113 protein-coding genes, 1 tRNA gene and 1 pseudogene (1 of these 115 running past the window's edge) are annotated in these 115,343 nt (G+C 55.2%); 87 read left to right on the top strand and 28 right to left on the bottom strand.

Annotated elements, in window-relative coordinates:
- From ACZYUB_RS08640 to hemL, 3 genes are all read right to left on the bottom strand, one after another.
- Positions 1-880: the 5' portion of a hypothetical protein gene (locus ACZYUB_RS08640; RefSeq protein WP_463947132.1), read on the bottom strand. 350 nt of this gene lie to the left of the window's left edge; only the first 880 of its 1,230 coding nucleotides appear in the window; it begins with the start codon at positions 878-880; the stop codon falls past the left edge of the window.
- A gap of 140 nt (positions 881-1,020) precedes the next feature.
- The gene (gene msrA, locus ACZYUB_RS08635; RefSeq protein ID WP_463947130.1) at positions 1,021-1,662 is read right to left on the bottom strand and encodes a peptide-methionine (S)-S-oxide reductase MsrA; all 642 of its coding nucleotides are present in this window, start codon (positions 1,660-1,662) and stop codon (positions 1,021-1,023) included.
- A gap of 45 nt (positions 1,663-1,707) precedes the next feature.
- Positions 1,708-3,021: a glutamate-1-semialdehyde 2,1-aminomutase gene (gene hemL / locus ACZYUB_RS08630; protein WP_463947129.1), complete on the bottom strand. Its 1,314-nt coding sequence runs from the start codon at positions 3,019-3,021 to the stop codon at positions 1,708-1,710.
- 221 nt (positions 3,022-3,242) lie between these two features.
- On the opposite strand from hemL, the gene erpA reads away from it, so the two are divergent.
- The 5 genes from erpA to ACZYUB_RS08605 all read left to right on the top strand — a co-directional run bounded on the left by erpA (position 3,243) and on the right by ACZYUB_RS08605 (position 6,678).
- Positions 3,243-3,593 (top strand): iron-sulfur cluster insertion protein ErpA, encoded by a 351-nt coding sequence (gene erpA / locus ACZYUB_RS08625; RefSeq protein ID WP_460882161.1) that lies wholly within the window; start codon positions 3,243-3,245, stop codon positions 3,591-3,593.
- 202 nt (positions 3,594-3,795) lie between these two features.
- A complete protein-coding gene (locus ACZYUB_RS08620) occupies positions 3,796-4,602 on the top strand; it encodes a siderophore-interacting protein (RefSeq protein WP_463947127.1) in 807 nt (268 codons plus the stop codon).
- Between the two features lie 368 nt (positions 4,603-4,970).
- On the top strand, positions 4,971-5,252 hold the full coding sequence (locus tag ACZYUB_RS08615) for a glutaredoxin family protein (protein WP_463947125.1): 282 nt from the start codon (positions 4,971-4,973) through the stop codon (positions 5,250-5,252).
- Positions 5,253-5,414: 162 nt separating this feature from the next.
- On the top strand, positions 5,415-6,104 hold the full coding sequence (locus tag ACZYUB_RS08610; protein WP_463947124.1) for a DUF2057 family protein: 690 nt from the start codon (positions 5,415-5,417) through the stop codon (positions 6,102-6,104).
- 130 nt (positions 6,105-6,234) lie between these two features.
- A complete protein-coding gene (locus tag ACZYUB_RS08605) occupies positions 6,235-6,678 on the top strand; it encodes an HIT domain-containing protein (protein WP_460882156.1) in 444 nt (147 codons plus the stop codon).
- An 86-nt stretch (positions 6,679-6,764) separates the two neighbouring features.
- Here ACZYUB_RS08605 and ACZYUB_RS08600 read toward each other — a convergent pair whose 3' ends face one another.
- Entirely contained in the window at positions 6,765-7,874 is a 1,110-nt protein-coding gene (locus ACZYUB_RS08600; RefSeq protein ID WP_460882155.1) for an anhydro-N-acetylmuramic acid kinase, read from the bottom strand.
- 312 nt (positions 7,875-8,186) lie between these two features.
- Here ACZYUB_RS08600 and tyrS point away from each other — a divergent pair, with 312 nt between their 5' ends.
- Entirely contained in the window at positions 8,187-9,386 is a 1,200-nt protein-coding gene (gene tyrS / locus ACZYUB_RS08595) for a tyrosine--tRNA ligase (RefSeq protein WP_463947122.1), read from the top strand.
- A gap of 246 nt (positions 9,387-9,632) precedes the next feature.
- Positions 9,633-10,295: a DedA family protein gene (locus tag ACZYUB_RS08590; RefSeq protein WP_463947120.1), complete on the top strand. Its 663-nt coding sequence runs from the start codon at positions 9,633-9,635 to the stop codon at positions 10,293-10,295.
- Between the two features lie 150 nt (positions 10,296-10,445).
- On the opposite strand, the gene ACZYUB_RS08585 is transcribed toward ACZYUB_RS08590, so the two are convergent.
- Positions 10,446-10,521 (bottom strand) — tRNA-Arg (locus tag ACZYUB_RS08585).
- A 99-nt stretch (positions 10,522-10,620) separates the two neighbouring features.
- Positions 10,621-11,775: a flagellar assembly protein T N-terminal domain-containing protein gene (locus ACZYUB_RS08580; RefSeq protein ID WP_463947118.1), complete on the bottom strand. Its 1,155-nt coding sequence runs from the start codon at positions 11,773-11,775 to the stop codon at positions 10,621-10,623.
- Between the two features lie 139 nt (positions 11,776-11,914).
- On the opposite strand from ACZYUB_RS08580, the gene ACZYUB_RS08575 reads away from it, so the two are divergent.
- Positions 11,915-12,529, top strand: a complete 615-nt coding sequence (locus ACZYUB_RS08575) for a FlgO family outer membrane protein (RefSeq protein ID WP_463947117.1) — start codon at positions 11,915-11,917, stop codon at positions 12,527-12,529.
- A gap of 7 nt (positions 12,530-12,536) precedes the next feature.
- Entirely contained in the window at positions 12,537-12,962 is a 426-nt protein-coding gene (locus ACZYUB_RS08570; protein WP_463947116.1) for an LPP20 family lipoprotein, read from the top strand.
- A gap of 92 nt (positions 12,963-13,054) precedes the next feature.
- Here the strand turns inward: ACZYUB_RS08570 and flgN are convergent, their stop codons facing one another.
- The 3 genes from flgN to flgA all read right to left on the bottom strand — a co-directional run bounded on the left by flgN (position 13,055) and on the right by flgA (position 14,613).
- Positions 13,055-13,474 (bottom strand): flagellar export chaperone FlgN, encoded by a 420-nt coding sequence (gene flgN / locus ACZYUB_RS08565; RefSeq protein WP_463947115.1) that lies wholly within the window; start codon positions 13,472-13,474, stop codon positions 13,055-13,057.
- Positions 13,471-13,803 carry a flagellar biosynthesis anti-sigma factor FlgM gene (flgM, locus tag ACZYUB_RS08560; protein WP_460882148.1) on the bottom strand — a complete coding sequence of 111 codons (333 nt, stop codon included), beginning with the start codon at positions 13,801-13,803 and terminating at the stop codon, positions 13,471-13,473. The genes flgN and flgM overlap by 4 nt, the downstream gene beginning before the upstream one ends.
- Before the next feature lie 87 nt (positions 13,804-13,890).
- Complete coding sequence (flgA, locus tag ACZYUB_RS08555) at positions 13,891-14,613, bottom strand: flagellar basal body P-ring formation chaperone FlgA (protein ID WP_463947113.1); 723 nt, start codon at positions 14,611-14,613, stop codon at positions 13,891-13,893.
- 141 nt (positions 14,614-14,754) lie between these two features.
- Between flgA and ACZYUB_RS08550 the strand changes: the two genes are divergently transcribed.
- The 31 genes from ACZYUB_RS08550 to ACZYUB_RS08400 all read left to right on the top strand — a co-directional run bounded on the left by ACZYUB_RS08550 (position 14,755) and on the right by ACZYUB_RS08400 (position 49,681).
- Entirely contained in the window at positions 14,755-15,666 is a 912-nt protein-coding gene (locus tag ACZYUB_RS08550) for a chemotaxis protein CheV (protein ID WP_463947111.1), read from the top strand.
- 20 nt (positions 15,667-15,686) lie between these two features.
- Entirely contained in the window at positions 15,687-16,511 is an 825-nt protein-coding gene (locus ACZYUB_RS08545; RefSeq protein WP_463947110.1) for a CheR family methyltransferase, read from the top strand.
- A gap of 53 nt (positions 16,512-16,564) precedes the next feature.
- Positions 16,565-16,978, top strand: a complete 414-nt coding sequence (gene flgB / locus ACZYUB_RS08540) for a flagellar basal body rod protein FlgB (protein ID WP_463947109.1) — start codon at positions 16,565-16,567, stop codon at positions 16,976-16,978.
- Positions 16,975-17,397: a flagellar basal body rod protein FlgC gene (gene flgC, locus ACZYUB_RS08535; RefSeq protein WP_463947107.1), complete on the top strand. Its 423-nt coding sequence runs from the start codon at positions 16,975-16,977 to the stop codon at positions 17,395-17,397. The genes flgB and flgC overlap by 4 nt, the downstream gene beginning before the upstream one ends.
- A 12-nt stretch (positions 17,398-17,409) precedes the next feature.
- On the top strand, positions 17,410-18,120 hold the full coding sequence (locus ACZYUB_RS08530; RefSeq protein ID WP_463947106.1) for a flagellar hook assembly protein FlgD: 711 nt from the start codon (positions 17,410-17,412) through the stop codon (positions 18,118-18,120).
- 24 nt (positions 18,121-18,144) lie between these two features.
- A complete protein-coding gene (gene flgE, locus ACZYUB_RS08525) occupies positions 18,145-19,614 on the top strand; it encodes a flagellar hook protein FlgE (protein WP_463947105.1) in 1,470 nt (489 codons plus the stop codon).
- A 129-nt stretch (positions 19,615-19,743) separates the two neighbouring features.
- On the top strand, positions 19,744-20,490 hold the full coding sequence (flgF, locus tag ACZYUB_RS08520) for a flagellar basal-body rod protein FlgF (RefSeq protein WP_460882140.1): 747 nt from the start codon (positions 19,744-19,746) through the stop codon (positions 20,488-20,490).
- 18 nt (positions 20,491-20,508) lie between these two features.
- Positions 20,509-21,297 (top strand): flagellar basal-body rod protein FlgG, encoded by a 789-nt coding sequence (gene flgG / locus ACZYUB_RS08515; RefSeq protein WP_460882139.1) that lies wholly within the window; start codon positions 20,509-20,511, stop codon positions 21,295-21,297.
- A 12-nt stretch (positions 21,298-21,309) separates the two neighbouring features.
- Positions 21,310-21,987 (top strand): flagellar basal body L-ring protein FlgH, encoded by a 678-nt coding sequence (gene flgH, locus ACZYUB_RS08510; RefSeq protein ID WP_463947103.1) that lies wholly within the window; start codon positions 21,310-21,312, stop codon positions 21,985-21,987.
- A 9-nt stretch (positions 21,988-21,996) separates the two neighbouring features.
- Entirely contained in the window at positions 21,997-23,097 is a 1,101-nt protein-coding gene (locus ACZYUB_RS08505) for a flagellar basal body P-ring protein FlgI (RefSeq protein WP_463947101.1), read from the top strand.
- Positions 23,098-23,118: 21 nt separating this feature from the next.
- Positions 23,119-24,201 carry a flagellar assembly peptidoglycan hydrolase FlgJ gene (gene flgJ, locus ACZYUB_RS08500; RefSeq protein WP_463947099.1) on the top strand — a complete coding sequence of 361 codons (1,083 nt, stop codon included), beginning with the start codon at positions 23,119-23,121 and terminating at the stop codon, positions 24,199-24,201.
- A gap of 143 nt (positions 24,202-24,344) precedes the next feature.
- Positions 24,345-26,450 carry a flagellar hook-associated protein FlgK gene (gene flgK, locus ACZYUB_RS08495; RefSeq protein WP_463947098.1) on the top strand — a complete coding sequence of 702 codons (2,106 nt, stop codon included), beginning with the start codon at positions 24,345-24,347 and terminating at the stop codon, positions 26,448-26,450.
- Between the two features lie 169 nt (positions 26,451-26,619).
- Positions 26,620-28,140 (top strand): flagellar hook-associated protein FlgL, encoded by a 1,521-nt coding sequence (gene flgL / locus ACZYUB_RS08490; RefSeq protein ID WP_463947096.1) that lies wholly within the window; start codon positions 26,620-26,622, stop codon positions 28,138-28,140.
- Positions 28,141-28,250: 110 nt separating this feature from the next.
- Positions 28,251-30,170, top strand: coding sequence for a flagellin N-terminal helical domain-containing protein (locus ACZYUB_RS08485; RefSeq protein ID WP_463947094.1), 1,920 nt, complete (start codon positions 28,251-28,253; stop codon positions 30,168-30,170).
- Between the two features lie 374 nt (positions 30,171-30,544).
- On the top strand, positions 30,545-32,473 hold the full coding sequence (locus ACZYUB_RS08480; RefSeq protein ID WP_463947092.1) for a flagellin N-terminal helical domain-containing protein: 1,929 nt from the start codon (positions 30,545-30,547) through the stop codon (positions 32,471-32,473).
- 75 nt (positions 32,474-32,548) lie between these two features.
- Positions 32,549-32,953 carry a flagellar protein FlaG gene (locus tag ACZYUB_RS08475; RefSeq protein WP_463947090.1) on the top strand — a complete coding sequence of 135 codons (405 nt, stop codon included), beginning with the start codon at positions 32,549-32,551 and terminating at the stop codon, positions 32,951-32,953.
- Positions 32,954-33,026: 73 nt separating this feature from the next.
- Complete coding sequence (fliD, locus tag ACZYUB_RS08470) at positions 33,027-35,087, top strand: flagellar filament capping protein FliD (RefSeq protein WP_463947089.1); 2,061 nt, start codon at positions 33,027-33,029, stop codon at positions 35,085-35,087.
- Between the two features lie 73 nt (positions 35,088-35,160).
- Entirely contained in the window at positions 35,161-37,176 is a 2,016-nt protein-coding gene (locus ACZYUB_RS08465; RefSeq protein ID WP_463947087.1) for a motility associated factor glycosyltransferase family protein, read from the top strand.
- Positions 37,173-38,159, top strand: a complete 987-nt coding sequence (locus ACZYUB_RS08460; protein ID WP_463947086.1) for an NAD-dependent 4,6-dehydratase LegB — start codon at positions 37,173-37,175, stop codon at positions 38,157-38,159. Before ACZYUB_RS08465 ends, ACZYUB_RS08460 begins: the two co-directional genes overlap by 4 nt.
- On the top strand, positions 38,152-39,342 hold the full coding sequence (locus ACZYUB_RS08455) for a LegC family aminotransferase (protein WP_463947084.1): 1,191 nt from the start codon (positions 38,152-38,154) through the stop codon (positions 39,340-39,342). Before ACZYUB_RS08460 ends, ACZYUB_RS08455 begins: the two co-directional genes overlap by 8 nt.
- Complete coding sequence (gene neuC / locus ACZYUB_RS08450) at positions 39,305-40,486, top strand: UDP-N-acetylglucosamine 2-epimerase (protein ID WP_463947083.1); 1,182 nt, start codon at positions 39,305-39,307, stop codon at positions 40,484-40,486. Before ACZYUB_RS08455 ends, neuC begins: the two co-directional genes overlap by 38 nt.
- Before the next feature lie 3 nt (positions 40,487-40,489).
- Positions 40,490-41,575 carry an N-acetylneuraminate synthase gene (neuB, locus tag ACZYUB_RS08445; RefSeq protein ID WP_463947081.1) on the top strand — a complete coding sequence of 362 codons (1,086 nt, stop codon included), beginning with the start codon at positions 40,490-40,492 and terminating at the stop codon, positions 41,573-41,575.
- Positions 41,572-42,186, top strand: coding sequence for an acetyltransferase (locus ACZYUB_RS08440; protein ID WP_463947079.1), 615 nt, complete (start codon positions 41,572-41,574; stop codon positions 42,184-42,186). The genes neuB and ACZYUB_RS08440 overlap by 4 nt, the downstream gene beginning before the upstream one ends.
- 56 nt (positions 42,187-42,242) lie before the next feature.
- Entirely contained in the window at positions 42,243-43,295 is a 1,053-nt protein-coding gene (locus ACZYUB_RS08435; protein ID WP_463947078.1) for a nucleotidyltransferase family protein, read from the top strand.
- Positions 43,295-44,251, top strand: a complete 957-nt coding sequence (locus ACZYUB_RS08430; RefSeq protein ID WP_463947076.1) for a Gfo/Idh/MocA family protein — start codon at positions 43,295-43,297, stop codon at positions 44,249-44,251. Before ACZYUB_RS08435 ends, ACZYUB_RS08430 begins: the two co-directional genes overlap by 1 nt.
- Entirely contained in the window at positions 44,244-44,978 is a 735-nt protein-coding gene (locus ACZYUB_RS08425; RefSeq protein ID WP_463947074.1) for an acylneuraminate cytidylyltransferase family protein, read from the top strand. The genes ACZYUB_RS08430 and ACZYUB_RS08425 overlap by 8 nt, the downstream gene beginning before the upstream one ends.
- Complete coding sequence (locus ACZYUB_RS08420; RefSeq protein WP_463947072.1) at positions 44,975-45,754, top strand: SDR family oxidoreductase; 780 nt, start codon at positions 44,975-44,977, stop codon at positions 45,752-45,754. The genes ACZYUB_RS08425 and ACZYUB_RS08420 overlap by 4 nt, the downstream gene beginning before the upstream one ends.
- 43 nt (positions 45,755-45,797) lie before the next feature.
- Positions 45,798-46,442 carry an imidazole glycerol phosphate synthase subunit HisH gene (gene hisH / locus ACZYUB_RS08415; protein WP_463947070.1) on the top strand — a complete coding sequence of 215 codons (645 nt, stop codon included), beginning with the start codon at positions 45,798-45,800 and terminating at the stop codon, positions 46,440-46,442.
- Positions 46,435-47,244: a HisA/HisF-related TIM barrel protein gene (locus ACZYUB_RS08410; RefSeq protein ID WP_463947069.1), complete on the top strand. Its 810-nt coding sequence runs from the start codon at positions 46,435-46,437 to the stop codon at positions 47,242-47,244. The genes hisH and ACZYUB_RS08410 overlap by 8 nt, the downstream gene beginning before the upstream one ends.
- 22 nt (positions 47,245-47,266) lie before the next feature.
- Complete coding sequence (locus ACZYUB_RS08405) at positions 47,267-48,544, top strand: N-acetyl sugar amidotransferase (RefSeq protein ID WP_463947067.1); 1,278 nt, start codon at positions 47,267-47,269, stop codon at positions 48,542-48,544.
- A gap of 3 nt (positions 48,545-48,547) precedes the next feature.
- On the top strand, positions 48,548-49,681 hold the full coding sequence (locus ACZYUB_RS08400; RefSeq protein ID WP_463947065.1) for an N-acetyl sugar amidotransferase: 1,134 nt from the start codon (positions 48,548-48,550) through the stop codon (positions 49,679-49,681).
- Positions 49,682-49,749: 68 nt separating this feature from the next.
- Here ACZYUB_RS08400 and ACZYUB_RS08395 read toward each other — a convergent pair whose 3' ends face one another.
- Both ACZYUB_RS08395 and fliS read right to left on the bottom strand, forming a co-directional pair.
- A complete protein-coding gene (locus ACZYUB_RS08395; protein ID WP_463947063.1) occupies positions 49,750-50,046 on the bottom strand; it encodes a hypothetical protein in 297 nt (98 codons plus the stop codon).
- The gene (gene fliS, locus ACZYUB_RS08390; protein ID WP_463947061.1) at positions 50,043-50,462 is read right to left on the bottom strand and encodes a flagellar export chaperone FliS; all 420 of its coding nucleotides are present in this window, start codon (positions 50,460-50,462) and stop codon (positions 50,043-50,045) included. Before fliS ends, ACZYUB_RS08395 begins: the two co-directional genes overlap by 4 nt.
- 237 nt (positions 50,463-50,699) lie before the next feature.
- On the opposite strand from fliS, the gene ACZYUB_RS08385 reads away from it, so the two are divergent.
- The 32 genes from ACZYUB_RS08385 (at position 50,700) to ACZYUB_RS08230 (ending at position 82,245) form a co-directional block, all read left to right on the top strand.
- Positions 50,700-52,145 (top strand): sigma-54 dependent transcriptional regulator, encoded by a 1,446-nt coding sequence (locus ACZYUB_RS08385; RefSeq protein WP_463947059.1) that lies wholly within the window; start codon positions 50,700-50,702, stop codon positions 52,143-52,145.
- Positions 52,146-52,277: 132 nt separating this feature from the next.
- Positions 52,278-53,324, top strand: a complete 1,047-nt coding sequence (locus ACZYUB_RS08380; protein WP_463947057.1) for a sensor histidine kinase — start codon at positions 52,278-52,280, stop codon at positions 53,322-53,324.
- On the top strand, positions 53,321-54,709 hold the full coding sequence (locus tag ACZYUB_RS08375; RefSeq protein WP_463947055.1) for a sigma-54-dependent transcriptional regulator: 1,389 nt from the start codon (positions 53,321-53,323) through the stop codon (positions 54,707-54,709). The genes ACZYUB_RS08380 and ACZYUB_RS08375 overlap by 4 nt, the downstream gene beginning before the upstream one ends.
- 153 nt (positions 54,710-54,862) lie before the next feature.
- Positions 54,863-55,186, top strand: coding sequence for a flagellar hook-basal body complex protein FliE (gene fliE, locus ACZYUB_RS08370; protein ID WP_463947053.1), 324 nt, complete (start codon positions 54,863-54,865; stop codon positions 55,184-55,186).
- A 42-nt stretch (positions 55,187-55,228) separates the two neighbouring features.
- Positions 55,229-56,932: a flagellar basal-body MS-ring/collar protein FliF gene (gene fliF / locus ACZYUB_RS08365; RefSeq protein WP_463947195.1), complete on the top strand. Its 1,704-nt coding sequence runs from the start codon at positions 55,229-55,231 to the stop codon at positions 56,930-56,932.
- Positions 56,929-57,969, top strand: a complete 1,041-nt coding sequence (gene fliG, locus ACZYUB_RS08360) for a flagellar motor switch protein FliG (protein WP_463947052.1) — start codon at positions 56,929-56,931, stop codon at positions 57,967-57,969. The genes fliF and fliG overlap by 4 nt, the downstream gene beginning before the upstream one ends.
- Before the next feature lie 109 nt (positions 57,970-58,078).
- Positions 58,079-58,888 (top strand): flagellar assembly protein FliH, encoded by an 810-nt coding sequence (gene fliH / locus ACZYUB_RS08355; RefSeq protein WP_463947050.1) that lies wholly within the window; start codon positions 58,079-58,081, stop codon positions 58,886-58,888.
- Positions 58,885-60,219, top strand: a complete 1,335-nt coding sequence (gene fliI / locus ACZYUB_RS08350) for a flagellar protein export ATPase FliI (protein WP_463947048.1) — start codon at positions 58,885-58,887, stop codon at positions 60,217-60,219. The genes fliH and fliI overlap by 4 nt, the downstream gene beginning before the upstream one ends.
- Positions 60,220-60,298: 79 nt before the next feature.
- Positions 60,299-60,742: a flagellar export protein FliJ gene (fliJ, locus tag ACZYUB_RS08345; protein WP_463947047.1), complete on the top strand. Its 444-nt coding sequence runs from the start codon at positions 60,299-60,301 to the stop codon at positions 60,740-60,742.
- 107 nt (positions 60,743-60,849) lie between these two features.
- Positions 60,850-62,859: a flagellar hook-length control protein FliK gene (locus ACZYUB_RS08340; protein WP_463947045.1), complete on the top strand. Its 2,010-nt coding sequence runs from the start codon at positions 60,850-60,852 to the stop codon at positions 62,857-62,859.
- A 64-nt stretch (positions 62,860-62,923) separates the two neighbouring features.
- A complete protein-coding gene (fliL, locus tag ACZYUB_RS08335) occupies positions 62,924-63,457 on the top strand; it encodes a flagellar basal body-associated protein FliL (protein WP_463947044.1) in 534 nt (177 codons plus the stop codon).
- Positions 63,458-63,464: 7 nt separating this feature from the next.
- Positions 63,465-64,529, top strand: coding sequence for a flagellar motor switch protein FliM (gene fliM, locus ACZYUB_RS08330; RefSeq protein WP_463947043.1), 1,065 nt, complete (start codon positions 63,465-63,467; stop codon positions 64,527-64,529).
- A gap of 20 nt (positions 64,530-64,549) precedes the next feature.
- On the top strand, positions 64,550-64,915 hold the full coding sequence (fliN, locus tag ACZYUB_RS08325) for a flagellar motor switch protein FliN (protein WP_463947193.1): 366 nt from the start codon (positions 64,550-64,552) through the stop codon (positions 64,913-64,915).
- The gene (fliO, locus tag ACZYUB_RS08320; protein ID WP_463947042.1) at positions 64,912-65,361 is read left to right on the top strand and encodes a flagellar biosynthetic protein FliO; all 450 of its coding nucleotides are present in this window, start codon (positions 64,912-64,914) and stop codon (positions 65,359-65,361) included. The genes fliN and fliO overlap by 4 nt, the downstream gene beginning before the upstream one ends.
- Positions 65,351-66,100: a flagellar type III secretion system pore protein FliP gene (gene fliP / locus ACZYUB_RS08315; RefSeq protein ID WP_460882114.1), complete on the top strand. Its 750-nt coding sequence runs from the start codon at positions 65,351-65,353 to the stop codon at positions 66,098-66,100. Before fliO ends, fliP begins: the two co-directional genes overlap by 11 nt.
- A complete protein-coding gene (gene fliQ / locus ACZYUB_RS08310) occupies positions 66,097-66,366 on the top strand; it encodes a flagellar biosynthesis protein FliQ (protein WP_463947040.1) in 270 nt (89 codons plus the stop codon). Before fliP ends, fliQ begins: the two co-directional genes overlap by 4 nt.
- Positions 66,363-67,151, top strand: a complete 789-nt coding sequence (gene fliR / locus ACZYUB_RS08305; RefSeq protein ID WP_463947039.1) for a flagellar biosynthetic protein FliR — start codon at positions 66,363-66,365, stop codon at positions 67,149-67,151. Before fliQ ends, fliR begins: the two co-directional genes overlap by 4 nt.
- A gap of 3 nt (positions 67,152-67,154) precedes the next feature.
- A complete protein-coding gene (gene flhB / locus ACZYUB_RS08300) occupies positions 67,155-68,288 on the top strand; it encodes a flagellar biosynthesis protein FlhB (protein ID WP_463947038.1) in 1,134 nt (377 codons plus the stop codon).
- 114 nt (positions 68,289-68,402) lie between these two features.
- Positions 68,403-70,505: a flagellar biosynthesis protein FlhA gene (flhA, locus tag ACZYUB_RS08295; RefSeq protein WP_463947036.1), complete on the top strand. Its 2,103-nt coding sequence runs from the start codon at positions 68,403-68,405 to the stop codon at positions 70,503-70,505.
- Between the two features lie 19 nt (positions 70,506-70,524).
- Complete coding sequence (gene flhF / locus ACZYUB_RS08290; RefSeq protein ID WP_463947034.1) at positions 70,525-71,922, top strand: flagellar biosynthesis protein FlhF; 1,398 nt, start codon at positions 70,525-70,527, stop codon at positions 71,920-71,922.
- A 1-nt stretch (position 71,923) separates the two neighbouring features.
- The gene (locus tag ACZYUB_RS08285; protein WP_460882166.1) at positions 71,924-72,808 is read left to right on the top strand and encodes a MinD/ParA family ATP-binding protein; all 885 of its coding nucleotides are present in this window, start codon (positions 71,924-71,926) and stop codon (positions 72,806-72,808) included.
- Positions 72,801-73,520, top strand: coding sequence for an RNA polymerase sigma factor FliA (locus ACZYUB_RS08280; protein ID WP_463947032.1), 720 nt, complete (start codon positions 72,801-72,803; stop codon positions 73,518-73,520). The genes ACZYUB_RS08285 and ACZYUB_RS08280 overlap by 8 nt, the downstream gene beginning before the upstream one ends.
- A 124-nt stretch (positions 73,521-73,644) precedes the next feature.
- Positions 73,645-74,016: a chemotaxis response regulator CheY gene (gene cheY, locus ACZYUB_RS08275; RefSeq protein ID WP_460882165.1), complete on the top strand. Its 372-nt coding sequence runs from the start codon at positions 73,645-73,647 to the stop codon at positions 74,014-74,016.
- Positions 74,017-74,028: 12 nt separating this feature from the next.
- A complete protein-coding gene (locus ACZYUB_RS08270; RefSeq protein ID WP_463947031.1) occupies positions 74,029-74,769 on the top strand; it encodes a protein phosphatase CheZ in 741 nt (246 codons plus the stop codon).
- An 11-nt stretch (positions 74,770-74,780) separates the two neighbouring features.
- Positions 74,781-76,832 carry a chemotaxis protein CheA gene (locus tag ACZYUB_RS08265; protein WP_463947029.1) on the top strand — a complete coding sequence of 684 codons (2,052 nt, stop codon included), beginning with the start codon at positions 74,781-74,783 and terminating at the stop codon, positions 76,830-76,832.
- A gap of 20 nt (positions 76,833-76,852) precedes the next feature.
- Positions 76,853-78,013, top strand: coding sequence for a protein-glutamate methylesterase/protein-glutamine glutaminase (locus ACZYUB_RS08260; RefSeq protein ID WP_463947027.1), 1,161 nt, complete (start codon positions 76,853-76,855; stop codon positions 78,011-78,013).
- Positions 78,014-78,015: 2 nt separating this feature from the next.
- Positions 78,016-78,753 (top strand): flagellar motor protein, encoded by a 738-nt coding sequence (locus ACZYUB_RS08255; protein ID WP_463947026.1) that lies wholly within the window; start codon positions 78,016-78,018, stop codon positions 78,751-78,753.
- Between the two features lie 3 nt (positions 78,754-78,756).
- Complete coding sequence (locus ACZYUB_RS08250; protein ID WP_463947025.1) at positions 78,757-79,779, top strand: flagellar motor protein MotB; 1,023 nt, start codon at positions 78,757-78,759, stop codon at positions 79,777-79,779.
- A gap of 4 nt (positions 79,780-79,783) precedes the next feature.
- Positions 79,784-80,563 carry a ParA family protein gene (locus tag ACZYUB_RS08245; protein ID WP_463947024.1) on the top strand — a complete coding sequence of 260 codons (780 nt, stop codon included), beginning with the start codon at positions 79,784-79,786 and terminating at the stop codon, positions 80,561-80,563.
- Entirely contained in the window at positions 80,560-81,279 is a 720-nt protein-coding gene (locus ACZYUB_RS08240; protein WP_463947023.1) for a chemotaxis protein CheW, read from the top strand. The genes ACZYUB_RS08245 and ACZYUB_RS08240 overlap by 4 nt, the downstream gene beginning before the upstream one ends.
- A 64-nt stretch (positions 81,280-81,343) precedes the next feature.
- Positions 81,344-81,829 carry a chemotaxis protein CheW gene (locus ACZYUB_RS08235; RefSeq protein WP_463947022.1) on the top strand — a complete coding sequence of 162 codons (486 nt, stop codon included), beginning with the start codon at positions 81,344-81,346 and terminating at the stop codon, positions 81,827-81,829.
- A complete protein-coding gene (locus ACZYUB_RS08230) occupies positions 81,829-82,245 on the top strand; it encodes a DUF2802 domain-containing protein (protein ID WP_463947021.1) in 417 nt (138 codons plus the stop codon). The genes ACZYUB_RS08235 and ACZYUB_RS08230 overlap by 1 nt, the downstream gene beginning before the upstream one ends.
- A 176-nt stretch (positions 82,246-82,421) precedes the next feature.
- Here ACZYUB_RS08230 and ACZYUB_RS08225 read toward each other — a convergent pair whose 3' ends face one another.
- A complete protein-coding gene (locus tag ACZYUB_RS08225) occupies positions 82,422-82,739 on the bottom strand; it encodes an EscU/YscU/HrcU family type III secretion system export apparatus switch protein (RefSeq protein ID WP_460882098.1) in 318 nt (105 codons plus the stop codon).
- A 2-nt stretch (positions 82,740-82,741) separates the two neighbouring features.
- The gene (gene fliK, locus ACZYUB_RS08220) at positions 82,742-85,006 is read right to left on the bottom strand and encodes a flagellar hook-length control protein FliK (protein ID WP_463947020.1); all 2,265 of its coding nucleotides are present in this window, start codon (positions 85,004-85,006) and stop codon (positions 82,742-82,744) included.
- Between the two features lie 344 nt (positions 85,007-85,350).
- Between fliK and ACZYUB_RS08215 the strand changes: the two genes are divergently transcribed.
- The 3 genes from ACZYUB_RS08215 (at position 85,351) to tyrA (ending at position 88,581) form a co-directional block, all read left to right on the top strand.
- Positions 85,351-86,124, top strand: a complete 774-nt coding sequence (locus ACZYUB_RS08215) for an MlaA family lipoprotein (RefSeq protein ID WP_463947019.1) — start codon at positions 85,351-85,353, stop codon at positions 86,122-86,124.
- A 192-nt stretch (positions 86,125-86,316) separates the two neighbouring features.
- Positions 86,317-87,390, top strand: coding sequence for a 3-deoxy-7-phosphoheptulonate synthase (locus ACZYUB_RS08210; protein ID WP_463947018.1), 1,074 nt, complete (start codon positions 86,317-86,319; stop codon positions 87,388-87,390).
- A gap of 57 nt (positions 87,391-87,447) precedes the next feature.
- A complete protein-coding gene (gene tyrA / locus ACZYUB_RS08205) occupies positions 87,448-88,581 on the top strand; it encodes a bifunctional chorismate mutase/prephenate dehydrogenase (RefSeq protein ID WP_463947017.1) in 1,134 nt (377 codons plus the stop codon).
- 95 nt (positions 88,582-88,676) lie between these two features.
- Here the strand turns inward: tyrA and pheA are convergent, their stop codons facing one another.
- Complete coding sequence (pheA, locus tag ACZYUB_RS08200) at positions 88,677-89,858, bottom strand: prephenate dehydratase (RefSeq protein ID WP_463947015.1); 1,182 nt, start codon at positions 89,856-89,858, stop codon at positions 88,677-88,679.
- Between the two features lie 399 nt (positions 89,859-90,257).
- Positions 90,258-90,602, bottom strand: coding sequence for a ribosome hibernation-promoting factor, HPF/YfiA family (gene hpf / locus ACZYUB_RS08195; protein WP_463947014.1), 345 nt, complete (start codon positions 90,600-90,602; stop codon positions 90,258-90,260).
- Between the two features lie 293 nt (positions 90,603-90,895).
- On the opposite strand from hpf, the gene ACZYUB_RS08190 reads away from it, so the two are divergent.
- The 6 genes and pseudogenes from ACZYUB_RS08190 to ACZYUB_RS08165 all read left to right on the top strand — a co-directional run bounded on the left by ACZYUB_RS08190 (position 90,896) and on the right by ACZYUB_RS08165 (position 98,695).
- Positions 90,896-93,646, top strand: a complete 2,751-nt coding sequence (locus ACZYUB_RS08190; RefSeq protein WP_463947012.1) for a putative bifunctional diguanylate cyclase/phosphodiesterase — start codon at positions 90,896-90,898, stop codon at positions 93,644-93,646.
- A 103-nt stretch (positions 93,647-93,749) separates the two neighbouring features.
- Positions 93,750-95,678: a transglycosylase SLT domain-containing protein gene (locus ACZYUB_RS08185; RefSeq protein ID WP_463947010.1), complete on the top strand. Its 1,929-nt coding sequence runs from the start codon at positions 93,750-93,752 to the stop codon at positions 95,676-95,678.
- Between the two features lie 128 nt (positions 95,679-95,806).
- Positions 95,807-96,811, top strand: coding sequence for a LacI family DNA-binding transcriptional regulator (locus ACZYUB_RS08180; RefSeq protein ID WP_463947009.1), 1,005 nt, complete (start codon positions 95,807-95,809; stop codon positions 96,809-96,811).
- A 241-nt stretch (positions 96,812-97,052) separates the two neighbouring features.
- Positions 97,053-97,184 (top strand): annotated as a pseudogene (locus ACZYUB_RS08175) (NAD(P)-binding domain-containing protein); the annotation flags it as partial.
- A gap of 39 nt (positions 97,185-97,223) precedes the next feature.
- Positions 97,224-97,853: an NAD-dependent epimerase/dehydratase family protein gene (locus ACZYUB_RS08170; protein WP_463947191.1), complete on the top strand. Its 630-nt coding sequence runs from the start codon at positions 97,224-97,226 to the stop codon at positions 97,851-97,853.
- A gap of 11 nt (positions 97,854-97,864) precedes the next feature.
- Complete coding sequence (locus tag ACZYUB_RS08165) at positions 97,865-98,695, top strand: endonuclease/exonuclease/phosphatase family protein (RefSeq protein WP_463947007.1); 831 nt, start codon at positions 97,865-97,867, stop codon at positions 98,693-98,695.
- Between the two features lie 78 nt (positions 98,696-98,773).
- Here the strand turns inward: ACZYUB_RS08165 and grcA are convergent, their stop codons facing one another.
- Positions 98,774-99,151: an autonomous glycyl radical cofactor GrcA gene (gene grcA / locus ACZYUB_RS08160; protein WP_463947006.1), complete on the bottom strand. Its 378-nt coding sequence runs from the start codon at positions 99,149-99,151 to the stop codon at positions 98,774-98,776.
- Between the two features lie 376 nt (positions 99,152-99,527).
- Here grcA and ung point away from each other — a divergent pair, with 376 nt between their 5' ends.
- Positions 99,528-100,190: a uracil-DNA glycosylase gene (gene ung / locus ACZYUB_RS08155; RefSeq protein WP_463947005.1), complete on the top strand. Its 663-nt coding sequence runs from the start codon at positions 99,528-99,530 to the stop codon at positions 100,188-100,190.
- A gap of 105 nt (positions 100,191-100,295) precedes the next feature.
- Entirely contained in the window at positions 100,296-100,832 is a 537-nt protein-coding gene (locus ACZYUB_RS08150; protein WP_463947004.1) for a hemerythrin domain-containing protein, read from the top strand.
- A 71-nt stretch (positions 100,833-100,903) separates the two neighbouring features.
- Here the strand turns inward: ACZYUB_RS08150 and ACZYUB_RS08145 are convergent, their stop codons facing one another.
- From ACZYUB_RS08145 to ACZYUB_RS08110, 8 genes are all read right to left on the bottom strand, one after another.
- The gene (locus ACZYUB_RS08145) at positions 100,904-101,089 is read right to left on the bottom strand and encodes a DUF3545 family protein (RefSeq protein ID WP_460883907.1); all 186 of its coding nucleotides are present in this window, start codon (positions 101,087-101,089) and stop codon (positions 100,904-100,906) included.
- 169 nt (positions 101,090-101,258) lie between these two features.
- A complete protein-coding gene (gene tal, locus ACZYUB_RS08140; RefSeq protein ID WP_463947002.1) occupies positions 101,259-102,215 on the bottom strand; it encodes a transaldolase in 957 nt (318 codons plus the stop codon).
- A 301-nt stretch (positions 102,216-102,516) separates the two neighbouring features.
- On the bottom strand, positions 102,517-103,050 hold the full coding sequence (locus ACZYUB_RS08135; protein ID WP_463947000.1) for a DUF1523 family protein: 534 nt from the start codon (positions 103,048-103,050) through the stop codon (positions 102,517-102,519).
- Positions 103,051-103,163: 113 nt separating this feature from the next.
- The gene (gene ruvX, locus ACZYUB_RS08130) at positions 103,164-103,598 is read right to left on the bottom strand and encodes a Holliday junction resolvase RuvX (protein WP_463946998.1); all 435 of its coding nucleotides are present in this window, start codon (positions 103,596-103,598) and stop codon (positions 103,164-103,166) included.
- A 20-nt stretch (positions 103,599-103,618) separates the two neighbouring features.
- Positions 103,619-104,173 carry a YqgE/AlgH family protein gene (locus tag ACZYUB_RS08125; RefSeq protein ID WP_463946996.1) on the bottom strand — a complete coding sequence of 185 codons (555 nt, stop codon included), beginning with the start codon at positions 104,171-104,173 and terminating at the stop codon, positions 103,619-103,621.
- Positions 104,174-104,268: 95 nt separating this feature from the next.
- Positions 104,269-105,228 (bottom strand): glutathione synthase, encoded by a 960-nt coding sequence (gene gshB, locus ACZYUB_RS08120; protein WP_463946995.1) that lies wholly within the window; start codon positions 105,226-105,228, stop codon positions 104,269-104,271.
- A gap of 13 nt (positions 105,229-105,241) precedes the next feature.
- Positions 105,242-105,973, bottom strand: coding sequence for a 16S rRNA (uracil(1498)-N(3))-methyltransferase (gene rsmE / locus ACZYUB_RS08115; protein WP_463946993.1), 732 nt, complete (start codon positions 105,971-105,973; stop codon positions 105,242-105,244).
- The gene (locus ACZYUB_RS08110; protein WP_463947189.1) at positions 105,973-106,677 is read right to left on the bottom strand and encodes an endonuclease; all 705 of its coding nucleotides are present in this window, start codon (positions 106,675-106,677) and stop codon (positions 105,973-105,975) included. The genes rsmE and ACZYUB_RS08110 overlap by 1 nt, the downstream gene beginning before the upstream one ends.
- 194 nt (positions 106,678-106,871) lie before the next feature.
- On the opposite strand from ACZYUB_RS08110, the gene ACZYUB_RS08105 reads away from it, so the two are divergent.
- Positions 106,872-107,696: a DUF5718 family protein gene (locus ACZYUB_RS08105; protein ID WP_463946992.1), complete on the top strand. Its 825-nt coding sequence runs from the start codon at positions 106,872-106,874 to the stop codon at positions 107,694-107,696.
- A 234-nt stretch (positions 107,697-107,930) separates the two neighbouring features.
- On the opposite strand, the gene ACZYUB_RS08100 is transcribed toward ACZYUB_RS08105, so the two are convergent.
- Positions 107,931-109,970, bottom strand: coding sequence for a BCCT family transporter (locus ACZYUB_RS08100; protein WP_463946990.1), 2,040 nt, complete (start codon positions 109,968-109,970; stop codon positions 107,931-107,933).
- 190 nt (positions 109,971-110,160) lie between these two features.
- Positions 110,161-110,655 (bottom strand): SprT family zinc-dependent metalloprotease, encoded by a 495-nt coding sequence (locus ACZYUB_RS08095; RefSeq protein ID WP_463947187.1) that lies wholly within the window; start codon positions 110,653-110,655, stop codon positions 110,161-110,163.
- 635 nt (positions 110,656-111,290) lie between these two features.
- Here ACZYUB_RS08095 and ACZYUB_RS08090 point away from each other — a divergent pair.
- Positions 111,291-111,806: a DUF1543 domain-containing protein gene (locus ACZYUB_RS08090; protein ID WP_463946988.1), complete on the top strand. Its 516-nt coding sequence runs from the start codon at positions 111,291-111,293 to the stop codon at positions 111,804-111,806.
- Positions 111,807-111,980: 174 nt separating this feature from the next.
- Here ACZYUB_RS08090 and ACZYUB_RS08085 read toward each other — a convergent pair whose 3' ends face one another.
- Positions 111,981-112,454, bottom strand: coding sequence for a hypothetical protein (locus tag ACZYUB_RS08085; RefSeq protein ID WP_463946987.1), 474 nt, complete (start codon positions 112,452-112,454; stop codon positions 111,981-111,983).
- A 389-nt stretch (positions 112,455-112,843) separates the two neighbouring features.
- Complete coding sequence (locus tag ACZYUB_RS08080; RefSeq protein WP_463946986.1) at positions 112,844-113,275, bottom strand: PACE efflux transporter; 432 nt, start codon at positions 113,273-113,275, stop codon at positions 112,844-112,846.
- Between the two features lie 97 nt (positions 113,276-113,372).
- Between ACZYUB_RS08080 and ACZYUB_RS08075 the strand changes: the two genes are divergently transcribed.
- A complete protein-coding gene (locus tag ACZYUB_RS08075) occupies positions 113,373-114,254 on the top strand; it encodes a LysR family transcriptional regulator (protein WP_463946985.1) in 882 nt (293 codons plus the stop codon).
- Between the two features lie 218 nt (positions 114,255-114,472).
- Positions 114,473-115,270 (top strand): YwqG family protein, encoded by a 798-nt coding sequence (locus ACZYUB_RS08070; RefSeq protein WP_463947185.1) that lies wholly within the window; start codon positions 114,473-114,475, stop codon positions 115,268-115,270.
- Positions 115,271-115,343: the final 73 nt, after the last annotated feature.

Below are 115,343 nucleotides of genomic sequence, written 5' to 3'. Positions count from 1 at the left end.
CCAGCGCCAGAAAGGTTGAACCGCTGGCCAACATCGGCAGGCGTTCCTGCACGCCATCGCCGCTCAGATCGAAGTCGAAACGGGCTTGTGTGAAGCCGGCGACCTGACCTTCCAGATTCAGTACCAGGGGATCTTTGAGAGCCGAGGCTTTGGTCAACCGTTCGCTCACTTCCGTCAATTGGTAATCCAGCGCAAAACCAAGATCAATCTGGATCTCGCGGCCATCGTCTGTGGTGACCGAGCCCTTGGCGACAAAGCGCAGTTGCTCCTGCTCCATCTTGAGTTCGGTGACTTGCACCGTCTGATCGACGGCTGGCGGCGCTTCGGCAGGAGTGGTGGTTGGGGCAGCCGCTGTGCTCGGGATCGTTGCTCCGCCTGAGGTGGCAACACTCTGAGCATCTGCCGGGCGTGAGCCACCGAGGTGGATCTTGATACCGGTCATGGCCTCCAGCAGGGCCTTGAGAATGCGCATATGGCTATCCAGCGATAGATCTCCTTCGTCCAATCCGCTCAGGCTCGCTGTGCTGCCGCTGGCGGTGGATTGAAAGTTGTGCAACTGGGGCTGCTCCTGCGCGCGCTCGGCACGAAATTTCTCCAGTTGTCGCGCCCCTTCGCTAGCTTGCTGCTCCTTGGCCAGACGGGCCAGCTCCCGACGGTTGAGGGTCGTGGCCTGCTGGACTTCGGCGGGCTGGTAGTTGCTGCTCAAGGGGGTGATCTGGGTGCTACTGACGGCCATCTCGCGGTACTGTTCACTGCGCTGGCTGACGCGGATCTCCTGGGCGGGAAGTGGTTGGCCGCTGACGGTGACCTGCTGACGTATCTGTTGCTGCTGGTGTTGATGCTCAGCCGCCTGCACCAGCTTCTGATTGGTAATACGCATGGCAGACATCCTGCTCGAACGGAGGTTATACCCTGAGTATCGGCCGCCATCAGCCAGGGATTAACATCATTTAGCTATAAAAAAACGGGCTGACAGAGGATTCCTCTCTCAGCCCGTCCCCGGTGAGTACTCACTCGCTTTTAGCCTTGGAGGGACGGCGGTAGACAGACTCCGATGCCGCCCAGGCCGCAATACCCTTGCGGATTTTTTGCCAGATATTGCTGGTGATACTCTTCGGCGAAATAGAACACCGGAGCCGGCGTGATCTGGGTCGTGACCGGGCGAGGATCCTGAGCCGCGACCATGGCCTGTTGGAAGGCTTGGCGACTGGCTTCGGCCGCTGCGGCCTGAGTGTCATTCAGCGTGAACAGCACCGAGCGGTACTGGGTACCGATATCGCCGCCCTGGCGCATACCCTGTGCCGGGTCGTGCTGCTCCCAGAATAATTTCAGCAGATCGGCGTAGCGGATCTGCTGGGGATCAAATACCACCAGCACGCTTTCGGCATGGCCTGTCAGACCACTACAGACTTCCTGATAGGTGGGGTTGGGCGTAAAGCCGCCCTGATAACCGACCGCGGTGGTATAGACGCCGGCCTGCTGCCAGAACAGGCGCTCGACACCCCAGAAACAGCCCATGGCAAAATAGGCCAACTCCAGACCCGCCGGATAGGGCGCCAACATGGAGTGACCGGAAACAAAGTGCTGGGGATTGAGGCGCATGGCCTCGTCGCGACCGGGTAGTGCCTCGGCCGCGCTGATCAGTTCAGTCTTGCTGTGCATTGGGGATCCTTATTGCTGCCGCAGTGACTCGCGGCGCGCCATGAGTTAAATACCAAAGCCTTCATTACGCAGCTGGGCAAATGCCAGATCAGCGGCCTGTAAGGTGGCGTCAATTTCGGCATCGCCATGGGCCAGTGAAATAAAGCCTGCCTCATAGGCGCTGGGTGCCAGATAAATACCTTCCTCCAGCATCAGATGATAAAACCGACGGAAGGCCGCCATGTCACAGCGGGTCACTTGCTCGAAGCTGCGGATCTCGGTTTCAGCGCTGAAGAAGAAGCCGAACATGCCGCCGACCTGGGTGGTACTCAAGGCGATGGAGTTGCGTTCGGCGGCCAGTTTCAAGCCTTCGACCAGCCGTTGGCTCTTGCGGTTGAGTGCTTCGTACAATCCTGGCTGCTGAATGGCCTGCAGCATCGCCAGACCGGCGGCCATGGCGACCGGATTGCCGGAGAGTGTTCCGGCCTGATAGACGGGGCCCACGGGAGCCAGATATTCCATGATCTCGCGACGACCGCCGAAGGCGCCGACTGGCATGCCGCCTCCGATGATTTTCCCCAGCGTAGTCAGATCCGGAGTGATGCCGTAGAAGCCTTGGGCGCCTTGCAGGCTGACCCGGAATCCGGTCATCACCTCATCAAAAATCAGTAGGGCACCGAATTCGTCGCACAGTGCTCGCAAGCCCTCCAGAAAACCTGGAACTGGCGGAATGCAGTTCATGTTACCGGCCACCGGCTCGACTATGATGCAGGCGATCTCCTGCGGGTATTGCTCGAACGCCGCTCGCACGGAAGCCAGATTGTTGTAATCACAGACGAGAGTGTGTTTGACAAAATCGGCTGGCACACCGGGGGAGTTGGGTTGCCCCAAGGTCAAGGCGCCGGAGCCAGCTTTGACCAGCAGCGCGTCGGCATGGCCGTGGTAGCAACCTTCAAACTTGATGAACTTATCGCGTCCGGTGAAGCCCCGCGCCAGACGAATGGCGCTCATGGTCGCCTCGGTGCCGGAGTTGACCATGCGGGTCATCTCCATGGAGGGCAGCAGGCTGCGGATGGTTTCGGCCATCTGCACTTCAATTTCGGTGGGAGCGCCGTAGCTTAAGCCCCGCTCTACCGCTTCCAGCACTGCAGCTTTGATCGCCGGATGATTATGGCCTAACAGCATGGGCCCCCAGGAGCCGATGTAGTCGATGTAGTGCTGACCATCCACATCATACAGATAGGCACCATCGGCTTTGGCGATAAAGCGAGGCGTACCGCCAACCCCGTTGAAGGCGCGGACGGGGGAGTTGACCCCTCCGGGGATGGAGTGGCGGGCTTGTTCGAATAACTGGGCAGAGCGTAGGGATTGGGCAGACATAAAGGTTCCTTACTGACATCAGGCGCAGGTCGTGATGAGGCGGACACGCGATAGGGCGACTATATCAAAATCTGCCGGGGGCCGGTATCGCCGGGCATCCTCAGGGAAGGCGCTGATAGATCTGACATGCGCTCGCGCTGATTCGATGGCGGGCGGTGAATACTTGAACTGACCACTCGGGTATTGGATAATCCCATGGTCAATGATTATGAGGTAACACCATGAGCGATAGCGTTGAGATACAGTTTCCCATCCAGATGACGGATGCTGCGGCCAATAAGGTCAAGAACCTGATTACCGAGGAGGAAAACCCGGATCTCAAGCTGCGGGTCTACATTACCGGCGGTGGTTGCTCCGGCTTCCAGTACGGTTTTACCTTCGACGAAAGCATTAATGATGGTGATACCGTGATTGAGAAAAACGGCGTCACCATGGTGGTGGACGGCATGAGTCTGCAGTACCTGGTCGGTGGCAGCGTGGATTACATCGAAGGGTTGGAAGGCTCCCGGTTTCTGGTGACCAACCCGAATGCGACCGCAACCTGTGGCTGCGGATCTTCCTTCTCGATTTAACTCTGCAACGAGTTCATATCACCAACCCTTCTGTAGCGGGCCCCTCTGGGGCCCGTTTGTTTTGTCCCGGCGCCACCGGATGGCGATTGCGCCTGGGCGCGCATCGTGCGCAGGAGTGCGAGGAAGATAATATCAAAAACCAAGTGATAATTATTATCATCTTTGTATAATCAGTCGTAGATGAAACAAAAAGGAGAATCCGATGACCGCTCAGGAAAAACCCCTATCCCCCCGAGCACAGCTGTTGTGGTTGGCCGAGCGGCGCCAGATTTCGACTCATGTCATGCGCATCTGGTTACGCGGTGAGGGGCTGGCTTTTTTTCCGGTCGATTGCGTCGGGGCTCACCTGAAATTGTTATTCCCGCAACCGGGGCAAGCTGAGCCTTTGCTGCCGCAATGGGGTGCTGGCGGTCCGGTCTGGGCGGATGCAACTCAAAAACCGACGATCCGCACCTACACGGTCCAGAATTTTGATGGCCAGTGTCTGGCGATTGATTTTGTTCTGCATGGTGTTCCGGGTCCGGCCGTCAATTGGGCGCGGCACGCCGAGATAGGCGCTTGCCTCGGGGTATCCCTTCCCGGCAAACCCTGGGCCTGGTTGCACACCGACAGTCACCAATTACTGGCCGGGGATCTGACGGCCCTGCCGATGCTGGCGGCCTTATTGGCCCAGTTACCCGCCGAGGCCAAAGGTGCGGCGTTTATCAGCGTGCCACACGCCTCGGATATCCAGACGCTGATCGCACCGGATGGTGTCGAGGTGCATTGGTTGGTGGATGCCGATCCCCATCAAGGGGAGTGGAGCCTGGCTGCACAAGCCTGGCCATGGCCGCAGACGACGGTTTGCGTCACCGCAGCGGGTGAAGCCAAGCCGCTGCAGCAGCTGCGACGTTATTTGAAACAGCAACGTCAGCAGCACAGAGAACTGTTATATGCGGTGCCATTTTGGAAGCTGGCACAGAGTGAAGAGGGATTTCATGATGAGCGGCATCAATTGATGGATGAGTAATCCTGAATGATGGTGGAGGTAGTGGTATGAAAACTCGTAAAATTGTGGCCGTTGGAGCCATGCTGGCGATTCTGGTCGCTTCCTATTTCAGTGAGAAAGCCCCTGCGGCGGTGAGAACAGAGCCCTCTTGGGGACCGACACTGCACTCACGGGCTCCCGTGCATGCTCCCTTGGCCACCGGGAGTGGGCATAGTTCGGTGACTCAGCCGTCATCACCGATGAAGCATTCTGGCGACCGTGTCAGTCTGATTTCCTCGTCGATAAGCTGATTTCCGAAGCTCTGCGTCGCGCTTTGAAAGCATTTCTGCGGGATGAATCGCCAACAGCCTGATAAACTGGCCTGGCGATTCATCTTCTGGGAGCTTGATATGACCATTCCCGCAGTTACCGATTTATCCCGTCTGGCGCTATATATGCGTCCTTCATGTCCATTTTGTGTGCGCGTGACGGACTATTGCCGCGAGGCTGGACTATTGCTTGAGACTCGCAACATCGCCCAAGGGGAACATCTGGAGGCGCTGATGGTTGGCGGTGGCAAGCGGCAGGTTCCATGTTTGCGCATCCAGGATGATGCCGGTCGTAGTCACTGGTTGTATGAGTCGCTGGATATCATTGCCTATCTGCAACAACAGTTTCCTCCGGCAACCTGAAGCACCGGGACATTCGAAACAGGCCTCGTGATGAGGCCTGTTTTGTTTCGGCAGCCCCCCAATCCGCCGCCGCTGTCATCAAAGCGCCATCGGGTTGTCATGTGACAAAAGTGTCACAATTGCCTGCTAGGCTAGCGCCATCCCAATTGAAAGGAGTGCGTGATGCGTGGTGGATTGATCCTGTTAAGCCTGTTTCTGAGCCTGCCGTTGTCGGCGGCCGAGTTGATCATCAAGGCGCCGTTGCGAGTGCTGGCGGTGTCGCCCCAGCAGTCGATCAGCGGTAGCAACTTGACCCTGAGCCCTGGTGAGCATCAGTTGTTGGTGCGTTACGAAGGCGTGTTGCCGGCCCGGAGCAACTCCGAGAGTGATATCGAGGTGACCTCGGATCCTCAGGTGCTGCATGTGTTGGTTAAGGGTGACGAGACCTTGACGCTCAGCGCGCCGCAACTGAACAGTGAGTCGGCCATGGAGCAATACGTGAAAAGCCCCGCCATAACGCTGAGCGGCAGCGCGTATCCAGAGCAAAGCCTGCGTCAGCAGCCGATAGCCCTCAAAGGGTTTGTTCTGGGCATCGATTATCAAGATCTGCTCGCCGATCATCTGCGGGACGAAGCGGCTGCCACGGCCAGTCAGACGGCCGCAGCGAGCCAGGTAGCAACGGCAAGCGCCGTGGCCGCTACGGCTGGAGTCACTGCTGCGGCGACAGTGGCTCCCGCTCCATCCACCGCTGCAGCGGCTGACATGACCACTGCAGCGTCGCAATCCCGGGAGCAGGCCCTGCAGCAACTATTTTTGCAGTCCACACCAGAAGAGCGAAAGCGCTTTATCGGTTGGGCCGTGCAGCAATTTTAATCACTCCTGAGTGACTGTCGCTGTGTTGCGAATGGCTTGCGCTGATGGATGGATGAATTGCCTTGCACCCGTCGTTGCGGCGGGTAAGCTAGTCTGAAATCCTTCCTCTGCTTTGTTGATGAGATTGCCGATGGCTAAACAGAATGCTGCATTCCAACTCGACCCGACTCTGGCTGCCGATACGGTCTGGTTGGGTGATTTACCGTTAAGTCGGGTGCTGTTGGCCAAAGAGAGCCGCTATCCCTGGCTGATTCTGGTGCCGCGCCGGGCGGGAGTCCGTGAAATCTATGAGCTCGAAGACGAAGCAGGAGTCTTGCTGTCGGAATCTTGCAGTATTGCCCGTCTGATGCAGGTGTCGCTGATGCCGGACAAACTCAATATCGCGGCCATTGGTAATGTGGTGGAGCAGTTGCATCTGCACCATGTGGCGCGGTTTCAAGAAGATGCGGCTTGGCCGAAACCGATCTGGGGTTTGCTGCCTCCCAAGCAGCATACGCCTGAGGCGCTGCAGGTGGCGGTAACCCGCTGGCAACAGTGGCTGGCGGTGTTGCCTGAGTTTGTGCGCGCCGGTTGAGCGGGCGTCAGTGGTTGTCAGGATCCAATACGCCAAGGGCGCCTCTCGAGGCGCCCTTGGTCATGATGGCTGATGAAACCGGAACGTCAGCGCGCCGGACACAGACAACCGAGGATTGCCTGACGGCTGGCGCCGGTCACGGCGGAGAGATTACCGGCCCGGCCATCGAGAAAACTCTTGGCCAGCCAAGCAAAGGCGATTGCTTCGACCCAGTCGGGGTGCAGACCCAGGGCATCGGTCGAATCGAGTCGCCAACCGGGTAACAGGTCCATCAGACGATAGATGAGTGCGTCGTTATGTACACCGCCGCCGCAAACAAAGAGCTCCGGTTCGGGAATGCCAATCGCCAACGGACCTATGGCATCGGTGATGCTGCGGGCGGTGAATTCCAGCAGGGTACGCTGCACATCTTCGGCGCGCATCGGCGGTCGTTCGGCCAAAAACAGCTCCATCCACGGCAGGGTGAAGGTTTCTCGCCCGGTGCTCTTGGGGTGTGGCATATGAAAATAGGGGTGGCCCAGTAAGCGCCCTAGTAATTCGGTGTTGACCCAACCACTGGCGGCCCAAGCACCCTTGGGATCGTAACTGCCGCCCTTGTGCTTGCGATACCACTGATCCATCAGGGTATTTCCTGGTCCGGTATCGAAGCCAAAGACCTGATCATCCGGGCCTGGCAATACCGAGACATTGGCGATGCCGCCGATGTTGAGGATCATCCGCGGCCCTTTCTTCGAACCGAATACCGCCTGATGGAAGGCGGGGACCAGTGGAGCCCCTTGGCCACCCAGAGCCATATCCTTGGCGCGAAAATCGCAGATCACGTCGATACCGGTTTCGACTGCCAGTCGGGCGCCATTGCCGATCTGCAGGGTAAACCCTAATTCAGGACGGTGACGGATGGTCTGGCCGTGGGAGCCGATGGCCTTGATCTGGTTCGGATGATGGCCGGTTTTGGCCAGCAGAGCGCGCACGGCGCCGGCAAAATGCACGGCCACGATCTGATCCATCTCGCCCATGCGATCAATTTCATTCGGACCTGGGTTGCACAGGGCATGCAGACGATTAGTGACCTTGACGGGCCAGGGCTGCGCATGGCTGGCCAGCAACTCTGGACGCTCGCCATGAAAACGAACCAGTACGGCATCGATACCATCCATGCTGGTTCCGGACATCAAGCCGACATACAACTCACTCATGGGGCTGGCTCCTGACCGGGTTGTGATGTGGGTAAGCACTCACCAGAGGAGTAGCCGGAGCAGCTGGATAGCGAAGCGCCAGCGACCCGTGGCGACAAGAGCCGATGAAAACGATGTGAATGCAATCCGAAAATGCCATCTATTTAGTTACTACTTATTCAGTGCCGGATCAGGGCGAATGCCCGTCGAAGTTGTGCCACGCGCCTTGCGGCGTGAGGGGTCTTAGAACCGCGCCAGTTTACAGACTTTCCATTGCCGCCGCCATTCCGTAAGATGGACGCGTTTTTTCATTTAGTTACGGAGTGCAGAAGAATGTCCCAGTTGGAAGCCGCATTGGCCGAAATCAAGCGCGGAGCCGAAGAGATACTGGTTGAATCAGAGTTGGTTGCCAAACTCAAAGAAGGTCGTCCGTTACGGATTAAATTGGGGATGGATCCAACTGCTCCGGATATCCACCTGGGCCACACTGTTATCCTGAACAAGCTGCGGACCTTCCAGGAGCTTGGCCATGAGGTCATCCTGCTGATTGGTGACTTTACCGCGCAAGTCGGTGACCCTTCTGGCAAGAACACCACCCGGCCTCCACTGTCGGAAGAAGCGATTCAATTCAATGCCAAGACCTATGCCGAGCAGGCATTCAAGATCCTGGATCCGGCCAAGACCCGTATCGAATACAACTCCACCTGGCTCAAGGAGCTAGGCGCAACTGGCATGATCAAGCTGGCGGCTAAACAGACCGTGGCGCGCATGCTGGAACGGGATGACTTCAAGAAGCGCTATGCGGGTGGCCAGTCCATCGCGATCCACGAGTTTCTCTATCCACTGCTACAAGGCTACGATTCCGTGGCTCTGAAGGCTGACGTTGAGCTGGGCGGTACCGATCAACGGTTCAATCTGTTGATGGGGCGCGAGTTGCAAAAAGATGCTGGCATGCCGACCCAGTGTGTGCTGACCATGCCACTGCTGGTGGGGCTTGATGGCGTCAAGAAGATGTCCAAATCGGCCAACAACTACATCGGTGTCCATGATGCGCCCAATGATATGTTCGGCAAGATCATGTCGATCAGCGACGAGCTGATGTGGAACTACTATGAACTGCTGTCCGCTCGTTCGTTGGCCGAGTTGGCGGAGTTCAAGGCAGGGATCGCTGCCGGTACCCTGAACCCGCGGGATGTGAAGATCTGGCTGGCCAAGGAGATCATTGCCCGTTTCCACGATGAGGCGGCGGCCGAGGCAGCACACAATGACTTCACCCAGCGTTTCTCCAAGAACGCCATTCCCGACGAGATGCCGGAAGTGACGGTGGCCGCCGACGCCGAAGGCATAGCGGTGGCCAATTTGCTCAAAGACGCTGGCCTGGTTGAAACGACCTCGGAAGCCCTGCGCATGATCAAGCAGAACGCGGTCAAGCGGGATGGTGAGGTGGTGAGCGATGGCAAATTGCTGGTCACCTCTGGCACCGCTGTCTGGCAGGTGGGCAAGCGTAAGTTTGCCCGCATCAGCGTGCAATAAATGCCGCTCCGATAAGAAAAGCGCCTCCGGGCGCTTTTTTGTCACCTATTGCCGGGGTCTCGATATACCTGGTGGTCTGGATATTCCGGGTCTCCGGCTTGCTCTCGTTGTTTTTTCATCAAGCCGTTGAACTGAGGTTGATGTGGATCCGGGTAAAATGCGCTCTTGGCGCGACCACATCCAAGCGTCCTGTCGATATCTCGAGTTTGGTGATGTGCCGAAACCCTATGATGAGAGTTGAATTGCATGTATGACATGTTGCTGGCCATTTGGAATCAGGATTTTGATCAGTTAGTGGCACTCCATTCCGTGGGCTTGTTGATCAGTTGCCTGGTTGTCATCCTGTTTTTGGAGTCCAGCTTTGTGTTTCTGCCCTTGCCCGGTGACAGTTTGATGCTGTTAGCTGGCGGCTTGGTCGGAGTCGGAGTGTTAGGGCCTGAGGTGACGCTGCTTTATCTGCCATGCGCGGCCGGGATGGGAAGCTTGCTGGCCTATCTGCAGGGGCGAGTCCTGCAAGGAACCGTGCTGATGGACCATTTGCAGCGGATCGTTCCGCAGCAACGCCTGTTCCAAGCGACGCAACTGCTGTCGCGGTATGGCTTTTTAGCCATGTTTTCATCGCGTTTTGTGCCGGTGATTCGGGTGTTGACACCCATGTTGATGGGCATGGGAAAACTGCCGCCGCTGCGCATGGTTGTGGCCAGTTTTGCCAGTGCCTTCTTGTGGACTCAGCTGCTGAGTCTGTTGGGGAGGGGTATGATGTCGATCCCGTTGTTTATCCGGCATCAGGAGTTGATCACCCGGCTGCTGCTCATCAGCGCGTTGTTACTGTTTGTCTGCGCCGTCGCCGCACTCGGTATGCGCTTTGCCCACAGTAGCCCGCAACGACATCCCCCGCGAAACAGTTGAGTTAATGCCTGTCGCTCGGTAGCTGGGATGGGGCATTTGGGCGGCAACTGTTGCCGTATTAGCCGGAACATTGGCCTCGGGGGTTTGACACTATGTTCCAAGCGCTATGTTCCAAAAGCAAAAAACGCAGCCTTGGGCTGCGTTTTGCTATGGTGTCCCCGCCGGGAATCGAACCCAGATCGGTCGCTTAGGAGGCAACAGTTTTATCCAGTTAAACTACGGGGACCCAAGCCTTCAAGGCGTGAGCCGAAGGCGGCGGGCATTATAACAAAGCAAACGTTGAAAGCCAGACCGGATGCACAATACGTCCAGTCTGATCAGTGGGTTATTCCAGAATCGCCAGATCATTGATCTGGATGTTGCCGGCCGCATAGCGGTTCAGCGGCATCATGATGGCATTATTGTCATACACTCGTTTGACTTCCATCTGTCCCATCGCCGGGTTGCGAACGGTTCGTTCCCGACCATAGCCATCGGTGAAGTTGGCTTTGTGTTCTATGTAGAAGCGTTCGCCGGTCTTGATACCGTGACGCTTACCCAAATTGATATGGTAGTTGTCGCCATCGATGCGCAGAATGCGCGCCACCGGATTGGTACACTGCAATTTCATCTGCATATCCTGCACTGCCCGATTCAGCTGAGCGGTAATTTCCTGGCCATACGCCGAACTCCAGAAACGTTGTGAAGTTACATCCACGCCCTCCTGCTTGGCAAAGTCCCAGATAGCTTCGGTTTCATAGTGCGGTTGATCGACGAGTTCCCCGGTCAGACCATCAAACAGATACAACTGCAGGGTGAAGTGACGGATGGGATCGCGCAGCCATTGCTCCAGCATATTGCCATCGGCATCGCGCAACGAAATATCCTCCAGCACACCAAACAACAGATACTGGCTATCGGTTTCGGCGGCCAGACTTTGCATCTGACCGATGTAACCCGTTTCGCCTTGCTCCAGTCGGCGCGGGTCCAGCCCGAGGTTGGCGTCCAGCCAGCGACGAGTGACAAAATTCTGGCTTAATTTTCCCAAGCGGTTAAATATTTGACGGGTCAGCTCGCGATGCAAGTCGAACAATTGGCCGTAGCTGGCCTGTTCCGGATTGGCAAAGCGAAAGCGAACCAGCGTGATGCCCTTGGCATAGCTGGCACCGGCGCAGCGGGTGCGATCTGCAACTATATAGGCGCGTAGGCTGACACTGAGCCGCCCGTTGCGGACTTCTTCCTGCAACAGATTGTATTGACGGATCTCGCTGTTGGCGCGGATCTGGAACTGATCCCGAATCAGGGCGCCATTGCTCAGGCTCTGGATGCTGGATACGGATGCGCCAGCCTGCAGCATGGCTTGCCGCAGAGCATCCTGGGTGGCTTGAGCCCGGGCTTCATCCTGATCGCCATTGATGATGGGCGCACTGCCACTGGCGGTGATCCATTGTGCGTATGCTGGCCATGCCAGCAGGAATATCAGCCAAATCCATCGTTTCATGGTATTCATCTTGCTAGGGATTTGAGCAGGTAAATGCATTTTGTATGCCGAACCTTAAAAGGTGCAATTCCGGCTTAAGGAATGCATGGTCTGGCCGATACAGGTGAAACGCCGAATAACAAACAGGTTGGAACACGTTATGAAAAAAACGGCCTTATGGATGTGCTTGTTGTTGCTGAGTGGCTGTTCCTCAGAATCTGCCAGCCAGGGCGACCCTTATTCCGTCGAGGGCGGTGAGCTCAATCGCCTGGTGTCCTCTATGGCGGATCGGTTGTTTACCAATAAACTGGCTGGCAATACAACCTTGTCGCCGATTGCAGTGACCTCGTTCGTAAACCTGAATACTCTGGAAAATACCAACTGGTTAGGTCAACAGATCGCGGAAGACATGGTCCATGAGTTGCATCGTCGAGGTGAGGTGGTATTGGATTATAAGCTGACCGGCAGTATCAAGGTGACGCCGGAAGGGGATTTTGTGTTCAGCCGCGACTGGACCGAACTTTCCAAGCGAGTGCCTGCTTCGCGCATACTCACCGGAACCATGTCCCGGAATGAAAAAGGAATTGTCATCAACGCCCGCATTGTCAGCCTGAAGACCCGGATGGTCGAAGCGACGGCACAAGGTTTTGTGCCGACCAGTCTGCTCAAGGGGGGACTCGACTCAGGACGTGCGGTGACCGTGACCAAGGGCATGATTGTGCGTGGCGAGTTCCCGTATGGACAATACAGTAACTCGGTGCCATTAACCCATTGAGGCGAATATGATGTGGAAACAGTGCCTGATCGTTGTGAGCCTGTTGTGGCTGGGTGGTTGCTCACAAAATGGCGTGACTCGATATCAGGTCGAGGAGCCGGAGCGTTTTCCAATCCTGCGAGCGATTGGTTATGCGGTTGTCGATGTGCAGCCTGGCCCCAGCCAAGGTGAGAAGATGTTACAGGCCATCCGGGCATCCAAGTTGGATGCCTATCGCGAACTAACCGAACAGGTGTACGGTCAATCGCTGCAGGGCTCCACCACCCTGCGTGATGCGGTGCAAACCAGTAATCAGCTACAGGCCTCGGTGGATGGCATGGTGCGCGGAGCTCGAGTTCTCAAGAGCTACCCGATAGACAATATGTACGCCACCGAATTGGAGCTGGATACCCGGGTGTTGTTCGATCTGTACAAGCTGCAAGGCGCGTTCTAGTTGACGCCAAGGCGCTCGCGCTAAAAATGAAAACGCCAGGTATTAACCTGGCGTTTTCATTTCTCAATCGAACCGGGCTGGAGCTGTAAGGCTCAGGCTTTCAAGTTGAGATTCATATGACCGACGGCATGGGCTGTGCCCTTGCTGTCATAGGTCATGCTGTTGCGGTCACGGATCTGGCTCAGCACTCCAGACAGGCGGCGATTAGATGCCAGACTCAGCTCCAGCAGCTTGCCATTGACTTCATTACGCTCTTGGCACTGCCGCAGTTTTTCAACCAGATGCTCTTTTTGTGCGGAAAGCGGACCATTGAGTTGCGGCTGGTCAGGATGATGGCTGATGGAAGCATCATTGCGCTGGAGCTGTTCAAGCAGGAATTGTTTCTTGCTGGCAATATCGGGAAGGGAAAGCGCCTGACGCTGCTTGAGAAGGACAAACTCTTCCTCCAGCAGCAGCATCATGTCATCCAGCAATTTATCTTGCTGCAGCAGCAGCTCATTGAGTCCGGTCATCGGGTCAGAGAATCCAGATTGGATTCCAGATCCAACATCTTCTGGGCAACCCGCTGACTATCAACGCGATAGTCGCCTTTTTCAACGGCGGCCTTGAGTGCTTCCACCTTGCTTTGATTGGTTGATGGCGCATCTTTGATTCGTTGCTGCAATTTATTCAGCCCCTGAGCCTGATCGGTAAGCAATACCGCATCTTGGCGTGGCTGGCTTTTTGCCTGCGCGTCAACCTCTGCCGGATTGCTGACGTTCGAACTGCTTTGGCTTGCGGTTCCCGTCGTGATCTTACCGGAATGGTTGTTCATCAGGTTGTTGACGTTATGAATGGCCATGATGAGCTACCTATTGTTTGCGTAATTCGCTTCTAGCCTGCTTATCGGCTACCAAGGGACTAACTTTAGGAAAAAAGTAAATCTGTTTCACATTTTTACCTTCACCTGGCCCACGGCTTCGACCGTCGCTGTGATGACCCGTTTTGAGCGAAGATTCTCAACCCGGATTGATTGGCCAAAGGTTCCATCTTGCAAGGCTTTGCCACTGGTTTTAATGGAAAGCGCCGATGTTGTCGCTTCAATCTGCACAGTATCATCTCTACATACTACACAGATTTGATTATGTCGCACAGGCTGGCCTGGTCGCAGATCGCGTTTGCTGCGGCTGCCAACTAAAGGTTCAATTTCAGTAAAGCTGTCACCCCGTATCATCACTTCGTCCATGAAGTCTAGCTTTAGATTGGAGGCTGTCAGGACGCTACCCTTGGTGATGGCATCGGCGACCGTCACAAAAGGGCGAAGAATGGTAACCCGGACAGGAACATACACCTCCCAGCGTGGCTCTGCTTCACAAACCAGCCTGACCGTAGTATTTCGTTTGATATCGCCATTTCCGGCTACACTAGCTGTAAGGTTCTTGTCGCATGGGTGCATGGCGTGACGGGTATCGATCGTTGCTGCCGTGACCTCGACCTGACTGGTTGGGTCTATGACCATCTGGTTGTAGATGAATTGTTCCGCCAGTGTTCGCATCTGCTCGGTGATTGTCTCGTCGGCATGAAGGCTATTGGCGAGCAGGAGTGTTGGCAAGATCAGACTATGACGACTAATCATGTTCAAGTGCTTGCTGATAAAGCAAAATAACGACATATAAGAATCTACTATCCTTGCAATAAGACGATGACCCCGTGGATGATACAGGCATCGTGAAGAACAACAGCCTGCAACAACCGCTTTGCCTGTACTGGGTAATGCAGGATTGGTGCCACCGGCCTCAAAATGGAGAGAATTATGGCGAGTATCCTGGACTCAGTAAATCAGCTGACCCAACTGGTGGGACAGAACCGCCTTGAGTTGTTGCTCTTTCGTTTGAATGGACGTCAACGATTTGGCATCAACGTGTTCAAGGTGCGCGAAGTGTTGCAATGCCCGCAATTGACGGTCATGCCGAAATTACATCCTTACGTCCGGGGTGTTGCCCACATCCGGGGTCAGACTATTTCCGTGATTGATTTGAGCTTGGCAACCGGTGGGCGTCCTATCGCCGATATTTCCAAGTGCTTTATCATCATTGCGGAATACAATCGCTCGGTGCAGGGATTCTTGGTCGGCTCGGTTGAGCGAATCATCAACATGAATTGGGAGTCGATTTTGCCGCCGCCCAAGGGCGCGGGTCGTTTCAACTATATGACGGCAGTGACCGAGGTAGATGGCGAATTGGTTGAAATCCTGGATGTGGAGAAAATTCTGGATGAAATTTCGCCCATTAACACCGAAGTCAGCAAGGAGCTGGTTGCCGAAAGTCCGAAGCATGATCCTCACGGCCGTCCGGTTCTGGTCGCCGATGACTCCTCGGTTGCGCGTAAGCAAGTTGAACGAGCCTTGAATACCATTGGCGTGAAATGCCTGCTGGCCAAAGATGGCAAAGACGCGCTGAACATGTTGAATGATATGGCAAAAAAGGGACCCATCGAGGATCAAATCTCCTTGGTTATTTCCGATATCGAAATGCCGGAAATGGATGGTTATACCCTGACTGCTGAAATTAGAAACACTCCCGCGCTCAGAGGGTTGCATATCATACTGCACACTTCGCTCAGCGGAGTGTTCAACCAGGCAATGGTGCAGAAAGTGGGGGCTAACAATTTCATTGCCAAGTTTAACCCGGATGAATTGGCCAAGGCCGTTCAGGATGCGATGTAATCAACCAATGCAGAATTTTAATGAAGACACTGTCCGAAGACCTATATAAACAGTTCAGTGCCTTTTTGGAGGCCCAAAGCGGTATTGTGCTGGGCGCCAATAAGCAGTATCTGGTCAAGAGCCGACTTGCCCCCTTATTGGGGCAGTTCGGTGCGGCCACACTCTCTGATCTGATCAAGCGTTCGATGGATCCCAAGGAACGGGATCTAAAGATGACTGTGGTCGATGCCATGACGACCAATGAAACGTTATGGTTTCGAGATGTTTATCCTTTTCAGTTGCTTACCGATAAAATTTTTCTTGAGCTGGGAAAGGCGGGGCGCCCGTTGAAGATTTGGTCGGCAGCCAGCTCCTCAGGGCAAGAGCCTTATTCCATCGCCATGACTGCGCTGGAACACCAGTTCAAACGACCAGGAACCCTGCCTGGCGGGGTGCAGATCGTCGGTACCGATATATCGGCTTCCATGTTGAATCAATGCAAAGAGGGGATTTACGATAGCCTGGCGTTGGCGCGAGGCTTGTCGCCGGAGCGAAAGCGTCAATTTTTCGAGCCTTATGGTGACAACAAGATGCGGGTCAGCGAACGCGTCAAAAAATTGGTGAGTTTCCGGCCCTTCAACCTGCTCGATAATTACAGTCTGCTGGGTAAGTTCGATATTATTTTTTGTCGCAACGTGCTGATCTACTTCGCTCCGGAAGTGAAGTCCAAGATCCTGAACCAGTTTGCTTCAAGTCTAAATCCTGGCGGTTACCTGATGCTGGGGGCTTCGGAATCATTGACCGGTCTGACCGATCGTTTTGAGATGATCCGCTGCAACCCCGGTATTGTCTACAAAGTCAAATAACCATCCTCTTGTTATGGCACACCTCTTGCTAAGTTATTGGCAGGAGGTGCGCCATGGCCATTTCATTTGATAAAGCGTTTGGGATTCATCAGTACACCATCGGAGCCCGGTCCGCTCGGGCTGAGGTGCTGGCGGCAAATATTGCCAATGCTGATACCCCCGGATACAAAGCTCGAGACCTCGACTTCTCCTCCGCACTGGAGCAGGCGCAATCTCGCACCCAAAGCGGTTTTGCTCTGGCGACATCGGATGCGCGCCATATCCAGGGGGGCAGCAGCTCATCCCTCGCAGGAAACGTTAAATATCGTGTTCCAAATCAACCAGATACGGGCGATGGGAACACGGTGGATGTGCAGCAGGAGCGTACCTCGTTTATGGAAAATGGGCTCGAATACCAGGCGTCTCTGGAATTTCTTAATAGCCGCATATCTGGTTTGCTCAAGGCGATTAAAGGAGATCAGGCATGAGTCTGTTCCGTATCTTTGATATAGCGGGTTCCGCAATGAGTGCGCAATCGGTGCGTCTGAATGCCACTGCCAGTAATTTGGCAAATGCCGAAAGCGTCAGCTCCAGTGCGGAAACAACTTACCGCGCCAGGCGGCCAGTTTTTGCCTCTGCATTAGCCGATGTGATGCAGGGAGAAAAAGAAGGTGCTGTTGGGGTTGAGGTCAAGGGGGTATTGGAAAGCCAAGCTCCTCTGCTGCGTGAGTTTAATCCGACGCATCCCATGGCTGACAAGGATGGATTTATTTACCGCCCGAATGTCAATCCGGTAGAAGAGATGGCCGACATGATGAGTGCCACTCGTTCCTACCAGACCAATGTTCAGGTTGCTGATTCTGCCAAGCAGATGTTGCTGCAGACATTACGCATGGGCAAGGGTTGAGGAGGGTAGAGCGTGAGTACAGTTAATAACACCACCAATAGCTCGCTGGATGCGCTGCGCTGGCAGACCGAAACGGCAACAGATACGGCGGCGACAACCAACAAGAAGACGCTGGAGCAATCCGACTTCTTCAAGTTGTTGAGCAATCAGCTGGCTTATCAGGATCCCTCCAAGCCGGTCGACAACAACCAGATGGTGAGTCAAATGACCTCGTTCAGTACCCTGCAGGGGATCACCGATATGACCAGTCAGCTGAAGAGTCTGAATTCGGTCATGACGTCGAATCAGGCGTTGCAGGCATCGACTCTGGTCGGTAAGAAAGTGCTGATACCCAGCAATGAGGGTTATGTCAACGGCAGTGACGGGATCGATGGCAAGTTAAGTCTGACCAACGGCGCAACTGACATCTCGATCCGTGTCGAAAATAGCAGTGGTGAGCTGGTGAAGACCTTCACCTTGACTGAGTCACAAGGCAAGACTCTGACTGGTAACGTCGATTTTTCCTGGGACGGTACCAACGAAAGCGGTGAAAAAGTGCCGGCCGGCAACTATAAGGTCAAGGCCAGCGGACTGGTGAACGGCAAAACCGAAGAGTTAACTTTGGCCAACTATGCACATATTCAAAGTGTCAGCCTGGGCTCCAGTAGCTCCAGTGATGTGGTGTTGAATCTGCGTGGCATGGGTGGATTGAAATTGAGCGATGCGATTGAGGTCGCTTCGTAACGTCGTAGTAGAAGGAGCAGAATTATGTCATTCAATATTGCCCTCAGTGGTATTAACGCGGCGCAGAAGGATCTCGACGTTACGGCGAATAACATTGCCAACGTCAATACCATCGGCTTCAAGGAGTCCCGAGCCGAATTCGCCGATGTGTATGCGTCATCGTTGTTCACCGCCACTCGGACAAAGACCGGGGACGGTGTGACGACCGGCGCTGTCGCACAGCAATTCCACCAGGGTGCTCTGCAGTTCACCAATAACCCGTTTGATTTGGCCATCTCTGGTCCGGGTTATTTTGTGACTTCGGCAGAGAGCAGCTCGCTGGATTTCTCTTACACCCGCGCCGGGGCGTTCAAGCTGAACAAGAGCAACTTCCTGGTGGACTCTTCCGGAAATTATCTGCGTGGTTTTCCAGTGAATAGCGACGGTACCTCGACCTCTGTCAGTCTGGGGACCTCGACGCCGATCCAGATCCCGGAAACTGCAGGAACACCGGTAGCCACCAAGAATATTGATATCGCCCTCAACTTGAGCAGCAAGGATACAGCCAAAACTCTGACATCCTTCGATCCGACCGATCCCAAGACCTATAGCTCGTCTACCTCGGTGACTACCTATGACTCCCTGGGTGAGCCACATACCGTGGCGATGTATTTCGTCAAACCCCAGGATGCGGCCTACACCGGCAATAACCATTGGACCATGTTCACCACCGTCGATAACAAGCCGGTCAACATGTGGAATCCAGATCCGGATGCCAACCCGGTCACTACAGATGGTACCGCCACCGCGGGTCAATATTTTGTCGATGTGAACAAGGATGGCCAGCCGGATGATAATGATGCCGATGGCAACCCGGATCCGGTGACGGCCCAGATCACCTATAACGGCAATCCCTGGACCGGCGCTGTGATTACCTTTGATGACCTCGGGGTGATGAAGAGTACGACCCCGGCCGATCTGTATACCCAGGCGCTGGGGGTGGATGATCCCTCGAGCGCGCTGGCAGGAGATGGTGCCAATGTCCTGGGCTTGGGGGCCGATGGCACCCAGCGGCTCAAGCTGAACTTTGATACCGCCAAGACCACACAGTTTGGTTCTAAATTTGAAGTAACCAGTCTGGAGCAGGATGGTCTGACGGTCGGCCGTCTGACAGGGGTTGATGTCGGTACTGATGGCTTGGTCAAGGCGACCTACTCCAATGGTACCTCACAGCCTCTGGCACGAGTAGCCATGGCACGGTTCTCCAACGAGCAGGGGTTACGTCAATCTGGGAATACCTCCTGGAAGGAGAGTCAGGATTCCGGCGTGGCGCTGGCGGGTGAGGCTAATACTGGAACCTTTGGCGCCATCAAGTCGGCGGCGCTGGAGCAATCCAACGTCAACCTGACGGCGGAGCTGGTGGATCTCATCACGGCCCAGCGTAATTTCCAGGCAAACTCGCGGGCTCTGGAGGTCAACAATACTTTGCAACAGAGCATCTTGCAGATCCGCTAACGTTAACCGGTTGTTTTTTGAGGCGGCAATTCTTGCCGCCTCATTCATTTCTGCGTTTTTACCTCATTTCTTTAGTCCTTGGCATTCTACTTGCTAGTTAAGGTTAACCACCAAAACCGGGAGTGCCTTATGGACCGTCTGCTTTACATCGCCATGTCAGGTGCCAAAGAAAACATGAACAGCTTGGCTGTGCGCGGCAATAACTTGGCCAATGCGGCAACTGTTGGTTTCAAGGCCGATCTGGAGCAGGCTCGCGCCATGCAGGCATATGGCGAGGGGCTTCCTTCCCGCGTCTTCTCGATGACGGAAAGCCCGGGACAGCGCATGGATCAGGGGGGCCTGATGACAACAGGACGTGATCTTGACGTCGCCATTCAGGGCGACGGTTGGTTGACGGTTCAGGATGGCGATGGCAAGGAGGCGTATACCCGGATGGGTAATCTGCGTGTTTCACCATTAGGTACCTTGCAGACCAGCAGCGGATTGAATGTTCTGGATGATGCTGGGCAGCCGATCATTCTGCCGTTGCCGATGGAAAAAATTGAAATCAACCAGGACGGCACCGTCATCGGACGGCCTGAAGGCGCGACAGCAGATACGGTAGAGGAATATCAGCGCATCAAGCTGGTCAACCCGGATATCAAGTCCATCAGCAAGGGACAGGATGGCCTGTTTCATCGGAATGATGGCAAGAGTGAAGCCGCTACCGATCAGGTCCGCCTGGTCAGCGGCGCACTGGAAGCCAGTAATGTGAATGTGGTTGATGAAATGACCAACCTTATCCGTTTGCAACGTCAATTCGAGACTCAGGTCAAGATGATGCAGACCGCCGAAAAAAATGATGAAGCGCAGAACCAGCTGCTGCGAATGAGCTGAGTACGCTAGGAGGATTCTATGATTCCCGCTCTGTGGATTAGTAAAACCGGGCTTGATGCCCAGCAAACCAACATTTCGGTAGCATCCAACAACCTGGCAAACGCCTCGACAGTCGGCTTCAAAAAAGGCCGGGCGATCTTTGAGGATTTGCTGTACCAGAATATCAATCAGCCGGGTGGCCGCTCATCGGCGGATACCACACTTCCCTCGGGTCTGATGCTCGGCGCCGGGGCCAAGGTGGTTGCAACCCAGAAAAACTTCACGCAGGGCAGCGTACAGACCACTGACAATTCACTGGATGTGATGGTGCAGGGCCGTGGTTTCTTCGAAATCCAGATGCCCGATGGCAGCACAGCGTACACCCGCAACGGACAATTTGCCCTCAACTCCGAAGGGACTATTGTCACCCCGGGTATGGGCTATCCGGTGCAACCGGAAATCCAGGTGCCACAAGATGCCGAGAGCATCACCATCGGCGGGGATGGCCAGGTGTCGGTCAAGATCAAGGGCCAGGCTGAATCCCAGGTGATTGGTCAGTTTACCCTGACCGACTTTGTCAATCCGGGGGGGTTGCAGCCGATCGGCGAGAACCTGTACGCCGAGACCCAATCCAGTGGTGCGGCACTGCAAGGCGTTGCCGGAGCCGATGGTCTGGGGGTGATCAAGCAGGGGATGCTGGAAGCGTCCAACGTCAACGTGACCGAAGAGCTGGTGAATCTGATCCAGGCGCAACGGGTGTATGAGATGAACTCTAAGGTTCTGACCACCGTCGATCAGATGATGTCGTTCTTAACGCAACGGACTTAAGAGGTGCATGAGATGATACGCCGTCCCTATTTATTTCTGATGACTCTACTGTTGGCCGGTTGTACGTCGCTGCCGAATGCTCCGAAGCCGGATGACCCCTCATTTGCACCGACGATCCCCGAGGATGATATGGTCAACATAGAACCCAGTGGATCCATCTTTAATCAGGGACAGGTCAACAGCATCTATTCCGACATCAAGGCGCACCGGGTCGGAGACTTGATCACGGTCCAGCTGTCGGAATCCACCACCGCCAAGAAAAATGCGAACTCCCAGCAGGGTAAAAACTCGGATCTGGGGCTCGATGCGCTGAAGATGGGGGGCGATACCGTCACGCTCAATGGCTATGACACCAGTGTCAGCATGGGCGCCACCAACAGTTTCAAGGGGCAGTCCAAGGCCGATCAGAGCAACAGCCTGCAGGGCAACATTTCGGTCAGCGTGGTCCGCGTACTGCCCAACGGCAACCTGATGGTTCGTGGCGAGAAGTGGTTGATGCTGAACAATGGCAACGAATATATCCGTATTACCGGACTGGTGCGCTCCGAGGACGTGAATGCCGACAATACCGTGCTGTCGCAACGCATTGCCAATGCTCGCATTCAATATGGTGGCACCGGGGATTTTGCTAACAGCCAGGAACGTGGCTGGTTGGCACAGTTCTTCAATGGTCCCTTCAGTCCCTTCTAGGAGATGGTCATGAAGAAATTTTCGACTCTATTACTCGCCGCAAGCGTCATATTCCTGACGCTGCCAACTGAAGCGGCGCGGATCAAAGATCTGGCCAAAGTTCAGGGCGTCCGCAGCAACCAGTTGATCGGCTACGGTCTGGTGGTGGGCTTGCCGGGGACCGGCGAGAAGAACAACGCCTTCTCCGAGCAGACCTTTCGTACCATGCTGAATAACTTCGGCATCAAGGTACCGGACAACCTCAAGCCGAAGATCAAGGATGTGGCGCCGGTGGCAGTCCATGCCGACTTGCCGGCCTTCTCCAAACCAGGTCAGACCATTGATGTCACTGTCTCGGCGATTGGTGAGGCCAAGAGTCTACGGGGTGGCACCTTGCTGCAAACCTTCCTCAAGGGAGTCGATGGCCGAGTTTACGCGTTGGCGCAGGGTTCTTTAGTGGTTGGTGGTTTGGGGGCTGAAGGAGCTGACGGCTCCAAAGTGGTCATCAATACCCCCACGGTGGGACGCATTCCCAATGGTGCCAGCGTGGAGCGGGAAGTACCGAGCTCATTCAATAATGGTGACACCATCACCTTTAACCTGAACCGCTCGGATTTCACCACTGCCAAACGAATGACTGATGTGATCAATGGTCTGGTCGGCGCGGATACGGCTCAGGCCCTGGATGCGACCTCGGTTCAGGTCTATGCCCCTCGGGATCCGTCCCAGCGAGTCTCGTACTTGGCGACCTTGGAAAATCTGGAAGTCGATCCGGCTGATGAATCTGCGAAGGTCATCGTCAACTCGCGTACCGGCACCATCGTCATCGGTAGTCAGGTCAAGCTCAAGCCGGCGGCGATTACTCATGGTGGTCTGACAGTGACCATCTCCGAAAATCCCCAAGTCTCGCAACCTAATTCCTTCTCCAATGGCCAGACGGCCGTGGTACCGAATTCCAGCATCAATGTGCAACAGGCGGATAGTCGCATGTTCAAGCTGGATACTGGCAATAGCCTGGATGATCTGGTGCAGGCAGTGAATCAGGTGGGGGTTGCTCCCGGTGATTTGATGGCCATTCTGGAGGCGCTGCAGCAAGCTGGCGCGATCCAGGGTGAGCTGGTCATTCTCTAGGCTAGGTTTCAGGAGGCGGTTATGGACAAGTTGAAGACGGATATAGGGCTAGTACAGGATATCCGCGGATTGGATCAACTGCGCCAACTGAGTAACAAGGATGATGCCAGCCAGCAACAGGCCCTGGAAGCCGCGGCTCGCCAGTTTGAATCCATCTTCAACCAGATGTGGGTTGGTAGCATGCGTCAGGCGAATGAATCCTTAGCGCCGGATAGTCCGCTCAATAGCCGCTATAGCCAGTTTTATCAAGGCATGCTGGATGAACAAATGACTTCCGGTATGGCCAGCCCGGGCGGCAATAGCAGCCTGTCCAAACTGATCGTCAAACAGTTTACTCAGCCCGTTACTACTCAGGATGCCTCGCAACCCCGTCAGCTGAAAATGCCGGAGGAGCGGGTGCCTGTGATGCGTCGCTTCGCGCGCTGGGAAGATCCGCGCAATGAGCAAACTGCAGAATCTGGCGCGGATATTGCTAGTCTTAAGAATGCTCAGCGTGGGACGTCAGAAAAGGATCGCGACCTTGTTTCTTCCGGGGTTGCAGCAGCCGAACGTTTTGTCGCTCGCTTGGCCAAGATGGAAAGCAATTTCCAGCGGCCATCGGTCACTGGCACTGGCAACGGGGCCTTCTCTTCACCGGAAGAGTTTGTCCGGCAGTTGTTGCCTGCGGCACGTCAGGTGGCCAAACAGATTGGTTTATCGCCGGTGGCCTTGTTGGCTCAGGCAGCTCTGGAAACCGGTTGGGGCAAGCGCATGATCCCTGCCGCGGATGGTTCGCCGAGTCGCAACTTGTTTGGCGTCAAGGCCGGTAGCCAGTGGCGGGGCGCCAGTACTCAGGTCAACAGCCTGGAGTACGAGAATGGTCAGGCCGTGATGCGCAAGTCCGCGTTTCGCCGCTACGACAGCTTTGTCCAGAGCATGCAGGATTATGTGGATCTGATTGGTACGCACGAACGATATGGTAAGGCGCGGGAAGTGGCGAATGATCCAGAAGCCTATTTCGATGCCTTACAGCAGGCCGGTTACGCCACTGACCCGCAATATGCCAAGAAACTGAAACAAGTACTGCACAGTGATGCCTTGAAGGATCTCTGGCAGAGCACGTAACACCAAGGGGGAAAGAACCATGTTGCGCCAATTGACCGCCTGTAGAGAATCAGAGCCCCGTCGGCTGAACAGGTGGTTTGCCAACCCGGTTCCTTTCTGTCGTGCCCTTCACGGGCGAGCCAGTGTCCAGGGAGATATGCATCATGGCTGATCTGCTGCAGATAGGGCTAACCGGCCTGAATGTATCCCAAACTGGCTTGACCACCACGGGTCACAACATCTCCAATATCAATAACAAGAGCTATAGCCGTCAGGTGATGACGGCGGATACGCTGGGCAGCCAACGGATCGGTAACGCCTTCGTGGGTAGCGGCGCTCAGGTCAAGGCGATTGAGCGTCAGTACGACCAGTTCGCCTATAAAGAAAATCTGATCAACACCACTAGTCAAAAATACTACGAGACACGGTATTTGCAGGCGCAACAGCTGGATTCGCTACTGACCAGCGAAGACACCTCCGTTTCTGCCGATATGTTGACCATGTTCGGCTCCATGAATGGGGTGGCCGATCATCCAAATACCCTGGAGGCTCGCAAGGTGTTCCTGCGCGATGCGGGCAACATGACCAGCACCTTCAATCGTATCTATGATCAGATGCAACTGCAGTACGACAGCGTCAACGATGACATCAGCAAGACGGTCACCCAGCTTAACACCTTGGCCACCTCGCTGGCCGATGTGAATAACTCGATCCTGGCGGCGTTGGGCGGCGATCCGAATCGCAGTGCCAACGATCTGTTCGATCAACGGGATGAGCTCGTCCGTCAGGTCAGCGAGATCGCCAACGTCTCTGTGATCCCGCAAGCCAATGGTATGGTCAATGTCTCTATCGGTACTGGTCAACCGCTGGTGCTGGGATCGCAAGCCACGACGTTCGGGGTCGAGATCGGCGATCCAGATCCGCAGCACATCGGTCTGGTGATCGACAATGGCTCGGCAAAAATCCCGCTGGATGGCTCAGTGATTGGCGGCAAATTACAGTCATTATTCGAGTTCCGGGATCAGGTGCTGGAGCCCGGCATGAACGAGTTGGGACTCAATGCCCTGGCAATCGCTCATTCCGTCAATGAACAACAAAAGCAGGGGCTGGATCTGGATGGTCAGATTGGTAGTCCGCTGTTTACCGATTTTAACTCTGCCAGCATCCAGCACAGCCGCGTACTCAGTCATGGCGACGGTCTGGGGACCGCGACCATGGGGGTGCGTATCGATGATCTGGGTAGCCTCTCGGGGAATGAATTCGAACTGAAGGTCACCACCTTCAATGCGGGACCACCGCAGCAGATCCAGTTCTCGATGACCGACAAGACGACAGGGAAGATCCAGACCTTGCCTGCGGCCGGACCGCTGGACTTGTCGACCAATCAGCGCCTGGATGTGCCGGGCGAGGGTTTTTCTATCGGCATCGAGAATATCGATCTTGCCGATCCGGTCCAGGTGGGCAAGACCTTCACCCTGCGACCGACCCGCACCGCGGCTCAGGATATCGGTGTCATCACCACGGATCCTCGCAAGGTCGCTGCTGCCGATGCCGAAGTGAAAGTGGCAACTACGGCCACCAATACCGGCACTGGTGAGTTGAGTGTCAAGAGTATCAACAGCCGTAGTGATGGCCTGTATCCGACCAAGGATAACCCTTACACGGTGGCCTTCACCGGGGTAACGGCAGGTCCTCCTACCGTTTATGAATATGAGATGCGGGATAAGAACGGTGTGGTGATGACGGTACCGCCTGGTGCCAGTTACACTGTCACTGATAATACCGGTGCCGCGTTGACCCTGAACCCGGGGGATCCCATGACCGGCTTGGGTATTGTTCTGGATCCGCTCACGCAGCGGCAGACGGTCAATGTTGCCGGTATTACCCTGGAGTTGGATGGCAAGCCGGCATCCGGAGACAGCTTCACCTTAAGTTTTAACCAGACCGCCGATGGCGATAACCGCAACGCCTTGGTGATCGCTGGCTTACAGAGCCAGAAGCTGCTCAAGGGTGGCAAGCAGACCTTCCAGGATAACTATGCGGCCTTAGGCTCCGAGATCGGTTCTGTGAGCAAAAATGCTAAAACCAGCATGGAGGCATCGGAAGCATTGCTGGAACAGAGTACCACCCGGGTGCTTGCGACCGCCGGGGTCAGTCTCGACGAAGAGGCGGCCAACCTGATCAAATTTCAACAGAGCTACAGCGCTTCGGCCCGGGTCATTACCGTGGCTGGCGAGTTGTTCAGTACTTTGCTGCAGTCCTTCCGCTAGCGTCATCCCTTTCTTCGATACATAGGTCCGGCGGCATAAGTTGCCGGATCCCATCAAGTACGGTCTGTTTTGCTTTTCCTTTAAAATCAAGGTGATAAATCTGTTTTATTATTTGGCTTGATTCCTGCATGGTTCTGGCTATCAACAGTATCCAGTCAGGAGTCCGGCGGTGAGAGTCCCTACCCAGACCTTCTTCAATCGCAGCATAGGCTCGGTGATGAGTCACCAAGCCAAGCTGAATGAACAGAACACCTATATTGCCGCGCAAAAAAAGGTGATCACGGCATCTGACGATCCCGTAGCGTTTTCGACGATCCAGCGTTTGAAGCAGGATCTGTCGATGACGACCACGCTGAAGAAAAACAGCGATCTGGCCGAAAACTCCAATGCCTTGGAAGAAACAGCCCTGGATCAGGGGGAAAACCTGATGCAGCGGGCGCGGGAGCTGTTGGTCACCTCCGGCAACGGTACCTATGACGCCAAGGCTCGCGAAGCGGTTGCCAAAGAGTTGGAACAGATCCGTAAGGAGTTGATTGGTGTGGCGAATACTCGCGACGCCAATAGCCAGTACATCTTTGCCGGTTACAAAGTGGATACCCAGCCCTTCCAGGTCAACGAGTTCGGCTCGGTCGATTATCACGGTGATGACGGTATTCGCAACTACCAGATCGGCAACTCGGTGCAAGTGGCGGGAAACGATCCTGGTTCCAGCATCTTCGTCAATATTCCGACCGGGAATGGCACTTTTCTGGCGACGGCCAATGCCGCCAATAAAGGTTCCGGGGTGATCGACGAAGGGACTGTGGTCGATCCGGTACTGTTTAATTCCTTTGCCGGTGAGACCTATACCGTCAGCTTCAATGAGCCAGCCCCGGGTGCGGATATGGAATACCGGGTCTATGGCATGAAGCCCGGCACCGTGACCGGCAATGCCACGGTAAAAATTGCCGCTATTGACAGCAAAGACCCGAATTTTGCCACCGTCGCGCCTTCGGCCATCTATCCCGATACCACGGGGCCGAACGGTAATAACGTGGCGGTACTGTTCAATGAGAGTCCGGTTGGGTCTGGTCTCTATGACGTCACCGTGAACGGCGTGACGGCAGTGCCGCAATACAACACCGCCGATACCAATGCCCAAAAAGTCGGGATCAACGGCATCAGTCTGGAAATTGACGGTCTGCCAAAAACCGGGGATGGCTACACCCTGACCCAATATGTCGGCGCCACTCCGTATCAGAGCGAGCAGGATATCGAATTCAACGGCATCAAGACCCAGGTCAAGGGAACGCCTCTGGATCAGGACAATCTGTCGCTGGAGCCCAGTGGCCAGCAGGATCTGTTTGCCACGTTGCAACAGGCCATTGATGCGCTGCGCACCCCCGGCGAGAACGATACCGCCGAGGCCAAGCGCGACATGAGCCTGAATGCCGCCAAATTACAGTTAGACAACGCCTTCAACGTCGTGAAATTGACGCGTGCCGATGTCGGCGCCCGGCTCAACACCATCGATTCGCAACGCGAGGCCAGCGCTGACTATGAATTGGCCTCAAAGAAGGTGCTTTCCCAGCTGGAAGACCTGGATTTACAGAAGGCGATCTCCGATTTCCAACTGGAGAAAACCACGCTGGAAGTCTCCCAGAAGATGTTTTCCATGGTCCAGGATTTGAACTTGTTCAAGTACATGTAAAAACTTGGCACACAAATAGCATTAATTACATCGACAGCGAAAAACCGGCACGTTTGCAGCACTTGATAGCCGGTTCCCTGCAGATTCGAGCAGATAACTAGGAGCAAACCATGCCTCAAGTCATTAACACCAATATCATGTCGTTGAATGCTCAACGGCAACTGGATAAATCTCAACGGGCACAAAACCAGGCGATGGAACGTCTCTCCTCTGGTCTGCGTGTCAACAGCGCCAAAGACGATGCCGCGGGTCTCTCCATTGCCACCGGCATGGAATCCCAGACCCGGGGTCTGAATCAGGCGATTCGTAACGCCAATGATGGTATCTCCATGGCCCAGACCGCAGAAGGCGCGATGGACGAGATGACCAACATCATGCAGCGGATGCGGGAACTGGCCGTACAATCGGCGAACGATACCAACTCGGCATCCAACCGGGCCTCGATTCAAAAAGAAGTCGATCAGCTATACTCCGAACTGGACCGGATTGCCAACACCACCCAATTCAACGGCGTCGTGTTGTTGAACGGCAGTGCAGGCCAAACCAATCTGCAGATCGGCGCCAATTCCGGTGAAAGCCTCTCTTTCAGCATTGATGCCGTTACCACCAAGGATTTGAACCTGAATGCGGTTTCGGGCCTCGGCGAGCTGAACGGTGGCCGCATCGACTCCACGGCGACCATTACGGCCAGTTCAATTACCATCAACGGTGTTGTGATTAGTGCCAGTGGCCAGATGAGTGCCGGTGTGATGGAAGCTGCGATTAACGCGAAGAAGGGGCTGACCGGGGTTACCGCCGATGCTTATAACGTATTGAATGGCACTGGCAACCAGAATGGTGTGACGGCTGGCTTGACGATCAACGGTACTGTGTTGGGGGCTACATCTTCGATGCAGGATTTGGTCAATCAAATTAATCAGGCGGTGCCGGGTGTTGTAGCGGCTATTGACCGGCAAGGCGGCTTATCGTTAACCAACGATACAGGTGCAGCCATAACCGTTGCGTCGGGTGCACAAATTGGCTTGGTGGATGGCACTTATGGTGGCTACCTCAGTCTGACGAGTGCTGATGGCAGTGAAATCAAAACCGGGATCGTTTCGTCTACAGGAACCACGGCTGACCTGCAAGCGATCGGCTTCAATGCTTCCAGTGGCTCTGACGATGTCAAGGGGGGCAGTGTGCTCACCACGGCAGTGGTCGCGAATGATGGAATCAAGATAAATGGTATTGAATTAGGCGCTGTGACAGGAACATCTGCCGCTGACAAAGCTTTCGCTATCAATGCGCTGCGCGATCAAACGGGCGTAGAAGCGTCAGCCAAGACCGAAGTCAAACTGAGTCTGGCGGTGTCCAATGTGGCGGCCGCGGCGGATATGACCATCAACGGTACCCAGATTGATTTGACCACAGCAACGACACTTGATTCGGCTATCAGCTTGATTAACCAGGCCGGCTTGGCGGGTATCGTGGCCTCGGCAGACATGACTACGGGTCAGTTGGTCTTAACTTCGCAGTCAGGGCAGGATGTTCGTCTGACGACCGCGAATAACGTGGTATCAAGTAACTTCAATAGTTCAATCTTTGCCGGTGAAATCACCCTCAAGGGGGATAATGGGCGAGATGTGGTCATCACCAGTAATGCCTCTGATCAGGCAGCCCAAGCGGCAGCACTCGATAAGTTGGGGCTGACGTCTCAAGGTGGTGACGAGACAGCGGTTGGCATCGGTTTAAGTGTGTTGACGGCGACCAATGCCAGCAACACCATCGAGCGGATCGATGATGCACTGAACAAGATTTCCGACTCTCGAGCCAACTTGGGTGCGGTGCAGAACCGTTTGACCTCCACTATCTCGAATCTGGCCAACGTGTCGCAAAACACCTCGGCCGCTAAATCGCGGATCATGGATGCCGACTTTGCTGCTGAAACCTCGATGATGAGTAAGGCGCAGGTGCTGCAACAAGCGGGCACGGCCATGCTGGCGCAAGCGAACGCCAGTAACCAGGGCGTGCTCTCCTTGCTCAAGGGTTAATCCCCATCAGCAGTATCAGTCGCTGCTATCTGCTCGAAACAGCCCGGCCTTGTGCCGGGCTTTTTTTTACGTTTTATTTTTCGGCAATTCTTTGCCGCTTAGTCCTTGCCGCGTAGGGAGAGCCGATTTGCCGCCGGATCTGATGCTAGCATCGGGCTATTTTGACACCAGGAGTATAACACCGTCGTTTTTTTGACCCATATCGAATTTTCCTGCTCAAGCTTTCTGTGTCAGCGTCGATAAACAGGGTGCAAGGCAGTTGTAAGAGTGGTGAAAAAAATTGTTAAAGCTTTCGCCGCCCTTGTCGATAACCTGAATGACATTACCAAGGCGCCTTAACTTTCCGGGCGTGAAGCGAGATAGGAGTAAATATTATGGCTATGGTTGTTAATACAAACGTTATGTCGCTGAACGCCCAGCGTCAGTTGAATAAGTCCCAGGCAGCACAGAACACCTCCATGGAACGTCTGTCTTCCGGCTTGCGGATCAACAGTGCCAAGGATGATGCCGCCGGTCTGGCCATCTCCACCGGCATGGAATCCCAAACCCGCGGTCTGAACCAAGCCGTACGGAACGCCAACGATGGTATCTCCATGGCGCAAACCGCTGAAGGCTCCATGGACGAAATGACCAACATCCTGCAACGGATGCGGGAACTGGGTGTCCAGGCATCGAACGATACCAACTCAGCTTCCAACCGCGCTTCTATCCAGAAAGAAGTGGATCAGCTCTACTCCGAACTGGACCGTATCTCCTCCGTGACCTCCTTCAACGGCGTCAAGCTGCTGGATGGCTCTACCAAGTCCACAACCTTGCAGATCGGTGCTAACTCCGGTGAAACCTTGTCATTCTCCATCAAGGCGGTTACCACCAAGGATCTGAACCTGAATGCGGTCTCCGGTCTGGGTGAGCTCAATGGTGGTCGTATTAACTCTACTCAGGCGATTGCCGCTGACCAAGTGACCATTAATGGTGTGGCTATGAGCGCTCAGGCTGCTACCGATGCGACTGGCCTGGAAGCCATGATCAACGCCAAGAAGGGCCTGACCGGTGTCACCGCCGATGCTTATAACGTGGTCAAGAGTACCGGTGGTCTGGATGGCAAGCTTTCAGCTGGCGATTTGACCATCAACGGTACTTCTTTGGCCGCTACCGGCGACCTGAAAGGCCTGGTGGATGAAATCAACCTGAAGGTTGCGGGTGTCACCGCCACCATCGGCGAGAACGATTCGCTGCAACTGAGCAATACCACTGGTGCTTCCATCGTGATCGCCGGTGCTGCTGCCGGCAAGGCCGGTCTGACTTCAGATACCTACGCCGGTTATGTCTCCCTGAGCAGCGCCGATGGCTCTGAAATCAAGATGGGTGTCGGTAGTGCTGGTACCGCAAGCGTATTGCAAGCTGTTGGCTTTAATACCTCTGCCGGCTCTGATGACGTATCTGGTGGTTCAGTCACCACCACTGCCGTAACTGCCAACGATAATATCAGCATCAATGGAGTACAACTGGGTGCAGTCACCGGTACATCGGCTGCGGATAAGGCCTTTGCCATCAATGCATTGCGCGATCAGACCGGGGTGGAAGCCAGTGCCAAGACCGAAGTTAGCGTCAGTATGGCTATCTCGGTTGCTGCTGCTGATACCACACTGGCTATTAACGGTACTTTGATTGACCTCACTGGGGTTACCACGCTTGATTCTGCCATTGCGGTGATCAATGCAGCTGGCCTAGCTGGTGTGGTCGCTAGCGCCGATGATAAGACCGGTAAACTGGTGCTGACCTCTCAATCCGGTCAGGATATCCGTTTGACGGCTGCTGCCGGTACACTGTCAGCTGGTGCTTTGGATAGTGCCATCTCTACCGGTACTGTGACTTTGACAGGCCAGAATGGTCGTGATGTGGTGATTACCAGTAATGCCAGTGACCAGGCTGCGCAGGCCACCGCGTTGACTAAGCTGGGGCTGACGGATCAAGGTGGTAACGAAACCGCAGTTGGTCGTGGTCTGAGCATGGCAACTGCTGCCAACGCTGCTAACTCCATCGAGCGGATTGATGCAGCACTGAAGCAGATTTCTGATGGCCGCGCCGACTTGGGTGCTATCCAGAACCGTCTGACTTCCACCATCTCTAACTTGTCCAACGTGTCGCAAAACTTGTCAGCTGCGAACTCCCGTATTCGCGATGCCGACTTCGCTGCCGAAACCTCATCCATGAGTAAGGCGCAAGTGTTGCAACAGGCAGGTACAGCCATGCTGTCTCAGGCTAATGCCTCCAGTCAGAACGTGCTGTCACTGCTCCGTTAAGACAGTTAGTCTGGCTTGGTAGACTAAATTAAAGCTTCCCAAGCAATTGGGAAGCTTTTCCTTTAGGAGGTGAATATGTCTGAATTACAACTGAGTGGTGCCGCCCCGGAACTGACGCGTCGCCCCGCGGTTCAGGAGTCACCCAGAAAAGAGTTCACGGGTGTAGCCCAGGACAACAAGGTAGCAACGCCTTCGGCGGACTCAGCCAAGGGTGAGGATGAAAACTCAGTCAAGAATGCCCAGAAGGCCGAGGATGAACGCAAGCGGTTGTCCGAAGCGTCCAGCAACTTGAATGAATTTATGCAGACCATGCAGCGTAACCTCAAGTTCACCGTGGATGAAGCCAGTGGTGAGTCGGTGATTGCGGTACATGATGCCAAGACGGATGAGTTGATCCGGCAGATCCCGTCCAAGGAAGCGCTGGAGTTGATCCATAATATGGACAAGGTAATCGGTTTGTTGTTTAAAGCTGAAGCATGATTGGCCTGTAATTTGCCTGATGTTCGGGTTAAGGCTGTTGTTGTATTAACCCGACACGGCAAGGAGGAGTGAAATGGCCGCTATTACATCCACAGGTTTGGGCTCGGGGCTCAAGATCAATGACATTGTGACCGCTATTGTCGGGGCAGAAAAAGACCCGGCGATGAAGAAGATTGATGCCGATGCCAAAACGGCAACCGACAAGATCTCGGCCTTCTCTGCGCTCAACAGCGCCCTCTCTTCCTTCAAAAGTTCTTACAAGGAGCTGGGTTACACCTCCACTTACTCCGCCGTCAGCATCAAATCCAGCGATGAAGGGGTCTTGACCGCCAAGGGCGGCATTGGTGCCCAGACCGGCAGCTTCGAGTTCAAGGTGAATCAACGCGCTCAGGCCCATACCCTGGTCAGTGGTGACTCAGCAACCTTCAGCAACCCGAATGCCACTGTTGGCACCGGTAAACTGACCCTGCGCTTTGGTACCTATAACGCCGATGGCAGCTTCTCGGTGAATGCCGACAAGACCATCAAGACCATCACTGTCGACTCATCCAATAACTCGCTGGCGGGCCTGCGCGATACTATCAACAAGACGGATAACGGCGTTACCGCCTCGATTATCAATGATGGTTCTGCCTATCGCCTGGTGCTGACCAGCAAAGAGACCGGGGAAGCCAATGCCATCGAACTGACGGCGGCGGACGATGATGGCAATAATACCGACACCGGTGGCTTGTCACGTTTTGCCTATGGCGCCAGCAACAAGAATATGAAGCAAACCTCGGTGGCACAGAATGCCAAAATCGAGATGAACGGCATCACCATCACCCGCAGCAAGAATGAGATCGACAGCGTGATCCAGGGGGTAACCTTGAATCTCAATGGCGTGACGGAGACCGGCAAGGTGGTGAAGTTGACCATCGGCAAGGACACCTCGACCATCGAGAGTCAGATCCGCGCCTTCATGGATACCTACAACAAGACCATCAGCCAGGTGAATGAGTTGACCAAGTACAATGGCGATGGTGGCACCAATGGCGTCTTGATTGGCGATGCCACAGTGCGCAACGTCAAGAGCCTGATGCGGGATGTGCTCAATACTCAGGTCAAGGAAACCGGCAGTTCGATCCGCAGTTTCGCCGATTTGGGATTGCTGACCAAAAAAGATGGCACGCTGGAGTTGGATGAGACCAAATTCAAGGCCGCGATGGCGGGGAATGTGGAAGATATTTCCAAATTCTTTACCCAGGCGGGCAAGGCCTCCGATCCGCAAATTAACTATGTGACCAATAGCTCGCTGACCAAACCCGGGACTTATAGTGTCGAGGTCACCCAGTTGGCGACGCAAAGCAAGCTGACCGGCAGTACCGTCTTGACCTTTCCGTTGACGGTCGATGCTGACAATGACACCTTCAAGATGCGGGTTGACGGTATTTTGTCGGGAGAGATCAAGCTGGCGCAGAAGAGTTATGCCTCGGCGCTGGATTTTGCGGCCGAGCTGCAGTCGAAGATTAACTCCGATACCACGCTATCCACCAAGGCCGCTAGCGTCAAAGTTGCGGTAGATGCTGATGGCAAGTTGCAGTTCACCTCGGATCGCTATGGTTCGCGCTCTATGGTGGCCTTTACCGAAGTGGATACCAACTTTGCGGCCAGCTTTGGCATCGGCGTGCAACAGGGTTCGGATGCGGTGGATGCCAAGGGCAAGATTGATGGTGTGGAAGCGCTGGGGGATGGCAATACCCTGCTCTCAGAATCGGGGAACTCGACCGGGATGAAGGTGGAGATCACCGGTGGCGCCTTGGGGAATCGAGGCACAGTCACCCTTTCCGAGGGGCTGACCAGCATCATGAATACAGTTCTCGATGGCATCATCGACAAGAGCATCTCCTCCAGCAAGGGGGACATGGATGTCAGCAGTGGCCTGCTGGATGGCAAGATCGACGCGCTCTACAAGCAACTGGTGGAAGTGGATCGTCGGGAAACCGATCTGAAATACCGGATGGATAAACTCGAGGCCCGCTTGTATAAACAGTTCAACGCCATGGACTCTGTTGTGTCTCAACTGAGTGCCACCATGTCGTCATTAACCCAATCTCTTGCGACCTTGCCTGGATATAGCAATAGTAGTTCTTGATTTTTTGGAACAATAATTGCTTCACTGTATGCTATCTCTTTGGCAATTCGCCTAGCATACAGTGGAGCTTTTCATGGATAGTCAGCAACTCGATCAAGCCACAAAATTATTGCGGGCCACCTTCCTCACCAACCTAGCCGTATTGCGTGTACATATGCCCAATGTGTACGAATTTTTCCGCGACTATACACCGACCAACGTTCGCCTTGCTTTCGATGCGGCTGGTGAAATAAATCTGGTCCGGGATGGCCTGCAGGTTTACCCTGACTCTCCCCGAGCTGCCTGCTATGAACAAGTTGATGTTTTTATCAATGATCCGAAGAGCTTTCGTTATTTCCCGCAAAATAAAGATGAAAAAGGTTTCGAACATTATCTGCATACTATTGCTCTGCGTCAGCTACGAGAAAAAGCAGAAATTAAATCATCCCATCAACATTATTTAAGCCCTTTCGATGTGGATCGCTCTCCTGATTTTTTTTGTGTTTTAGGTTCCGGTCTTGGCTATCATCTCGAAAAGCTGAGTCTTGATTTAAACATCGCATTCCTCTATTTATTTGAGCCTGATCCAGATTGTCTGTATGCCACTTTGCATACCATAGATTTTGGTCCAATTATCGAGCGCTGTCGGTCTCGCGGTGGTTTCCTAAAAATCACGGTTGGCGGTGGAGATAGCACCTTCGTCAATGAAATTAGCAGTATGATCGATCAGCAAGGAGCATTTAACCTATCCAGGTTGCTGGTCTATCGTCACTATTATGGCGAAGATATCGACAAGGCATTTCAGCTGATTCACGACTTGGCATATCGGTATGTCAGTGGTTGGGGTTTCTTTGAGGATGAGGCCATCAGTATTGCCCATTCACTGCATAATATGCAGATGCGGATGCCGGTGTTGAAACGAGTCAAGAAGGGCCAAACCAAAATTAACACCCCAGTATTTATTGTGGGTAATGGTCCATCTTTGGATAAGACCATTGATTTAATTGCTGCTGAAAAAGATAAGGCTATTATATTTTCGTGTGGAACAGCATTACGGCCATTGGTCGCCCGCGGTATTATTCCTGATTTGCATATTGAGTCTGAGCGAACGTTTCATGTCTATGAATGGCTGCAAAATGCAGGAAATCCGGAGGTGTTCGAAAACACGATCCTGGTCGGACCTAATATTCTTCCTCCCAAAGCTGTGGCTTTATTTAAACATAAATATCTGTTCGTTAAGCCCCATGATGCCGGTGGCTTGATTATTCAAAACGCCTGCAACGATCACTACGAAAATTTGTTTTTATGTGCACCCACGGTGAGTAATGGTGCGGCAGCAGCGGCTGTTGCCATGGGGTTCAATAATCTCTATCTGTTTGGTGTCGACTATGGTTTTTGGACCGAGGAGTATCACCATTCCAAATCCAGCGCTTATTACCAGAAGGATTGGAAGGGCGAAACTGCAGTCATGGAAAGCCACTTTGAAATCGACGCCAGCCGTGGCGGCAAGATCCTGACCAATACTGTATTTGATATGTCGCGCGGCATCATGGAAATGCTCCTGGAGCAACATCCAGTTAAATGTCACAACCTGAGTGATGGCGCGTTGATCCGTGGTGCTATTTTTATGGATCCTGATTTGCCGGTTACCATTGATTATTCCAATAGTGAAGAAAAAGAGGGCGTCCTGAAGAAGACCTTCGCCAACCGGTTTGATATGCCGCGCAGCGATGGTGAGGCTATGCGTCGCCAGTTCTTTGATGATTTCCATCGTTTGGAACAACTGACATTATTGCTGATGAATATGAGTCGTGGCGTGAATCGACCTGATACTCGTGAAGATCTGCATCGAGTTTTCATGTTGCAATTCAACACACTTAACAAAATCAAGAATGACAAAAACTTGCGGGTGGCCCATCGCTTACTCAAGGGGACCTTCTGTTATCACCAGACAACGATTATGTCGTATGTTTACACCCTCAAGGATCCTGAAGAGCGTAAAGAATATATTCACGAAGCTTTAGATCTATTTAATCAGCACCTGATCGATCTGTGTGAAAAATTAGCGGAACGTTACGATCAGCATGATGATACGGTGATTTATCAATGATACATAAAAAAGTCCTGGTAACCGGGGCCGATGGATTTATCGGCTCTCATCTAGTCGAAGCTTTGGTGCAGGCTGGTCATGAAGTCACGGCTCTGGCGCAATATAACTCCTTCAACCACTGGGGTTGGTTGGAGGATATTTCTTGTCGCAGTCAGGTGCGGATAGTCAGTGGCGATGTGCGGGATCCCCATTTCTGTCGTCAACTGACCAAGGGGATGGATGTTATTTATCATTTGGCGGCACTGATTGCCATTCCCTATTCCTATGTTGCTCCGGATAGCTACGTGGATGTCAATATTCGTGGCACTCTTAATATTTGTCAGGCCGCTCGGGATAATGGTGTCGGGCTGGTAGTCCACACTTCCACCTCCGAAGTCTATGGCACGGCCCGTTATGTGCCGATTGATGAACAACATCCTTTGCAACCGCAATCGCCTTACAGCGCCAGCAAGATGGGCGCAGATGCCATGGCGATGAGTTTTCATAATGCCTTTGAATTGCCATTGGTGATTGCGCGGCCATTTAACACCTATGGCCCACGGCAAAGTGCCCGCGCCGTGATCCCGACCATCATTACCCAGATTGCGGCGGGTAAACGCAGCATCAAACTGGGCGATGTGTCACCGACTCGTGATTTCAACTATGTGACTGATACCTGTCGTGGTTTCATGGCGCTCGCCAATTGTCCGGCGGCAATTGGTCAAACTGTCAACATAGGTTCGAACTTCGAGATCTCGGTGGGTGATACGGTGGCGCTGATCCGTGAACTGATGAATTCAGATGTTAGTTTCGAGGTAGATGAAGCACGCTTGCGTCCAGAAGGTTCCGAGGTATTCCGTTTATGGTGTGACAATAGTCGAATTGAGGCTCTGACGGGTTTTAAACCCCAGGTGGATATTCGTGCCGGTCTTGGTAAGACCATCGAATGGTTTATACAACCCGGCAACCTCGGCAAATATAAGACGGATATTTACAATGTCTGAGTTACCGGCCTCGCTCATCGCCCTGGTGGCCTTTGTTCGCCAGTGGTATGGCTCCAGCGATTTTATTCCGTTGCATGCGCCACGTTTTGCCGGCCATGAAAAGCAATATTTGAATGATTGTATTGATACCACCTTTGTCTCTTCGGTTGGGGCATATGTCGATCGATTTGAAGCCATGATGCGGGAGTTGACGGGGGCGCGTTATGCCATTGCAACCGTCAATGGTACCGCCGCCTTGCATGTCGCATTGCGACTGGCCGGGGTCGGACGGGATGACGAGGTGATCACTCAACCGTTGACCTTTGTTGCCACCTGTAACGCCATTGCCTACCAGGGGGCCCACCCGGTATTTGTCGACGTGGAGCGGCAGAGCTTGGGGCTGTGTCCTTCTGCCGTCGCAGCCTATCTGGAGTTGCATGGTGACCGACGACCCGACGGTGTCTTCAATCGACGCACCGGGCGGCGAATTGCCGCTCTACTCCCGATGCATAGCTTCGGTTTGCCTGTGGATATCGACGGGTTGCAACGCATCGCGACCGAGTGGGGCATCCCGTTGGTCGAGGATGCGGCTGAATCGTTGGGCTCCTCTGTGCAAGGCCGTCACACCGGAACGTTCGGCTTGCTGGGCACTTTCAGCTTCAATGGCAACAAGATAGCGACCTGTGGTGGCGGCGGTTGTATCGTCACCGATGATGAGCGGCTCGGTAAGCTGGCCAAGCATCTGACTACCACGGCAAAGCAGCCTCATGCCTGGCACTTTGTTCATGATGAGGTGGCGTTTAATTATCGGATGCCGAATATCAATGCGGCACTGGGATGTGCCCAGCTCGAGTTGCTGCCGGCCATGCTGGCGGATAAACGCGCAACGGCTGCGGCCTACAATCAATTCTGTGCCGAGCATGGGCTGACGTTCTGCGCCGAACGGCCGGGGACTAGCGCGAATTATTGGTTAAACACTCTGCTGTTGGAGTCAGAGAGCCAGCTGGATGCATTTTTGCACTATGCCAATGAACAGGGCGTCATGAGTCGACCGGCCTGGCGTTTGATGTCCGATCTGCCTGCTTTCAGAGCCTCGGAGCGCGGTCCGTTACCGAATGCCGAATGGTTGGCGGCACGGATTGTCAATTTGCCCAGCGGAGTGCGGGATGGCTTTGCCCATGACGCTGGCTTATCCCATGCGTAAGGTCGCCGTGGTGACAGGGGGGCGTGCCGATTACGGTCTGTTGCGGCCCTTGCTTCGCGCCATGGCGGCCGATGATGAATTGACACTGCAGGTGATCGTTACGGGGTATCACCTCAGCACACACCATGGCCTGACGTGGCAACAGATCGAGATCGATGGTTTTACCATTGATGCTCGGGTGACGTGTCAACAGCCAGGTGATTCCCGTCTGGATATGGCGCGTTCGCTGGGATTGGGTGTATCCGGTATGGCTGACGCGCTGGATCGCTTGCAGCCCGACGCCGTGGTGGTGCTCGGAGATCGCTATGAAATTTTGGCGGCCGCACAGGCGGCCCTATTGCTGGATATACCCTTGGTGCACATTCATGGCGGCGAATTGTCGCAAGGCGCTGTGGATGATGCGATTCGACATGCCATCAGCAAAATGGCCGCCCTGCATTTTTGTTCCACGGCCAGCCATCGTCGCCGTCTGTTGCAGCTAGGAGAGGATGAGCGCCGGGTCTTCAATACCGGAGCCCTGGCGGTCGATAACGTCGCCTCGATTCCGTTGTGGCCACTGGCAGAATTTAATCAACGATTCGGCACCCGGCTACAAGCCGGATTTTTACTGGTGACGCTGCATCCTGAGACATTGGGTGGTTACCCGCCAGAGCAACTGGCGCAGTTGCTTTGCCAGGGATTGCAGCCCTACCGGGAGCGTGGAATTTTGATTACCGGCAGCAATGCCGATGCCGGTGGCGCCACCATCGATCGGATCTTGCAGCAGTTTGCTGCCGAGCATGATCAGAGTTGGCATTTTCCGGCTCTGGGATTGCAAGGATATCTTTCTGCGGTGGCGCTGGCCGCCGTGGTGGTTGGTAACTCCTCCAGCGGCCTTATCGAGGTGCCTATTCTGGGTACGCCAACGTTGAACATCGGCATCCGACAGCAGGGCCGTTACGCTCCAGCTAGCGTAACGACGGTCGAGGCCCAGCCTGCGGCCATCACCGAGGCCTTGCACTTGCTACTACAAACTCCCCGTAGTGGCGCTTGCCTTCATGAATACGGCATGCCGGGAGTCGCAGGACGCATGCTCGAACATCTTAAATGTGCCTTGTCCGCCGGGACTGCGCTGCACAAGTTGCCTTTCGTCGACCGGGAGTAGTCTATGACCCATTCAGTTCAGCCGGTATTTATCATTGCCGAAGCCGGTGTCAATCATAACGGTGACCTACAACTGGCGCGGCAACTGATCCAGGCGGCCGCTCGCGCCGGTGCCGATGCCGTCAAATTTCAGAGTTTTGTGGTGGACGAGTTGGTTACACCCGATGTCGGCATGGCGGACTACCAGAAGCGGAATCTGGCGAGTCAAGACAGTCAATATCAGATGTTGAGTCGCTTAGCCTTGTCATTCGAGCAACAACAAGAGCTGGCCAGTTACGCGGCCGAGCAGGGGATTCTTTGGCTCTCTTCGCCCTTCGACCTTAAAAGCCTGGCATTTCTGGTGGGGACCATGCGCGTGCCGCTGCTGAAGATCCCCTCCGGCGAGTTGACCAATGGCCCCCTGCTGCTGGCTGCAGGTCGTAGCCAGTTGCCCTTGGTGGTGTCCACCGGAATGGCAACCTTGACGGAGATCGCTCAGGCGTTGGCAATTATCGCATTTGGCCTGTTACGAGCCGACGAGGAGCCGACACCCCATGAATTGAGTCGTGTGCTGGATGACTCGGCCGCCTGGCTTGCGTTGCGAGCTCATGTCACCTTGCTACATTGCACCAGCGAGTATCCTGCTTCCCCTGCCAGTATCAACCTGAACGCCATGCAGACCCTGCGAGAGCATTTTGCCTTGCCAGTCGGTTTTTCCGATCACAGTCAGGGGATCCATATCCCGGTTGCGGCGACGGCCATGGGGGCCGTGATGATCGAAAAACACTTCACCCTGGACCGCCAGCTTCCGGGGCCGGATCATCTGGCTTCATTGGAGCCGGATGAGTTGGCGCAAATGGTGACGCAGATCCGCGAGATCGAGCAGGCTCTCGGCAGTGGTCATAAACAGCCGACATCGGCCGAGCTGAATACGGCGGCCTGTGCGCGTCGTCGCTTAGTGGCGCTGCAACCGATCCAGGTGGGTGAGCGATTTGATACCAGCAATCTTGGTGTGCGCCGTCATCACTCGGGTCGCAGTGCTTTGGACTACTGGCAGTTGCTGGGCAAAGTCTCTGAGCAGGAATATTTGCCGGGCGAGGGGATAGTATGAAACCTGTCGTCCTGCTCGGGGGGGGCGGCCATGCCGCCGTGGTGCTGGATGTCCTGGAGCTCAACGCCATTCCGGTGGCCGGCTATCTGGCGCTCAGTCCGAGCGACCTGGATATCCCCTATCTGGGCGATGACTCCTGGTTGACCAATACCGCAGCAGCCGATTATCAGTTGGCGCTTGGGGTGGGAAGCATCAGGGTATCGCCATTGCGGCAACAGCTCTTTGAACGAGCCAAGGCCATGGGCTTTGCATTCGTCAGCGTGATCCATCCTGCTGCGACCGTCTCTCGTCGAGCCACTCTGGCTGAAGGGGTGCAAATCATGGCCGGAGCTGTGGTGCAGCCATGCTGTCGGCTGGCGGAAAATGTCATCATCAATACCTGTGCCTCGGTCGATCACCATGGTCAGCTTGCGGCTCATGTTCATATCGCTCCCGGCGCTCGCCTCAGTGGCGGCGTTTGTCTTGAACGGGGATGTCATGTCGGAACTGGAGCTGTAGTCATTCAGGGCGTCACTCTGGGTGTGGATTGCCTGGTGGCGGCCGGAGCCGTGGTTACGCGAAGCTGGCCCGCAGGGAGTCGGCTAAAAGGTGTGCCTGCCCGCGAGTTTTAGTTTGTTTCTGGCATTATACTTGCTGCATCTTGTGAAAAATCCGTGGGATAGCAGAAATGAAACGTTGGCAAAATGCACTGATTTCTCCTGACAGTACCATTGAGCAGGCCATCATGGTCATCGACAAGAGTGGCTTGAAGGTGGCTCTGGTCGTCGATGCTGGACGTAAATTGCTGGGCACGGTGACGGATGGTGATGTGCGTCGTGGTTTGCTACGGCACTTGCCACTGACCGCCATGGTGCATGAGATCATGCAGACCTCGCCGGTCACCAGCCGGGAAAATCAGGCTCGCGATGAGTTGTTGCGCCAGATGAATCAATATGGCATCGAGCAGATTCCGGTACTGGATGATGCAGGCTGTCTGATTGGTTTACAGACCCTCCAAGAACTCAATCAACCGCAAACGCTAGACAATACCGTTATCCTGATGGCGGGGGGAGTTGGTTCCCGATTACGCCCGTTGACCGCCAATTGTCCGAAACCCATGCTCAAGGTCGGAGCCAAGCCACTCTTGGAAACTATCATCGAGAGTTTTGCCGAACACGGTTTCCGGAATTTCTTCCTGTCCGTCAATTATCTGGCGGACATGGTCAAGGACTACTTTGAGGACGGCAGTCAGTGGGGAGTCAATATCCGCTACCTGGAAGAGGATAAGCCCCTGGGAACTGCTGGCGCTCTGGGCCTGATCCCGCAGGAGGCGCTAGAGCTTCCGGCATTGGTGATGAATGGCGATATTCTGACGCGGGTGGATTTCGCTGCCTTGCTTAAATTCCATCAACAACACCACTCGGCGGCCACTATGTGCGTCCGGGAATGGCAATACCAGGTCCCTTATGGCGTGGTCAACTCGGAAGGTCACCGCATCCTGGGCATCACCGAGAAGCCGGTAGAACATTACTTCGTCAATGCGGGTATCTATGTACTGGATAAGCCCGCCTTTGCTCGCATTCAACCCGGCGAATATCTGGACATGCCCACTCTGTTTAACCAATTGATTGCGGCCCAGGAGGCGACCAGCATTTTTCCGATCCGGGAGTATTGGCTGGACATAGGTCAGCACAATGATTTTGAGCGCGCCAATAAGGATATTTACGAGGCCGGTTTCTAATGAAGGTCCTGGTTGTTGGCTTTGGCAGCATCGCCAAGAAACACCTGCATAATCTGCGACAACTCTACCCGCAGGTCCGCTTGGCTGTGTGGTGCCGACCGGGCAAGGCACGCGATGCCTGTGGGCTAGAAGCACTATTCCATCACATCGATGAGGTTCTGGCCTGGCGACCGGAATATGTAATCGTCGCGTCTCCAGCCACTCTGCACGCCGAACATGTGGTTGCGCTGGCCGGGTTACAGGTTCCTATGTTGGTGGAGAAACCTCTAGCCAGCACCCTGGGCGACGGACAGCGACTGCTGGCTGCCCTGCAAAGCCCCTGTTTACTTGGCTACCAATTGCGATTCACGGATGGTTTCCTGCAACTGCGAGAGTGGTTGCCAGAATTGGGGGCTCTGCATCTGGTGCGCCTCGAGGTTGGCCAATATTTACCCCATTGGCGTCCGGATACTCCGGTGGCTGACATGGTCTCTGCCAATCCTGCGCTCGGTGGTGGAGCCTTGTTGGAGTTAAGCCATGAACTGGATTTAGTCTGTGCTCTGCTCGGAGTGCCAAGTCGGGTGTATGCGGCCCAAGCCCCTGCTTCACATCTGAAACTGGCCGTCGATGAGTGTGTCGAGCTGACGTTACATTACGCTCAGGGACCTCTGGTGCAGGTGCATCTGGATATGTTGCAATTCAAACCGTGCCGTCAGAGCAAGTGGTTGGGCGAAAAGGGGCAGCTTGAATGGGACATGTTGCAGAATCGACTCTGTTGGTATGACGCGCATGGCGTTTTAGTGCAACAGATGCAGGGGCAGAGTACGCCGCAGCAGGTGGCTCAGCGCCAGTTACAAGCCTGGATTGAGCAACAATCCGGCGCCGCGACCGCTGCGCAGGGACTGAACGCCTTACGCATCGTCGAGGCGGCTCGACGCTCCATAAAATCAGGGTGTGAGGTAATGGTGGATGGGTGATGCAGCATTAGCGTTTATTTTTGCACGGGGAGGCTCCAAGGGCATACCCGGCAAGAACATTACCCCGTTGGGTGGCAAGCCATTGATTGCCCACAGTATTGAACAGGCGTTATGCCATCCAGATATCGGTAGAGTCGTGGTTTCTACCGATGATGCGGCGATTGCCGCCGTAGCCCGTGATTATGGTGCCGAGGTGCCTTTTCTGCGTCCGGCTGAGTTGGCCTCGGACACCGCCTCCGAATGGCTGGCCTGGCAGCATGCCGTGACCTTTTGTCTTGAGACCGGTTATGAGTTTTCCACCTTTATCAGCCTGCCGACGACGGCTCCGTTGCGAAATCATCAGGATATCTCGGCGTGTCTGGATCGTTACCGGATTGGGGATGTGGATCTGGTGTTAACGGGTACGCCAGCTGCTCGCAGTCCCTATTTCAATATGGTCAAGACGAACGGGGAGGGGCTGGTCGAGTTGGCGGTGCCGGGAGCTTATCGTCGCAGACAGGATGCGCCGACACTCTTTGATTTAACCACGGTGGCCTATGTCAGCTCCCCACAGTTTATTTTAACCGCTGACAGTCTGTGGGCTGGACGGGTTGCCTTGGTGACGGTGCCCAGAGAGCGTGCCATCGATATCGATGAGCCACTCGATCTGTATCTGGCTGAATGTCTGTATCAACGGGCGTTGACGTCCGCTATCGCTATTTCAGAGCAACAGGAGCAACCATCATGAGTGTTCGTCTGCTGGACCGACTGGCCGATTTGAGTGGCCGGGTTGCTTTGGTAACCGGAGCGGCTGGACATCTGGGACAGCTGTTCTGCCGGGTATTGCTGGAGCAGGGGGCCACGGTTTACGGTGTTGATCGTCCTGCGGCGCTCCATCAATTGCCTGCAGGAGTGAGGGCTCTGGGCGTTGAATTGGCAGCACCGGAGGCGATAGAGCAGATCGCCGAGATACTGGCAACGGCCGGACGCCTGGACATATTGATCAATAATGCTGCTTTTGTCGGCACTGATGCCCATCCGGGATGGGGCGTGCCCTTTGAACAACAATCGGTCGAAACTTGGCGTAATTGTCTGGAAGTCAATCTGACCGTGCCGTTTGCGCTGGTGCAGCGGCTGACACCTTTGTTGCGAGCCAGCGGCCATGGTGCCGTGGTCAATGTCGGTTCTATCTATGGCGAAATGGGTCCTGACTGGAGCCTGTATGACGGAACAACCATGGCTAATCCGGCTGCTTATGGCGCCAGTAAGGGGGGCCTGCATCAATTGACACGTTGGTTAGCGACTACGTTGGCTCCGGATATCCGGGTCAATACCCTGGTTCCGGGAGGGATCTTCCGCCAGCAACCGGAGTCTTTTGTCGCAGCCTATTCCAAGCGCACCCCGTTGGGACGGATGGCGCATGAGGAAGATATGGCGGGTGCCTTGCTCTATCTGTGTTCGGATCTTTCCGCCTATGTCACCGGCCATGCATTGCCAGTCGATGGCGGCTGGCAAGCGTGGTGATGAGATGGAAAATAATAATTCAAAACTCGATGGAGAGGTATGAATGGGTGCAGCTTTGAAAGTGGCATTGATCGACTATGACATGGGGAATCTACGTTCCATTGCGAATGCCATCCACCATATTGGCGATTATCAGGTCGATGTAACCGCAGATCCGGCGGTTATTCGTCATGCCGATTGCCTTATTTTACCGGGTGTCGGTGCTTATCCGGATGCTATGGCCAGCCTGCGCGGCAAAGAGTTACTGCCGGTGCTTAATGAGCAGGTGCTTGAACAGCGCAAGCCGGTATTGGGGATCTGTCTGGGCATGCAGCTGTTGTTTGACTCCTCGGCCGAAGGTGGGCGTCATGCCGGATTGGGCTGGATCCCGGGCAGTGTCGAACTGATGCAGTTGGCACCCGAATTCCGCATTCCACATGTCGGTTGGAATGATCTGCAGGTGCAGCAAAACTCCCGCTTTTTCAGCTCGCTGGGTGACGATAAAAACTTCTATTTCGTGCATAGCTATCACGCCGTATGTGCGCCAGAGCATGTGATTGCCACTTTCGAGTACGACCATGTCATGACGGCTGCGGTACGGCGAGATAATGTGGTTGGCATGCAGTTTCACCCCGAAAAAAGCCAGCTGAACGGCATGCGGGTGCTGCAGGAATTCATGACATGGGCAAAGGAGTCAGCACATGCTTAAGGTTCGGTTGATCCCATGCATAGTGACAAAAAATGAGCTGGTGGTGCAGAGTTTTAACTTTCGTAAGTATCTGCCGATCGGCAACGTCAAAACAGCCATCGAGTTCTTTGTGAACTGGGATGTGGACGAGATTGTGATTCTGGATATTGATGCCTCCCGTGAGGGGCGGGGACCCAATGTCGAACTGGTCGCATGGGCGGCGAAAGAGTGTTTTGTGCCGCTGACAATTGGTGGCGGTATCCGCACCGTGCAACACATCCGGGATCTGCTGAAGGCCGGGGCCGATAAGGTGTGCCTGAACAGTGTGGTGTATGACCACGAAGCATTTATCACCGAGGCTGCTGCGGTCTTTGGTTGTCAGTGTATTACCGTGTCCATTGATGCCATCGAAACTGAGGATGGTTACCGGGTGTTCAATCATTTAACTCGAGCCATATTGCCACAGACTCCGGCCGAGCAGGCCCGCAGGCTGGAAGCATTGGGGGCTGGCGAGATCTTTCTGAACTCCGTTGATCGGGATGGTTGTCGTCAGGGCTATGATCTGGCGTTACTACGCTCAGTTGCCAGTGAGGTGTCGATACCTGTCATCGCCTGTGGTGGTGTTGGTAAAATGGCTGATCTAGCTGCCGGCGTTTTGCAAGGTGGCTGCCAAGCCGTGGCTGCAGCGAATATTTTCCAGCATACCGAGCACAGTACGATAGCAGCGAAGTCCCATTTACTGAGCTCTGGTGTCCAGGTGCGTCTGAGCTCCAACGTCAAGTACGAAGACTTCAAGTTCGACATTATGGGCCGCCCCTACTGATCTTGCGAAGGTGAAATAGATTATGAAGTACTGCAAACGTTGTCTCTATCCAGCTAATCATCCGCTGAATATCACCTTTGATGAGCGCGGAGTCTGTAGTGGTTGTCTGGTACATGAAGAAAAATATGAGATCGATTGGCAAAGTAAGGCGCAAGAACTCGAAGCTATAGTGGCGCAATACCGGCAACGCGCGAATACCAGTTATGACTGTGTTATTCCGGTATCAGGTACGGGAGATGATTTTTTTATTGTTGATACTATCAAACACAAATATGGTCTGAATCCGTTGTTGGTAACCTATAACACCCATTTCAGTACCAAGGTCGGGGTTCGTAATCTGGCTCGGCTAATTACCAAGCTGGACTGTGATCACATGATGTCGACGGTTGGGCCGGATACAGTCAAAGAAGTTACTCGTATTACGTTGAAAAAAATGGGTGATATGTACTGGCATGTTTTGGCTGGTAGCCAGACGTTTCCGGTACAGGTCGCGACCAAATTAGGTATTCCCCTCATTATTTGGGGAGTCAATGGTTGGTTGGATCAAGTCGGCATGTTTTCACATTTCGATCAAGTCGAGATGACCAAAAAGGTTCGAAAGGAACATGGTCTTCGAGGTTGGGATGCTGAATCATTGATTGGAGAAAGCCCGAAAATTTCGAAAAAGGATCTGCAGGCTTTTACTTATCCATCAGATGAACAACTGGAACGTTCCCGTGTTCGGGGCCTTTATTTGGGCAATTACCTGTTTTGGGATTCGCAGTGTCAAGTTGAGGCCATGATTGAAAAATATGGTTATGAGACGGCACCTCAGGAACGCACCTATAACAGCTACGAATCTATTTACTGCTGGAATAATGCCAGTGTGCACGATTACGTCAAATTTTTGAAGCATGGTTATGGCAAGGCAAGTGATCATGCCTCGCGAGATATCCGCCTCAAGCGTAAAAGTCGTGAAGAAGGGATTGCCCTGGTGGCTCAGTATGAAGGCATTAAACCGGCCGCTCTGCCGAAATTTCTCGAGTGGGTTGGTATGAGCGAAAGCGAATTTCTCGCCTGTATTGATCCATTTCGGGATCCTGAGATTTGGGCGAAAGATACGCGTGGTGAGTGGGTGTTACGGGATTCAGTAACCCGGCATTCTGAGGATGCGGGTGTCGATGAGGCTCGCTTAGCCATCACAGATCCGCGAGATTATCGGCTGACGCCGCTCCTTGAGCCTCAACTGCAGAGTGATGACTATATCCTGATGGGGCGTACCTACATGGATGACCATAACTTCAAGGCGATAGAGGGCTAATCGATGCGATATTGCAGCAATTGTGTCATGCCGGATACCAAGCCCGGAGTGGTACTCGATGAGCGAGGCTACTGCAACGCCTGTCGGACCAAGGAGCTGAAGGCCAGCATCGACTGGACGGCCCGATTTGAACAACTCAGTGAGTTGGTGGCTGAAATTAAAGCCGCCAATAATCCTTTCTATGATTGCATCGTCGCCGTTAGTGGCGGTAAAGACAGTTGGTATCAAGCTTTAATTTTAGCCGAACGTTTCGGGCTTAAAACTCTATGCGTTACTCTGGCGACTCATTTGCCAACTACCGAAGGAATCGCTAATTTAAACAATATGATCAAGGATCTGAATGTTGATCATATGAAAATCACCCTGAAGCCAAGTGTATTCCGCGAGATCCGTCGGCGCTGCTTTTTGCGTCAGGGGGAGCCTAATTGGGCTGAACATTGTGCCATGTTTGCCAGCGTAGTGAATACCGCTCTGATCTATGATGTACCTCTGGTCATCTGGGGTGAAGATATTGCATTTGAATTTGGCGGGTTACAACGTCAAGAGAGTAAGCCTTCCGCATTGGCGATTGATAAAAACGATTTGGTAAAGGGTAAGACCATATTTGATTGGCTGGATGATGATATATCCAAGCGGGATGTTTTCTTCTATCAATATCCAGACTATCAAAAACTAAAAGAGGCTGGCATTAAAAGTATTTATCTTGGTCATTATATAAAGTGGGATGGCCGTAAACATTATAATGCAGTCAAGGAACGTGGGTTTACCGGTCGAGCGTTAGGGCCATTATCGGGTAATTATATCGATTACGACAATATTGATGAAAAACTGTGTGAGATTAACATTTGGTTTAAATATCTGAAATTCGGTTTCTGGCGCTCTACGGATCAGTGCTGCTATGACATCTGGAATGATCGTCTTAGTCGTGATGAGGCAGTGGATATTGTTCTTCGATTATCGGACCAATTTCCGCGTGAATATTTTCATGATTTCTTGCGATTCCATAAGCTGAGTGAGCAAGAATTTTGGGATACAGTCGAAAAATTCCGAAACAAAAACATATGGGAGCAGGCGGGGGAACGTTGGCGAATGAAATATCCAGTTATTAAACTGTCGCAGTCAGCAGTAAATAAGTAACTAATGGCAATTTTATTGCGAATAAATATAAATGTTTTCCGAACAACAATAATAAAGTCACGGCGCCATCAGGCGCCGTAGCTTTTTTTGACTTGCTGGCTGCGTTTGAGATTGAGCAGTTCCTGCTTCAGCGATTCGCGGTGCGTGTTGGCCTTGTTGACCAGGATCCCCAGCACATAGCGCAGCTGCTCCAGCTCTTGCTGTTCGGCCGCTAACTGCTGTGGCGTGGCTTGATCCAGGTGGGCCTGAATGGCCGCCGTCAAGGCGCCAACCGCCGGAAAGTCGTCATCCAGCAACTCGTCGGGTTGATTCAGCGCCTGATAGAGCTGCTCCAGTAGCTGCGGGATATCCTGCTGTGCTGTCATGACGTCTGGCCCGCTTTCTTGGCCTTGAATTCGTTGCGCACCTCGCTAGGGATGCCGTCCCAGCCTTCCTTGATGTTGATGAAGATCTTGGCGACTTCGTCGAGTTTTTCCTGGCTGTTCTGCAGGTTGGCTTCGGTCAGGGTGCGAATGCTGTAGTCGTAGAGTGCCGCCAGGTTCTGTGCCACTTCGCCTCCCTGTTCCAGATCCAGGCTGCCTTGCAACTCGCCGATCAGCGCCAGGGCCTTGTTCAGTGATTTGGCTTTGCCTTCCACGTCCTTGCGTTCGATGGATCCTTTGGTCGCGGCGATATTGCCGAGGATGTGCTGCAGTACAATCGAGATCAAGGTGTGGGGATCGGCATCATCAATATTGCTGACGCTGGCCTGACGATACTGCTGGATGGATAGTCTGGTCATCTTGGGTTCTCTCTTGTTCACAATCAATGGCGGCTGCCAGTATGCCCTATAAGCGTATTATCGTCCCAGCTCCGCGAGGCTTTAATGGTATTCGTCACGAAACAATCACCCATCACCGAGTGGGCATAGGATTTATTTTGACACTGTGTCATTATTTTGTCGGTGATGGCTCATCGCTGGTTGTGTCGGTAGCACTAGCAGAAATCGGGCCGAATATTCAAAGCATTAGGTGGTGGCATGCGTGAGCAGAAGTGCGTCCTGATTATCGATGGTGATGAAAAGCGCCGTCAACAGATGGAGACGGTACTCAATTTCATGGGGTTTGATTGGCGGTGTGGGGATGAGCCGGATTGTCTGGCCTACCTGGATGGTGCCGACGACCTGCTGGGCGTGGTGGTGGGGAGCCTGCAAACCCGCACTCTGGAGCAGCTGTTGGGGGCTTATCCGCAGATCCCGTTTTTAAGCTATCAGCTCCAGGGCACAGTGGGCTGTGGTTCCGGGTCCACCAACCTGCTGGGGCAACTCAGTGATCCGGTCGGCTATGACCAACTGACCAGTCTGCTGCATCTGTGCCACACCTTCATGGCGCTGCGCAGTCACCAGGGCGAATCCCAGGATCAGAAGCTGTTGAAGTTTCTGGTCGGTAAGGGCATGGCGATGCAGGAAGTGCGTCGGCTCATCAGCCAGGTCGCGGATAAAGACGCCAACGTGTTGATCCTCGGTGAATCCGGTACCGGCAAGGAGGTGGTGGCGCGCGCCATCCATGAATTGTCGCCCCGCGCCAATGGCCCCTTTGTGCCGGTGAACTGTGGCGCCATTCCGGGGGAGCTGCTGGAGAGCGAGTTGTTTGGTCATGAGAAGGGCTCGTTTACCGGCGCCATCTCCGCCCGTCGCGGTCGCTTCGAACTGGCAGAGGGCGGGACCCTGTTTCTGGATGAAATCGGCGATATGCCGATGCCGATGCAGGTCAAGCTGTTGCGTGTTCTGCAGGAGCGGCTGTTCGAGCGGGTGGGTGGCAGCAAACCGATCAAGGCTGATGTGCGGGTGATTGCCGCGACGCACCGCAATCTGGAACAGATGATCATCGAGCAAAGTTTCCGTGAAGATCTCTACTATCGGTTGAATGTGTTTCCCATCGAGACACCATCCTTGCGCGAGCGGGCCGATGATATTCCCTTGCTGCTGCAGGAGTTGCTGAACCGGCATGGTGGTGAGCACAAGGCTTGGCTGCGGTTTACCCAACGAGCCATGGAATCGCTGATGCAGCATCGCTGGCCGGGCAACGTGCGCGAACTTTCCAATCTGGTCGAGCGCCTGTTGATCCTGTTTCCCAACCGGATTGTCGATGTCAAGGATCTGCCGGTGAAGTATCGCTATGGCAGCGATGTGTGGCAGGAAACCGGGCCGGTGAATGAACAGGCGGAGCGCGATGCGTTGATCGATGTGCTCTCCGAACCCTTTGAACAACCCGAGGAGCCGATGGCGGATCCCTTTAGCCAGGTGCTGCCGGAGGAAGGTCTCAACCTCAAGGATCTGCTGGCCGAGCTAGAAATTGGCATGATCCGTCAGGCATTGGAAATGCAGGATGGTGTCGTGGCCCGCGCCGCCGATATGCTCGGTATGCGCCGGACCACGCTGGTCGAAAAGATGAAAAAATATGACATGACCGCTCGGGACATGTAGCAACTGGGGCCTATAGGTAGTTACCAGGAGCTCACTCCTCTCCTCCAACAAGGCGCTGCGGCGCCTTTTCTATTTTTGGCACGCATATTGAATAAACCCGAATTATCCCAGTCGCTCACGGGTTTATGACGTATGACAACATCCACTTTCTCCAACTCGCCCGACGTATGGTCCTCGCCATCCTTGTTTGGCGAGATCTTCAATGAAGTCCCCTCCGGCTTGGTATTGCTCGATGGCTCGGGTCGGGTGGCCCGCGCCAATCGCGCCGCACTGACACTATTGGGGGAGCCGTTGGAGGGGGAAAGTTGGGGCAACATCATCCAGCGCGTGTTCTGCCTACGTCCCGATGATGGTCATGAAGTCTCGTTACGGAATGGCCGCCGGGTTCAGATCTCGACCCAGCCACTGAAGCAGCAAGAGGGGCAGCTGATCCAGATCACCGATCTGACCGAGACCCGTTGCCTGCAGGATCAGCTCAGCCATATGGAGCGGTTGTCGGCACTGGGCAAGATGGCCGCCTCGCTGGCTCACCAGATCCGCACCCCGTTGGCGGCGGCTATGTTGTACGGTGCCAATCTGGCCAATCGCACCCTGAGCAATGAGGCTCGTGGCAGTTTCCAGAAGAAATTGATGGATCGGTTGCGGGATCTGGAAACTCAGGTCAGCGACGTACTGCTGTTTGCCCGCAATGGCGAACAGCAGGTGGTGAGCGCCATTGAATTGACGGAGCTCATCACCAGCATCGAGCGCGGTGCGGAAGCCATGCTGCAACAGGTCGGCGCCAGTTTGCGCATCGAGATGGACAGCCCTCCGATCCCCTTGCTGGCCAACAGCTCGGCACTGGCCAGCGCCATCAATAATCTGCTGGCCAATGCGCTGCAGGCGGGGGCCACCCAGTTGCTGATCAGTGCCCATCGCACCGGGGATGATGTGCTGCTGCGGGTCGTGGATAACGGTCGGGGCATGTCCCGGGAGTTACTGGCCCGGATCTTCGAGCCCTTCTATACCACCCGCAGTAATGGTACCGGACTGGGATTGGCGGTGGTGCAATCTGTTGTTCAGGCCCATCAGGGCAAGATTGAAGTGGCATCGGTGGAGGGCGAGGGCAGTTGCTTCACCCTGCGCTTGCCGTGTCATCAGGCCGTGGCTCAGCGCCAGGCCGTTGGAGGTGCATCATGAGTCAGGCACGCATTCTGGTAGTTGAAGACGATCATGGCCTGCGCGAGGCGATTGTCGATACCCTGTTGCTGGCGGGCTATGCCTGCCAGGAAGCCGACAGTGCCGAGGCCGCGTTACTGCAGCTTGGGCGTCAATCCGTTGACATGGTGATTTCCGATATCCAAATGGGCGGCATGGATGGTCATACCCTGCTGAGTAACATCCGGGTGAAATACCCCCAGACGCCGGTACTGTTGATGACCGCCTACGCCAACATCGATGGTGCGGTCCGGGCGATGCGCGAAGGGGCGATCGATTATCTGGCCAAGCCGTTTTCACCGGAAGTGCTGCTCAATCAGGTCAGCCGCTATGTGCCGCCGCAACGCATCGAGCGCAAGACGCCGGTGTACGGCGATGCCAAAACTGCCGAATTGCTGCAACTGGCGGCGCGGGTAGCCCGCTCCGAAGCTACCGTGATGGTGACTGGTCCCAGCGGCACCGGGAAAGAGGTGCTGGCGCGTTATATTCATGATCAATCCAACCGTGCCGAGCAGCCCTTTGTGGCGATCAACTGTGCCGCGATCCCGGAGAATATGCTCGAAGCCACGCTCTTCGGCTATGAAAAAGGCGCCTTTACCGGTGCGGTTCAAGGCTGTCCCGGCAAGTTTGAACAGGCCCAGGGCGGCACCCTGCTGCTGGACGAAATCACGGAAATGGACTTGGCCCTACAGGCGAAATTGTTGCGGGTGCTGCAGGAGCGCGAAGTGGAACGCCTGGGGAGTCGCAAGACCATACCGCTGGATGTGCGGGTTATTGCCACCAGTAATCGGGATCTCCGCCAGGCGGTGGCGGCTGGTTTGTTCCGTGAGGATCTCTTCTATCGGCTGAATGTATTCCCGCTGCGCTGGCAGCCGCTGGTGGATCGGCCGGGAGATATACTGCCGATTGCCGAACATCTGCTGCAATGGCATGCCAGTCAGCAGGGCGCCAGCGTGCCGACGCTCGATGCTGCTGCGGCCGAGCGGTTGCTGCACTATCGCTGGCCGGGTAATGTTCGCGAGCTGGACAACGTCATTCAGCGCGCGCTGATCCTGAGCGATGGCTGCCTGATCCAGGCCTGCGATCTGATCCTGGATGAGCAGCAGTGGCCGGGCGTTGCGGATGACGAGCCGGAGGATGGATCCCTGCGCGGTGAGGATCTCAGTTGGGAATATACCGAGCGCCTGCCGGGGATGGAGCGGCTGGGGAATGAGCTGCGGCAACAGGAGCACCAGATCATCCTCGATACCCTGATTGCCTGCCAGGGCAGCCGTAAGGAAGTGGCCGACCGTCTGGGCATCAGCCCGCGTACCCTGCGCTATAAGCTGGCGCGCATGCGCGACGTCGGCATCGAAGTGCCGGATTAATTTTTTTCTCTCCAGCCCGCCATCCGGCGGGCTCTTGTTGTAAAATCCCCCCGCTTTCCAGTGAGTTAGACGATATATGTTCCTGGCACTTAAATTGCAGACACAGGGTATCCCCCTGGGGTTGTCAATTTAATGTCGCTGTGAGGAACCGCTATGGACGTGCAAGCTAGCTCTTTGTTCAAGGATTTTGAGGCCCTTCGCTTCGAGGCCCTGGGTTCCGGTTCCCGCGCCACACCGATGAATGGTGAGGTGCAGCAGGATTTTGGTCAGGCGCTCAAGATGGCGCTGGAAAATGTCAACTCACTGCAACAAGATGCCAGTACGCTGCGCACCCGCTTTGATATGGGCGATCGCAGTATCAATCTTTCGGATGTGATGATTGCAGGGCAAAAGTCCTCCATAGCGTTTGAAGCCACAGTCCAGGTGCGCAACAAGGTGGTCGAAGCCTACAAGACCATCATGAATATGCCGGTGTAAGTGAAGGGGTAGAAAATGGCTGACGACAAGCGCAATCAATTGATGGTAGCCGGCGGGGATCCGCTGATGGGGGCCGGGGTGGATGACGTGGTCACGACCAAGCCTTCGCCGCTGGCGTTCATGGGTAATGTCGATATTTTGCGTCAAGTCACCCTGATCCTGGGGTTGGCCATCTGTCTGGCCATTGCCGTTTTCATCCTGCTGTGGGGTAAAGAGCCGGAGATGCGCCCCCTGGGGCAGTTCACCACCGAAGAGCTGGTGAAAACCCTGGATTTTCTGGATCAGAAGCAGCTGAATTACAAGGTAGAGGGTAATTCGGTACTGGTCACCGCCGACGATTATTCCAACATCGTCTTGCAACTCAAGCGCGAGGGCTTAGCCCAACCGGAGTTGCCTACCGGTGATTCCTTATTGCTCAAAGATAGTGGCTTTGGCGTCAGTCAGCGCCTGGAAGGTGAACGGCTCAAGTACAGCCGGGAACAACAACTGGCTCGTGCCATCGAGCAGTACCGCAATATCAGTAAGGCCACCGTCCTGCTGGCTATTCCCAAAGACAACGTCTTTGCGCGCAACGAACGCAAACCCAGTGCCACCGTCGTGGTGGCTCTCGGTTCCAGTGGCGCCTTGGGGCAGGAAGAGGTGGATGCAATTGTGGATACCGTCGCCTCCGCCGTTCATGGGCTCGAACCCAGTCGCGTGACGGTGACCGATCAGAATGGCCGTCTGCTCAACTCCGGCTCTCAGGATGCGGCTTCATCCCGGGCGCGCAAAGAGTTCGAGATGCAGCAGAAAAAAGAGCTGGAATACAAACAGAAGATTGATGCCATCCTGGCGCCGGTGCTGGGGATTGGTAACTACACCGCCGAAGTGGATGTCAGCCTGGACTTCACCCAGGAAGAGGAAACCCGCAAGCGTTTCAATCCGGATTTGCCGGCGGTGCGTTCGGAAGTCACCCTCGAAGAAAACAGCATGGGCGCTGCGGGTAACTCCGGCGTGCCAGGTGCCCTGTCCAATCAGCCCCCTGCTGCCAGCAATATTCCCGAACAAGCGACAGGTGCCGCAGGAGGGCAAGGTGCCGCCAATGGTCGCAGTCGTAAAGAAGCCACCCGGAACTATGAGTTGGATACCACGGTTAGCCATGTGCAACGCGCCATGGGCGGTATTCGCCGCCTGACGGTATCGGTCGGTGTCGATTACAAGAGCGTCACGGCGGCGGATGGCAAGGTGACCCGCGAGCCGCAAACCCAGGCCGAGCTGGACACTATCCGTCGTCTGCTCAAGGGCGGGATCGGCTTTGATGTTAGTCGCGGTGATAATCTGGAAGTGGTCAGCCTCTCCTTCAATCGCCCGGATTTGACCAGCGTTGCGGAAACGCCGTTAGTGGAGCAGAGCTGGTTCTGGCGCGCCATCCGCATTGCCGCTTCCGTGTTGGTGATCATCGTGCTGGTGGTGACCATAGTGCGACCTATGCTGGCCCGACTGCTCTATCCGGATCAAAAACCGGAAGGTCGCGAAGTGGATATGGACAGCTCGGTGGCTTTGGATGGTGATGACGAATTGAGTCTGCTGGCCTCGCAAGCAGACATGCAGGAGCCGATATTCGGGGTGCGCAATGGTCAGTTGGTGTTGCCGGATCTGCATCGGGATGAAGACTTGCTGCGGGCGGTACGCGCCCTGGTGGCCAACGAACCGGATTTGGCGGCTCAAGTGGTCAAGGAATGGGTGATTAGGGAAATGGCAAAATGAGTGAAAAAAATCAGATCACCACAGAACAGCAACAACTCCTGGATGCCATGAGTGGCATGGAGATGGCAGCCGTCTTGATGCTGAGCCTCAATGAGGAGGATGCCGCACAGATCTTCCGTCATCTGGAGCCGAAACAGGTGCAGCGCCTGGGGATGTCGATGGCCTCGATGAAAGATTTCAGCCACGACAAGGTGACGGCGGTGCATCGCCAGTTCATCGAAGATATCCAGAAATTCTCCAATATCGGCATCGGTAGCGAAGACTTCGTGCGCAAAGCCCTGGTGGCGGCGCTGGGGGAAGACAAGGCCGGAAATCTGGTGGATCAGATCATCATGGGCTCCGGCGCCCGAGGTCTGGACTCCCTCAAGTGGATGGATGCTCGCCAGGTGGCCAGCATCATCCAGAACGAACACCCGCAGATCCAGACTATCGTGCTCTCCTATCTGGATCCGGAACAATCGGCCGAGATCATGAGCCAGTTCCCGGAGCAGGTGCGACTGGATTTGATCATGCGGATCGCCAACCTCGAAGAGGTGCAGCCGGCGGCGTTGCAAGAATTGAACGACATCATGGAGAAACAGTTTGCCGGTGCCGCAGGTGCCCAAGCGGCCAAGATGGGTGGCCTGAAGGCGGCGGCCAGCATCATGAACTACCTGGACACCAATGTCGAAGGCCAGTTGATGGATGCCATCCGCGATTCCGACGAAGAGATGAGCCAGCAGATCCAGGATTTGATGTTCGTGTTCGAAAACCTCATCGATGTCGACGATCGGGGCATTCAGGCCTTGCTGCGCGAGGTGCCGGGCGAGCTGCTGCAAAAAGCGCTCAAGGGTGCCGACGATCAGCTCAAAGAAAAAGTATTCAAGAATATGTCCAAGCGTGCCGCCGAAATGCTGGGCGAAGATCTGGCGGCCATGGGGCCGGTACGGGTCAGCGATGTGGAAGCGGCCCAAAAAGAGATCCTCTCGATTGCTCGCCGTCTGGCCGATGCTGGCGAAATCATGCTCGGTTCCGGTGGTGGCGACGACTTTGTCTAACTCAGACAACGGGGGATGGCCATATCATTCCCTGGTGCTCCGTGGGACTATGATCGGCACAGGGTGCATGTAGCTAGGCGTCTAATCGATGACAGGCAGGAGTAGCAAGGTGAATCCGAAGCAGCCAAGACCCCAGGAACAGCATGAACAGCCCGCGGGCGAGGCGTTTACCGCCTGGGACTGGCCCATGATGGAGACTGCCGCTCAGGCGCCGGAAAGTAATGCGCTAGGATACGCCGCGGGTTGGTACCAGAGTGAACAGGCTCCAGTCGAACCGGAGGCTGAGGCCGAGCCTGAACAGCAGCCGCTGACGCTCGAAGAGATAGAAGCCGTGCGGCAGGCCGCCTATGAGGATGGGTTTGCCGAGGGACGAGAGGCTGGCTTGGCTCAGGGTCTGGAAGAGGGGCGCTTGCAGGGACTGCAAGAGGGTCACACCGAGGGGCTGGCGCAAGGGCAAGCCGACGGTTTGGCTCTGGGTCAGGATCTGATTGAACAGCAAGTCGCCCACTGGCAGCAACTCAGTGCCCAGCTGGTGCAGCCGCTGGCTCAGGTCAACGCCCAGGTGGAGCAGCAGTTGGTCTGGCTGGCATTACGCTTGGCCAAGAGCCTCATCCGCCATGAGGCCCATACCTCGTCCGATCTCTTGTTAAGCTCGCTCAAAGAAGCGATCGCGCTGTTGCCTTGTGCCGAAGAGGGCATCACTCTGACCCTGCATCCCGAGGATGTCGCGCTTATTCGCAATGCCTACGGCGAGGAAGAGTGCCAACGTCGCGGTTGGACCTTGCTGGCGGAGCCGGCGCTGCAACGGGGCGATCTTCAACTGGCCAGCCGCACTTCGAGCATCGACTGGATGCTGGAGGAGCGTATCGAGAATCTGCTGCGTAACTTCCTGCGGACCAACCTGGATCGGCAGCCATGAGCCTGCTGACGCGTCTTGGCGCCTATCAGGTGAGTGAGACCGCGACCCGTCCCAGCGTTGCCGGAAAATTGACGCGGGTGGTCGGATTGACGTTGGAAGCGATTGGCTGCCGTGCCGCTGTCGGCTCCTTGTGCCGCATCGAAACCCTGGATGGTTATCTGGAAGCGGAAATTGTCGGTTTTTCCGGCGATAAACTCTATTTGATGCCCAGTGAGCAGCTCAAGGGAGTCATCCCCGGCGCCAAGGTGACGCCCATCAGCGACGAGCACGGTATTCCGGTTGGTATGTCTTTGCTCGGGCGGGTGATCGACGGGGTTGGTGAGCCGCTGGATAGCCTGGGACCGATTTTGACCGCCGACTCGGCGCGCCTGGTCAATCGTCGACTCAATCCTCTGGCGCGCAAGCCGATCCATCAGCCGATGGACGTCGGGGTTCGCGCCATCAATGCCATGCTCACCGTCGGCCAAGGCCAGCGGATGGGATTATTTGCCGGCTCCGGGGTCGGTAAGTCGGTGTTGCTGGGGATGATGACGCGAGGTACCACCGCCGATGTGGTCGTGGTGGGACTGATTGGTGAACGGGGTCGTGAAGTTAAAGAGTTCATCGAGGAAATTCTTGGTGTCGAAGGCCGCGCCCGCTCTGTCGTGGTGGCGGCTCCTGCCGATGCCTCACCCTTGATGCGTCTCAAGGGCTGTGAAACTGCCTTGACCATTGCCGAATATTTTCGCGATCAGGGGCTCAATGTGCTGTTGTTGATGGATTCCCTGACCCGCTATGCCCAGGCACAACGGGAAATTGCCCTGGCGATTGGCGAGCCGCCAGCGACCAAGGGCTACCCGCCCTCGGTGTTTGCCAAATTACCGGCGCTGGTGGAGCGCGCGGGCAACGGCGCCGAAGGGCAAGGTTCGATTACCGCATTTTTCACCGTGTTAACTGAAGGCGATGATCTGCAAGATCCCATCGCCGATGCCTCTCGAGCCATTCTCGATGGCCATATCGTACTGTCTCGGGAGCTGGCTGACAGTGGGCATTACCCGGCGATCGATGTGGAAAAATCCATCAGTCGGGTCATGCCGATGGTGACCTCCGAAGAGCATATGTTGATGGCGCGCACGCTCAAGCAGTGCTACTCCCTGTATCAACAGAACCGCGATCTCATCACCATTGGTGCCTATCAGCGCGGCGCCGACCCGCGCCTGGATCAGGCCATTGCCATTCGACCATTACTGGACCAATTCTTGCAGCAAAAAATGAAAGAGGTGGTGCCTTATGACGACTGCCTGCAGATGCTGCAACAGGTTGCCATGACGCTGGTGCGTGGCAATCATTAAGCTCGGCAGTCACGGAGTCGAGCGTGTCCGCGCTATTTTTTCTTTCGTTTGATGTGTGCTGTGATGCACCGAGGTCACCATGAGCAGAGCCATACAACTATTGGTGGATCGTCTAGTCGAAGCCGAAGATCGGGCCTCGCGGATCCTGGCGTTGGCCCAGCAGGATCAGATGCGCTACGAGAGTCAGCTCGAGGCTCTGAATCAGTACCGGGAAAACTACAGCGGCCAGCTGACGGAGCGCGGCAGTCAAGGGCTCAATGGCTTGCAGTTTGGACACTATCAGGCCTTCATCAACAAACTGGACCATGCCGCCACCCAGCAGTTAGAGGGATTACGCCAAGTGCGGCAGGCAACAGAAAATCGCCGTAAGGAGTGGTTGGAACTGCAGCAGCAACGTAAGGCGCTGGAAATGTTGCTGGAGCGCAAGGCCGCCAAGGAAGCCATCAAGCAGGCGCGGCAAGAGCAAAAATTGCTCGATGAGTTTGCGACCTTTCGTTATTTTCACCGCCAGGCCGAATCCTAGTCGTTTTTGGCCTGAAAATTGCCAGAGATTGGCATCGAATACTCAATTCACGCTGTGCGGGTGTCGGAGAGTGACACTGGCTAGCATGGGATCCAAGGTGGCATGCGATGATGCAGGTAAACAGCAAGATTACCCTAGAGGCACCTCAAGAGAGTCTGGGGGCGCTTTCCCGTCCATCCGCAGCCCAGGGCGAGAATAATTTCTCTGCTGTGCTGGAAGCCAAAACGACGGCCCCTCAGCGGCAATCTGAGGTCTCGAAGTCTGCTCATTCATCCAAAGCTGTTTCTGCTGGCACCTCCCGGGCTGGGGTGAAGCCTCAGGATCCTGGGGTAGCGAGTGCCTCGAATAAGCCTCGAGCTGAAACCAAGTCCAGGCCTGCCGCAGTGGTTGATGGCGCAAGTTCTCCGCGCACAGAGGCCAAGCCACAGGATAAGAGGGCTGTTTCGGCTACCAGCGCCGCAGCTACCAAGGCCGCAGACATTCAAGATGCATCAGCAGCGAGCACGGCCGAGACCGCCCCGGATGCGTTGTCAGAGCTGGAGCGCGCGCGGATCAGCAATCCGAATGCGCAGGATAAAAAAATAGTAAACCTTGTGAGCAGCGACGCCTCGGCATGGCGAGATGCGGATGCCGCTGTGGAGGCGGCGGAGGTCATGGACCCTGCGCTTTTGAGTTCGGAGTTTTTGGAATCTGGCGCTGGATCCGAGCACGTCAAGATAGCGACCGACCCTTTGCAGCCGGAGGCTGAACGTGCATCCGATGCTTCGCCAGACAGCGAGGCGGCGGCTATCGATTTTTTACAGCATCTGCAAAATAGTCTGGCGACCAATACCCAGGTGGTGGTCCCCAAGGCAAATTTGCAGGAGCCCGATTTAGCTGCGCTGATAAGTACGGATCCAACGGCAAGCGGTGAGCCTGCGACCTCGCATGTGGAGTCGAGCGGCAAGTTCTTGCCGCCGCGTGACGTCGTCGCCTCGTCATCGGATGCCTTCTCCTCTGTGGAGTCCAAGCTGACGGAGGAGGGCTTTAGCCAGTGGCTGGATGAGCTGACATTGCCCGCCGAATCGATGTCGAGCCCATCGGAGCCGCCAGCCTCGAGTGACGTAGCAGCGACGAAGACCGAATTGGCGGCTAAGTCCGGACTTCAGGCCTTCACGGCAGCGGCCGTGAAGGGAGAGCGCAATGATGCCGGGAGTGATACCGGTGCTGTGGCCCAACCGTCTGAGCGCGGTGAACACACCTCCGAGTTGGCACAATTAGCGGCGCTCCTGGCCGGTGGTGGTAAACGGGAGGGGGCGAGTCGAGCCTCTGCCCTGGTATCGGAGACGGCGGCTTCGACGCTGGTTCGCGCACCGCTCGAAACGACGGCAGAGCCGACGGCTGAGCAGGCCTTCTCGTTAAACAGCATCTTGTCTTCGCAAACGTCGCAGACGCCACAAGCATCAGCTGTGGAAGCCTCCCGGGATGATCTCAGCCTGCAGGTCAACGTTCAGCCGGACGGTGGGCGTCCGGCATCCGCCGGCAGCACGTTGGATATGCATGCGCTCCTGAGTGGGACTCAAGGCGCGGTCGCGCACCCTGCTGCCACAGCTGCGGCTGCCACATCCGCAGCCGCGGCTCAGGAAACACTATCCCGCAGTCGTGAAACCCCGGTATCTCTTGCGGCAGTTCATCTGGGGCTGCCTCAACAGGCTGCGCCCGAGCTGGCAGCGCGCATGACACTGATGATGGGGCAGAAGTGGCATGAGGCCGAGATCCAGCTTGAGCCGCAGGGACTGGGGAAAATGAGCATCCAATTGTCGATTGATCAGGATCAGACCGCCAATGTCCAGTTCATCGTCCAGCATGGTAGCTCTCGGGAGTTACTGGAGCAGGCGCTGCCCAAACTGCGCGACATGCTGGCCAGCCAAGGCATTCAGCTTGGGCAGACTAACGTGCAGCAGCAGTCCGCTGGTCAACAACAAGATCAGGGACAGTTGGCACAGCAGAGTCAAGGGCAGGGTAATGGTTCATCTTCGCCTTGGCGTCGGGGTGAAAATAGCTTGGGTGAGAGTGTGGATGTACAGAATCTGGTCATCCGCTCGACGGATGCCTCAGGAATTGATTTCTACGCTTGATGCAAACTGCGCCACGCTTATGATGAGTTACAGATCCTGATCAATTAGCCGGAGCACGATATTCATGGCTGAGGAAGAGCAGCTACAACTCAAGCCCCAGGGGGGCAAGAAAAAACTGATCATCATCATAGCCGTTGCACTCATCTTGTTGATTGGCGGCGGTGTCGGTGGCTGGATGATGCTATCCGGTGGTGACGAGAAAAAAGAGGATGCCAAGGCGGAGGGGGAAGGCGGTCACGGTCAGAGCGAAGAGGAAAAGGCTGCCGAGCAGGCCTCCAAAATGGCTCTGTATGTGGTGCTACCTCGCCCCTTTGTCTTCAACGTTGCAGCCAAGCCGCGCTATCGTCTGGTACAGATCAAAGTGGCACTCTTGGTCCGCGGTGCGGCGAATCAAGCCCTGGCCACCCTGCATACCCCGCTGATCGAGGGCGCCATGTTCAAGGTGTTTTCCGCCGCCAGCAGCGAACAACTGGCGACCGTCGAAGGGCGTAACAAATTACGCAGTGATGCCATGGCATCGGTGAGCCAGGCACTGCATGAAGTCACTCAACAAGCCGTGGTCGAGCAGGTTCTGTTTACCGGCTTTGTCATGCAATAGGTGAAACGTGAGCGATCTGTTAACACAGGACGAAATCGATGCCCTGTTACACGGGGTCGATGAAGTAGAAGAAGAGGATGTTGGCCTGGCGGCAGCGCCGGGTGTGATGACCTTTGACTTCTCATCCCAGGATCGGATTGTCCGGGGCCGCATGCCAACTCTTGAGTTGGTCAACGAGCGTTTTGCCCGCCATATGCGGATCAGCCTCTTCAACATGATGCGCCGTACCGCCGAGGTTTCCATCAATGGCGTACAGATGCTGAAGTTCGGCGAATACGTTCATACCCTGTTTGTTCCCACCAGTCTGAACATGGTGCGCTTTCGTCCGCTCAAAGGGACGGCATTGATCACCATGGAGGCCCGGTTAGTCTTCATCCTGGTTGAAAACTTCTTTGGCGGCGATGGTCGCTATCACGCCAAGATCGAGGGGCGGGAGTTTACTCCCACTGAACGACGCATTATCCAGATGCTGCTGAAGCTGGTGTTTGAAGATTACAAGGAGGCCTGGGCTCCGGTCATGGATGTGGAGTTCGAGTATCTGGATTCCGAAGTGAACCCGGCGATGGCCAACATTGTCAGTCCAACGGAAGTGATCGTGGTTAGCTCGTTCCATATCGAGCTGGATGGCGGCGGGGGGGACTTCCATGTCGCCATGCCCTATTCCATGCTGGAGCCGATCCGTGAATTGCTGGATGCGGGGGTACAAAGTGACAAAGGTGATACCGACCTGCGCTGGAGCAAGGCACTGCGGGACGAAATCATGGATGTCCAGGTCGGGCTCTCCACCCGGTTACTGCAGACCGAGGTCTCCTTGCGTCAACTGATGAACTTCAAGGCCGGAGATATAATTCCGGTGACCATGCCGGAGTCGCTGCTGGTCTTTGTTGAAGACCTGCCGACGTTCCGGGCCAAGTTGGGTAGAACCCAAGATAAGGTTGCCATCAAGATTGCCGAGAAGATCAAGCGACCTGATTCGGTCAAAAACGAGATGACGCTGGTCACCCGGGGCGGGATGCGCATCGATGGGGTGGCTGAGCTCGAAGAGCTGGAAAAGAGCATTGAGGAAGAGTAGGAATGGATGATCAGGATTTAATGGCCGATGCCTGGGCTGCGGCTCTGGGTGAACAGGCGGATGCGGAAATCAAACCGGCCAAGTTGGAAGAGTTTGATGAATCGGCACCCATCTCGATGGAAGAGCGACGCAAGCTGGATGCGATTCTGGATATTCCGGTCACCATCACCATGGAAGTGGGGCGGAGCCAAATCAGCATTCGCAACTTGCTGCAATTGAACCAAGGCTCGGTGGTCGAGCTGGATCGGGTTGCCGGGGAGCCGCTGGATGTGCTGGTCAATGGCACCTTGATTGCCCATGGCGAAGTGGTAGTGGTGAACGATAAGTTCGGGATCCGCCTGACCGATGTCATCAGCCAGACCGAACGGATCAAGAAGCTGAAATGAGACAGTATTGTGGGTTCCTGGCCACGCTGGCTACGCCATTGCTTGCCTCTCCGGTCTCAGGAGCAGGAGCGACGGCGGGCAACGCCAATATTATCCAGTGGTTGGTCAGTTGTTTTCTGGTCATCGGTTTGATTTTGTTGCTGGCTTGGCTATTGAAAAAAAGCCGGTTGATGCCGAATCAGGCTCAGAGTCAGTTACGGGTGCTGAGTGTCCTCTCATTGGGAACCCGTGAAAAGTTGCTGGTGGTCAAGGTGGGTAGCGAGCAATTGGTGCTGGGTATGACGCCAGCGAATATCTCCTTGCTGTGCAAGTTGGAGACGCCACTCAACGAGCAGGGGCTGGTGCCGCCTTTTGCCGCTCAGTTGGCCAAACTGATGAAGCCGGGAACGACTGCGGCGGTGGATGCAACCGCCGATAGCCAAACCGGGGGCCAGCATGAAAGGTAACTGGTATTGGTTGTTGCTCTGTCTCGTGGCTCCTTCGTTGTGGGCGCAGACCGGCGGCTTGTCGGCCGTGACCATCACGACCAATCCGGATGGTTCCCAAGAGTACAGCTTGACCCTGCAGATCTTGGCCTTGATGACGGCGCTGACCTTTTTGCCGTCGATCGTCATCATGATGACTTCGTTTACCCGGATCATCGTCGTGCTGTCGATTTTGCGGCAAGCCATCGGCTTACAGCAGAGCCCATCGAACCAGATCCTGATCGGTTTATCGTTGTTTCTGACCCTGTTTATCATGGCACCGGTTTTCGATCGGATTAATGCCGAGGCGCTGCAGCCTTATCTGAATGAACAGATCTCATCCCGCGAGGCATTTGATACGGCGCAGGTTCCACTTCATCAGTTTATGCTGGGACAGACCCGAATCAAGGATCTGAACAGCTTCATGGAATTTGCCAACGTTCATGTGGATAAACCGGAGCAGGTGCCGATGCGGGTGCTGATCCCGGCATTTATGATCAGTGAATTGAAGACTGCCTTCCAGATTGGCTTCATGATCTTCCTGCCGTTCCTGGTTATCGATCTGGTGGTTGCCAGTATCCTGATGGCGATGGGGATGATGATGCTGTCGCCCATGCTGATCTCGTTGCCTTTCAAGCTGATGCTGTTTGTGTTGGTCGATGGTTGGACCCTGATCATGGGATCGTTGATCAACAGCTTTGGGGTCGGGGGTGGGGGATGAACCCCGAAGCCTTTGTCGATGTCTTTCGCGAATCGTTAGGCATCGTCAGTCTGCTGGTCTGTGCGGCCATACTGCCGAGTCTGTTCATTGGCTTGATTGTCTCTATTTTCCAGGCGGCCACCTCAATTAACGAACAGACCCTGAGTTTTTTACCCCGTCTGCTGGTTACTCTGGCCGCACTGGCGCTGGGCGCGCACTGGGGTTTGCAGATCTTGCTGGATTTTTTCACCATGATCATCGAGCAAATTCCTGAGGTGCTGGGGTGAATTATCCGGCGGATATGGTGATGGCATGGATAGCTTCCTATGCCTGGCCCTATGCCCGTCTTTCCGCGATGCTGATGACCATGTTAGTCCTCGGCTCTCAGACTGTTCCCATCATGATCCGCGCCAAACTGGCACTGGTGATTACCGTGGCGATGGCGCCGCTGTTGCCGGCCATGCCGGCGGTCGAGTTGTTCAGCATCACGGGGATGATGATCACCGCGCAACAGGTGTTGGTCGGGATTGCCATCGGTCTGGCCTCGCAATTCTTGATCCAGACGTTCATCATGGCCGGGCAGATCATCGCCATGCAAACCAGCCTCGGCTTTGCCTCTATGGTCGATCCTATCAACGGCGGTTCGACACCGGTTGTTGGTCAGTTCTACTTGATGTTGGGCACCCTGATTTTTTTCGCTATCGATGGTCACCTGACTATGTTGCATTTGCTGCAGCTGAGTTTTACCACCTTACCTGTAGCGGTCAGCGGGATCAGCATCGAGGGTTATCAGATGCTGGCGGCGTTTTTAGGTGTGATGTTCGAGATGTGTCTTTCGGTCTCTCTGGCCGCCATTGTCGCCATGCTGCTGATCAATTTTGCCTTTGGTGTCATGACGCGTGCCGCGCCACAGCTGAATATTTTCAGCATGGGCTTTGCGATCAGTATGATCTGTGGCTTGTTGGTGATCTGGGTGTCATTGGGGGGCTTCATGGAGCACTTCTTGCAGCATTGGCAGCAAGTGGAGTCGCTGATTTGTGACGTGATCCAGACTCAATGCGTGGAGGGATAGGCCATGGCCGAGTCGGATGGTCAGGAAAAAACAGAGGAACCCACAGGGCGAAAACTAGACCAGGCCAAGGAGAAGGGCCAGGTTCCCCGATCCAAAGAGCTGGGGACGGCGGTTGTGCTGCTGGCCGGGGTCATCGGTTTATCGACCGTCGCCAAGTCACTGGGGCAAGCCTTGCTCGATGTGTTTCACCGCAATTTTTCCTTCACCCGTGAACAGGTCTTCGATCCGTTTACCATGATCCCCGCCCTGGGCGCCGACATTGGGGATCTGATTGTGCCGCTGATCATGCTGTTTGCCATCGTCTTGTTGGCGGCGTTGGTGGGCAACTTGTTGCTAGGCGGCGTGAATGTCAGCAGCGAAGCCATGATGCCGAAGATGAGCAAGCTCAGCCCCATGGCGGGCTTCAAACGTATGTTCGGTATGCAGAGCTGGGTCGAACTCATCAAGTCCATTGCCAAAGTCCTCTTTATTGGTCTGCTCTCCTGGTCATTGATCATGGGGCAGTTGCCGCACATTCTGGATTTAAGCCAGCGTCAATTTCCGTTTGCCATCTATGACGCACTGGAGCTTTGCCTATGGGTTGCTGTCGGGATTTGCTGTGCGTTGCTGCCTATTGTGGCGATTGATGTCCCTTTCCAGATGTGGAATCACAATAAACAACTGCGCATGAGTAAGCAGGAAATCAAGGATGAATATAAGGACTCGGAAGGGAAGCCCGAGGTCAAGGGACGCTTGCGTCGTCTGCAGTATGAGATGGCCAATCGCCGCATGATGGCGGAGGTGCCTCAAGCCGATGTGGTGGTCACCAACCCGACGCACTACGCCGTGGCTCTCAAATATGAACGCGATAAACCGGGCGCGGCGCCCATTGTGTTGGCCAAGGGCGTGGATGAGGTGGCGATGAAGATCCGGGAGATTGCCCGGGAGTGCGGGGTGACTAGCGTGGCCTCACCGGCTTTGGCTCGAGCCATCTACCATACCACCAAGCTCAACAAGCAGATCCCCGATGGCCTATTCGTTGCGGTTGCCCAGGTACTGGCCTATGTGTATCAATTACAGGCCTACAAACAGGGTCGAGCCGCCCCACCGCGTAAATTGGCCGATGAGCTGCCGATCCCTGATGAGTTAAGGTATTGACATTTTTTTGACGTTAACCGGCTAGCATTATTTATCATAATAAAAATCAAATGGTTAATCGGTGGCTTGTTTTTTGCTAGTCTAGGTTAACGCCATATTATTCGACAGACTGCCATGGAAATGAGAGCCACCTTCGCCTCGCTGGGTCAATATCGCCATCTGCTGAACCGTGGTATGGGTACCCCGTTGCTGGTCTTGGCCAGCCTCGGCATGGTCGTGCTACCCATGCCGACCTTCCTGCTGGATGTGTTGTTTACCTTCAACATTGCCCTGTCGTTGGTGGTGTTGCTGGTTGCGGTTTATTCCCGTCGGCCGCTCGATTTCGCAGCCTTTCCGACGATCCTGCTGGTGGCCACTTTGTTGCGTCTGGCCTTGAATGTGGCATCGACTCGAGTCGTGCTGCTGGAGGGGCATAACGGTTCTGCGGCTGCCGGTCATGTCATCGAAGCCTTCGGTAATGTGGTTATCGGTGGCAACTATGCGGTCGGTCTTATAGTTTTTATCATCTTGATGATCATCAACTTTGTAGTCGTCACCAAGGGTGCTGGCCGTATTTCCGAAGTAAGTGCGCGCTTTACTCTGGATGCGATGCCCGGTAAGCAGATGGCGATCGATGCTGACTTGAATGCGGGCCTGATCAATCAGGATGAAGCGAAAAAACGGCGTCAGGAAGTGACCATGGAAGCCGACTTCTACGGCTCCATGGATGGTGCATCCAAGTTCGTCAAGGGGGATGCCGTGGCCGGTATCCTCATCCTGTTTATCAACATCATCGGTGGTTTCATCATCGGTATGGCTCAGCACGGACTGGGCTTTAGCGACGCCGCTGCTATCTATACCTTGTTGACCATCGGTGATGGTTTGGTTGCCCAGATCCCGTCGTTACTGCTTTCCATCGCGGCGGCGATCATCGTGACCCGGCAGAATACTGACCAGGACATGGGGCAGGTGGTGCTCAACCAGATGTTTGAAGAGCCCAAGGCGCTGATCATTGCCTCTGCGGTGCTGATCATCATGGGCCTGGTTCCCGGCATGCCACACCTGGCCTTTTTGTCGTTAGGCTTTCTCGCTGCTTTTGGGGCCTGGTTGATGGTGCGCAAAAGCAAAAAGCGCAAGATGGATGCCGAAACCAAGGCACTGGCTCCGATGGATGATGTCGCCGTACCCGAGCATAAGGATTTGAGCTGGGATGATGTGAGCCCGGTCGATGTGATTGGTCTGGAGGTTGGTTACCGTCTGATCCCCATGGTGGATAGAAGCCAGGGCGGCGAGTTACTGAATCGAATCAAGGGGGTACGCAAGAAGCTGTCCCAAGAGCTGGGTTTCCTGGTGCCCCCCGTTCATATTCGCGACAATCTGGATTTGCAGCCCAATCAGTATCGCATCACGTTGATGGGCGTCAACATGGGCGAGGCCGAGGTCTATCATGATAAAGAGATGGCGATAAACCCGGGCCAGGTCTTTGGTGCGGTGCAGGGATTGGAGACCCGGGATCCGGCCTTTGGTCTGGATGCGGTCTGGATTGCCCGTGAGCAGTCTGATCAAGCCCAGAGCCTGGGCTATACAGTGGTGGATGCCTCGACGGTTATTGCTACTCATATGAGTCAGTTGCTGACCAGTCAGGCAGCCCAGCTGCTTGGCCATGAAGAGGTGCAGAATCTGCTGGATATGGTGGCTCGTGCGCAACCCAAACTGGTTGAGGGCTTGATCCCCGGTGTGATGAGCCTGGGAACCTTGGTCAAGGTATTGCAAAACCTGTTGACAGAAGGGGTGCCGGTGCGTGATATGCGTACCGTGCTGCAAACGCTGGTGGAGTACGCTCCGCGCAGTCAGGATCCTGATGTGTTGACTGCCGCTTGTCGCATCGCATTACGGCGTCTGATCGTGCAGGAGATCATCGGTGGTGAATCGGTCATTCCGGTAATCACTCTGGCTCCTGAGCTGGAACGTATTTTGCACCAATCCCTGCAGGCGGGTGGTGCTGAAGGTGCTGGTATCGAGCCTGGGCTGGCGGAGCGGATGCAAAAATCCCTGACTGAAGCCGCACAGCGTCAGGAGCTTGAGGGGCAGGCTGCCGTATTGCTGACCTCGGGCGTCTTACGCAACACATTAGCTCGTTTTGTGAAGAACTCCATTCCTGGATTACGAGTCCTCTCGTACCAGGAAATTCCTGATGATAAACAGATCCGCATCGTCAGTGCAGTCGGGCAACAATAATAAGGAGCTGGAGGTCTAGGTGAAGATAAAGCGGTTTTTTGCCAAGGATATGCGCACGGCTCTGGCTGAGGTCAAAGAGGTCCTCGGCCCGGATGCGGTGATCATGTCCAATAAAAAGGTATCGGGTGGTATCGAGATCGTTGCCGCTGTTGACTACCAGACTCAGATCGCGACGTCGGTTGCCGATCCCGTCCGCGATGTGCGGGATGATAGTGTCAACTTATCGTCGCGTGCGCGCCCTATCGAGCCGTTTACCTCGCAAATTCCAGTTATTAGTCAAAAAACTGACGAGCAAGAGAGTTTCCCGGATAGTCTTTCTGCTTTGTTGGCGCGCCAGCAGCAACTCCAATCCCGTATGCCTTCCGGTTTCAATCGTGATTCAGGTGCGCCGAAAACCTTGGCCGAACAGGCGACATTCGCGGAACCTGCGACGACTCCCCGACGCGGTGCCTCGCGTGCGGCACCGGCTCAAAGCCGAGATAAAGATCTGGATGCCATGCGTACCGAAATAGCTTCCATCCGGAAACTGCTTCAGCACCAACTGTCGGGATTGATGTGGCAGGAGGTTGAGCGGCGCGGGCCGGTTCGGGCGCTGCTCATCAAGCAATTGTGCAAAGGCGGCTTTGAGGAGTCATTTGCCGAACAGCTCGCCGCGAGTGTTCCTGAAAGCGCATCCTTGCACGATGCTTGGCATCTGATGCAAAAAGTGCTGCTGGAACATGTAAAAACCACCGATGACGATATTTTGCGTCACGGTGGCGCTATAGCTTTGCTCGGGCCGACTGGCGTCGGCAAAACCACCACCATAGCTAAACTGGCGGCTCGCTTCGCCATGAAGTATGGCCCGGATCAGGTTGCATTGATCACCACGGACCATTATCGCATCGGCGCTCATGAGCAATTGCAAACCTATGGGCGCATCATGGGCTGTCTTGTTCGGCCGGTTTCCGATGTAGAAGAGTTATCTGCTGCCCTGTATCAATTGCGTAATCGACGCTTGGTGCTGATCGATACGGCCGGGATGGGGCAGCGAGATGTCCGTCTGACCGAGCAACTGGATACCTTGGTGAAAAATGCCAAGGTCCGGATCCGCAACTATCTGGTGTTGCCTGCAACCTCGCAACGTCGGGTCTTGCAAGAGGCCTATGAGCATTTTCGCAGAGTACCGCTCAGCGGCTGTATTCTGACCAAGCTGGATGAAAGCCTGAATTTGGGCGATGTGTTGGGTATGTGCATTCAGAACAATCTGCCCATCAGCTATGTTACCGATGGCCAACGGGTCCCTGAAGATATCAAGGTTGCTGATGCCGGCGAGCTGATTGCCGCGACATTGCAGCAGTTGGAGGCCGATGGTGTTCCGGGCCATTTCTGGGGCCAGGAGAGCGATCGCGCCGACCACATGGAGTTTTATGAATAGCATGAATAATATCAATCTGGATCAAGCTCAGGGTCTGCGGAAGATGCGTCAGAATAATCGCGTCAAGGTCATCACTGTGACTGGTGGTAAGGGCGGTGTTGGCAAGTCGAGTGTGACCTTGAATGTGGCGGTTGCCATGGCCGCACAGGGGAAACGTGTCATGTTGCTCGATGCCGACTTGGGACTGGCCAATATCGACGTCATGCTGGGCTTACGCGTGCAGCGGAACCTATCTCACGTTCTTTCCGGCGAATGCACGCTGGATGACATTATTGTCGAAGGGCCTTATGGCCTGATGATTATTCCGGCGACATCCGGTACCCAGTCGATGGTTGAATTGAAACCAGCAGAACATGCGGGCCTCATTAGAGCCTTTAGTGACATGAAGACGCAAATCGATGTGTTATTGGTCGATACGGCTGCTGGTATCTCTGATATGGTGCTGAGCTTCTCCCGTGCCGCTCAGGATATTATGGTGGTGGTGTGTGATGAACCCACATCTATCACCGATGCCTATGCGCTCATTAAGTTATTGTCGCGGGAGTATGGTGTTTTCCGCTTCAAGGTTGTCGCTAACATGGTGCGTAGCTTGCGTGAAGGGCAGGAGCTGTTCTCGAAATTAACCCGAGTGACGGATCGTTTTTTAGACGCGTCCCTGGAGCTCGTGGCGTGTATTCCCTACGATAACAATGTGCGGCAAGCCGTGAAGAAGCAGAAAGTTATTGTAGATGCGTTCCCCAAATCGCCTGCATCGTTGGCGTTTCGGGCGCTGGCCAATAAGGCTGCAGGCTGGCCGACCCCTCACCAGCCTGGAGGACATCTGGAATTCTTTATCGAAACCCTGCTGCACAAGCCGTCATTAGCTCAGGATACGATTAGTGAATAAAGCCCATGCTTATGCTCGTCATCAGGATCAAAACGCATTGATTGAGCGGCATGCGCAGCTGGTCAAGCGGATTGGATTGCACCTGATGGCCCGTTTGCCAAGCAGCGTTCAGTTAGATGACCTTATTCAGGCTGGCATGATTGGCCTGCTGGAGGCTGCGCGTAACTATGATGGTGGCAAGGGGGCGAGTTTTGAGACCTATGCCGGTATTCGTATTCGCGGCTCCATGATTGATGAAATTCGGCGTGGTGATTGGGTGCCTCGCTCGGTTCATCGCAATACCCGGCGGATTTCCGATGCTATTGGCATCGTTGAACAGCAATGTGGTCGGGACGCCAAAGATGTCGAAATTGCCCAGACCATGGGCGTGTCCCTCGACGAATATCACAACATGTTGAACGAAGCGGCTTATGGCCGTGTCGTCGGTATTGAAGATTTGGGGGTATCCGAGGATGCACTAACGGATGCCTCAGATTCAGAAGATGAAAATAAAACCTTCACCGGTTTTGCTCGAGAACGCTTTCAGCAAGCATTGGCTGAAGGTATTACTCATCTTCCTGAAAGAGAAGCGCTAGTTTTGTCGCTTTACTACGACGAGGAGATGAATCTCAAGGAGATTGGTCAAATTCTCAACGTGAGTGAGTCAAGAATCAGCCAGATCCACAGTCAGGCGATGCATAGATTGCGAGCCAGAATGAAAGATTGGTACTGACCGCACACATGCTTGTCTACACTCATAGGCAAGTGTGATGCATAATAAAAAACAATATCGCTATAAACAGAATGAGTTAGGGCTGTGTTGGGCGGCCACTTAGGAGGATATTTTGGATAAGAACATGAAAATCCTCATTGTTGATGATTTTTCAACAATGCGCCGGATAATCAAAAATTTGCTCCGTGATTTGGGATTTAACAACACCCATGAAGCGGATGATGGTAATACGGCACTGCCCATGTTGAAGAATGGTGACTTCGAGTTTGTGGTAACGGACTGGAATATGCCCGGGATGCAGGGTATCGATCTGTTGAAGGCGATCCGTGCCGATGACAAGTTGAGCCATTTGCCCGTTCTGATGGTGACGGCTGAAGCAAAACGTGAACAGATTATTGAAGCGGCGCAGGCTGGTGTGAACGGCTACATTGTCAAACCATTTACTGCTGCCACCTTGAAAGAAAAACTGGATAAGATTTTCGAACGTATTGGTTAACGGGGTGTCTGTATGAAGTCGAAGGCGCCTCTGATTAGCCTGGAGCAAGCCAGGATGCTCGTGATGTATCTCGAGCAGGGTGAGCAGGCTGCGGCCGATGAGTTGTTGGCCGATATTTGTGCGCCAAATGCGAGTGAAATGTTTGCCAAGATTGGTCAATTGACTCGCCAACTCCATACCTCACTGCACGATTTTCAACTCGATTCCCGCATCCCTGACTTGGCGATGCAAGAAATTCCTGACGCTCGGGAACGCCTCAATTATGTCATTACCATGACAGATAAGGCGGCGAACCGGACTATGGATGCTGTTGACGCCGGTTTGCCATTGGCCAGCCAGCTTAACGAGCGGATCCAGCAGGTGTTGCCAGCATGGAAATTACTCATGACGCGGCAACTTGAGTTGGGGCAGTTTAAGGTGTTGTGCCATCAGCTGGATCTCTTCATCCAACAGTCCGAAATTGACTCCAATCAGTTACGGGATTTGTTAACCGAGATCTTGATGGCTCAAGACTTCCAGGACCTGACTGGGCAGATGATTCGCCGAGTGATTACTCTGGTTCAGGAAGTTGAGTCAAAATTGGTTGAGATGCTGACGTTGTTTGGTGAACCGCTCGCCCAGCAGTCAGAACGCCCTGGCACCATCAATCGGGGAATCGAAGCGGAAGGACCGATTATCAACAAGGAAACACGCACCGACGTGGTTGCTAGTCAGGATGATGTGGACGACTTGTTGTCGAGTTTAGGATTCTGAGGGAGTAAAGAATGGGCTACGAAGTTGATGAGGACATCCTGCAAGACTTTTTGGTCGAAGCATCGGAAATCCTTGAGCAGCTCTCCGAGCAGCTGGTTGACCTGGAAAAGCGTCCCAATGATCGTGAGCTGCTGAATGCCATTTTCCGTGGCTTCCATACGGTCAAGGGTGGTGCTGGATTTCTGTCCCTCTCCGAATTGGTTGATGCGTGCCATGGTGCTGAAAACGTTTTTGATACCTTACGTAACGGTGGACGACAAGTTGACTCCGAGTTGATGGATGTCATCCTGCAAACCCTCGATTCGATCAATGAAATGTTTGCCCGGGTACAAAATCGTGAGGCACTGGAACCAGCAGCGCCTGAATTACTGGATGCTTTGCATCATCTGAGTAAGCCAGCTTCTGCTACTGAATTGGCAGCCAAGAATTCACCCGCAGTCAAACCTGCGGCAGCGCCTGTATCCTCAGGCGGTTCGATTGATGAAATATCCCAAGATGAATTCGATCGGTTGCTCGATGAATTACACGGTACCGGAAAGGTACCGTCCGCTCCGGTTGCATCAGCCCCTGTGACAACAGCAGCCGCCACAGGCGGTGATATCACCGACGACGAATTTGAAGCGTTGCTAGATCAGTTGCATGGTCAAGGTAAGCATGCTGGAAGCCCAGCCGCTGCAACGCCTGCTGCTCCCATGGTGCAGGCGCAGTCCGAAGCGGATGCCTTGATCGATGATGACGAATTTGAACGTCTTCTCGATGAGTTGCATGGCAAAGGCAAGGCTCCGGTTGGTGGAGTAGAGAGCACAGAGGCCCCTAGCGCCGATGATAGCTCAGTCGTTGCTGTCAAAGTTCAGGCTCCAGCCGCATCGCAGCCGGCACAACAGGTTCAGAATGAAACGACGGTTCGTGTCGATACCCGAACTCTGGATGTCATCATGAATATGGTCGGAGAGTTGGTGCTGGTGCGTAATCGTCTGGTGAGCCTGGGGGTTGCCAGTAACGATGAGGAAATGTCAAAAGCCGTGTCCAATCTGGATGTGGTGACTGCTGATTTGCAGGGTGCAGTCATGAAGACCCGAATGCAGCCAATCAAAAAAGTGTTTGGCCGCTTTCCTCGGGTCGTTCGAGATTTGGCGCGTAGTCTGAAAAAAGACATCAATTTGGAGATGGAGGGCGAAGACACGGATTTGGATAAAAATCTGGTCGAGGCCCTGGCGGACCCCATGGTTCACCTGGTGCGTAACTCATGCGACCATGGCATTGAAATGCCAGATGTCCGTGCTGCGGCCGGCAAATCCCGAGTTGGTACCATTCGTCTGAGCGCCTCCCAGGAGGGTGACCATATCCTGCTGCTGATCGAAGACGATGGCGCAGGTATGGACCCTGAGAAACTCAAGTCAATCGCGGTCAGCCGCGGCGTACTGGATCCAGAAGTCGCGAGTCGGATGAGCGATACCGAAGCGTATAATTTGATTTTTGCCCCCGGTTTTTCGACCAAACAGCAGATATCTGACATCTCGGGCCGTGGTGTTGGTATGGATGTGGTGAAAACCAGTATTGCCCAGCTCAATGGTTCGATTCACATCCATTCCGAATTGGGTGTAGGGACTCGCCTCGAGATTAAAGTTCCTTTAACCCTCGCAATTTTGCCGACCTTGATGGTTGAAGTTGGCCAACAAACCTTTGCCCTACCGTTGACCAGCGTCAATGAGATTTTCCATCTGGATCTGACACGGGCCAAGATGGTTGACGGGCAGATGACCATCATAGTCCGGGATAAAGTTATCCCCTTGTTTTATCTTCAAGACTGGCTGGTTCGAGGGGCTAAAAGGAGTCAGGCTCGTCGGGAGCAGGGGCATGTGGTCATCGTACAAATTGGTATCCAGCAGGTCGGGTTTGTCGTCGATAATTTGATAGGCCAAGAAGAAGTTGTCATCAAGCCGCTCGATAAGTTATTGCATGGAACGCCTGGTATGGCCGGTGCGACGATCACCAGTGATGGTGGTATTGCTCTGATATTGGATGTGCCTAATCTGTTGAAGGCTTATGCCCGTCGACGCTGAACATAGAGAACGAAGAACACATGGCAGTTAAGGTATTAGTGGTAGATGATTCCAGCTTCTTCCGTCGCAGAGTCAGCGAAATTATTAATCAAGATCCGTCGCTTGAGGTGATCGATACGGCGCAAAATGGCCGAGAAGCTGTAGACAAGGCTTTGCGTCTACAGCCTGATGTCATCACCATGGATATCGAAATGCCCGTCATGGACGGTATCTCGGCCGTCCGGGAAATCATGGCTAAGTGCCCGACGCCGATCCTGATGTTCTCTTCACTCACTCATGATGGCGCTAAAGCAACTTTGGATGCGCTTGATGCCGGCGCTTTGGATTTTTTGCCCAAGAAATTTGAAGATATAGCCCGGGATAAAGAAGAAGCCATCAAGCTACTGCAACAGCGGGTCAAAGCTATTGCTCGTCGCCGTCTTTTTATGTCGACCCCGCGCCCTGCGCCAACATCCCACCTTTCCACAAGCAGTTCAGCCTCATCTGTGTCAGTGACAGGGCAAGGGGGGGCGCAGTCTCGTGCGTTTTCTTTGGCGACAGAAAGAGCCTCTGCCTCAATCGTATCTACACCAAGTCCGGCACCGGTTCACTTTAAAAAATCAGGTAAGAGCTATCAGCTACTAGCGATCGGAACGTCTACGGGTGGGCCTGTTGCTTTACAGGCTGTGCTGACTCAACTACCGGCCAATTTCCCCTATCCAATCCTGCTGATCCAGCATATGCCAGCCACGTTTACCGCCGCATTCGCCGCGCGTCTCAATGGCCTGTGTCAAATCAGCGTCAAGGAGGCCGAAGATGGTGACTTGCTGCGCCCCGGCGCGGCTTACTTGGCTCCCGGTGGGAAGCAGATGATGCTGGATGGTCGAGGAAGTAGCGCCCGGATCCGGATCATTGAAGGAAATGACAAGGTAAATTATAAGCCTTGTGTCGATATCACCTTCGCATCCTTGGCCAAGAGCCACGCCGACAAGGTGCTGGCGGTTGTTCTGACTGGCATGGGCGCGGATGGCCGTGATGGTGCTCGCTTGCTGAAAGAGCAAGGTTCAACCATCTGGGCTCAGGATGAAGCCAGTTGTGTGGTATATGGCATGCCGCAGGCAGTTGCCAAGGCGGGAATTGCATCAGAATCCCTGCCGCTGGATAAAATTGCGCAGCGAATAATGGTTGAAATAGGGCGCTAAGCATGAGTCTTCTCGGCATTTTTGTAGCAATCGCATTTATCATCGGCGCTAACATTCTTGAAGGCGGGCACCCGAGTGCCATGCTCAACTTGCCTGCATTCCTGATCGTGATCGGCGGTGCTATCGGGGCGGTTATGGTGCAGTTCCCATTTGGTGTGCTGATTGCCTCGCTGAAGCAATGTAAGTGGCTCTTGGCTGGCCCTAAGCTGGATTTGCATGCTCAGTCAGAAATGCTGGAGGGGATGTCGACAACGGCCCGTCAGCAAGGACTGTTAGCGTTGGAGAATCAGGTTGCACAAATTGCAGATCCCTTTACTCGTAATGGCTTGCAGATGATCGTCGATGGGGTGGATAAGGAACAGCTACACCAGTTGCTCGAAAACGAGATCGAGATGGAACAACATGAACTGGAACAATCCGTCAAGGTGTTTGAAGCCCTTGGTGGGTATGCGCCAACCATGGGGATCCTGGGTGCGGTATTGGGTTTGATTCATGCTATGGGCCTGCTCGATCAGCCGGAAAAGCTTGGACCGGCAATTGCGGTTGCATTCGTGGCAACTATCTACGGTGTCGGGTCGGCAAACATACTATTTTTGCCGGTCGCTAACCGTTTCAAAGCCTTTAATCACGAGATTGCGCATTTCAAACTGATGGTTCTCGAGGGGTTATTGTCGATTGCTGGCGGTGAAAATACGATGCAACTCAAGCGACGTCTGCAGGTTTACATCGGGGAAGAGTAAGCCATGGCAAAAAAGAAAAAAGCCGAACCGCCAGAGAATCATGAACGCTGGTTACTTTCCTACGCCGACTTCATGACCTTGCTATTTGCATTGTTTGTGGTGTTGTATGGCTTTGCCATGTCCAAACAGACTGAAGTGAAGGCCTTGGTGCAGGGCTTGATCCAGAGTTTTACCGAAATGGGGTTTGTCACCGCGCGACCAGGCTCCACCGTCCTCGGCGGCAATATGGGGATCCAGCAAAGCAGTGATGGCTCAGACATCAGTGCGGCATCGCCGAATCAGATAGTGTCTATTGTCCAAGCGCCAACCGAAGGGGGCGGTGGCATGCTCGATACCGGCCAGCCGCCGACACAGCAACCCCTTCCGACACAAAATAGTGAGCAAGAGATCAAGGATCAGCTCCCGCTCGATAGCAGCACTAATAACAGTTCTGGCGCTCCGTTTGATGCGTTAAAAAAAGAGTTTAATAAATCGTTAGAGGATCTGATCTCCGCAGGTCTTATCAATATTAAATCCGATGAAAATTGGCTGACCATAGAGCTGAGCTCCGGGCTTATTTTCCCCAGCGGTAGCGCTACGGTTTTACTCAAGGCGAAGCCAATTCTAAAACAAATAGCTAAAACCATAGCGCCATTAAATAACTATGTCCGGGTCCGCGGATATACCGACAACATCAAGATTGGCAACGAACTCTATGCCTCGAATTGGGAGCTTTCAGCATTTCGGGCCATTTCCGTGCTCAAAAGCCTGGATGCGGACGGCATACCGCCGGCCCAATTGGCCATAGAAGCTTACGGTGAGTTTTCTCCTTTTGCGTCCAATACCACGGAGCGAGGGCGAGAAGTGAATCGCAAGGTTGTGATAGCCGTCTCTCGTTTTGCCTATACACCGAAACCCTTGCCCGTTATTGTCGATGAAGCGGCGACCAAACCAGGTGAAAAGCCCCGAGAGCAGAATGTTAACCCGGATAACTATAATGTTATCCAGTTGCCTGATGGCCGATTTAAATTAAAGAGACAGGAATAACGCCTTGATAGTATGGACAATTGCCAATCAGAAGGGTGGCGTAGGAAAGACCACGACTGTCGTTACTCTGGCTGGGCTCCTGGCAAGCCAGAATCAACGAGTTTTGCTGATCGATACCGATCCGCACGCCTCTTTAACCAGTTATCTGGATTATGACTCCGACGTTCTGGATGGAACCTTGTTTGATTTATTTGAGCAAGCCAATCCTGATGCCTCGCAGGTCAAAAACGTCGTACTGAAGACTCGTTTTCATAATATCAGCTTGATGCCAGCCTCCATTGCTTTATCCACTCTGGACCGGACCCTGGGTGATCGGGATGGTATGGGTCTGATTTTGCGCCGAGCCTTACAACATATTAAAGATGATTATGATGTTGTGCTGATCGACTGCCCGCCGGTATTGGGTGTCATGATGGTCAATGCTCTGGCCGCCAGCAGCTGGATTCTGGTTCCTGTACAAACCGAGTTTTTGGCCCTCAAAGGGTTAGAACGGATGATTAAAACCTTTGAAATCATGCAGCATTCCAGTCAATTACCATTTCATTACACCATCATCCCGACCATGTTTGATAAGCGTACCAAAGCATCTGTGCAGAGTTTGGAAACCGTTCGTGAATTGTATGGTCAGCGGGTGTGGGACTCCGTGATCCCCATTGATACTAAATTCCGGGATGCGAGCCATTTGCATGTACCTCCCTCAATTTATGCGCCAGAAAGTCGTGGTAGTCAGGCTTACCTGAGTTTGCTTGGCTATCTGCTGCAACAAGAGGGACGGACATCATGAATCAGGGATCCCAGTTCAAAGCGATGGATAGCTACTTCCAGTCGCTGCTCTCCGAAACTGTTGTCGAGCCCTTGGCCCCTCAGCCTGAATTAGCCCAGCCATTGAGCACACCGGCACCTTTTGCTGAACCCGTGATCGAACAACAGACTCGTCTGGCCGATCTTTTGGCTCAGGTCGAGCCGTTGACGGAAAGCCAACGCTCGGCTCAATCGGTCGAGCAAGTGAAAGTTCAAGCGCGGAGACCCCAGCCCCCCGCGCCTCCGGTGTGGAAAAACATTGAGCCGGGCAAAGAGTTTCAGGCGCTATTTTTTGTGGTCTCTGGCGTGACGTTCGCCGTGCCACTGACTGAATTGGGCGGGATCCACCAAATTACCAAGATCAATACCCTGTTTGGTAAACCAGACTGGTTTGCTGGTGTCATGACGCAACGGGAGTCTCAACTCAATGTGGTGGATACCACCCGCTGGATCATGCCTGAACGGACGGCGAACGAGCCATATGAATATCTCGTTATGCTGGGTAATAGCCAATGGGGATTGGCATGCCACCAATTGAATGGTACCGAGCTGCTGCAGGACTCCCGGATCCAATGGCGGAGCAGTGCTGGCAAACGTCCTTGGTTGGCGGGTATGGTAAAAGACAAAATGTGTGCCTTACTTCATGTACAGGAGCTTTTGGCTTTATTAGTGAAGGGAGTGAATATTGATGGTTGCTAACATCGCTCTCGTTCGAGTTTGTTGCTAATTTTGTTTCATGACGCCCGATATAAGGAATCAAAAAATGAGTCAGAAGCGTAACGTGGCGCAGAATGTTGCGGAAGAAGTACTCCAGTGGGTTACATTCCAACTGGATCGTGAGACCTATGGCATTAATGTCATGCAGGTTCAGGAAGTCCTTCGTTATACCGAAATTGCTGCCGTGCCTGGAGCTCCAGATTATGTGCTGGGGATTATCAACCTCCGCGGTAATGTGGTGACCGTGATTGACACCCGCTCCCGGTTTGGACTGCAACCCGCCGAGGTCAGCGATAATTCACGGATTGTCATTATCGAAGCAGAAAAACAAGTGATCGGCATCCTGGTGGATAGTGTCGCCGAAGTTGTGTATCTGCGTGCCTCAGAAATTGACGTGGCGCCGAGTGTTGGCACAGAAGAGAGTGCCAAGTTTATTCAAGGGGTGAGTAATCGTGATGGCGAGTTGCTGATCCTGGTCGATCTGAACAAGCTACTGTCTGATGATGAATGGGATGAGTTGAACCTGCTTTGATGATGGATCTAAATCTCATCACGTTGATCCTGGCTGGATTGGCGTTGGGCGTAGCGATAGTGGCATTGATTCTGGCATGGATTGGTGTCGGTCGTAGCAAGCGCAAATTACAGGCGATGGAGTTGTTGTTGAAGGAGCTGCTCAAGGCTCGGGATAGTGCCCGCAAGCAGCTCAATGAACTTCACAGCAGTGCCTTGGGGACCGGCCAAAAATTGGGTGAGCTTGAGAAAGGCATTATCGCTGTTGCTGAGCGCCAGCAAGAGTTGGTGTTGCATGATCCGGACAGTCGCCTATACAGTCGAGCCGCACGGATGGTTGAATTGGGTGCGGGTTTGGATGAGGTCATGGCCGAATGCGAAATTCCCAAGGCCGAGGCAGAATTGCTTATTTCACTGCGTGGCGCCAAGGGCCGGTAGTGGTTGTATCCATATCTGCTCTGTATATGCTGATATTTTGAATACATTTGGCAGTCTAAAGAGGCTTCCAACGCACAAAGCCAGTCGGTTTATTTTGACTGGCTTTTGTTTTTCGGCGGAAAGCCGGACTATCGATACATACCGCCGCTCATGGGTCAGGCGAAGGTCTGTCGTTGTTATGCTTTTACATCCAATGCTTTTGAGCCATCGGCGCGTCGCCAATGTTCAGGATATTTGCCTTGCAGCAAGTAGGAATAAGCCAGAATTTCAGCAATGACGACATAGAGGGCGGGGGGGATGGACTCACCTTCACGCAAGGTTTCAAGTCGGGCCAATAGTGCGGGATCCTGATGAACGTACAGCCCTGCGGCTTCTGCCATCGCCAAGATCTGCTCGGCCATATTTCCCTCGCCTTGAGCGGCGATATGGGGCGCCTGGGTACCATCATATCTAAGAGCCACAGCCTTGAGTGGATCATCGGGTTGTCGGGTCATATTCAAATCCGGATTGAAACGCCTGCTGTGGGACTAGCGGATGATATCTCATCCTCCGTCTGGGGGGGAGTAATCTTGCCTTGACGACAAACAAAGCCCCCTGGTGTCAGGCCCAGTTCACGAAAACGCCCTTCCAGTAGAGGTAGGGTCTCCTTGATCTTATCGACTGCACTCAAACGCTCGGCCATGACCTGCAGTTGGATATCAGGAATGTCCAGGCAAGCACGGATCTGCAGCGGGCCCAGTTGTGGCACTTCGATGAAAAAGCTGAGTGTCCATTGATAAGGGCTTTGTTTGCCCGCACTCCTTTGCATGGATAAACCACCTTCGCGGTCACCGGGTTGCTGGGGCGGAAGGGGAACATAAGTAGGGATTTGCTGTTGAGCATCCTGTTGTAGTTGTTGGAAGCGCTCGGTTTGACCAAATAAGGATGCGGCCAGTTTGTGTGTCAGTTGCTGATGTTCTTCGTGGTTGAGTAACGGATGCAGCTGCTGCTGGGTAGAGGATGTTGGCTCTGTCGTGGCAGCCATCTGCTGCAAACGAATCGATAATAACGTCAAAGCCCATTGCTGGAGGGCTCTCCCCGCCGTGGAGTCGGAGGACAAGGGCTGGCGCAAGAAATCGAACCACTGCTCGACAGCATCCGGTTGTGTCAGTGGCTGGGCCAAGGCATCCACGAGATGTTTTAAGGCGGGCTTTAAGGGATCCGGAAGCTGTCGCCCTGCCAGGTGCAGATGGATTTCGTGGACAAAGGATCCCAGTGACATCCTGTTGGGAATGAGCAGGGGTTTGGCGGCTGGATCCAGGTTTGAAGCAGCTGCTTGTTCTACTGTGCCGGGGGATGCATGTAGTAGTGCCGCCATGCGTTGTAGAATGGGCTGTCGTTCGACTTTGGTGGTTGTTGCCTTCGGTGCAGTGGGTTGTCCTTTCGTGGCATCAGCGGTTGCCCGTGCTATTGGCGCTCCATTCTTATCCACGATGAGCGCGGCGTCGGTTTTGGATGATAGCTCAGTCGCTAGCTTACTTTCGCGCCCATTCGCTGCCGTTACTGCCGCATCTACCTTTTGTGTCGCGTCAACTGGGGTGGCGGCAGGAGCCGTGGTTTGCACTCGGTTTTTTATACCCGGATCCGGCGGGACCGGGGGCGTTGCCGTGGGTTTGGCCTCGCCGTTCGGTAGCGCAGTGCTACTGCTCACCCCCTTGGTCTGCCCCGCATCTCGATTCGGCACTGTCGTTTCTGCTTCGGCCGCCAGATCTTTTGTCGCTGTTCCTGGCAGCGGTAACTGCTGAGCTAATTTCTCGGCGCTAATTGCTTTTGCGGCCGCTATGTCTGTTCGTGACGGAGCGGTTTGCGGTTTTGAATCCAGATTGGTTTCAGAGCCCTCAGCAGCATGATCTGAGGTCGATAAGCTCTCTAACGTCTCGGCGCTCATTGCTTTTATGGCCGCTATTTCTGGCCTTAGATGAGCGCTTTGCAGTTTCGAGCCGGAACTGGCTTCGGTCTTTGCCTCTCCAGACGGTGCGCTCGGTCGTCCGCTGGGGAGTGCTGATTCGCTACCTTGGTTCATTGCGGATTGGCTTTGTTGGATGAACTGTAGCGTGGCGCGATTGAGGTGTTCCAGATTTTGCAGTGAGCGTTTATCGGGCTGAACCATGGTTAAGGATACTTGCTGCTGTTGCAATTGCGTGACCAAACTTTGCGGCATTTTCTCCGGAGCTAGCCGCAGTGCGATGGACTGCACCAACCATTGCATCAAGGCACGGCCGGATGCGGAAGACTCTTGTAACGCCGGAGGAAGTTGCTGCAGCAGGGTCGAAAGCAATTGCGGTGACTGAGTCAGCTGTCGCAGCAGGATCACCTCATTGCCGTGTCGGGCAAGGGGTTGCTTGAGCAGTGGATCGTTCGCAGGAAGCAGGGGCAAGAGGCGTTGTAGTAGTTGCTGCAATGGTTGCGGACCGCTGAGCGGTGTGGTTGCAGCGCCGGTGCCCGATGCCGCCCCGGTAACCTCTTGCGATGCTTGAGAAGCGGTCTGGCTTTCGAGTAACTGGGTCAACTGGCGCAATAGGGTTTGCTGTTTCTGTGCCATCAGATCCGGTAATTGCCCTTGCTGCTGGCTGAGTTGTTGCAAGTATTGACGTACTAGTTGGCTGGGAACTTTAGTCTGTGCCGGAACTGGATCCGAGACCGACTCGCTCGGTGTTGAACCGCCATCGGCATAGGATGCTGTCCTGGCGGGTTCGGTTTTGTTGAGCTTGAGGTCGGACACTATGACTTCCTTACACCCTGAATGGCAGCAGACGACCCATGCTAGGGGCGATGAGGGTCTATTCCCTTAATTTAGCCTGTTCTATCGGCGGGAAGCAAAGCCTGGAGCCACCATTTGCGGTGCATCGACGAAAGGACGCAACTGTCTCCCTGATGATCACGGTTTCTTGTGCTTTTTGTTTTTACGAGTGAAGATTCCCCCGAACTGCAAAGTTCGACCCTCACCGGGGGGCACCATGAACGCCGAAAGCCCTGCTCCACTCCACTGGGTTCGTGGGGTATAATTTATCCCAATCATGAGCTGATTTGCTCACCAAAAGAAGGATTTAAACCGCCATGATGTGCATGAGTCGTTATTTGTTGGCCGTTACCCTAGTGTGGCCTCTGGCCGGTATGGCGGCTGGCAACTCATCGAGTGCGGCTGGCCCGGGTGGTGCAATTGACCCTTATGAAACCTTGAACCGGGCGAGCTGGAAACTTAATTACGACTATCTGGATCGTTATGCCTTGCGCCCCGTGGTTCATGGTTACGTGGCCTGGGTGCCACAGCCGGTGCGCAATGGGGTGGGCAATTTCACCGAAAACGTCAACGAAGCCAACTATTTTGTGAATAACTTGCTGGTCGGGCGGGTTGCAGACTCGGGTGTCAGCGTGTTGCGCTTTGCTCTGAATTCGACCGTAGGCTTACTGGGTTTTGTCGATGTGGCTCAGGATATGGGCATTGAGCGTCGCGCCATGAGCATGAGTACCGTTCTGGGCAAGGCTACGATGGAGCAGGGCCCCTATTTTATGGTTCCGGTCTATGGCCCCACGACTATGCGTACGGCGATCGGTGATACGGTGGATGGCCTTTATTTTCCCTATGCCAGCATGGGCTGGGGGACACGGATCGGTTTATGGGCCGTCGATGGTTTGAGCAAGCGTGCGCGAGTCGTCGATCAGGAGGCGGTATTGGATAACGCGCTGGATCCTTACCTCTCAGCCAAGGATTTTTACCTGCAATATGAAGAAGCCAAGGTTCAGGATGGGCGGCCTGCGGCTAGTCATTCCGCCACAGAACAAACACAGGATGGTGCCGATGGCGATCTGGACCAGTATTTGGATGAGATCGACCAATAACTAGCATTCATGGATGGAAGGCCCCGCATGTCGGGGCCTTTTCATTTCTACGGCCGCGAAACAAGGCTTGCAAATCGGTGCTGGCTTGGTAAGGTGTGGCTCATTGCTAGTGCGAAAATCAATTTGTGTCAACAAAACAAGCTAAAGCTGATCGCGCTAATTGTGTAAATATAAGTTTACAAGGTTGCTGCTATGCATAGAGATAGTCTGAATAACGTCCATATCCAATCCGAAAGAGTCTTGATCACACCGGTTGAACTGAAAGAGCGCGTACCTGTCTCGGCCGAAGCGCTCTCATTTATTGCGGATGCACGTCAAACCATCGCCAATATCATTCAGCGCCGGGATCATCGGCTGTTGGTGATCTGTGGCCCGTGCTCGATTCATGATATGGATGCGGCCAAAGATTACGCGCTGCGCCTTAAGGAATTGCATGATCGTTATGCAGACAGTCTCTATATCGTCATGCGGGTTTATTTTGAAAAACCAAGAACCACCGTGGGCTGGAAGGGGTTTATCAATGATCCGAATCTGGATGGTACCTTCGATATCGAGTTAGGGTTGCAGAAGGCGCGTGAATTACTGGCCTGGCTGGCTGAGTTACGTCTGCCGTTGGCGACCGAGGCACTGGATCCTATCAGTCCGCAATATCTGGCCGATCTGTTCTCCTGGTCTGCCATCGGCGCCCGGACGACCGAATCCCAGACTCATCGCGAGATGGCATCAGGCTTGTCGATGCCGGTCGGTTTCAAGAACGGTACCGATGGCAATCTGGACACAGCAATCAATGCCCTGAAGTCTGCTGCGGCCTCTCATGCCTTTATGGGCATCAATCAGCAGGGGCAGGTTGCCTTGCTGCAGACCCAGGGCAATCCTGATGGTCATGTGATCCTGCGTGGTGGCAAACACCCGAATTATGATTCGGTCAACGTGGCTCTGGCCGAGCAAGCCATGGGTAAGGCGAAGCTCGCTCCCCGCCTGGTCGTAGACTGCAGCCATGGCAACTCCAGCAAGAATCATGAGTTGCAACCGCTGGTAGCAAGTAACGTCATCCATCAGATCCAGGACGGGAACAGCTCCATCCTCGGCATCATGCTGGAGTCCAATATCGGCGCCGGCAGCCAGTCCAGCGAACAACCCAAGAGTCAGATGGCCTATGGTGTTTCTATCACCGATGCCTGTATTGACTGGGATACTACGGCAACTCTGCTGGCCAAGTGCCATGACGAGTTAGCCGAACCGTTGAAGGCTCGACTCCCGGCCTGATTGGACCGCATAATGAGCTCCGGTCATGACCGGAGCTTTTTTTTGGATGATGAAGCGATGAATGAAGAATTAAACGTTCTGAGGGATCAGATTGATGCGGTGGATCAGCAGCTAGTCGCCTTGTTGGCACGGCGTCTGGCACTGGTTGCCGATGTGGGTGACGTCAAGAGTCGGCATGGGTTGCCTATCTATGCTCCGGATCGGGAAGCCGCCATGCTGGCCAAGCGTCGTGAAGAGGCAACGGCGAGCGGCGTTCCGGCCGATTTGATCGAAGATGTCTTGCGACGCGTCATGCGCGAATCCTATAGCAGTGAAAATGACTCCGGCTTCAAGTGTGTGAATCCGGCATTGCGCTCCATCGTGGTCATCGGCGGCGCCGGTCAGTTAGGCCGCCTGTTTGTGCACATGTTTCGTTTGTCCGGTTATCGTGTGGATGTGCTGGAGCGGGGAGACTGGGCTCAGGCTGACGAGATGCTGGCCGATGCAGGCATGGTGGTAGTGGCGGTGCCTATCGATACCACCTGCGAGGTGATCGATAAACTGGCGATGTTGCCGGCAGATTGTGTGCTGGTGGATTTGACCAGCGTTAAGAGTCAACCGTTGGCGCACATGCTGGCCGTGCATCAAGGTCCGGTTCTGGGCTTACACCCGATGTTTGGTCCGGATGTGTCAAGCCTGGCCAAACAGGTGGTGGTTTATTGCGCTGGACGAGGTGAGGCTGACTATCAGTGGTTGCTGGATCAGATGCGGATCTGGGGCGTGCGCCTGCACAGCGTCACCGCCGAAGAACATGATGAAGCCATGAGCCTGATCCAGGCGTTGCGGCACTTCACCAGCTTTGTGTATGGCGTGCATCTGAGTGAAGAACAGGCGGATCTGAAGCGGCTGCTGGCTTTGAGCTCTCCCATCTATCGTCTGGAATTGGCGATGGTCGGGCGCTTGTTCGCGCAGGATCCGGCGTTGTATGCCGATATCATTCTCTCGTCGCCCCGTAATGTGCAGATGATCCGTCGTTACCATCAGCGCATGGGAGAGGCGATTAACATGCTCGAAGCAGCGGATCGTGATGGTTTTATCCAGACCTTCCACCGGGCCGCGGAGTTTTTTGGCGATTATGCCGGGCAATTTTTGCGGGAAAGCAAGATGTTGCTGGCTCAGGCCCATGATAGTCGGCATCACGAATCGCTGTAGAACGCCGGCCGTTGGCCTGACCGCTCATCACAACAACAAGAAGGCGGCTCTCGGGCCGCCTTCTTGTTGTGGGTCATCATAGTGCTACTCGGCAACTACTCTCCTGCGGGGAGCAGATAATCGGGCAGGGTGGTAGGACGAACATCCTCACTGGGGTAGCAACCCAGGACCTTGAGCGCACGGGCAATGCTATTGAGCTCTTTCAGCGCAGCCTGCATCGCCGCTGAGTTCAGATTAGCGGCGACGTCGATATAAAACATCTCCTCCCAGGGATTACCCTGGATTGGCCGCGACTCCAGCTTGGTCATGTTGATATGGTGGTTGCGCAAGACCAACAAGGCTTCGACCAACGAACCGGCTTTCTGAGCAGTCGAGAGGATTAACGTGGTTTTGGCCGGGATCTGCGGGGCTACTTCAATCGCCTTGCGCGCGACCACGATAAAACGGGTGATGTTGTCTTGTTGATTGGCCAGATGGCTGGCGATAGGCTCCAGACCGAATAGTTCACCGCCAGCGGCACTGCCCAGTGCGGCGGCGTGTGGGCTGGCTTCTGCCTGGACCTTTGCCATGGCGGCCGACGACGAATCACAATATTCCAGGTGAACCTGACTCATCTGTGCATGCAGGTAATTGGAACACTGCTGGATCGGTTGAGGATGGGCATAGATGGTGGTGATCTGCTCCGGCGTGGTCGCAACTGCGGCGAGCAGACAATGTTCAATCGGTAAGGTCAGTTCCCCGACGATCGACAAGCTGGTGTGCTGCATCAGATCATAGACTTCATTGATACTGCCAGAGCTGGTGTTTTCGATCGGCAATACTCCATATTGCACCCGCCCGGACTCGACTTCGTCGATCACCTGCTGAAAGTTGCTGCAGCTGGTTTCCAGTACCTGGTCTGTATGCCGACTCAGATACTTACGGGCCGCCAGGCTGGAATAAGAGCCCCGAGGACCGAGGAAGGCAATACTGGTCAGAGTCCCTTGCTGCTCGGCATTGAGTTGCTCCTGAATATAAGTCTGCTGGCTCAGTACCGAGTCTTCGATGATCAGATGATAGATCTGGCTGATGTAATGGGGCGACAACCCCTGGGGGCGCCCTTCCTGGATCAGACGTTCCAGCAGCTCCTGTTCCCGGACCTGATCCCGGATCGGGCGGCGATCCGCTTGCTTGCTGCGAGCGACATCGATACTCAACTGCTTTCTACGGGCCAGAAGACGCAATAAATCGCCATCCAGGGCGGTAATTTCGTCACGGATGGTTTCCAGTGTGGCCATGTGTTACTCCCTTAAGCGTATGGATCCGGGCCTGGCAAAATATCCTGTTGGTCACGGTCGGATATTGTTGCTGTGAAGCTGTGCGTTGCATATTACCAGCTCCAGGTGGTTGACGGATGCAAAAAAAAACCTCCCGAAGGGGAGGCTTGGTACTGTTCGTGCGTCTGGATCCGGGTACGACAGTGCCTCCTGCTCAGGTCAGAGCGAAGCGAAAGAAGCGACCGAAACTAAATCGTACACACAACAGCATGATGTGGATTCCTGTAACCAGATGGGTATAGCAATACGTGAATTGCCGGTGGCTTGCAAGCCTGTTCTGGTGACTGGTGGTGGGGCAATAGAATCCGGGCGCCTGTTGAGCGCCCGGTTACTATGGGATGACATTAAAGTGGGATGACATTAAAGCGCGGGCGTCAACTCTCCTGCCCGGCACTGTTCTTTTCCGGAGCGAGCACTGCGGTGGGCTGTCGGCTTGCTGGAGTGACGAGTGAGCTGGCGTTCCAATTTTTGACCGAGCAGCGTCACCGCCGCATACAGATCCTCATGCTCGGCTTGAGCGAACAATTGACCATTGGGGATACCGATTTTGGCTTCGATGATGAATGCTAGGCCCTCTTTGGTAATGATGACTTGGGGGGTGATCAGAGGCACCTGCAGGCGCTCCAGTTTGGCAAAGCGTGACTCAATGCGTTCCCGAATGGCCGGGGTGACGTCGATGGCTTTGCTGGTAATGTCGATAATCATGGTGAACCCCCTTGGTTCTTGTTCTTATCTCGTAGCCAGATTACTCATTTCATGGACTACAAAAGTGTGATTTCCGTCACCTAAGTATGGTCTAATTACCAGGTCTGATGAGTTCTGTGATCCTGAGGCTGTAATGCATAAAAAAGGCTTGTTTCTGGCATAGTGCACAGGCAATATTTTGCCAACTTAAATACAGGCTCTCGCCGTCAGCCTCCAATTTTGCTTTCGTCAGCCCCTGTCAACCCTGCTTTTTTATTCAAAGGTTTTACGTGAGTCTGCATTCTGGATATGAGTTGACACAGTTCCTTGATTTGGTCGCTGACGATGTCCCTGAGTTTTCCCTGCCTTCTTATCTGGAAACGTTCTCGAGCTCTCCTGATGCCCCGGTTCAGCCATTTGTTGACTCACGGATGATGGGGGCGGATATATCGTTACCCTCCGGCCATGTGCGTGAATTGTGGTTTTTTTATCGCCAACTCTGCTTGCTGGCACAAAAAATGGTGGAGGCGAATCACGTCAGCCTCTGGTTATCGTCCCCTGAACATACAGATCTGGTCTGTACCCATGTACTGGGTGGCTCAGGGCAGATGGGGCGGGTGTTGATACCCACCGACCAAACCGAGCTTCACCAGCTACTGGTTGATGGTTTGGCGGCCATTTCCGCCTCTGGGCAACCGCGACTATGGCAACGCCTGAGTGCTAGTGAACAACAGGGCTCCTTACTGGTAGCCAGAATTGGCGGTTCGGGAGCCTGGCAAGGGATCCTGTGCTGTCATCGCCAGGAAGGTGGTGAGTCGCAGTTACTGCGTTTTGCGCCTGTGTTGCGCCAGTTGGCGCAGCTGGCCGCTCGGAGCCTGGAATCGCTGGCGCAAAATCATGACGAGCAGTTGTTGTTATTGCGCCAGCAGCAACTGGATCGCATCAGCTATGCCTTATCCTCGAAAACCGGTCGTGCGTTCTTTGACGAGTTGGTGCGCCAGCTTCAGGGGGTATTACATGCTAGTAGTGCCTGGCTGGCTGAGCTGGAGTCGCCCCCGCTGACCCAGTGGGTCCGCGTCGTGGTCAGCGCCGGAGTACCGGCGGTGGAAAATTTTGTCCGTTATCCCTTGGCAGAGACCAGCTGTGCCCAGCTTTATCTACATCCGGAGCTGCATCATTTCTCGACCCTCCAGAGCCAGTTACCGATTGCCTTGCCCATGGTGGATGGTTATTGGGCTTTGCCTTTGCGGGATAATAAGCATCAGGTGATTGGTCACCTGGCGTTAACCTTCAGCAAAGAGCGTTTTCCCGACATCCTGACCTTGGCAGCCTTGCAGCAATTGATTGCTCACCGGGCTTCTGCCGAGCTGGAACGCCTGCGCTCCGAGGCCGAGTTACGACTCTCTGCCGTGGCCTTCGAGACCAATGAGGGGATCATCATTACCGATCCGGACTTCATGGTGTTGCGCGTCAACCATGCCTTCTGCCATATCACGGGCCATAGCATGCATTACGTGCTGGGCAAGCGGTTGGGCCTCGAGCTTTGGCCTTGGGAGGTTGCCGGTCCATTCCAGTTTGATAGTGATGGCCGCTGGCAGGGCGAGGTGAATCGTCAGCATGCGACCGGTCGCCATTATCCGCAGTGGGAAACCTGGTCGCCGGTGCGTGATGAGTGGGGCACTATCAGCCACTATGTGATCTGTTTTGAGGATATGTCGGAACGCAAAGCAGCTGCCCAGCAGATCCAGAATCTGGCGTATTACGATGATCTGACCGGCTTGCCCAACCGTCGTTATTTGATGGAGCAGGTGGAGCGCAGCTTCCTGAGTGCCCGGCAAAAGGATATGGTCGGCGCTCTGCTGTTTATCGATCTGGACCACTTCAAGACCATCAATGACTCTCTCGGTCATGCCACGGGTGATTGGTTGTTACAGCAGGCTTCCACGCGTCTGAATCAGTTGCTGCGACAACACGATCTTCTGGTCCGGCTGGGAGGCGATGAGTTCGTGTTGCTGCTGCCGGTTTTGTCCGCCAATCCGGCACAAGCCGAGATCCAGGCGACCATGGTGGCTGAACAGGTGATCGAGCAGATTTCTCTACCCTACGATTTTCGGGGGCAGAGTCTGCACATTGGCGCCAGTGTCGGCATCAGTCTCTTCCCGACCCGTGAACAGACGCCCGCAGATCTGTTGAAGCAGGCGGATACCGCCATGTATCAGGCCAAATCAGCCGGGCGCCGGATGACGCGGCTGTTTGATTCGGAGATGCAACGCCAGGCCGATCGGCGGCTATTGATCCATAACCAGCTACGATATGCGCTGAAAAACAATGAATTACTGCTGCACTTCCAACCTCAGCACATGGTGGGAACGGGAGAGCTGATTGGTGCCGAGACTCTGGTTCGCTGGCAACCAGCGGGGCGCTCCATGGTGTCGCCCGCCGAATTTATACCGATCGCCGAAGAAACGGATCTGATCATCGATATCGGTCAATGGGTATTGCTCGAAGCCTGCCATCAGTTTGTGCGTTGGCATGAGGATGGACTGCATCTGCCGCAACTATCGGTCAATGTCAGCGCCAAACAATTCCACCATGCCCACTTTGTCGAGCAGGTGCATGAGGTGCTGGCGGAAACCGGGATGGAGCCTTCGGCGCTGAATCTGGAGATCACCGAGTCGGTGGTATTGGGCAATACGGAAGACACGATCAGCAAAATGAGCGAGCTCAAGCAGCTCGGGATCTCGTTTTCCATTGATGATTTCGGCACCGGTTACTCTTCGTTGGGCTACCTCAAACGTCTGCCGGTCGACGAGTTGAAGATTGATCGCTCCTTCATTCAGGATATCCCTCACGACACCAGCAATATGGCGATCGTCGAGGCGGTGATGGCAATGGCATCCCATTTGAACTTCAATGTGACGGCCGAAGGTGTTGAAACCCGTCAACAACTGGAGTTTTTGAAGAAGCAGGGTTGTACTTTCTTTCAAGGCTTTTTAGCCAGTAAACCCCTGCCGGCTGATGTACTCGCCCGATACATACAACGCTACAAGCCTAACAGCCCATGAACGCCGTCAGCCGGCTCATCGGGTTGTCGAGAGGCTACATCCGCTGACGCCTCTGGTATACTTATACCAACGTTTATGTGCCGTATTTCAGGAAACCACTCTTTTGACCCTTCGTTTTCTCCCTGCACTGATTCTGCTGAGTGTCATCCTCCCCGCTCTGTGTGTGCCGTCGGTGTATGGTTTAACGCTGGAGCAGACGCGCTACAAACAGGCGATTGATGCCGTCCGAGCCCAGCGTCCTGCCGAAGCCCGGGCTTTGCGGGCCCAACTCGGTGACTATCCACTGGCGCTGTATATCGATTACTACGATCTCTTGCTGCAACCCGATTCTTCGCGTCTCGACGAGGTGATGCGCTTCGTGCGACAAGATAATCAAGGATTGCTGGCTGGCCGATTAAAAGCACGGTATCTGCGGTTGCTGGCGGATGAACAAAAATGGACCGCCTACCTGCAATTAGCCAATGGTGAGCCTAGAAGTCTGGGCCTACGGTGCCAGTATTACCTGGCTCGCTGGGCGACGGGGGAGCCGGAGGTTGCCTATCGGTTTGCCGATGATATCTGGATGCACAGCGAATCCAGGCCAGGTGAGTGTTCCGCCCTGTTTAACCAGTGGAAATTGGCCGGTCACATGACGGCGGAAAAAGTCTGGCAACGGATGATGCTGGTGTTTCCGGGGCGCAGCAGTGGCTCTATGCTCGAATATCTGAGCGGTGAGCTCGAGGGCTCGGCGCGGCAGGCGGATGGTCAGCGTTTGCTGGCACTTTATAATCAGCCACAACAATTATTGACGCTGCTCCCAGCGCGACAAGGTGGGGATGCCGCGGCCATGGCAACGTTGACATTACAACGCTTGGCGCGGCAAGAGCCTCGCGATGCGCGCACGTTGTTTGCCCGAGCCAAGTCGGCTTATGGACTAAACACCGAGCAGACGCTGGCGGTCGAAGGCAGCATTGCTCGCCAGTTTTTGCTGGATAAGAGTGGCCCGGAGCGAAACTGGGTCGATCGGGTCTTGCGACGTCAACATGATCCGGCCCTGATCGAGCTGCGTTTGCGGCAAGCGGTATGGGAAGCCGATTGGCGCGGGGTCAAGACCTGGGTGCAACGTATTCCCGGGGCTGCGCGTAGCGATGTGCGCTGGACCTACTGGCTGGCGCGGGCCGAAGAAGCGCTTGGGAAGAAACAGCATGCTCAGGCGCTTTATCGGCAAGCCAGTTTCGAACGCAGTTACTATGGTTTTCTGGCCGCCGATCGGGTCGGAGCCAAGATGCCATTTAACGCCGCACCTCTGACTCCGGCACTGAGCTTATCCCAAGCGGCGCAGCGCTGGAGTGCTGTAGCCCGAGTGCGAGAGTTATTGGCTCTGAACGAGCATGACCAGGCGCGTTCCGAGTGGGTTTTTCTGATGGATTCCGTGTCGCAGACCGAGAAGCTGCAGCTGGGAAGCATGGCGCTGGATGCTGAATGGTATGATTTGGCGGTACTCTCCAGCATTCGGGCCAAGGCCTGGGATTCGCTGGATCTGCGCTTTCCGATGCCGATGAGCCAGGTGTTTTCCCGCTTTGCCAAGTTGCAGGGCGTCGATATGAGCCTTCTTTACGCTCTGGCGCGCCAGGAGAGTGCTTTGTATCACCGGGCTCAATCACCGGTTGGCGCCAGTGGTCTGATGCAATTGATGCCAGCAACCGCAGCCCATATGGCCAAGAAGCTTGGCTTTGCGTTTGGTGGCAAGCAGCAACTGATCGACCCGGAGGTGAATATTCGTCTGGGCAGTGCTTATATCAAGGAGCTACTGGATAATTACGGTGGTAACCGGGTGCTGGCTGCTGCGGCGTACAATGCCGGTCCCGGCCGGGTGCGACAGTGGCGTCGACTCAGTGCAGGGAAGAGCATGGACGTTTGGGTCGAGAACATTCCATACAAAGAAACCCGGAATTATGTGCAGAACGTTCTGGTGTTTAATGCCATCTATCAGCAGAAGCTGCAGCATGGGGCGCGTTTTTTAACTGACAAAGAGCGCACAATGAAATACTAAAAACACTATTTTCTGGGAAATAGTGTGCAAAAATGTTAAACATATCAATGTGCTGCGCTGAGATTTCTGCAGCTGACAGCGGCTAGACAGCGCACCGAGTTCATCGTTTTCATCTGAGGGGATTGGGCATGGCCACGATCAAAGACGTTTCACGGTTGGCAAATGTGTCGATATCGACCGTATCTCGGGTCATTAATAACACTGCCCAGGTGGCACCTGAAAAGCGTGAAGCCGTGTTGAGTGCAATGAAGGAGCTGAATTTCCGTCCGAACAGCTTCGCTCAGGCTCTGGTGAGCAAACGCTCCAACTGTATCGGGGTCCTGGTTGGCGATCTCTGTGGCGGCCCTTTCTTTGCGCAGATGATGCTGGGTATTGAGCGCATCATTGATAAAGCTAATAAATTTACCATCGTTATGTCCGGTAACCACGATGAATATCGTGAACGACATGCTATTGAGGCGCTGCTGCAGCGGCAGTGCGATGCCCTGATTCTGCATTCCAAGGCATTGTCCGATGAGGAGTTGCTGGAATTGGCGCATGGGCCAACCCCCGTGGTCTTTGTTAATCGCCAGGTTCCAGGTGCAGAAGATCGCTGTGTGTGGCTGGATAACCGCGAAGGAACCCTGTGTGCGGTGCGGCATCTGACCAGTCAGGGCCATAAGGAAATCGCCTTTATCACCACCGACGATATGGACTTTACCGATGCCAACCTGCGCTTTGAAGGTTACAAGCAGGGCCTGGAAGAGGCGGGCATCGAGTTTAATGAACAGCTCGTGGTATCGGCTTTCCCGGATGAGGTGGGTGGACATGTCGCCGCCGAGGAGCTGTTGTTGCGCAAGGTGCCGTTTACCGCGTTTGTCGGTTTCAACGATGCGATGGCAGCGGGCGGCATCTCTTGCCTGATGGAACATGATATTGCCGTGCCGCAGAGTGTTTCTGTGGTGGGTTTTGATGATATTCCATATATCCGCTTTATTCGGCCGAAGCTGACCACGGTAAAGTATCCGATTGAAGCAATTGGTGAACAGGCAGCTGAACTGGCGGTACGCATGCTGGATAATAAACCGGTCGAGGGTATTCGTTTGAAGTTCGTGCCTGAGATGGTGATTCGCGATTCTGTCTTGCCACGCTAAATCATCCGTAGAAGGGGAGGAAACTCCCCTTTTCTCTATTGTCATTGAAACCGTTTGCAGAAATCCCTTTCAAAGGTGATCTGGTTCAATTTTTTGTGCCGTCAAAGCCGGTAGTATCTATTCCAGTCTGGTTTCACTTCACTAATTCCCGCTGTGGGAAATAGCTGGTTTAAGATCCAGATATTTCCTTCGTTACTTTTAGCGGCCATCATAGATGGCCGTTTTTTTTTGAGTCGTCGCGATGGACAGGATCTGCATTATTGGTTTGGGATGGTTGGGATTACCGTTGGCGCAGGCGCTGCAAGCACGAGGGTTTTCGGTGGCCGGCAGTTGTACAACGCCAGAAAAAAGCCAGCAGCTAAGTGTCGCTGGTATCCGTGCGACCTGCTGGAACGGAGACTCCAGGGAGCCTGTGCCCGAGACTCTTTGTGCCGAGACTATGATACTGACATTGCCGCCCAGTCGTTGTCAGGATTATCTAGGGCTGCTGCAACGGCTGCTGAGCCAGTTTGCCGAGGCGGGATGTCAGCAGTTGATCCTGATCAGTTCAACCTCGGTATACGGTGCGGCGGCTACAGGACATGAGGAGGCGGAACCCTGCCCCGATTCCGCTCGGGGCGAGCGTATGTTGCACGCCGAACAGTTGGTTCGTACCTCGCGCATCCCGCAGTGGGCGATACTGCGTCCGGCTGGGCTGTTCGGTCCGGGACGTCATCCCGGGCGCTTTCTGAGCGGAAAGGCCATGGATGACGGTCGTGCGCCAGTGAATCTGGTGCATCTGGTCGATGTAGTCGGCATCCTGCTCCTTATCCTGCAGCAACAGCGTTGGGGGGAGGTGTTTAATGCTTGTGCCCCTGCGCACCCGTCACGACGGGAGTTTTATAGCCAAGCTTGCGATCGGCTTGCCATCCCGCGACCTCTTTTTGGTCATGAAGCGGCATCGGGCAAGCAAATTGATGGGAGCAAGGTCGAGCGAATGTTAGGCTACAGCTATCAGATCCCGGATCCACTTGCCTGGTTGTCATCGCAACCGGATGTTTGAAGAGAAAGTCCATGTCTTGTGTTCGTTATGGTTTAACGCTCGTGGGGGCCCTGTTGCTGACCGCTTGCTTGGAGATCCCGGGTGACGAGGTAATTTATAGCAACGCGGGTGAGCAACTCATTGATCGCTGTGGTCATGTTCCTGCCCGCCAGGGGTTTCCTGGTGGCTTGCCGGCCTCTTTTAACGTCTTGGTGTGGAACATCTATAAGTTGCAGGCGAAGGAGTGGGCTCCGGAGCTGACCAAGTGGGGGGCGGGCAAGCACTTGCTGTTGCTGCAGGAGGCGACCGATGCACCGGAGCTGGCGAGCTGGTTTGCCTCTGGCCACTGGCATTGGCAGCAAGTCGCCGCGTTCCGGTTTGAGCAACGAACCGCCGGGGTATTGAATGCGGCACAAGATCCTGCTGTTTACAGTTGCTCCTGGCGACTGCCGGAGCCATCGAGCCGGCTCCCGAAATCCGCACTCATGTCACTCTATCCGTTACAGGGTAGCCGTTACCCCCTGATGGTGGTCAACGTGCACGCTATCAACTTCGAACTGGGGATGGCGGCTTACAAGAAGCAACTGGAGCAAATCGGCAAATTGACCCGCAAGTATCAGGGGCCTGTGTTGATCGCCGGAGATTTCAATACTTGGAATAGTAAACGTCTGACGCTGTTGCAGCAGATCATGGTGCGTAACCAATTGCAGCCTGTGAGGTTCGGGCAGGATGAGCGTATGCGGGTTGGCTCTCTACCGCTGGATCATGCATTCACCCGGGGTCTGACGGTGGCCGCGGCAACCAGTCAGCGCAGCACCGGCTCCGATCACAACCCGATCAGCCTGGAATTGCACTATCCCTGAGTGGGTTCGCTTGCAGCTGAAAACAAAAACGCCTCCCCATTGGGAGGCGTTTGCATCTATCTACCGAATCGCGGCTGATTACAGGCTTTCGGTGAAAGTCCGGGTGATGACATCCCGTTGTTGTTCCGGTGTCAGTGCGTTAAAGCGCACGGCATAACCGGAAACACGGATGGTCAATTGCGGATACTTTTCCGGATTGGCAACTGCGTCTTCCAGAGTTTCACGACGCAATACGTTGACGTTCAGGTGCTGACCACCTTCCACCACCGGCTCCAGCTTGACTGGAATTTCGCGGTACTCGATTTGTCCCAGCGTGGCGATGGCCACGGTCTGATCTTCGGTGAAATCCCCCTTGGCACACAGGCAACGGGCCTCTTGCTTGCTGTCGTCCAGCAACCAGAATGAATTCAGCAGAGCATCGTTCGCTGCTTTGGTGATTTGGATACCCTTAACCATGTTTGTTTCCTCTCTATGATTCGGATCTGTCCACCACTGTCTGCAGACTGACCCTGGTTTTGGAGTGCCTCCCGAGGGGAGGAACTACTCGATTACTTAATGATGTATTATGACTACTACATTAGTAAATTTACGACTTATGTTCAAGTGATCTAACCCTGCTTTATCTAGGTCTATTGCCGATTTTTATTGATATAAATCAATAAAACATGATCTTGTGGCGTCACTTGTTGTTGGGCAATAAAATAAACGTTGCTGGATTGTTTTCGTAATGTTGTAAGTTTACTACAAATTAAGGCTTTCTATCTCTCGCCTTGCTCTAAGTCATGGGCTAAATTAAGCTCTGTGCTTTGATTTCACTGGTGATTTTAATCTTATGGCATGCTGGTCCGACGTAATAGGTGCAGAAAAAGAGCAAGCGTACTTCAAGCAGACCCTGGCCTTCGTCCGGCAGGAGCGTGAATCCGGTAAGCTGATCTACCCGCCAGCCAGTGATGTATTCAACGCCTTCAAATATATCGAGTTCGATACGGTGCGCGTGGTGATACTCGGCCAGGATCCCTACCATGGTCCTAACCAGGCCCATGGCCTCTGCTTTTCCGTATTACCCGGTGTTGCGACACCGCCTTCCCTGGTCAATATCTACAAAGAGCTGGCTCGGGATATTCCGGGGTTTCGCATTCCATCCCATGGTCATCTGGTCAGTTGGGCGCAACAGGGCATATTGCTGCTCAATACCGTATTGACGGTCGAAGCCGGTAAGGCGCATTCCCATGCCAAACTGGGTTGGGAGCAGTTTACCGATCGGGTGATTGCGGCCCTGAACGCCGAGCGCAGCGGGATTGTGTTTTTGCTGTGGGGTGCTCATGCGCAGAAGAAAGGTCAGTTCATCGATCGCCAGCGTCACCATGTGCTGACGGCTCCACATCCCAGTCCGTTATCGGCACACCGGGGCTTTCTGGGCTGTGGTCATTTTTCTGCCACTAATCAACTGCTTCAGGCGCAGGGTTTCAAGCCGATCGACTGGCAGTTGCCATGAAAGTCGTGATGTAGCGCGGCAAAGTGCCGGTTTCTTGCTCGATGGGCGCCACAGAGTCGTTATACTGACAATTCGGGCCAGCTCTGCCAGAAAGGAATGCGCACTATGTTGAGTGAACTGCATCGCGAACATATCAATATTGCCAAATTGCTGGACTTGCTGCGCCAGCAGTTGTTTGCCATCCGCAGCGAGAAGGAAGTGCGCTACCGCCTGCTTCGGGACATCCTCAGCTATCTGAGCGAGGTCTCTGATCAATGTCATCACCCGCAGGAAGACCTGATCTACGATTACTACCTCAAGTATCGTTGTCAGGATGACCAAATCACCGACCGGTTGAAGAACGAGCATGAGCTGGTGGTTGTGGCGGGTAAAGAGTTGACCGAGCTGGTGGAGATGATCCTGATGGATGCCGTGATCCCGCTGGATCAACTGACCGCGAAGCTGGAATCTTTCATCGTGCTGCAACAGCGGCATATGGATTTTGAAGAGGGTGAGGTCTTTCCGGAGTTGCGTGCCAAGCTGACCGAGGATGATTGGCGGCATCTGGAGCAGAACTGGCGCTACAAGACCGCCGATGATCCACTATTCGGGCGCGAGGTGGCCGAGCGGTACCGGGATATCTCCAGTAGCCTGGGGCTGTGAATCACCTCTGGATATGAAAACGGGCTGCCTGCAGGTAGCCCGTTTTTTTGCGGTAACACGTCAGTATGTGATTAGAAATTCAGTTCGCTGGCGCCTTCGTAGGCCAGATCAATGGACTCTAACTCCTTCTGCAAACGGTATTTTTCCTTCAGCGCTTCAATCTCCCGCCACTTGCGTTTTTTGGCGGCGTTGCGTGCGCTACGTGTTTCGCTGTCAACAACGACCAGATCATCGACTTCCAGATTGAACCTTTCCATGGTCTCTCCTTTACCGCAGTAGTCATCGTATTTGGATATATCACACTCGAACTGAAAATAAAATCATTCTATGACGACTTGATGACAATCTGCTAACGCCATCAAATGCAATAAAAAGGCCTCTAACGAGGCCTTGATGGGTGATGAGATGAGGTACCTGATTGGCTCTTTAGTCCAGGTATTGTTGCAGCAGGGATTCCAACTTCTCCTGATCGATGGCGAAGTTGCGGATGCCCTCGGCCAGCTTCTCGGTGGCCATGGCATCCTGGTTCTGCTGCCAGCGAAACTCGGCTTCACTCAAGGGCTGCGGGCGTGGTTGTCTGGTCTCCCGGGGCTGCAGACGGCGCGGCAACTCACCCTCGCGACGGGACAACTCCTCGAGCAGGGCCGGGCTGATGGTCAGTCGATCACAACCGGCCAGGGCGAGAATTTCACCGACGTTGCGGAAGCTGGCGCCCATCACCACGGTCGGGTAGTCATGGCGCTTGTAATAATCGTAAATGGTGCTGACGGATAACACGCCCGGATCGGTATCGGCGGTGTAGTCGGCCTGCGGGTTATGCGCCTTGTACCAGTCCAGAATGCGGCCGACGAACGGGGAGATGAGGTAGACACCGGCTTCGGCACAGGCGCGCGCCTGGGCGAAGCTGAATAGCAGGGTCAGATTACACTGGATGCCTTCGCGCTCCAGCACCTCCGCCGCCCGGATCCCCTCCCAGGTTGCCGCCAGCTTGATCAGGATGCGGTCGTTTGAAATACCGGCTTCGTTATACAGGCGGATCAGCTTGCGGGCCTTGTCGATGCTGCCCTGAGTATCAAAGGAGAGACGGGCATCCACTTCGGTAGAGATGCGTCCCGGTACCAGGTTGAGGATTTCACAGCCCAGACTGACGGCCAACTTGTCCGCCGCCTCCTTGAGTTGTTGCTGCGGATCCGGGGTTTGAGTCCGCGCCCAGCTCACTGCGGCCGTCAGCAAGGCCGCATATTGCGGCATTTCGGCGGCTTTGAGTAACAAGGAGGGATTGGTGGTGGCATCTTGCGGCTGATAGCGACGAATGGCCTCAATATCGCCGGTATCTGCAACAATCGTGGTCAGACGCTTGAGTTGTTCTAATTGGTTTTCCATGGCGGAGGCTCTCGGTAAGGCTACAGACAAACGTGCACTGCACATCCGCTCGCGCTTTGTGATGGGCGGCGGATTTCCTGAACCAGTAAACGAGGGATAGGCTCTCAGTGCAAGTCCAGATCGCCAAAGCTTGCAGGAAAGCGATTTTATTGCCGCTGGTCGAGCCAGTGCGTCGTTGCGCGATCGTTTGCGCCCTGAGCGACAGTCCAGCGCTGTTCCTGACGCGTGGGCAGTGGCTCTGCCATAGCATGAAGCCGCTGATCAGCGGCTTCATGGGGTTTGCTGGTGCTGCGTGCTGTTATCAGCCCGCTAGCTCTTTTTTGTCGAAGTAACGGCTCAGGAATAACGCCACATAGCCGAGCCCGGCGGCCCAGAGCAGGAACCAGAACCAGCGGAAGAAGGTAAAGGTCGATGCATCGGGCGTGTCGACTACCTCGATATGGGTGACATTCGGGAACTGCGACAGCATGTTGATGCGCCAGCCGTAGGAGGTGATCCGCGCCAGCTTCTTCTCGAACTCCAGCGTCTTGGCCTTGGCTTGCACATCGGCGGAGTCAAATTTGAAGTAGAACGGAAAGCTCCAGCGGGTATCTTCGTTGCGGAACACCCGCACCTTCTCGCCATCCTGAGCTGTGTAGATGTAATAAACATCCATGGTCGGACCGTCCGCCGGATTTTCCTTGCCGATGGGCCCATCTTTGTCGACCCGTTTGACTTCGACACCCGTGATGGTGGCGATGCTCTTCTCTGGCAGATAAAAATCCAGCCACAGACCGGAGATCAGAGTGATCAGGCCGAGAGCGCCAAAGGTAATTTTTTTCAGGTTTGAGCTCATGATGACTCCTGTAAAGGCCGAATCCGCGCCAGATAGGCTTGATAGTAGCGTCAGATGGGGCAGCCGTCAGCTCTCTTCTGCTGCGGGTGGCTCACAATCGGCAACGGTCGCCCCTAGTCGCCGTATTGGCTTTCCATCCAGGCCTCGAGGATCAGCAGCGCGGAAATACCATCCACCATGCCTTTTTCCAGGGCGCGGTAGCCACCGCGTTCGAACAACCGGGCGCGGGCATCCGTGGTGGTCAGCCGTTCATCTTGCAGATCCACCACCACACCGAAGCGGCCATGTATCCGGTTGGCAAACTTGCGCGCACGCTGGGTGAGCGGCTGTTCGGTGCCATCCATATTCAGCGGCAGGCCTACGATCACCCGATCCGGCTGCCACTCCTGCAGCAACTTGTCGATCTCCTCCCAGTTGGGCACGCCATCGTTGGCCTTGAGGGCGCGCAGTGGCTGGGCGGAGCCGGTGATCTCCTGGCCGATGGCGACGCCTATGCTGCGGGTACCGAAATCAAATCCCAGCAGGGTGCGTTGTCCTGGCTGTTTCATGGCCGATCCTTGTTCATGGGTTAGGCGTGTCCGGCTTGCGGCGCGACGCGCCAGATATCGATGCCCATGGCATGGGTGGCGGCCAGCCATTTATCTTGCCACGGGGTGTTAAACAGCAGCTCTGTGGTGGCGGGCAGAGTCAGCCAGCTGTTATCCAGTAGCTCCTGCTCCAACTGGCCAGCTTCCCAACCGGCATAGCCGAGGGCCACCAGGAACTGCTCCGGTGCGTTCCCGGTGGCCAGCTCCTTGAGAATATCCAGCGAGGTGGTAATCATCAGATCGTCGGTCAGTTGCAGCGAACTGTGCAGGCCCAAGCGCGGGGTGTGTAACACGAATCCCCGATCGGTATTCACAGGGCCACCGGCCAACACCGGCTGGCTCGAGAGCTCCAGCTTGACATCCTCGATCTTCATCTGGGTCAGCAGGTGGTGCAAATCCATATCCAGCGGCACCGTCAGGGTCAGCCCCATGGCGCCCTTGGCGTTATGCTCGCAGACGTAGATCACCGAACGGGCGAAGAAATTATCCTCCATGGTCGGCATGGCAATCAGAAGATGGTTTTGTAGATAACTCATCCGGTAGCTTTTCTCCAATGCTGGCGTGCGGGGCCGGGTCTGTGGCCCCGCACGCGATCCGGTGGTGACTGCGTCACCACCGTGTGTTCGACCTGTTACCCGGCCGCCGCTTCCAGACGCCGCTCGATGGCATCCATCAGCAGGCCCGTGATGCTGACCGGGAATACCGCTTCGATCTCGCGAATACAGGTCGGGCTGGTGACGTTAATTTCGGTCAGCCGGTCGCCGATAATATCCAGTCCGACAAAGATCAGCCCTTTTTCCTTGAGCTTGGGACCGACGGCGCGGGCAATGGCCCAGTCGCTGTCGCTCAGCGGGCGCGGCTCACCGCGACCACCGGCGGCCAGATTGCCTCGGGTCTCGCCCTGGGCCGGGATCCGCGCCAGGCAGTAGGGCACCGGTTCGCCATCGATGACCAGCACCCGCTTGTCGCCGTCCTTGATCGCCGGCAGATAGGTTTGTGCCATACAAAACCGGCTGCCGTGTTCGGTCAGGGTTTCGATGATGACACCGACGTTGGGATCATCGGCCTTCAAGCGGAAGATCGAGGCGCCGCCCATGCCATCCAGGGGCTTGAGGATCACATCCTGATGCAACTGGTGGAAGGCGCGCAGCTTGGCGGCTGAGCGGGTGACCAGCGTGGTTGGCGTGTGTTCGGCAAACCAGGCGGTGAAGAGTTTTTCATTGGCATCGCGCAAGCTTTGCGGCTTGTTGACGATGAGCACGCCCTGCTCTTCGGCGCGCTCGAGCATGTAGGTGGCGTAGATAAATTCGGTATCGAAGGGGGGATCCTTGCGCATCAATATCACATCCAGCTCGGCCAACGGCTGATCCAGCTGTTCGCCGAATTCGAACCAGCTCTCGCTGTTATCCCAGACACTCAGGGTGCGCATGGTGGCAAAGGCTTCGCCCTGCTCCATGTAGAGGTCATCCATCTCCATGTAATAGAGCTCGTAACCCCGACGCTGTGCCTCCAGCAACATGGCAAAGCTGGAGTCTTTCTTGATTTTGATGGACTGAATCGGGTCCATCACTATGCCCAGTTTAATGGCCATTGCTTAAGTATCCTTATGCCAGATCGCCGAAGCGACATTGTAATGCGGTGATGGCCGTCAGACCGGCGGTTTCAGTGCGCAGTACCCGGGGGCCCAGCAGCATATCGGCAAAGCCGTGCTCGCGGGCCTGCTCGATTTCCGCCGCCGAGAGGCCGCCTTCCGGGCCAATCAGCAGCCGGATGCCATGGCTCGGCTCAGGCAGGGTATTGATGCTGTACGGCGCGCGCGGGTGCAGATTGAGCTTGAGCTCGGTGGTCGGCTCGGCCAGCCAGGCTGCCAACTCCATGGCCGGACGTATCTCGGGGATGCGATTGCGGCCACACTGTTCACAGGCGCTGATGGCAATCTTCTGCCACTGTTCGAGCTTCTTGTCCAGTCGTTCACCGCTGAGTTTGACCCCGCAGCGCTCGGAAAACAGCGGCGTGATGACGTTGACGCCGAGCTCGACCGATTTCTGGATGGTGAATTCCATCTTGTCGCCCCGGCTGATCACCTGGCCAAAATGGATGGCCAGCGGTGACTCCACCTCGACCGGATCCAGCTCGCCCAGTTGGACCTGGACCTGCTTCTTACCGACCGCCTGGATGGTGGCCGGATACTGGCCGCCCCGGCCATCGAACAGCACCAGCTCTTGCCCGGCCTGCATGCGCAACACGCGGCCGATATGGTTGGCGCCATCCTCGCTCAGATCCAGCAACGCATGACTGGAGAGGGGACCTGGCTCATAAATTCGTGGCACTCGCATCAGTGACACTGCTCCTCGACAAAGGGGTTGTGGTTGCCTTGCGCCCGGGCGATCAGGGCATCGCGCTGACATTCCCAGGGGGTGACCGGATAACTGCGGTTCCAGGCGGTAAAGAGTCTGAGCTGTTGCTCGGCAATGCGCAGCTTATACTGCTGCGCCATATAAAGGTAGGTGCGGGCGATGGCGCCCCGGCTGCCAACCGGCGGTTGTACCCGTTTACCGGCAAAGTCCACTACCATGCTGCACTGGCCATATTGACCCGGCTTGGCGCCCCACTCGGAGTAGCGGAAGTTGGCGCGATCGCCATTCACCTCGCCGATGGCGGGGACCAGATTGTGCATGTCGCCCTCCATCAGGGCGAACACCTCATCGTTGGCGACGCAATTCTTGCGGCCGCCCTGCTGCCAGCACTGACGCTGGTGGCCAAATTCCCAGGCCGGCACTATGTGCTCCCACTCGATGCGGCTGGCGCGGGCGGCCTGCTTGCGCGGCTCGTAGCCACAGCTGTCCCAATCCGGGGTCATTTTCTTGCCCTGATAACGGATGGTGCAGCCGCAATAGAAGCTGGGCTGCTGCGGGTTGGCCTTGTAGATCTGCAGCAGGGCTTTTTTGGCTTCGACAAAGGTCTTCGGCTCGCCGTCGGCGGCGGCAGCCGGGATCGCAGCCAGCAGCGACAACAGGGCCAGAGTGGACAAAACGCGAATTGGATGACGGCGTGGCATGGGATCTCTCGGCGGACAACGACAACCGGCGTACCTGTCAGCGCTGACAGGTCGCCACGGAGGGCTAAGAATACCATCCGCCGGGGAGAAGAAAAGGGCTGCGCGGTTGACGCCCGTGCCACAGCGGCTAGACTCGGACACTCATTCATGCGTAGCCAGCAAGGCAAGGAGTCGCAATGTCCTATCGTTCCGTCATCGGTCTGGGTGTGGCCGGAAATTTCGCCGGTCACTTGGAGCAAGCTGGCGAGGCCCGTGATTTTGTCGCGGTCAAGGTCAAGGAGGCCATAGCGCCGAAGGCCATTTTTCCCTTCTATCTTCCCGAGGGCGCCGGTGGTTTTCTGGCGACCTATCCCCTGAGCCATGAGGCGATCCGTTTCCCGCAAGGGGCGGACAATCTGCAGATCGAGCCGGAAGTGGGGCTGTTGTGTGATATCGGCTATCACGATGGACGGGTGGTCAGCCTGACGCCGCGGGCCTTCGGTGCCTATAACGACTGCTCCATCCGCAAGGAAGGGGCGCGCAAGATTTCGGAGAAGAAGAACTGGGGCGCCGCCAGCAAGGGCATAGCCGCCGAGTTGCTGCCGCTGGATCATCTGCAACCGGGTGGCGTGCTGGATGGCTACCGCATCGCCAGTTTCCTGCTGCGCGACGGCCAGTGCCACGCCTATGGCGTTGACAGTGCCGTGGTGGATTACAGCTATTTCCACCACACCCTGCTCGACTGGATCATCGAGAAGATGAACGAGCAGGCCGATGAGGGCCCGGCCGAAGATATCGCCGCCCTGCTCAAGGCCAGTGGCTATCCGGCGCAGGCGCTGATTTCGATTGGTGCGACCCGCTATACCCCGTTTGGCGAGAGCCATTTCCTGCGGGTTGGCGATCACAGCGTGGTGGTGCTCTACCCGGCGGATCGCTACGATGCCGCGACCATAGCCCAGCGTGTGGCAAGCGGGCAGTTGCAGGGCGAAGGGCTATCGGTGCTGGTGCAGCAGGTGATCTGAGTCTCTCGACGGTAACCGACATCCAACAATAAGGCCGGGAAATCCCGGCCTTATTGTTGGCTCTGTGTCAGTTCGGTGTCGCGCTGGCGTCTGTGCGAGCCGCAGACACGTCGTGAACCCATCCCTGGGGACTCGATGGTGGCATCCCTGCCACCAACGGTCTGCTTTTCGCCCAGACGCCATCCCTCTTGATTCCCAACCGCTAACTGGGAGTTAGCCTTTATGTTGTGGCGGCTACTCGGTGGGCGGCAGCGGAGGCGTGCTGTGCTCCGGTGCCGAGTTGAGCAGCTCGGTGCTGTCACTCTGGATCAGGCTGAGGTAGCGCTCGTAGTGACGCAATACATCGGCGCTGATCTCGTCCCGGGTCAGATACTGGATGTCATATCCGGCGCGGCCATCGGCAAAGAAGGTCATCGCCTCGTAGAGCCGCAGGTTCTGATCGCCGCTATGGGCCGCCGCCAGCGGATTGAAGGCGGGAAGCGGTCTGGACTCCAGACGCACGCCGTAATAGAAGTCCCGGCGCCCCTGCTGGGGGATCACCAGCGCACATTGCTGGGCATCGGTCTGTTCAACCCGACTGTTCAAGCCCCGCTCGTTGAGCTCGCTGCTGACACTGTGTAGTGCCGGTAAGGCGGTCCGCTCCAGGAAGTTCAGCGCCTCGCGCGGGCCGGTATGACGTACCAGGCGATCCAGCCGGGTTCGCCAGTGCTTGCCATTCCAGAAGTCGGAGGCGGGCGAGAGGCGGCGGGTCGAATGGGCCTTATCGGCCTGCAATCCCCGATACAGGCTGTAGCACAGCAATAACATGATGCCGGTGAAGGGCAACGCCGCGATCAGGGTCATGGATTGCAGGGCGGCCAATCCTCCGGTCGCCATCAGGATGCTCGCCGTCAGCCCCAGCAACAGGGCCCAGAACAGCCGCTGCCAGACCGGCGAGCGTTCGTGGCCCAGGGTGGCGATATTGTCGATGACGAAGGCCCCGGAGTCGGCGGAGGTGACAAAGAAGATGGTGATCAAGAGCACCGCCAGGGCCGAGGTGAGGTCCGAGCCCGGCAGCAGATCGAAAAAGTTAAACAGCAGGGCATCCACATTGCTGGCAGTGGCCGCGAGCTCGGCGTGGCCGCCTTGCAGTGTCATCCAGATGGCGCTGTTGCCAAACACCGTCATCCACAGCAGGTTGAAGGCGGTGGGAACGAACAGCACGCCGAGGATAAATTCGCGCAGGGTACGGCCGCGGGAAATACGGGCGATAAACAGGCCGACAAACGGCGACCAGGAGATCCACCAGGCCCAGTAGAGCAGGGTCCAGTTCCCAAACCAGCCCTGCTGATTGGGTTCGGAATAGGTAAAGGTGCGGAAGGTCAGCTCGGTCAGTTGCGACACATAGTTGCCGATATTTTCCGACAGCGCCCCCAGGATAAATTCGGTCGGGCCGGCGAACAGCACGAACAGCAGCAGGGTGACCGCCAGCAGCAGGTTGAGCTCGGAGAGGCGGCGCACCCCCTTGTTGAGCCCGGAGACGGCGGAGATCCCGGCCAGTGCGATGACAGCCCCAATCAGCCCGAAGCGGAACAGATCGCCCGAGGTATCCAGCCCGGTCAGGCGGGTGATCCCGGCCGAGAGTTGCAGCACGCCATAGCCTAAGGTGGTGGCGATGCCGAAGATGGTGCCGACCAGGGCAAACACATCCACGGCATGGCCAATCGGCCCATGGATGCGATCCTTGAAGATGGGATAGAGGCCGGAGCGGATGGTCAGCGGCAGGTTATAGCGAAAGCCGAAGTAGGCCAGTACCAGACCGACGATGGCGTAGATGGCCCAGGCGTGGAATCCCCAGTGGAAGAAGGTGGTGACCATGGCCTCACGGGCGGCCTCCGGCGTCGAGGCGGCGGCCTGGGGCGGCGCCAGAAAATGCATCATCGGCTCGCCAACGCCGAAATACATCAAGCCAATGCCCATACCGGCGGCGAATAGCATCGCCAGCCAAGAGGTAAAACTGAACTCGGGGCGGGCATCATCGGGGCCGAGGCGGATCTTGCCGTAATCGCTGATGGCTAATACCAGCAGCAGGATCAGAAACAGGCCGACCGCCAGCACATAGAACCAGCTGAAGTGCTGGGTGATCCAGCTTTGGCCGGCGCCAAAGAAGCGGGCCGCCGCCTCGGGGGCGAGCGAGCAGGTCAGCAACAGCAGACCAATCAGGATCAGGCTGGGGATCAGGATGGGGAACGACAGGGTACAGCGCGGTGCTGTCGAGGGTGATGGAGTAGTCACAATAAGCTCCTTTTGACGTGACGATAGCGAGATCATGGCCACGGGTTCATGACAAGAAGAATTCGGGGTGTCAGAACGACACAAGACTCCTAATGGGTGCAAAAGGGAAGGATCTTGCTTCTTTTTTGTGCGCCTGTCGCTTCGGTTATTACTGGTTCAGGGTTCGACGCCTGACTCATGAGAGTCTTTTTTAGGCGTTTGGGGCAGGTGATGAGTGGCTGGCTTCGGTGAGTGGTTGCCCACAATGGCGGCACAGGTAGCGGCTCTGGCCGCGCTGCACCTTGTTATGCCGACGCAGGCTCAACTGATGGCGCTGGCAGGCGCATTGATAGGCAAACAGCGGCCCCTGCAAGCTGCTGATATCCAGCTGGTGGGTGACACGGGGCGCCAAGCCGAACACCTGCCGCATCATGGCCTGCCAGGCTCTGCCATGGGGCGCGACCCGGCCATGGCGGGCAAAGACCAGCAGATGGGCCAGCTCATGGGCGATCACCTCGTGCAGGAATAGCGCCTGGTTCTCGACCAGCAACACCGGATTCAGACGGATTTCCCAGCGCTGCAGATGGGCGGTGCCTGCCGCCTTGCCGCGCTGGGTGTAACTGAGTTGCGGACGCGGCCAGCTCTGCTGCAAGGCTTGTTCGGCTTGCTCAAGCCGCTGGCTCAGCGCTGCTTCGCAGCGCGCCATCAGCTGCGGATCCAGCGATACGCCGCTGCTGCGCCTTCGGGGCTGAGCTGCCGGTGGCTTGGGTGCTTGTGGCTGCGCCGCCGGGACCGGCTCTGGAGCTCTGAGCCGCTCGCTCAGGCGTTTGAACAGACTCATGGGACTTTTGGATGCCAAGGCTTAGGGGGAGGTTTTGGCTATGATGCGATGCCACCGCCACGCTGGCAACTCGCGGCAGCGCTGGGCGGGAAAAATCGTGGCGCCGGAAAAAAAGAACCCCGCAGCGCGGGGTAGGCAAAATGAAGGTTGCAGCATCAACATAATCAGCCTCGCATGGAGATGTTACCGGCCGATGACAGGCCGCAAGACCCGCCATGGAATTCTTGGCTCCCGGCATCACCCCGGCGTACTATCGGGCGCCTGCTGTCAATGAACGGCTCTATCCCGGTTATCTGTTGTGAATCAATAGGGGTGGAGTCTGGACGAAAAGCAGACCGTTGGCGGCAGGGATGTATTTATGGCGTGTCTGCGTTCGTCCTGACTCCTGGCTGCGGCATAGCGGCTTGATGCCGGATTTTGAGCCGAACAACGCTTAACCGGAACAGAGCCAATGAAAAGTCCTGAATTAGAAACCTGCCCTGTGCTGATAAGGAGGCGAGATGCCCGAGCTGTATCTGTTTTATGTCGGTGGCAATGCCGGAAAATCGAATATCGAAGTCCATGATATCCAGTTTGTGGTGGCCGAGAGCGTGGAGGCGGCGATCCCCCATCTGCAGGCCGCCTGGTTTGGCGATGCGGACAAGTTGCACCTGGATGGCTACCAAATCGTGCGCTGGGTCGGCGGCTATGATGTGCAGTTGCAGCCCACACGCTCGGCCGCGGCGCAGAAGCTCTACTTCGTCAATGTCGGTGGCTACAGCCCCCATATCCTGGCGGAGTTACATGACTTCGGGCTGTTTGTCGCCACCGATGCCGCTGGAGCCAAACAACAGGCGTTGGCCTCCTTGCTGGTGGGCTCGACCCAGCAGCACAAGGACAATCTCAAGGACGTGGATAACCAGCTGCTGCTGGATGAGTTGCAGGGCTTCCATATTCATCTCGAACCTAATCCCCATGGCCAGCCGGATCCGATCCTCTGGCAGGGCTATCGGCCCATAGGTCGCAAAACCAGCTAGCGCTGGATGGCGCTCCGCCCCGGATCCAGCTCTCTATCCTCGATAAGGGGCTGGATACGGGGCGGATCAGCTCAGGATGCGGGTACGGCAGGCGTCGTGGCGCTGGCTGCCGATGCACTGCCAAGCAGAGACTCATGATGGGCGCGCCACCTATGTCGGGCGAGCATCAGCGCTTTATGATGACTGGCGAGGATGATGGCTTTTGATACGTAGACAATCCTCCTGGTTGCTATTGTCTGCATTCCGGCAATTTAATACCGGGCTCCGCTGGCTGGTATTTATTTTGGCCTGTACGCATTCATCTTTGTGTTGATTCGCCGCATTGCTGCAATCCACGACGTTATTATTATTCTGCATATTTACTTTCGCCCGCACGCATTCATCTTTATGTTGATTGGCGGCATTGCTGCAATCCACTACATCATTATTGTTCTGCACATTTATTTTGGCGCGTACGCATTCATCTTTATGTTGATTGGCCGCATTCGTGCAATCCACGACGTTATTATTCTGCACATTTATCTTGGTGCGCACGCATTCATCTTTATGTTGATTCGCTGCATTGCTGCAGTCCACAGCGGCCATGGCCATGCCACTAACACAGAAACTCAATGCAGAAAACAGTGCCAACATATGTTTATTCATCATGATTAACCCTCGGTTCAGCTTTAATTATTTATGGGTGGGGATAAACCCCTGTGTATTTAATGCCGAACAAAGGGTGGCATAGCGGATATTCAATCATCAATCTAAATAGAGCGTTCTTTACAATAACTTTCAATTTAAAATAACCATAATAAATGCATATAAATATAAGATTTAAATCACTGATTTATATTAGTTAAAAAGATATAGAAAGCTGACTGGATGCTGAATCAATAGAGTATTTAGCAAATCAGCGGAAATATAAGGCGCATGATATTGGCCGCTCGCCGCGGATCTTGTGCCGCCCTATTTTCCGCTGCGGCGGCTGTCAGTCGAGGTGCCTGTCAGCCGTAGTATCCGTCAGTCGCAGGGCCTGTCAGCCGCAGCTCCCGTTAGCCACGGACGGGAGCGGGGAGCGGAAACAGGCGGTCGTAGGCCAGGTTGTAGCCGAAGGCATAGACCACAAAGAACAGCGAGAAGCCGATATCCAGCCACAACGCCTGCCACAACGAGATGCCCAGCCACAGCGCGGTCAGCGGCAGAGCGACCAGCAGTAAGCCCAACTCGAACAGCAGCGCATGCAGCACCCGCTCGATAAGGCGCTTCTCCAATCGCCCCAGCTGACGCAGCATCCAGTGATCAACCAGCAGGTTGTAGAGGTAGTTCCAGCCCGTCGCCAGCAAGGACAAGCCGATGGCCAGGGGCCCCAGATGGTCCGCCGGTTGGCCGGTAAAAAGACTGAACAAGGGGATCGAGATGAGCAGCCCCAGCACCTCGAAACCCAGGGTATGCCGCAAACGGTCGGCACCGGTACGCATCTTCATTCTATGTGGCTCCTGTCCGCACAATAGGCTTGATAGGGGACAATCTATATGATTAATAGGAGGGAACCAAGTTAGTAGCTATCAGGAAATCAGATAGATGAAACTGTCATTGGAGAGTCTGCAACTGCTGGTGGCGGCCGCGGATAGCGGCTCCTTCTCGGCGGCCGCCCGTGTGTTCGGCAAGGCGCAATCGGCGGTCAGTACCGCGATTGCCAATCTGGAGATCGACTTGGGGCTGACCCTGTTTGACCGCAGTGGCCGTCTGCCGCGCCTGACCCTGGCTGGCGAGCGTATGGTGGCCGAGGCGCGCGCCCTGCTGGCGCAACAGGGGCAACTGCAGGCGGTGGCGGCTGAACTCGCGGCCGGGGTCGAGGCGCGACTGACCCTGGCCATCGATGATGACGCCCTGCTGCCTTGGCTGGCGCCGGTGCTGGAGCAGCTGGCCGGGCGCTATCCCTCTCTGGAGCTGGAGCTGTTGTTCCCGACTATGGAGGATCTGAGCGAAATGCTGCTAAGTGGCAGGGCCCAGCTCGGTATTGGCTATCAGGGCATCGAGACTGCGCCAGCCTTGGCGCATTTTGGACTGGGGCAGATGGCCATGCCGCTGGTGGTCTCCGCCGCGCATCCCCTGGCGCAACTGGCGGCACCTGCACTGGCGGATCTGGGGCGCTATCGCCAACTGCTGGTCACCGGCCGCCAGCCGGGGGGCGAGCGGGAGCGCTTCCGGCTATCGACCACCATCTGGTGGGCGGAAGGGGATCTGAGTGTGCTGGAGCTGGTCAAACGCGGCCTGGGCTGGGCCGCAGTACCCGCCTTCTTGCTGACCGATGCGCTGGCTCGCGGCGAAGTGGTCTGCCTGGCCGATGGCGCTCTCCCGCCCATACCCGAGCTCGCCATCGAACTGCTATGGCCCAGCGCTCGCCCGCTAGGCCCCGCTGCCCAATGGCTGCGTCAGGCGCTGCAAGCCCATCGCCTGTAAGTCGCGGGCTTGTGCGACCTAGTGGCTGGCGGTGCGGGTAGCTGGCGGTTGCTGGCGGCACTGGCGGTTGGCGGGGCCGCTTCCGGTGTAAACGCGGGCTTTTTCGCCCCGGCGTTCTGGTCTGCTCCAGCACTTTGCGCTACCTTGGCCGCCATGGTGCCGAAGATGGCTGCCGGACGGTTCCGGGCAGAGCAGGCGCCCCATGAGGCAGATAAGTGATGACAACCCACGACGAGATGCAGCAGGTACTCGCGGATCTGGCGGCCCACGGCCTGCCCGCCGTTTCGATCACCCCGCTGGCACAGGCACCGGCCCGTGCCACCAGTAGCAAATTTGGCGGCCAGCCCTGGTGGCCGCGTACGTTACCCTACCCACAGACTGCCGCAGGTGCGCCCCTGTCGCTGCTGGCCCAGTTCAATCTGGCCGAGTTGCCGCCGTTGCCGTTGTGGCCGCGTCAGGGGTTGCTGCAGTTTTTCCTCGCCCAAGATGAGAGCTATGGCCTGGATTTCGAGCGCCCGCTGGAGCAGGTGCTGGCCAGCCCCGATGGCTACCGGGTGGTCTTCCATCCGGCCTGTGACGGCGAGGCGCTGAGTGCGGCTGAGCTGCCGACGCCGCCGGTCGAGTCGTTGCTGCCGCTGGCGGGGGAATATGCGCTGCGCTTTGCGGCCGTGAGCGATCTGCCGGCCCCCAGTGACTACCGCTTCGAGGCCATAGCCCAGGAGATGGATAACCTCGATGACGATCTCATCGATAAGCTGTTTGATGCGGGCCTGGGTACCGGCAGCAAGCTGGGGGGCTACGCCTATTTCACCCAGGAAGATCCACGGCCATACGCCAAGACCCAGCTGCAGAGCCAGCAGCCCTGGCAGCTGTTATTCCAGATGGACACCCATGACGAAGACAATGGCGTCTGGATCATGTGGGGGGATTGCGGAGTCGGGAATTTCTTTATCGAGCCGGAGCGGCTGGCGGCAGGGGATTTTTCGCGGGTTTGGTATAACTGGGATTGTTGCTAGTTGGTTTGCGGGCCGCATTCCGTGCGGCTCCTGTGTCGCCCCACGCTGCGGGCGACGTCGTCTCCGTAGGTCC

This window comes from Pseudaeromonas sp. HNCC25DJ182, from assembly GCF_055413365.1.
This window is presented reverse-complemented; position numbering and strand designations above follow the sequence as displayed.

Coding starts and splice junctions, on each gene's coding strand:
- msrA (WP_463947130.1), bottom strand. CDS start 1,662: ATGCACAGCAAGACTGAACTGATCAGCGCGGCCGAGGCACTACCCGGT.
- hemL (WP_463947129.1), bottom strand. CDS start 3,021: ATGTCTGCCCAATCCCTACGCTCTGCCCAGTTATTCGAACAAGCCCGC.
- erpA (WP_460882161.1), top strand. CDS start 3,243: ATGAGCGATAGCGTTGAGATACAGTTTCCCATCCAGATGACGGATGCT.
- ACZYUB_RS08620 (WP_463947127.1), top strand. CDS start 3,796: ATGACCGCTCAGGAAAAACCCCTATCCCCCCGAGCACAGCTGTTGTGG.
- ACZYUB_RS08615 (WP_463947125.1), top strand. CDS start 4,971: ATGACCATTCCCGCAGTTACCGATTTATCCCGTCTGGCGCTATATATG.
- ACZYUB_RS08610 (WP_463947124.1), top strand. CDS start 5,415: ATGCGTGGTGGATTGATCCTGTTAAGCCTGTTTCTGAGCCTGCCGTTG.
- ACZYUB_RS08605 (WP_460882156.1), top strand. CDS start 6,235: ATGGCTAAACAGAATGCTGCATTCCAACTCGACCCGACTCTGGCTGCC.
- ACZYUB_RS08600 (WP_460882155.1), bottom strand. CDS start 7,874: ATGAGTGAGTTGTATGTCGGCTTGATGTCCGGAACCAGCATGGATGGT.
- tyrS (WP_463947122.1), top strand. CDS start 8,187: ATGTCCCAGTTGGAAGCCGCATTGGCCGAAATCAAGCGCGGAGCCGAA.
- ACZYUB_RS08590 (WP_463947120.1), top strand. CDS start 9,633: ATGTATGACATGTTGCTGGCCATTTGGAATCAGGATTTTGATCAGTTA.
- ACZYUB_RS08580 (WP_463947118.1), bottom strand. CDS start 11,775: ATGAAACGATGGATTTGGCTGATATTCCTGCTGGCATGGCCAGCATAC.
- ACZYUB_RS08575 (WP_463947117.1), top strand. CDS start 11,915: ATGAAAAAAACGGCCTTATGGATGTGCTTGTTGTTGCTGAGTGGCTGT.
- ACZYUB_RS08570 (WP_463947116.1), top strand. CDS start 12,537: ATGATGTGGAAACAGTGCCTGATCGTTGTGAGCCTGTTGTGGCTGGGT.
- flgN (WP_463947115.1), bottom strand. CDS start 13,474: ATGACCGGACTCAATGAGCTGCTGCTGCAGCAAGATAAATTGCTGGAT.
- flgM (WP_460882148.1), bottom strand. CDS start 13,803: ATGGCCATTCATAACGTCAACAACCTGATGAACAACCATTCCGGTAAG.
- flgA (WP_463947113.1), bottom strand. CDS start 14,613: ATGTCGTTATTTTGCTTTATCAGCAAGCACTTGAACATGATTAGTCGT.
- ACZYUB_RS08550 (WP_463947111.1), top strand. CDS start 14,755: ATGGCGAGTATCCTGGACTCAGTAAATCAGCTGACCCAACTGGTGGGA.
- ACZYUB_RS08545 (WP_463947110.1), top strand. CDS start 15,687: ATGAAGACACTGTCCGAAGACCTATATAAACAGTTCAGTGCCTTTTTG.
- flgB (WP_463947109.1), top strand. CDS start 16,565: ATGGCCATTTCATTTGATAAAGCGTTTGGGATTCATCAGTACACCATC.
- flgC (WP_463947107.1), top strand. CDS start 16,975: ATGAGTCTGTTCCGTATCTTTGATATAGCGGGTTCCGCAATGAGTGCG.
- flgE (WP_463947105.1), top strand. CDS start 18,145: ATGTCATTCAATATTGCCCTCAGTGGTATTAACGCGGCGCAGAAGGAT.
- flgF (WP_460882140.1), top strand. CDS start 19,744: ATGGACCGTCTGCTTTACATCGCCATGTCAGGTGCCAAAGAAAACATG.
- flgG (WP_460882139.1), top strand. CDS start 20,509: ATGATTCCCGCTCTGTGGATTAGTAAAACCGGGCTTGATGCCCAGCAA.
- flgH (WP_463947103.1), top strand. CDS start 21,310: ATGATACGCCGTCCCTATTTATTTCTGATGACTCTACTGTTGGCCGGT.
- ACZYUB_RS08505 (WP_463947101.1), top strand. CDS start 21,997: ATGAAGAAATTTTCGACTCTATTACTCGCCGCAAGCGTCATATTCCTG.
- flgJ (WP_463947099.1), top strand. CDS start 23,119: ATGGACAAGTTGAAGACGGATATAGGGCTAGTACAGGATATCCGCGGA.
- flgK (WP_463947098.1), top strand. CDS start 24,345: ATGGCTGATCTGCTGCAGATAGGGCTAACCGGCCTGAATGTATCCCAA.
- ACZYUB_RS08485 (WP_463947094.1), top strand. CDS start 28,251: ATGCCTCAAGTCATTAACACCAATATCATGTCGTTGAATGCTCAACGG.
- ACZYUB_RS08480 (WP_463947092.1), top strand. CDS start 30,545: ATGGCTATGGTTGTTAATACAAACGTTATGTCGCTGAACGCCCAGCGT.
- ACZYUB_RS08475 (WP_463947090.1), top strand. CDS start 32,549: ATGTCTGAATTACAACTGAGTGGTGCCGCCCCGGAACTGACGCGTCGC.
- fliD (WP_463947089.1), top strand. CDS start 33,027: ATGGCCGCTATTACATCCACAGGTTTGGGCTCGGGGCTCAAGATCAAT.
- ACZYUB_RS08465 (WP_463947087.1), top strand. CDS start 35,161: ATGGATAGTCAGCAACTCGATCAAGCCACAAAATTATTGCGGGCCACC.
- ACZYUB_RS08460 (WP_463947086.1), top strand. CDS start 37,173: ATGATACATAAAAAAGTCCTGGTAACCGGGGCCGATGGATTTATCGGC.
- ACZYUB_RS08455 (WP_463947084.1), top strand. CDS start 38,152: ATGTCTGAGTTACCGGCCTCGCTCATCGCCCTGGTGGCCTTTGTTCGC.
- neuC (WP_463947083.1), top strand. CDS start 39,305: ATGGCTTTGCCCATGACGCTGGCTTATCCCATGCGTAAGGTCGCCGTG.
- neuB (WP_463947081.1), top strand. CDS start 40,490: ATGACCCATTCAGTTCAGCCGGTATTTATCATTGCCGAAGCCGGTGTC.
- ACZYUB_RS08440 (WP_463947079.1), top strand. CDS start 41,572: ATGAAACCTGTCGTCCTGCTCGGGGGGGGCGGCCATGCCGCCGTGGTG.
- ACZYUB_RS08435 (WP_463947078.1), top strand. CDS start 42,243: ATGAAACGTTGGCAAAATGCACTGATTTCTCCTGACAGTACCATTGAG.
- ACZYUB_RS08430 (WP_463947076.1), top strand. CDS start 43,295: ATGAAGGTCCTGGTTGTTGGCTTTGGCAGCATCGCCAAGAAACACCTG.
- ACZYUB_RS08425 (WP_463947074.1), top strand. CDS start 44,244: ATGGGTGATGCAGCATTAGCGTTTATTTTTGCACGGGGAGGCTCCAAG.
- ACZYUB_RS08420 (WP_463947072.1), top strand. CDS start 44,975: ATGAGTGTTCGTCTGCTGGACCGACTGGCCGATTTGAGTGGCCGGGTT.
- hisH (WP_463947070.1), top strand. CDS start 45,798: ATGGGTGCAGCTTTGAAAGTGGCATTGATCGACTATGACATGGGGAAT.
- ACZYUB_RS08410 (WP_463947069.1), top strand. CDS start 46,435: ATGCTTAAGGTTCGGTTGATCCCATGCATAGTGACAAAAAATGAGCTG.
- ACZYUB_RS08405 (WP_463947067.1), top strand. CDS start 47,267: ATGAAGTACTGCAAACGTTGTCTCTATCCAGCTAATCATCCGCTGAAT.
- ACZYUB_RS08400 (WP_463947065.1), top strand. CDS start 48,548: ATGCGATATTGCAGCAATTGTGTCATGCCGGATACCAAGCCCGGAGTG.
- ACZYUB_RS08395 (WP_463947063.1), bottom strand. CDS start 50,046: ATGACAGCACAGCAGGATATCCCGCAGCTACTGGAGCAGCTCTATCAG.
- fliS (WP_463947061.1), bottom strand. CDS start 50,462: ATGACCAGACTATCCATCCAGCAGTATCGTCAGGCCAGCGTCAGCAAT.
- ACZYUB_RS08385 (WP_463947059.1), top strand. CDS start 50,700: ATGCGTGAGCAGAAGTGCGTCCTGATTATCGATGGTGATGAAAAGCGC.
- ACZYUB_RS08380 (WP_463947057.1), top strand. CDS start 52,278: ATGACAACATCCACTTTCTCCAACTCGCCCGACGTATGGTCCTCGCCA.
- ACZYUB_RS08375 (WP_463947055.1), top strand. CDS start 53,321: ATGAGTCAGGCACGCATTCTGGTAGTTGAAGACGATCATGGCCTGCGC.
- fliE (WP_463947053.1), top strand. CDS start 54,863: ATGGACGTGCAAGCTAGCTCTTTGTTCAAGGATTTTGAGGCCCTTCGC.
- fliF (WP_463947195.1), top strand. CDS start 55,229: ATGGTAGCCGGCGGGGATCCGCTGATGGGGGCCGGGGTGGATGACGTG.
- fliG (WP_463947052.1), top strand. CDS start 56,929: ATGAGTGAAAAAAATCAGATCACCACAGAACAGCAACAACTCCTGGAT.
- fliI (WP_463947048.1), top strand. CDS start 58,885: ATGAGCCTGCTGACGCGTCTTGGCGCCTATCAGGTGAGTGAGACCGCG.
- fliJ (WP_463947047.1), top strand. CDS start 60,299: ATGAGCAGAGCCATACAACTATTGGTGGATCGTCTAGTCGAAGCCGAA.
- ACZYUB_RS08340 (WP_463947045.1), top strand. CDS start 60,850: ATGATGCAGGTAAACAGCAAGATTACCCTAGAGGCACCTCAAGAGAGT.
- fliL (WP_463947044.1), top strand. CDS start 62,924: ATGGCTGAGGAAGAGCAGCTACAACTCAAGCCCCAGGGGGGCAAGAAA.
- fliN (WP_463947193.1), top strand. CDS start 64,550: ATGGCCGATGCCTGGGCTGCGGCTCTGGGTGAACAGGCGGATGCGGAA.
- fliO (WP_463947042.1), top strand. CDS start 64,912: ATGAGACAGTATTGTGGGTTCCTGGCCACGCTGGCTACGCCATTGCTT.
- fliP (WP_460882114.1), top strand. CDS start 65,351: ATGAAAGGTAACTGGTATTGGTTGTTGCTCTGTCTCGTGGCTCCTTCG.
- fliQ (WP_463947040.1), top strand. CDS start 66,097: ATGAACCCCGAAGCCTTTGTCGATGTCTTTCGCGAATCGTTAGGCATC.
- flhB (WP_463947038.1), top strand. CDS start 67,155: ATGGCCGAGTCGGATGGTCAGGAAAAAACAGAGGAACCCACAGGGCGA.
- flhA (WP_463947036.1), top strand. CDS start 68,403: ATGGAAATGAGAGCCACCTTCGCCTCGCTGGGTCAATATCGCCATCTG.
- ACZYUB_RS08285 (WP_460882166.1), top strand. CDS start 71,924: ATGAATAATATCAATCTGGATCAAGCTCAGGGTCTGCGGAAGATGCGT.
- cheY (WP_460882165.1), top strand. CDS start 73,645: ATGAAAATCCTCATTGTTGATGATTTTTCAACAATGCGCCGGATAATC.
- ACZYUB_RS08270 (WP_463947031.1), top strand. CDS start 74,029: ATGAAGTCGAAGGCGCCTCTGATTAGCCTGGAGCAAGCCAGGATGCTC.
- ACZYUB_RS08265 (WP_463947029.1), top strand. CDS start 74,781: ATGGGCTACGAAGTTGATGAGGACATCCTGCAAGACTTTTTGGTCGAA.
- ACZYUB_RS08260 (WP_463947027.1), top strand. CDS start 76,853: ATGGCAGTTAAGGTATTAGTGGTAGATGATTCCAGCTTCTTCCGTCGC.
- ACZYUB_RS08255 (WP_463947026.1), top strand. CDS start 78,016: ATGAGTCTTCTCGGCATTTTTGTAGCAATCGCATTTATCATCGGCGCT.
- ACZYUB_RS08250 (WP_463947025.1), top strand. CDS start 78,757: ATGGCAAAAAAGAAAAAAGCCGAACCGCCAGAGAATCATGAACGCTGG.
- ACZYUB_RS08240 (WP_463947023.1), top strand. CDS start 80,560: ATGAATCAGGGATCCCAGTTCAAAGCGATGGATAGCTACTTCCAGTCG.
- ACZYUB_RS08235 (WP_463947022.1), top strand. CDS start 81,344: ATGAGTCAGAAGCGTAACGTGGCGCAGAATGTTGCGGAAGAAGTACTC.
- ACZYUB_RS08230 (WP_463947021.1), top strand. CDS start 81,829: ATGATGGATCTAAATCTCATCACGTTGATCCTGGCTGGATTGGCGTTG.
- ACZYUB_RS08225 (WP_460882098.1), bottom strand. CDS start 82,739: ATGACCCGACAACCCGATGATCCACTCAAGGCTGTGGCTCTTAGATAT.
- ACZYUB_RS08215 (WP_463947019.1), top strand. CDS start 85,351: ATGAGTCGTTATTTGTTGGCCGTTACCCTAGTGTGGCCTCTGGCCGGT.
- ACZYUB_RS08210 (WP_463947018.1), top strand. CDS start 86,317: ATGCATAGAGATAGTCTGAATAACGTCCATATCCAATCCGAAAGAGTC.
- tyrA (WP_463947017.1), top strand. CDS start 87,448: ATGAATGAAGAATTAAACGTTCTGAGGGATCAGATTGATGCGGTGGAT.
- pheA (WP_463947015.1), bottom strand. CDS start 89,858: ATGGCCACACTGGAAACCATCCGTGACGAAATTACCGCCCTGGATGGC.
- hpf (WP_463947014.1), bottom strand. CDS start 90,602: ATGATTATCGACATTACCAGCAAAGCCATCGACGTCACCCCGGCCATT.
- ACZYUB_RS08180 (WP_463947009.1), top strand. CDS start 95,807: ATGGCCACGATCAAAGACGTTTCACGGTTGGCAAATGTGTCGATATCG.
- ACZYUB_RS08165 (WP_463947007.1), top strand. CDS start 97,865: ATGTCTTGTGTTCGTTATGGTTTAACGCTCGTGGGGGCCCTGTTGCTG.
- grcA (WP_463947006.1), bottom strand. CDS start 99,151: ATGGTTAAGGGTATCCAAATCACCAAAGCAGCGAACGATGCTCTGCTG.
- ung (WP_463947005.1), top strand. CDS start 99,528: ATGGCATGCTGGTCCGACGTAATAGGTGCAGAAAAAGAGCAAGCGTAC.
- ACZYUB_RS08150 (WP_463947004.1), top strand. CDS start 100,296: ATGTTGAGTGAACTGCATCGCGAACATATCAATATTGCCAAATTGCTG.
- ACZYUB_RS08145 (WP_460883907.1), bottom strand. CDS start 101,089: ATGGAAAGGTTCAATCTGGAAGTCGATGATCTGGTCGTTGTTGACAGC.
- tal (WP_463947002.1), bottom strand. CDS start 102,215: ATGGAAAACCAATTAGAACAACTCAAGCGTCTGACCACGATTGTTGCA.
- ACZYUB_RS08135 (WP_463947000.1), bottom strand. CDS start 103,050: ATGAGCTCAAACCTGAAAAAAATTACCTTTGGCGCTCTCGGCCTGATC.
- ruvX (WP_463946998.1), bottom strand. CDS start 103,598: ATGAAACAGCCAGGACAACGCACCCTGCTGGGATTTGATTTCGGTACC.
- ACZYUB_RS08125 (WP_463946996.1), bottom strand. CDS start 104,173: ATGAGTTATCTACAAAACCATCTTCTGATTGCCATGCCGACCATGGAG.
- gshB (WP_463946995.1), bottom strand. CDS start 105,228: ATGGCCATTAAACTGGGCATAGTGATGGACCCGATTCAGTCCATCAAA.
- rsmE (WP_463946993.1), bottom strand. CDS start 105,973: ATGCGAGTGCCACGAATTTATGAGCCAGGTCCCCTCTCCAGTCATGCG.
- ACZYUB_RS08105 (WP_463946992.1), top strand. CDS start 106,872: ATGTCCTATCGTTCCGTCATCGGTCTGGGTGTGGCCGGAAATTTCGCC.
- ACZYUB_RS08095 (WP_463947187.1), bottom strand. CDS start 110,655: ATGGCGCGCTGCGAAGCAGCGCTGAGCCAGCGGCTTGAGCAAGCCGAA.
- ACZYUB_RS08090 (WP_463946988.1), top strand. CDS start 111,291: ATGCCCGAGCTGTATCTGTTTTATGTCGGTGGCAATGCCGGAAAATCG.
- ACZYUB_RS08085 (WP_463946987.1), bottom strand. CDS start 112,454: ATGATGAATAAACATATGTTGGCACTGTTTTCTGCATTGAGTTTCTGT.
- ACZYUB_RS08080 (WP_463946986.1), bottom strand. CDS start 113,275: ATGAAGATGCGTACCGGTGCCGACCGTTTGCGGCATACCCTGGGTTTC.
- ACZYUB_RS08075 (WP_463946985.1), top strand. CDS start 113,373: ATGAAACTGTCATTGGAGAGTCTGCAACTGCTGGTGGCGGCCGCGGAT.
- ACZYUB_RS08070 (WP_463947185.1), top strand. CDS start 114,473: ATGACAACCCACGACGAGATGCAGCAGGTACTCGCGGATCTGGCGGCC.